The sequence below is a fragment of the Desulfovibrio mangrovi genome (assembly GCF_026230175.1).
Taxonomy (GTDB): Bacteria; Desulfobacterota; Desulfovibrionia; order Desulfovibrionales; family Desulfovibrionaceae; genus Halodesulfovibrio; species Halodesulfovibrio mangrovi.
Window position 1 is genome coordinate 1,493,109 of record NZ_CP104208.1, and the last position, 115,343, is coordinate 1,608,451.

Sequence of the window (115,343 nt, forward strand, 5' to 3'; positions counted from 1 at the left end):
GGTATTCGATAAAGGCATGATGACCTATCAGCACGACTACGGGAAATCCTACACCATTCCCATCTACTGCTGGTACGTTGAAGGCGGCGACAAGAAGATTCTTGTGGATACGGGCGAAATGCAGCCCATCAAGTCCGAGGATCGTGAAAAGGCCATTGGCGGCCCCATCTACACCTTTGAAGAAGGTCTCGCCAAATACGGCCTCACGCCGGACGACATAGACATTATCATCCACACGCACCTGCACAACGACCACTGCGAAAACGACTACAAGTGCGCAAATGCCGAAATCTACGTGCACGAACGCGAGCTTGAACGCATCCACGATCCGCATCCGCTGGACTTCCGCTATCTTGAAGACTACATCGAAGACGTGGAGGAAAACGGCCAGATCCGGGCAATCACGGAAAGCGAAAAGGAAATCGTGTCCGGCATCCGTGTCATTCACACCCCGGCACACACCGAGGGCGGCCTGAGTGTGCTTATCGATACCGCAGAGGGCACCGTTGCCATCACCGGCTTCTGCGTCATCGACGAAAACCTCAATCCCCCTGCAGAAATACGCGCCAAGGAGATGGAAGTCATTCCCCCCGGCACCTGTATCAACCCCGTGGAGAGCTACGAAATCATGCTCAAGGTGAAATCCCTGGCTTCCACGGTCATCGCATTGCATGAGCCGCGCTACGCGAGCATAGAAACCATAGGCTAACAGGATTCCTGATGAGCAACACCATTCTCGATGTCACCTACGAAGGCGGCATGAAGGTCGCCGCAACCATCCGCAACTTCACCGTACACACGGACCAGAAGGAAAAGCAGGGAGGAGAAGATAGCGCCCCCACTCCCTTTGAACTCTTCTTTGCCGCCCTCGCCACCTGTGCGGGGGTGTATGCCAAGCGTTTCTGCGACAAGAAAAACATCTCCGTGGACGGCATAGCCATCTCCATGGAATGCGAATTCGATCCTGATCCGAAGAAGTACCGGGCCCAGAAGATCACCACCTCCATCACCGTGCCCGCCGACTTCCCCGAGAACTTTGAAACAGCGCTCATCCGCACCGTGGAAGGTTGCGCCGTTAAAAAACAGATTCTGGAACCGCCGGTATTCGAAGTGCGGATTCAGCGCTAAGCCGTAAGGCAGCATCAAAGACAAAGCCCGCCGCAAGGACGGGCTTTTTTATTTTCTCATCATTACAGCACGATAGACAATAATAATTTCCACCACCGAGCACTCGCAAAGACGCCCCCGGTGGCGGGAGCGCCTTACCCAAAAGCTGCTTTCTGCTCCGAAGCCAACTCCGGCAAACCGCAGCATGCTCCCTGTAGAAGCCAGCTAACGCAACCGCTACCTGCCCGCGAAATAATCAGACCTCACCGCATTGCCCAGCCTGCAGCCCACTTTGAGCATTTCACGTATTCACACCCGCTGTAGATTGTGGCATGCTTTCGCCGTATTACCTATAACCCGATCAAATGCAGCGCGTCCCTGCGGGACGCTTCAGGAGTTTTCCATATGCCCACTTCCACCCAACTTTCTCTGCACGTGGCCGAGAATCCGGAAACCCTTGCACGCCTTGCAGCCAAACTGGTCATCGAACGCTGCCAAAAGGCCATTGCCGAACGGGGAACCTTCACAATCGCCCTCTCCGGCGGCAAAACCCCCACCCTGCTGTTCCAACTGCTTGCAACCCCCGAGTTCCAGAAAAGTCTGCCGTGGGAAAAAGTGCTCTTCTATTGGGTGGATGAACGCTGCGTAGACCCCGACCACTCCGACAGCAACTACCGCGTTGCCCGCGACGAGCTGCTGCAAAAAGTGGAAGCCACCAAGTTTTACCGCATGCGAGGCGAACTGGACCCCGAAGAGGCCGCCCAAGCCTACGAACGTCTGCTCCGCCAGCATTTCGAACTTGGAGCTGGCGAACTGCCCCGTTTCGACTGCATCCTCCTCGGCATGGGGGCTGATGGCCATGTGGCCTCCCTCTTCCCCGAAGAAGAAGGGATCAACATCAAGGACCGCCTCGTCATTGACCAGCGAATCAGCAAACTCAAGAGCGACAGGCTCACCCTGACCCTGCCCGTATTGAATAACGCCCGTTGCTGCATATTCATGGTGCAGGGCAAGGAGAAGCATGAAGTACTGGCAAAGGCCCTGAATATTCTCGGCTCTCCCGACCTGCCTGCCCAAAAGGTGAAACCCGTAAACGGCGAACTGATCTGGGTTGTGGATGAGGATGCACGTCAGGGCTAACGGCACCCAAAAAACAACGCACATTGCCGAAAATGCAATGGCAGTCCAACAAAACAAGAAAGGCCGACACGCAAGTGTCGGCCTTTCAGACTAATGGCGAGTTTTTTTTACATATTTCTTTTTCATAAACCGTCAGACGAAGTTGCACGACTGGCAGTAAAAACAAGCAACAATCTGTTTGTAATCCTTACAATTATATTACAGAAGAATGCCCCACCACAAACTCTTATCATCCCTGGCTCTTGCAGGCCCGACTACCGGTAGAAAAATCGCCCCCTACGCAAGATGCAATCCTTTTCCGACCGCTGTCACGGCATGACGGAGTCTCATTTTTCTGGACTTCGTTGGCCGCCGACTGACAGAAAAACCGACACCCGCGTTTCGGCTGTCTTGTTTTTGCAGACTAGGAATGATTCCCGCACGTAACAGCTAGTCCCCCCCTTCATTCAACAACTCCACAAGTACGGTACCGTTGGTCATCTCCTCAAGAGCACGCTGCAATCCCTCAGCTCTCTCTTCCGGCATTTCCAGCAGATAGCGAACATCCACCGTGAACGATTCCTCCAGCACCACAGCCTCATAGTCAGGCAGCAGGCGCTTGAACAGGGTAACGGCGCTGTAGTCCAGCACTACCTCCATCCGTACGGGCACAATACGCTCCCGTACCGGCAGGGTATCCAGCCCCGCCTTCACCATTCCTGCATACGCCCGTACCAGTCCGCCGGTCCCCAGTTTGATCCCGCCAAAATACCGCGTCACTACGCAGGCAACCTCACCCACAGACGCATGCAGCAACACGTTCAGCATAGGCCTGCCTGCCGTTCCGTGCGGCTCGCCGTCATCGCTCATGCCCACCTGAGCCGTGCTCCCGGGAGGACCGGCCTGAAACGCCCAGCAGTTATGGGTCGCATCCGGGTGCTCTACCCTGATGCGCTCAATGAACTCCCGTGCCGCCTCGGTGGATGAGGCATGGGCCATTGTGGTGATAAACCGGCTTTTCTTGATCATCTCCTCCACCCTGTGGAACGAGGAGTCCGGTATGAAGTAACGTGCGGTCATGCTGGCTGGATAGCGGCAGGCAGGCGCAAGGTCAACACACTGTTGAGAAAAGCCATGCCGGAGCCAGCAATGCCATAAGCGCAATGCCGCACGAAACACACCTCACCCGGCGCCGGATCAGGAAGCCCGACACAAGGCCGAGTTGACCAAATCCCGCATTCGGCCTACATCCTCGGCAACATGTCCAAAACGCTCATCATCGCAGAAAAACCGTCAGTCGCGCGGGAAATAGCCCCCCTCGTCAACGCCACCGGCCGCAGGGACGGCTATATTGAAGGCCCCACACATCTGGTCAGCTGGGCAGTCGGCCACCTTGTGGGCATTGCCGAACCTGAAGACCAGCATGAGGTATGGAAAGGCAAGTGGACGCTGGATCAGTTGCCCATCATACCGCCCAAGTTCAAGCTTGCCGTCCTCGCTGAAGGCCGCAAGCAGTTTGCCGTGCTGAACAGACTGCTGAATCTGGACGACGTGGACACCGTCATCAACGCGACGGACGCCGGTCGCGAAGGGGAACTCATCTTCCGCCGCATCTATCTGATGGCGGAATGCTCCAAGCCCGTAAAACGCTTCTGGGCCAGTGACATGACCGAAGAAGGGCTGAAAAAAAGCCTGAACAAGTTGCTGCCGGACAGCAACAAACGCAACCTCGGCCTTGCATCCTTTGCCCGCGCCGAAGCCGACTGGCTCATCGGTATGAACTTCTCCCGGATTTTCACCATCAAGGCCAACAGCCTTGTCTCCGTTGGTCGAGTACAGACGCCGGTGCTCAAACTGCTGGCAGACAGACGCCGCGACGTTGAGCACTTCGTCCCCCAGAACTACTGGACGGTAGAAGGATCTTTCGGCAAGCCCAACGCCCCGGCAGACGAGCAGGAACCGCCCTTTGCCGCCACGTGGCACCGGCCGCCCGATCTGGATGAAACACGCATCAGCAAGGAAGAGCAGGCCAACCGAATTGCCAGCGAGTGCGAAGGCAAAGACGGCGTTGTGGAGAGCACCACAAGCCGCAAGGGTACCACAAAACCGCCCCTGCCCTTTGACCTGACCACCCTGCAACGCGAGGCCAACACCCGCTTCGGCTATTCGGCCAAGGATACTCTGACCATCGCGCAAGCTCTTTACGAACAGAAAAAGCTGCTCACCTACCCCAGAACCGATTCACGGCACCTGACCAAAGAGCTCTTTGCCGAGATTCTGAACTACTTCAGGGCCATCTATCATCTTTATCCGGATGAGACCGTACCTGCCGTTGAACGCGTACGTGAAGGCAAAAAATTTCCCTGCGTGGACGACAAGAAAGTCACGGACCACCACGCCATCATTCCCACGGCAAACAAGGCGGACCTTGACCGGTTGTCCGGCGAGGAACGCAACATTTACGACATGGTCTGCCGTCGCTTCATTGCCGCATTCAGCATGGAAGCCACATTTTCCGCATCCACGGTGCACATCGTGGTGGAAGACCACACCTTCATTGCCAAGGGAAAGGTCTTCAAGGACCGAGGATGGTTACAAGTGGAACCGTGGCGCGCAGCCGAAGACAACCCCCTGCCCGCCCTGCGCAAGGGCAGCAAAGTCAGCACTGAGGCCGTTAATGCCGTTCGCCGCCAGACAAAGGCTCCCGCGCATTTCACAGACGCGTCCCTGCTTGCCGCCATGGAAACTGCGGGCAAGTTCGTGGAAGATGATGAACTGCGTAACGCCATGAAGGAACGGGGACTCGGTACGCCTGCCACCCGCGCACAAATCATTGAAACACTGCTGTCGCGCGGCTACGTAAACAAAGATGGTAAGAAGCTGATCTGCAGCGACAGAGGGCTTGAAGTCGCGGACATCGTCTCCGCACTGCTTCCCGAAGTCTCTTCGCCGGAAATGACAGGCCAGTGGGAAAAGAAGCTCAAAGACATTGAGGCCGCACAATACACCTACCCCGACTTCATGCGCGAGATACGCACCATGGTCAGCCGTGGTGTGGGCCACATCAAGGGACGCAATGTCACATCCCTGATCGTGGCAACCAAGGCCCGTTCCCTGCCGGTACGTGAACCTGACGGCAACTGCCCCCTGTGCGGCGGCGAGATCATGGAACGCGAAAAAGGCTACAGCTGTTCCCGCTGGAAACGCGAAGACGGTGGCTGCCTCTTTGTCATCTGGAAAAGCATGTTCGGACGTGAGCTGCCGGAAGAGATTGTCCGTGAGCTGCTTGCCACAGGACGCACGGCGCAACCTCTGGACTTTGTTTCCAAAGCCGGAAAGCCTTACTCCGCCCGCCTTGTTCTGGAGGAAGGACAGGTGAAACCGGAGTTTGTCAACGACCGGCCTTATGGACAACAAACAGCGAACTACCGCGAGGAGTCTGATGCAGCTCCGTTACAGAATCCTGAACAGGCATTAGACGGAGAAGGAGCAGAGACCGGTAGGCAGGCAGACGATCCGCTACCCCAGCCGGAAGCCCCGACAGTAACCCCGGAAGATGGCTTGCCCGAGGAAGATACCGCCCCCTCGCAGGACAAAGAAATGTGAGTTTACGAAGAATTATTAGATTTTTCATTTTTTGCTTTACATCGAAACCAGTTTTCTCTAAATAATAATTATTCCTATTAAGGAGAGGCCGCACGGCCAACTCATATACTTTGAACAGACAATTTTATTTAAGGAGAAAAAATCGATGAGTAAGACTCTTGCCAATCTGATGGAAGCTTTTGCAGGTGAATCCCAGGCCAACCGCAAGTACCTCGCATACGCAAAGCAGGCTGAAAAGGAAGGATTCCCCCAGGTCGCAAAGCTGTTCCGTGCTGCTGCAGACGCAGAAACCATCCACGCCCACGGCCATCTGCGTAACGCTGGCAAGATTGGCGACACGATTTCCAACCTCAAGGACGCCATTGCGGGTGAAACCCATGAATTCAAGAACATGTACCCCCAGATGATCGCTGAAGCTGAAGCCGAAGGCGAAAAGGTGGCAGCCCGTTATTTCGGCTTTGCCAACAAGGCTGAGCAGGTTCATGCGGAACTGTACAGCAAGATGCTTGAATCTCTGGATAACCCCAAGGACGTAGATTACTACAACTGCTCCGTATGCGGTTACACCAATGAGGGCGAATTCACCGAAGGCAAGTGCCCCATCTGCGGTGCTGCAGCCAAGGCCTTCTACAAGGTCGACTAGTCCCTCCTCCCGGCCAGTCGATACAGACGGTAGCCTGACAGGTACAAACAAGCCCCCGCTCTTTCGGAACGGGGGCTTTTGCTTGCATAAAAAAAGCCCGCCTTACGGCGGGCTTTCTGTCAACTGGACGTCCTAGTAACGGGGACGACGCTCACGGGGCTGAGCTTCGTTCACACGAAGATCGCGGCCCTGGAAGTTCTGGCCGTTCAGAGCTTCAATAGCCTGAAGGGCGTCTGCATTTTCCATCTCAACAAAACCGAAACCGCGGGAACGGCCGGTTTCACGGTCTTCAATAACCTTGGCGGACAGAACGCTGCCGTAGTCGGAGAACAGGGAACGGAGGTCGTCGTCGGTTGCGGACCAGGACAGGTTGCCAACATAGATGTTCTTGGACATAGCCTAAAAACTCCAGATAAAATAATAAATTGTACAAAGTGTACCGCAGCCTGTCCGAACCCTGTAGATCTCTGAAAGGAAGCCCAAGTGTCTTCAAGGATGCCGTAACACGAACGGTAGCGCCGCTCTCCCCACACACGGAGAAGGGGAATCCGCTCTTCCAAACATTTCCCCACTAGCTGAGTTTTCCAAAAAGTGTCAATACGTTTATCCTATCTTTATGATTATTTTTTCTAACAATTCCGCTCGTAAATAAAATAAGGCTTAACCGATCATCAAAAAGAAACCCCGCCGGAGCGGGGTTTCATACTTTTTATAAAAGCTTGGCTTATGCAAGCCAGTCGGTCAGTTCGGCCAGCTGGGCCTTCACGGAGTCAGGCCCTGTACCGCCCTGTGTCTTGCGGCGCGCCACGGCAGCCTCATAGGCCAGCACTGTGTACACGTCTTCGGTGATAAGCTCTGAAACAGTCTGGAATTCCTCAACGGTCAGGTCTTCCAGCGCCTTGTTTCTGTCTTCTGCCAAGGCAACCGCCGCACCGGTAATGTGGTGCGCCTCACGGAAGGGAACACCCTTGCCCACCAGATAGTCTGCAAGCTCTGTGGCATTCAGGAAGCCGGAACGCATCACATTGGCCATGCGCTGCGTGTTGAAGCGCAATTCAGAAAGCATGCCCGCCATGAGTGCAAGGGAGTTGGAAACGGTCTTATCCGCATCCATGAAGGGTTCCTTGTCTTCCTGCAGGTCACGGTTGTAGGTCATGGGCAGCCCCTTCACCGTGGTGAGCAGAGTTGTCAGAGCGCCGTACACGCGGCCGACCTTGCCACGCATGATTTCCGCCACATCGGGATTCTTCTTCTGCGGCATGATGCTGGAGCCGGTTGCGTAGGCATCCGGCAGATAAATATAACCGAAGTTGGGGTTGGCCCAGATGATGAGCTCTTCGCAGAAACGGGACAGGTGCGCCATGATGAGCGAACCGCAGAACATGGCTTCAAGCGCGAAGTCGCGATCGGAAACAGCGTCCATGGAGTTACGGAACGTGCCGAACATGCCCAGCTCCTCCGCCACGGATGCCGGATCAAGCGGATAGGTGGTACCTGCGAGCGCGGCAGCGCCAAGCGGACAAACGCGCGTACGCTTGTCGCAATCGGCAATGCGGTCATAATCCCGGCGCAGCATCCATGCATAGGCCAGCAGATGATGGCCCAGCGACACGGGCTGTGCGGGCTGCATGTGAGTGCATCCGGGCAGCAGCGTGTCCACATGCTGCTCTGCCTGCCTGACCAGCTCGGCGATCACGGAACGCACCAGTTCCTGCCACTCACGGATGGCATCGGACACGTACAGACGAAAATCCAGCGCCACCTGATCGTTACGGGAACGACCGGTGTGCAGGCGCTTGCCCGCATCGCCCACCAGTTCGGAAAGGCGGCTTTCGATGTTCATGTGCACGTCTTCCATCTCTCTGCGCCAGACGAACGCGCCGGATTCAATCTCTTCCTGAATCTGCGTGAGACCGGAAACGATCTTGTCCGCATCGTCCTGCGAGATGACGCCCTGACGTGCCAGCATGCGGGCATGAGCCTTGGAGCCTGCGATATCCTGACGGTACATCAGTCTGTCGTAAGAGACGGACTGGGTGTACTCTTCCACAAGGGCCGCTGTCTTCTGGCGGAAGCGTCCGCCCCACATCTTCTTTTCTGCCATGTCTGTTCCGTATTGTGCTGCAGTATGGAAACCGTGCCATTGGCGGCCAGAGGACCAGCCGCTCCTTTGGAAACTCCCGCAGGTGCAAACGCCGCATCCGCGAAAAGCCCGAAAGGTTCCCGATACAATTCTTCCTTCAATGCCAACAGTGGGGTAACGCGGCACATATGCCACGCTACCCCACCTGTATAACCTATTCTTCAGACGCTGGTAAGCCGTAACCGGCTCCCGACGGCAACACCGCCGGAATCTGAAACTACTTCTTGTAGCCGAGCAGGCGCAGGCCCTGCAGACGGATGAAGCCTGCGGCGTCTGCCTGGTTGTACACCTCGTCCTCTTCAAAGGTAGCGAGGTCTGCACGGTACAGGGAGAAGGGAGACTTGCGACCCACGGGGACCACATTGCCCTTGTAGAGCTTCAGACGCACGGTCCCGGTAACGTTCTTCTGGGTCTCGTCAATGAGCTTCTGCAGGGCTTCACGCTCGGGAGCGAACCAGAATCCGTTGTACACGCACTCGGAGTAACGGGTAATCAGGGAATCGCGAAGATGCATGGATTCGCGGTCAAGGCAGATGCCTTCGAGATCGCGATGGGCAATATGCATGATGGTGCCGCCGGGGGTTTCATACACGCCACGGGACTTGATGCCCACGAAACGGTTTTCCACCATGTCCAGACGGCCGATGCCGTGCTTGCCGCCCAGCGTGTTCAGCGCCTTCATCATCTCGGCGGGGCTGAGCTTTTCTCCATTCAGGGCAACCGGATCGCCCTGCAGGTATTCAAGCTCGATGTATTCGGGCGCATCAGGAGCCTGCTCGATCGGAACAGACATGATGTAAGAGCCTTCCAGCGGTTCACTCCACGGATCTTCCAGTTCGCCTCCCTCAAAGGAGCAGTGCAGCATGTTGCGGTCCATGCTGTAGAGCTTGCGGGAAGCGGCAACGGGCAGCGGAATGCCATGCTGCTGGGCGAAGTTGGTCAGGTCGGTACGGGAACGGAAATTCCATTCACGCCACGGAGCAATCATCTTCAGCTTGGGATCAAGAGCCATGGAGGCCAGCTCGAAACGCACCTGATCGTTCCCCTTGCCGGTGGCGCCATGGGCAATGGCCTGTGCACCTTCGGCATGGGCAATCTCAACAAGGCGCTTTGCAATGAGCGGACGGGCAATGGAGGTACCCAGCAGATAACGGCCTTCGTACACGACGTTGGCGCGCATCATGGGGAAGATGAAATCGCGGGCGAACTCTTCACGCAGGTCTTCCACGTAGGCGCGGGAAGCCCCGGTGGCAAGAGCCTTTTCATCCACACCGTCAAGATCCTCTTCCTGACCGAGGTCGGCGGTAAGGGTAACCACTTCGCAGTTATAGGTAAGGGCGATCCACTTGAGGATCACAGACGTATCAAGCCCGCCGGAATAGGCGAGCACGACCTTTTTGATATCCTTGCTCATCGTTGTTCCTTGTATGCACTCAATCTATGCGGGCATGAATCCCGCGTACGAACCGGATCGCGTTGCGAACGCTATGAGAAAATCCATTCGAGAATGGCTTTCTGCATGTGCAGACGGTTTTCCGCCTGATCGAAAACTATGGATGCTTCGCTCTCAAAGACTTCCTCGCTCACTTCCTCGCCGCGGTGTGCGGGCAGGCAGTGCATGAACTTGGCGCCCTTGGCAGCGTACTTCATCATATTGCTGTCTATCATGTAGCCGGCAAAAGCCTTTTCACGACGGGCCTGTTCAGCTTCCTGTCCCATGGATGCCCACACATCGGTATTCACGAAGTGAGCACCTTCAATGGCCTCTTTGGGATCATGGGTGCAGTAAATCTTGGCACCGGCCTGCAGGGCAAATCCGAGCATGTTCCTGTCAGGCTCGTATCCGGCAGGGAAGGCCATGAACAACTCGAAGGGGAAATACATGGCGGCTTCAATCCAGGAATTTGCCATATTGTTGCCGTCGCCTATCCACGCCACACGAATATTGCTGAAATCAGGGTTCTGCTCGTAGATGGTGAGCAGGTCGCTCATCACCTGACAGGGATGCCCCTGATCGGTCAGGGCGTTGATAACCGGAATGCTGCCGTAGCGGACGAGTTCTTCGATCTTCTCCTGCCCGAAGGTGCGCACGATCATGCAGTCATTGTAGCGGGAAAGCACGCGTGCGGTATCCTTGAGCGGCTCGCTGCGGCCAAGCTGGCTCTCGGCAGGGGTCATGAAAATGGTCTTGGCGCCAAGGTGATGCAGCGCCGTCTCAAAAGACACCCTGGTTCGGGTTGAGGCTTTCTCGAACAACAGGATGGCGGATTTACCTGCCATCAAGTCGCTGCGATGGTCCGTATCCTTCATTTCCTTGGCGCGGGCAATCAGCCTGTGCGCGTTTTCACAGCCCAGATCTCTGATTCTCGTGAAATGCTTTGTCATTCGGGAAAACCTCTCAGTATGTCGTACATCGCGTACGCTTCATGAAAAGTGTGTTCATAGGCCCAAATGTCCATATTTGTAAACCCGCCGCAAGGGTTTGAAAGGGCTTTTTTTTCCATCAGATGTTTCGCGTTTGCATACCTTCGCACATTCCTGATACAGAAAATGCAATACTACCGACGGATAAGCGCCTCGCCGTTGACTGAGACGGCCCTGTGCACGTAAGGCATGGGCGGCTCGATCCGATAAGCAGAACAGGAAACGTGCAACACTTCATACCGGCGGAGCCGTCCCCCCTCACCGGCATGACCGTTCCTTCAGGTTTCCTTATTCTTTAAAAACACACCAGAAACACGGGGACAGATGGCAGCCATGCAACAAACGACGCGCCCGCCTGTGGCGCTGTTCATAAAAACCTTCTCCCGCTACGGCGGGGTGGAGCAATTCTGCTACCGCTTCAACGAATTCCTCATCAGCAGGGGCTATCCTGTCACGGTCTTCTGCGGTGAAGACAAAACCGATGAAGCCGCGGCGGGCAAACCACGCACCGAGGTCGTGGAAGTGGGCATGTGGCGCCCCGGACGTTTTCTCAAGCACTTCAGCCTGTTTCACAAAATGAAATCGCGCCTTGCCCAATTGCCAAAGGGAACGGTCTCCTTCTGCTTCGGCAATTTTGCGGGCTGCACCATATACCGTTCCGGCGGGCCGCACCTTGATTTTCTGGCCCGCAGCATGCGCGCCCAGCGCAACCCGCTACGCAAGCTTTCCAAGCTCATCGTACGTTTTTTCTCACCCATCAACTGGCTCATGCCCATGCTGGATCTTTCCGTGTATCCGCATCCGGACACGCGCTGCATTCTCGCCATTTCCAACAAGGTACGGCAGGCCGTGGAAACCCATTTTCCCGGTACCCACGGGAAGATTGCCGTCATTCCCAACGGAGTGAACACGGCGCGCTTCAACCCGGACAAGTTCAATGAGCTGCGCCATGACGCCCGCATATGGTACTCCCTGCACGAAGGACAGAAAGCCATAGGCTTCTGCTCAACCAACTTCGAACTGAAGGGACTGGACCGGCTCATCAAGGCGCTCACCCTGCTGCCCCCGGAATACATGCTTATTGCCGCAGGCGGGCGCAATCACACCAAGTACATCGAATACGCCCGTTCCCTCGACGTACACGAACGCATCATATTCCCCGGCAAGGTGGACGACATGCCCCAATTCTATGCGGCACTGGATGTCTTCTGCCACCCCTCGTTCTACGACACCTTCGGTAGCGTGGTAGCGGAAGCTCTTGCCATGGGCGTGCCCACGGTAACCACGGAAGACGTCGGCGCCTGCGACCTCATCAAAAACGGCGAGAACGGCATTGTGGTCAACGACCCCACGCCGGAGGAATTAAGTCAGGCCATTCTGAACCTACAGCAGGTTCCGGCTGGCCAGCCGTTCAACTGCGTGCAGGATGATGCGGAAGTGTTTGAACGCTATCTGGCCCTGATAGAACGGGCAGCCCACAATAGGAAAACGGCAAGCGCGGAACAGCAGGGCTGAGCCCCACGGGACCAGCATGACATGTTGACGCATAGCTGCAAGTATGTTGAAACCCCGCTACAATACTGTAGCCATCCCCTGTCATTGCATTCGCGACAGGGAGCCAAAAAATCCACAAGCCCCTTTTACCGGACTCAACGCTCAGCCTTGAAGAACGCATGACGCAGACTGAATATGATGTTTCCATTCTGATTCCGAGCTACAAGCCGGACTGGTTCGCCCAATGTCTGGATAGCTGTTTGGCGCAATCCGTATCAGTCCGTGAAATAATCGTCTCCGACGACTGCCCAACGGACGAAATCAAACGCATTACAGACTCCCGTCTGAGCGATCCCCGCGTGCGATATATCAGAAACTCGCCATCACTGGGGCTTGCCGCAAACTACCTGCAGTTGGCGCGGGAAGCCAAGGGACGCTGGCTCAAGTTCTTTGATGACGATGACATCATGCATCCCGACTGCATTGCCCGCCTGATGCACCATGCCGATGATTCTGTCAGCCTTGTCATAGGCGGCTGCCGCATGATCAAGGAAGATGGTCGAATTGAAGAAAAAAGGGAGCCACTGCACCCGGCTACAAATGGGCTGGATTACTTTTTGAAGACATACCCGCGTGTGCCCATCACGTTGTTCTCCCGCATGCTCGTTCGAAACGATGTCATGCAGGAGCTGCTGGCAGACAATATTCCGCCACGCATGATCAGCCTTGACGAACTTGTGGGACTACGCGCATGTCTTGTCGGTGATGTTGCATGGGAACCGGACATGGTCTGTGACCATCGGGATTTTTCCGGCGGCTATTCCCGCAACGTCGAACCGGACGTATTGATCGACGACCTTGCCTATGTGACCAATCCTTATGAAAGTGCGGTCCGCAAACAGCTCGCCGCTCCGAGAGCCCTGCGAGGCTGGCGAACCGTCATGGTGCGCAAATACGCCCGCGGTGTGATCACCAAATTTATCTGGCAGAAAGATCATTCAGGATTGTTCACCTTTCTCACAAAACTTCGCGAACGTTTCGGAATGGTGCTGGCCACACGGTGCGCAGCCTCCCCCCGCCTTATCATCAAATTCATCAAGAGCTGCTTCAAATAGGATCCCGCATGCGTAAGCCTGTCCTTTTCCGAGTGACAAACAACCTGAACATTGGCGGTGTGCAACGCCGCATGCGTTCAGTTCTGCCGCTTCTGACCCAGGATTTCGACGTGCATGTGGTTACCTACAAGGACAAAGGCGTATTCTGGGAAGAACTGCCGGAACTTGGGGTAAAGACACATTTCGTAAAGCTCAAGGGCAAGTGGGATATTGGCGGCATACGCCGCATGAGCACGCTGTTCAGAGAGCATAATGCGGATATTGTGCATACCCATTCGCTGGGCGGCAACATTTCCGGCATTCTCGCGGCCGCCATGGCCGGAGTTCCCGTCCGTATTGGCCAGGTGCACAGCCGTGGCCTGCACTGGTATGCCAAAAGGCCGCTCCACCGCTGGAAGCAAAAGGTGGAAGAAAGCATCATCCACCGCCTCTTCACGGACAAGGTTGTGCACGTTTCACAGGAGTCGCTGGATTTTTACGCAGAACAGACAGGACTGCCTCTGGACAAACTGGCTGTGCTGCACAACGGCGTGGACTTCAACGCCATGCTGCCCGACACCGACCCGCGTGCCCTCAAGCAATCCCTGGGAATTGCGCCGGATAAAATCTGCATAGGTTTCCTCGGCAGACTGGAAAGAGGCAAGGGCGTGGAATTCTGTATGCAGTTCGCACGCACCCTTCTTTCGCAATCCGACCGTTTTGCCTTTGTTATCGTCGGCGGAGCCCCCAAAGACAAACTGGATGCCCTGCGGCAGGAAGCAGCAGGCTACGGAGACGGCAAAAGCGTCTGCTTCACCGGAGAGCGCAAGGACGTAGCGAACTTTTACAACATGTTCGACCTGTTCATCTTCCTTTCGCAAGCCCAATGGGAAGGTATGCCCGGCGTGGTGCTGGAAGCCTGCTCCTTCGGCCTGCCGGTGCTTGCGCGGGAGACCAGACCCGTTCGTGAAATTTCCGGCTACTATCCCCGTATTACCTTCATGCAAGACGATGCCGACCCGCTTACTGTGACGGAACAGGCATTGCGGATGCCCCCTGTCGATCAGCAGGCCTTCCGCAACCGGTTCAGTGTTGAGGCCATGGCCCAACGCACCAAGGAACTGTATCTCTCACTGCTGAAGCAATAATCCCATCCAGAGACCAGATTCCGGCAAAGGGCAGCCTGACGGCGGCCTATCCCCTGCCGACACCGCACGAACAAGACGCTTCGCCTCCGCTCGCTTGTTATGGACCTCGTAACAAGCTATAGTGATCATTCCATCATGCCGATACGATGGACATGACATAGCAACCGGAGGCACCATGCATCTGATACGGACCTTCCGCGCCGACCTTGTCCTGCTTGCTTTCCTCTCGGCCTTGCTGCTCGGCGGCTGTGCGGTGGGAGGAAGACGGAGCAGCGCTCTGGTCATGACCTCCGATGCGTTCAACATGTTCAACGGGGAATACGAAGTGCTCCCCGCCATGAAAAGCCATACCCCCCGTTCGGTCGCCGTGCTGCCCTTCACCGGCAATGCCACGCAGTGGAAATCCGTCCCTGAAGACTACTCCCCCACCGATCTTGTCCGGCGTGGCATGTACAACCATGTCGCCTCGTTGCCCTTCAGCGATCAGGAGATGCATGAGACGGACCGCCTGCTTGCCAATGCCGGCCTGAACGCGGAAAGCGCGTACAGCCTGCTGGCAAGCGACTCCAAAAAGCTTCGTTCCGTACTGGGAGTGGATGCCGTGCTCACCGGACAGGTGACCGCATTTGACCGTTTTTTCATGGGTATCGTCTCGCAGGTTGCTGTAGGCTGCGAAGTTCAGCTTACGGACCTTGCATCCGGCAAGCTCCTGTGGCGGGCCAAACATATCTCCCGGGAGATTGGCGGCGGCGTTGCCATAAGCCCCGTAGGTCTCGCAATCAGCACCATTGCCTCGGCGTGGAACATCCGTGATGAGCAATACGACCGCAAGACAGACGATCTGTTCCGTGAAATCGTTCAATCGCTGGAAATAAGCCTGCCGGAATCCCTGCAGCGCCGAATTCCACCGTCGCCCCGTCTGGATTTCTTCACAGTCGCCACGCAAGGGGACTACTTCCGCACTGGCAACGAGATACGTTTCCGCCTTGCCGGTGACCCGGACTGCGAAGCCTATGTGGACCTGCCCGGATACAAGACGGGAATCGCATTGCTACCCCTGCCTGACGAACTCAAGTCCAGCGGCTTCAAACCCGCCCTTGAGTCCATAAAGACACGCATGAGCGCTGCGGGCAACCCGCTTACCCCGGAACAGGAACAGGAAATCCTCAGGACGCTGCAAAGCCGTGCCGTATACGAGGGAACCATCACCGTGGCTCCGGATGATCTGGCACTGAACATTCTTCCCCGCGGATACATCATCACCCCCGCAGGCGGCATTGCCAGTGCCTTTGCAGGCACCCGCCTGATCAGCATCGACGCAAAGCCCCCCATGGCTCCGCTCGGCCTGCGCGCAACCCCGCTCAACGGGGCTGCGGAACTTGGCTGGAAAGCAAGCCCTACACCGGACGTTCGACAGTATGACGTCTACATGGCAGCAGGCGACACTGTGGAGTATTCCCGCATCCACACTTCGGGCGACCTGTCCATGACTGTCAGCGGGCTTGCCAACTTCACTCCCGTGCGGTTCTACGTTGTGGCCGTTGATGCGGCAGGCAACGCAAGCGTCCCCACCCAGACACAGCGCGTCGTCCCCGTACCGGACAAGGCTCTCGCCAAGGCTCGTCTTGCCGACCAGCAACTGGGGGGCATCATCAAGGAACCCGTCCGCCTCACAGCAGACCGATCCCCGTATACCGTACAGCGCCCCATTACCGTTGTTGACGGCGGCCTGCTGTTCATGGAACCGGGGGTCACTCTCCGGTTCTCCCCCGCCACGGGGATAGCGTTTGAGGGCGGCGCGTTGCGAGCCCATGGCAGTAAAACCCACCCGGTTCGCTTTATTCCGGCATCCGATACAGCCGCCTCAGGGAGTTGGTCCGGCCTCACCATCAGGAACAACGCCACAATCCATCTGCAATATGTCGAAATCGACCTCCCCATGACAGGCCTGACAATATCTGACTCAACAGCGGAGCTACGCTACACAAGCATTCGGAATGCCGCACAGGCTGGGATATACGTCAGGGAGAATGCACGGGTCACAGTTTCCTGCAGCCATATTGCCGACTGCAAAGGCATGGGTGGCATCGTTACGGAAGGCAAGGGAGCTGCCCTGTCGATCCACGGCTCGATCATCGAAAAAAACAGTCCGTTCAACATGCAGAACTTTTCCCCGCTTACGCCGGACGCTTCCGGCAATTATTGGCCCACCGGCATCAACGTGCTCGGAGACATCCTCACTGAGCCGCCGCTGTCCGAAACGCCTCAATCCGAAGCTCCGCAATCCGAAGCTCCGCAATGCGAGTAGATTCCGCTATGCCTTCAACAGCTATGACATCCGTCTACCGGAGGTAGCACGATGCGATACCTGACTCCCATCATTAGCTTGTTATGCACGCTTTGCCTGTTCTCGCCTGCGCTGGGCAACCCCATGCAGGAAGCCATGGGCTCTTCCGGTTACATAGACTGGCAGAATATGCGCGCCATAGGCTCAGGCATGGGTGTTGTTCCCGCCAATGCAAGTCAGGCCCAGGCCCGTTTTCTGGGCACGCGGGCAGCTGCGGTGGACGCCCGCCGCAACCTGCTGGAAGTGGTGAAGGGAGTGCGCATCGACTCCACCACGGTGGTGAACAACTACCTTGTGCAGAACGATGTCATCGCCTCGCAGGTACAAGGGTTCGTACAGGGCGCGCAGGTAGAGAACACGTGGATCACCAATGACGGCATATACCACGCCACCGTCTCCCTCCCGCTGACCGGCGCCTTTGGCAAGATGCTCATGGTAACGCTGGGCACACCTCCCCCCAGAGACGGCATGGGAGAACAAGACCTTCCCCCGGCCACACGCCAACGCATAGGCGAACTGGAACGCCGGATTGATATTCTCATGTCACAGATGGAGGCTCTTCGTGCGGCACTGGATAAACAGGAAACGCGCATCTCCGGCGTGGAGTCCGCAATCAGCGGACAGGGCACCACGCTCTCCGAGATGAGGAAACAACTGGATTCACCGGCACGCCCCCAACAATCCCCCCCCCTTCCCTCCTACTCCGGACTGGTGGTGGATGCCAGAGGCTCCGGCTTCACCCCCTGCCTGCGCCCTGAACTGCACGGTCCGGACGGCCTCATCTTTCCTTCCCAGACCCTCAACAGACAAGTCGCAGCGGCTGAAGGATTTGTCCGCTACATGGACAGCATCCCCGCAGCCCAACGACTGCAACGGGTGGGCAATCTGCCGCTCACCATCAAGGCTACAGGCACCGTTTCCGGCACCCCTTCGGCGCTCACCGTATCTGAAAACGATGCCGCCACGCTCCACAGCTTGCTTACCGGAGAGAACAACATGCTGGATACCTGCCGCATCGTGATTGTTTTCTGAGTGCGCCCCGGGAATGTGCCTGCAGAAAGCCGTTCCACAAGCAAAGAATCTGCGCTGAAAAGGATGCATGCCTGTCCATATAGCGCTATCCCGCTATCCGTCTGGCAGACATGCAACGCAGCATTTTGCCCGGTTCGCCATTTTGCCACCCGAGAGTGATTGCTAACCTGTTGCAACGGGGGTATAGCTCCCGCCATGAAAGAAACCGTCTATCTCAGTCCACTACGCCACTATCGCCAGCAGTACACCAGACATGATGGTGAACAGGCGTTTCAAGTCGTTGTGGAAGAGACAGACCTGCATGTAACCGCCTGCTCAGATCTTTCTGCCGAAATAAGCTCCTATGTCGCCTCATTGCGCGGCCAGCTCAAATCCTACATTATGCTGCACCCTGAATTCCGCGACAGCTATTCTCCGGTATACGTGCCTGATTCTGCGGCCGAAGTTCTCAAACGCATGGCGAATGCAGCCGCCATCGCCGGCGTTGGCCCCATGGCGGCTGTTGCGGGAACCATCTCCCAGATGGTGTGTGAAAACTTTGCCTCAGCAAGTCCGGAACTCATTGTCGAAAACGGCGGAGACGTTTACATGCTCTCCACACGCGACCGTATCGCCGGCCTGCTGCCCGACCCGCATAGCGATGCCACCGTAGGCATTGTCATACACGGCAATGAATTCCCTGTGAGCATCTGTGCCTCATCCGCCACCATCGGCCATTCTCTCAGTCTGGGAAAAGGTGAACTCGTCGCGGTTCGCTCCCGTGACGGCAGCCTTGCCGACGCATGCGCAACAGCCTTCTGCAATCTTTTGAAGTCACCCGATGCCATAGAGCGGGTCACTGAAAACGCCGCCGCCCTCGAAGCACAGGGCATCGAGGGCGTGTTTGCACAATGCGGCGGGCGCATCGCCATTTGGGGTAAGATGGAACTGGCAGTGGTGTAGACCGGGCCACGCCAATTCCGAAAATATCGTAATCCGTCCCGCATCACACGGAACAGCGCTGTCACCTATCGCTCAAGACCGTCTTTCACGGTTTTGAAGAGCATCAAAATAAATTTGTCCGGCACGGCTTCGCCGTCCACAGTCATTTCCCTGAGCTCGGTAACGGCATTTTTGCTGGGCGTTACGGTTGCCGCCACATTCATATGATACTCGTGCCCCTTGCCGGACTCATCCTCGGTCTCAATACGCAACCGCCAGACATCGTCCTCCTGCTCCCAATCCATGCGCTGAACCTTCTGTGACCCGGCATTACGCTTGAGCAAGGCAATGAGATCCCGCAGGGAGAAGGGCTTGCCCTTACCTGCCACTCCAAGGAATTCCCCCCCGGACTTCACCACAAGCGGACGGGAGATGACGGAAGCATCCGGCATATCGGCACGCACGCCATCGGTACAGCAATCGTTTATAAGGCGCCCCATGAGGTCTGCCCGCTCTTTACGGAAGCGGGCTATCTCTTCATCCATCTCAGCGATTTTCGACTCATAGGAACTGATCAGAGCCACCTTCTCCTGCCGGAGCTGAGCCACTTCATCCCGGAGCAGATCAATCTCCGCGCGAAAGTGCGCCTGCGCTTCCAGAACGGAAGACATCTTGTCCAACACGCCGGCAAGATCGTGCACAAATTCCTTGGTCTTCAGAGAATCGTCGCCCCTGAAAGACAAAGCTTCCACGGTTACTCCAGTCGCCACATGCTGCATGGCTGCCAACTGCTCTTCAACCTGCTCTGCGGACCAATTTCTGGTGAACATCTCTCTGATCTCCCTAAAAAGAATTACAGCCTCGGCCGGATACTTCACGCGTCTCCCCTGCCCACCGGCCACGGGGATGTATCGCGCGAACCTGTCCTTGTAATACGAGATGGTTGACGGGGGGATATCCAACCGCCGACCTATTTCCCGAAGACTGTATGCTTCTCTTACCATTGTTGTATAGCTGCTCTCTAGTTGTTTAATTGAATACTTTCTAGCAAAGTTATCACTATATGTAAACATGATATATCAATTTTTAAAAAATAAATACAACTATTCAACAACTGTTCGATGTGTCAGACGCAAAACATCCCCGCCACCGACGAGCAACGGGGATGCAAATTCAATATATTCAGTATGTTTTACAAAACTCCAAGCAACCTCACTTGAGCACCCTGTCCAAAACACGCATCAACTCCTGCATTTCAACAGGCTTGCTGACATACTCATCCATACCAGCCTCCAGAAAGCGTTCCCTGTCTCCGGACAAGGCATAGGCCGTCAACGCCACAATGGGAACCCCGGCGAGGCCTCGTGAAGTGCGAATACGTTTGGCAACTTCAACACCATTCATATCAGGCATTTCTATATCCATGAGTATGCAGTCGAAGGCTTGCTCCGAAAGGATATCAAGCGCCTCCCGACCACCCGCAGCCGTCGTCACCGAACAACCATGGGCCTCCAGTAGCCTTTGCATTGCCATGCGGCTCACACGCTCATCTTCCACTAACAGCAGATTATGCCCGCCATTCTTTGCCTTGGGTTTTGCATCACCAGGCCACACTTCGCTACCCACATCATCCGGGATAAATACGCCCTCACGCACAGGCAATTGCAAACTCATGACCGTGCCCGCCCCCAAGCTGCTTCTCACAGAGATGGAACCGGACATCAGGTCGACAATACGCTTCACGATGGACAACCCCAACCCCACCCCCTGCTGCAAACGCCCGCCAGAATCATCCGCCTGCGTAAACCGGTCAAACATGACCCGTTGCAGGTCAGGAGACATACCACAACCACTATCCTCCACCTGCAGATGCAACATCAATCCCCCGGGCTCGACACCATTGCCACCCTCTTTAGTCGCCCATGCCCGCACCTTCACGCCACCGGACTCGGTGAACTTGATAGAGTTGCCCATCAGGTTAAAGAGAACCTGCCGAACCCGCGCCTCATCTCCCACGAGCCATGGAGGCACGGACGAATCCACGTCCACAACTACATCCAGGCCCTTCTTCCGCGCTGCAAGATCAAGCACCCGCTTAACCACTTCAAGAGCATCCGTCAGACTGAACCGCTCTTCCTTCAGCACCATCATTCCCGCCTCAATCCGTGAAAAATCGAGAATATCACTCAGCAAGGCCAAAAGTCGTCTTCCTGCCTCCAGAGCAAAGTGCACATGCTCGCTTTCCGTTTCCGGGAGTCGGGCATATTCCAGCAATTGCAGCATCCCCATGATACCATTCAGGGGCGTCCGTATCTCATGGCTCATATTGGCCAGAAACTCGCTTTTGGATCTATTGGCAGTTTCCGCCTGCTCTCTGGCTCTTTGAATCTCCTCTTCCGCCTTGAGTCGCTCCATTTCTCCGGCAGCCCGCATACCGACCAACTTCAGCACGGATTCCGCCAGAGACGAGTTTACCAGCGGCCTGCGACTGATAACCGCAATAAGGCCAACAGGTTTATGTCCGGCACCCCAGAGAGTCACGCCAACATAACTCTCGGCACACATCTCCTGCAGCACCTCATCTTTCGGGAACAAAGCTCGAACGGAATGAGGATAGCAGCACACATCTTCTCCAACCACTTCGCCGCACGGGGTATCTTTCAGTGCATAGCGAATGTTGTCCTGAAATGCTCCATCATAGTACACGGCGACCGTCTCGGCCATAAGCCCGTCGCCTTCAAGCAGATCGATGCACACAAAATCCATCTCAAGCCGTTCTGCCAGAAACTTCGACAGCGCCTCAAAAAAGACATTGCCTCCCTCAGACCAGCCATAGTTCAACAAGAAATGCTGGGTAGCCTCCAACCCCTTTCGTTCTGTCACATCATCCACAACCCAGACAAAACAATATGGCGCACCTTCTCTGGTGCGCAGCAACGAAGCAACCATATTTACCCAGATGGTCTCACCACTGCGCTTTATCAAACGCTTTTCAACCTGATGGGAGGACACCCTGCCCGCCAGCAGAGCATCATATTCAGCGGCATCGATCTGCATGTCATCAGGATGGGTCAAATCCTCCAGACGAAGCCTGCTCAATGCCATGTTGTCATATCCACAAATATCAAGAAACCGGCTGTTTGCCTTGAGAAAGTCACCGTTCAAAGCACAGTGTATGATACCCACGGCGGCATTCTCAAAAATGGCCCGATACTCCTGAGCCGCAAGCGACATGATGCTGCGGGATTCCGGCACATCAACCAGCCGAAATTCCACTTCGCGCTCAACATCGTCATGCACAACGGCATTTCGAAGAGTATAGGCATAGGATCTGGCATTTTGTTGAAGCAGCTCAAGCAGATCTGCATCTGCCACCGGCTCCGGCAAGGAGAGCACCACCGCCCCGATACGACTGCCAGCACAATCGAGAGGAATAAACAGTATCGCCCGGCTACCGGAACACACCCCTCCCTCGACCTGCAGATCTGCGATTTCAGCTTCACCCAGACAAAGAACGGCATCCTGTTCACGTAACGCATGCGCCACCCGGACAGCACGCTCAGTGCACCGCATGTCGGGACACAAAGCGCCATACGCCCCAATCTGGACACATCTACCCTTCTCGACACTGCGGCTGCACAAAAACACTACCCCATAGTCAGCCTTGAAGTATTCGCCAAGAATACGAGCCAAATACGTCCCGCACTGCTCTGTCGCCTTAGGCAACGACAACAGGCTGACAAGGTTTTCCGCCAACCCCGTCAACCTGCCATGCCAATCTGAATAGCTGATTCCTACCATGCCCGTCTCCCGCCTCCCCCGGATGCATAGTTTTCCTGCTAAAGAACATATCTCCCATCTCTCAATGTAGCGACAGGACAAAGGCAAGGGCATGATAAAAAGCAACAGGACTGTACCACCAAAAACAGACTGCTGAAGACAATCAAGAAAGACTTGACGCTCATGGGCCATAGCGATATAAGGCCCTTCTCAATTTGCCAGTATAGCTCAGTCGGCAGAGCAACTGATTCGTAATCAGTAGGTCGTCAGTTCGATTCTGACTACTGGCTCCAGAGAAATTAAGGCCTGACAAGGATTTACACCTAGTCAGGCCTTTTCTTGTACTGTTCAATACTAGTCAGAATCGGGCATTTTTTTACGCACAATGCGTAAAATTTGCGTAAAGTTTGCGTAAAGTTTTTTGCGCCAAATTTTGCCATTTTCCGGCCCTCTGCCGCCGCCCATCCCCCCCTTGCGCAATGCGGCCTTTACGCAATTCCTGCTCCCCCTCCTGCCCCTCATAGCTTTACGCATATTGCGTGAAGCGGGGACGGAAAAAACATATCCGTTCCGCTATCCATCAGGGCTCCGGCCCCACGACTCCATCTTACCCACTCCCGAGATTTGGCACTTTTTTGCAATCTCTTGCACAGTGTGCAAAAGGCCATCCTCCTGTTCAGCCCGCACCGCGCCTGCTTTAAGCCCCTGTTGCACGCGCATTTTTGTTGCACAAAATCGCCCCAAAAACTCCGAAGGCGTGGGGCGGAGGAGTTCGATTTTTTCCGGCGGCGGCGTTTTTTCTGGATATGTGGAACCGGGCTTGATAGTAGAAAGCAATCCATACCGGTTTTACTTTTCGCACAGAACTGCAGGGGGTTAGAATGGAAAAATGGTCACGCAGAGAAGTAGAGCTAGCAGCAGAATCCTACTTCTCCATGCTTAAACTTGAACTATCAGGAATTTCCTATAACAAAACCAAATTCAGAAACAAACTATCAGAACTTCTACCAAATAGAAGCGATGGATCTATTGAATGGAAACATCAAAACATCAGCGCTGCTTTGGCAAATAACAATTTCCCGCACATTTTCGGATACAAACCACATTTCAATTACCAAAAGATACTTGACTCTATTATTCCAGACATGGCTTTAAAACGCGACATACCTCAATACCCAATATCTAGCAAAACTTGGGAAATATTATCTACAAGCGAGATATTAAAAACAGTCGACCAATCATGCATAAAGCACAAAATGACCCGCATACCTAAGAATGTTCGATTCTATTTTGGAGCAGATCCAAAAGCAAAAATGCGGGATATTCTTCTTGAATTTTATGGCCAAGAATATCAAGTGACACTTAGAACAGACCCAACAAAGACACGTTCGTCTTTAGTTTGGCGCACCGATCTTTCCAAGATGATCAAGAAACATTGCGCGCTCCTGCCACCAAACACCTCTAAAATGCTCCTGTTTACAAAAACAGAACGCCAAGATTCATACAATCTATCGATTGTTACAGAAAATAACGATGAAAACTTCCACTTACGTGACGAAGAATTCCACCCCAGACCTCGGATGGAAGGAACGCTAACAAATCGTAGCTCCATCGTGCGCAAGCGCAGTCAGGCCAACAGGCTGGCGGCCATCAAGCATCACGGACTAAATTGTGTGGTTTGCGGGTTTAACTTTGAGAAGTTCTATGGCCCGCTGGGACAAGGATTCATTGAGATTCATCATGTGAATCCGTTGCACGAAGAGGATGGGGAGAGGGAAGTGGATCCAGTGCAGGATTTAGTGCCGGTCTGTTCGAACTGCCATCGGATGTTGCACAAGTCATCTAAAAGCATACACACCATTCAAACTCTAATAGAAGCAGCAAACGACTATGCTTAACACAATATTTACACTGCTATCAATAATAGTTTCCATCATAATTATAGATATATATGCATCAAAAAAAGATCCTAAATACACCAATATAAAAGAAATGTTATATGCAGCTTTCCTTTTAGTGATATCAACAACTAGATTATCGTACTATTTCCAAAAAAAAATTCTTAAAAATCATCCTCTAAAACTAAAATCTCACATATTATCAAGAAATAATATTGATGTACTATTTTCAGTAACGTTGTTTATATCATATATTATATACAAAAAGGAACACAACATAATTGCATCGTCAGCAATACTATATATTTGTACATTAATATATATATTATTATTCAACAAGTCAAACAAAGCACTATCTCCAGCAATATATCTTCCGATAGCTCACACAGCAGTATACATAAGCACAATTTTTACGAATACACACATACTATTAATAATATACCTCATACACAGATTTAATGAAATAGTAATCGCATTTACGGATGATATAAACGATAAACTTTGCAGCAAGACATCATCATCTCAAATAACTGCACATGAGAGAATAACACTTGCAGCAAAATCATATATTGAAATGATATTTATATTCTCTATACTATACTCATCAATGGAAGGCGATATTACTATAAGCTACATAAAACCAATCATGACAAGCCTTGACAACCAATTAACATTCTCAATCGACACCCTACAACCAATTAAAGAAGAATACGGAACAATAAATATATTAAAATCAAAACTAAATTGCATTCCAGACATTTACCAAGACATCACAACACTTTGCCTAATAATATCGCAAAGAATAATGACACTAACCCTGCTCGTCACCACCTTCACAGTATACAACAACAGAGCTTTTTACGAACTTTCCCAAAAAGCACCCCGAGAAGATTGCAAAAACTGCATGCCTTACAACACCGCCAAGCGGCAATGCGCCCAAAACCCAGACAACATTTGCCCATTCAAATAGCACCACCCAAAAGCCCCGCCATCCGGCGGGGCCTCCTTTTGCACCACTCACACGACCTATTGCACTTCAAGAGTATTACAGCTCTCCATCAGCTCCTCCACGTCATCAGGAAGATCCGGGTAGAAGTTGAAGCCTGTGCGCCGTTCAATCTCATCCACGGTAACCAGGTACTGACTCATAGGATTTGATTCTGTGGCATTCTGCTCAAAGATATACCCTGCAACCCGCATAGGCGGCTGACCAGGCCTAGCGTCCAGATCCTCAACTCCTATGATCTTCCAGTAGCCGGAAGGTATCTGGTGGTCTTTTTTCGCATTCGGCAATTTAGGCATCTCGCGTTCATACAAAGTGCCAGTAATCACATAAACAGGTTCTCGCTCTGCCAGCGATCGCACATCATGTTCAAGCTTGGCCCACGGCCCACGATTCAGCTTCATCCTCTGAGGCGTTATGTTCGAAAGGTAGTTTGTCAGCCACCAATACGGCGTCCCCTTAAATGATGCCAAAGGCGCCTGATGCCCCCGATCCATCTTCAGGGCATTAAACGCCCCATCATAATCACTCGGAGAAAGCGTTTCTTCCTTGGGCAGGTCAGGATCTCGCTTCCAATTTCGATCCCTTTCACTTGCCCCCGTCACACTGTTCACATCCAGCTTGTACCCTACCCAGTCCGCAAACTTGGTATACGGGTTATTGCTCAGAACATAGATAACCCTGCGAACAATCAGATTTTGGGAAGAAGTACCCTCTGGCAACCCGAACTGAACCTGCTCATACGGATCCACCCTATACACCACACCATCTTGCGCATAGGCCGCTGACACAAGCACCGCCAGAGCGCACACAAACGCAACAGTCAACTTACGCATATCGCCTCCCAGTTTGGCGAAAATATGCGTCGCTGCCACATTTATAGACATGATAAATAATATAGAAAGCCCCGCCATTACAGCGGGGCTTCTCCATTCCTACACTACCTACACCATCCCTACACCATCCCTACACCATCCCTCACCCCACCCCTCACTCCCGCACATGCAGGTGCGCATCATCAAGGCGTGCGGCGCAGTCTTCTATGCGTTCGCCAACCAGCCGCAGCAGGCCGAGCAGCTCGCTCGGGCCGTCCTGCAGGGCATCGCAGATAAAGCGCATGCCGCCGGCCAGTTCGTAGAGTTGGAGAACAACATCGGAGTTGTTGTTGAGATTACGGGTCATGATGGGCCTCCGTTTGATTTGAGATTTGAGAGAAAGCCAAAAAAAGAGCGACCAAGTGCTCTCAGGTTCAAACGGAACCCCCGGGCCTCACGGCTACCGGACACTTGGCCGCTATATTTACCACATGATGACGGTCATGCGGCAAAAGCAGTCAAATTGGGATGCACCTATCCCTAGGATACAGGGAAAAGCGCATAAAAAAGCCCCGACTAAAGCGCACGGATGCGCGGGACTCGGGGGAGTCCGTTTGATTTGAGGAGGTCAGGATTACAGAGAGGGGTGGTGGGTGTCAAGAGGTGGCGGAATAAAGCCCACCTAAGGACAGCAAGACCGAGGACTAGTAAAAAACCACCGCTATTGATGTGCACAATCTTTACAAAAACTAATTTTCGATGTCAAAAGGCATCACTCGCACACCAACCGTAGCCATCCGACATAAGGGATATCAGACCATGACCAACGGAGATCTCAAAACAACAACTCTGAATTGGGCTCAACATCCAATTTGGGACACCATATCCTCTGCCACCGAATTACCTGTTTTCAAAAATAAAACAGATTTAGAGAATACAGTAAACGCGCGCATCAAAATAACACTCAAAATACTAGAGTTTATAGCATCAACAACAGAAAAAAATGACAATACACTTATCGCCATAAACAAACTTGAATGTATGATAACGTCAGGCACCATAATCAGGATAATATCCTTAATTAATTCATCTCTTGAATTGAACAAACTCAACTATGACAAGTATGTAACTTCCATTCTTCACAGATGTGCAATTGAGAGCATTACGAGACTCCAATGGATTTTCACCCATACAGATAAAAATAGCTTCGATATATATATTGAAGATGGTCTGAATAATATCGAAAAAAGATTTGAGTACTCAAAAAAAAATTTCTATCCAGACACACAAGAATGCGATGAATACTCAAGAACCATGAACAAGGCCATTGATGTCATATATAATTCTTCAGGAAAAAAAAGAAATCCAGTTATTAAAAATAGAAAAATGCCAAAATACAATAAAATATTAGACGAGATTGGAAATTCAAACTCATACATACTGTATCAGATGTTTCCATCATCATCAATTCATGGATCATACGATGAGTTACTTGTAACTCGATATGATAAAAAAGAATATGAACAACCGTCCAACGATACTTTTACTACCTACAACATACTAATAACCGATGAGGTAATACGACTTATAGAATTATTCATTGAACACATTCTTTCCGACAAGACAGCTCACAAATTGCTTTCTAGCAATCTAGATAAATTCCGCCAAGCATCGCGGGCCCTTATTACCCAACTATCACACTTCCACCACGCACCGCCCCCCTACCCACTAACCCCCTCTAACCTATTCCTATCCGCCCCAACAGCCGCCGCATGCCCATGCACCACGGCGCTTTGATCCGGCTTCGGAACAGCGCCGTTGTTATGGGTGTGGTCCGCCAGCACGTGCAAGACAAAGGGCAAAAGAAAAGCCCCGCCGAAGCGGGGCTGTTACTAGTGAATATAGCTAGGAGGGCACCCATCTAGATATCCATTGAATACAAACTCATTCATACCAGATACATAGTAGGAAAACCGGACATCCTTCAATTCAAATCCCTTCGACAGAAGCAAGGGGGCTAATGAGTCCACCCGTTTTTCAGAAACCGTAATCATGGGTAAAACCCCATTAAAAGATCGCAAACTAGCATCTAACAACTGGCGTCCTATCCCACATTTACGAAAGGATTTAGCCACCAACAAAGTACAAATCTTATTCTCAGTTAAGCTAGATTTTAAAATAGCCAAACCAGCAATCTTCCCTCTATGCTTAGCGAGTAAAATCTCACGCTCCCCCAAAACAAGCCCAAAGCCTACTTTAGTCTGTAGCCAGTTCGTAAAGCCTGGATAATCGGCGTCAAGACCCAGAAGCAGAGGGGCAACAGCTCTGAGATGTCCAGTCACCATAGGCATCGTCAATGCACCATATTGAAAGACTTTCTCAATTTGAACCATTTTCTACGCTCCCCTTTTTGCTGCCACCTAAAGGGCTAACCGGAATTTCACCCGAAGAGTTTTCGGAGCCCCGTTTCTGCTGCAACCATTCGCGACCTGTATCATATATATAATTCGACATGCAACCCAGCGCAACCGTAAAAAAAAGGACTATCACCGCATAACGCAACCAGAGAAGGCAAGTCGTGCGATCATATTTATTTTTGATCAAGACCAAGCAAGACTTCACATCTCCTTTAAATTTCCAATGATATGCCAACACACCATTATGTCTTTTCGAATTCAAATAAGCATGATCAATATACTTCTTCCAGACATCACACTCCAAGTACCTACATACCCCGTACTGTGGTGAGTTAACTAAAATCTCATTGTCAGAACTACATACATAAAAAATATGGACCTTATTAAAAACAAACTCTCCTTTATCTCTTATCTCATCCCTCAATCTCTTACTTATAGTTCTCAATTCATTGATTTGCAAGTCAGTAATTTCTACACGAGACAAAAACCTTTGAAGATAAGAATTAGCAAGCTTCTCTTCTGATATACATCCTAAAAGGGCTTCACCTTTCATTCTTAATCGAAAATAAACTTTTCCATTAATATTATCTGGCACTAAAACGCTAAAAACGACACCTTCTCCTTCAATTATTGACATATCATAATCACTATGTGTCAATTCATTGAGAATACAAAACAATTCGTCATCTTTTGAAACACGATGCTGATAAGCATCGTTAATTACATTAATTCCAAGATCTTCATTAAATACAGAACTCAGGACAGATACATCCTTCATATAGGGAACTAAATCCTGAATACCACCAGAATAATATGTTCCATTATGCTTCGGAATAAAGATATTAAACTTAGAAATCTCCTTTGGATTGTATATCATTATTCCAATATCAAAAAAATGATCATGGATTTTTCCAATCCCTTTACTAGGGAGCCTCCATATATTTATATGCAAGTCTGCCTGCTGACTATTGGGGAAAGAAGATTCCCACATCGATTTTTTTGTAAATTTACTAAATTTTTTATTTGAATTTATTTTTTCATTTATCGTAGGCCAAATAACAATACTACTTCTCCCAGCCATAACTACCTCGAAATATTTATATATGAAAATGATTGAGGAGCTCTCAACCCACACTGAAAATCATCCAGACAGTAGTATTTTGAAAATTTAAAATGTCTACCTATTACAAAAGCATGCCCTATTTCTTTTCCATAAAAATACTTAAAAAACCTATCCTCATCTATGCCAGAACAATCAGCACATTTATTCCACAACATCTCAGGATGCATAGATATACAGCTGTCAGAATAAAAACATCCTGTTATCATTTTAACAGGAGCAGTTTCATATACAACAAAAAGCCTGACTCCATCTCTTGTTTTTTGCTTTCTGAATTCGAATTTTTTTTCAGAATTATAAATCTTTTCTACAAATTCAGGATGGATAGAAATCAAACAGACAACAGACGGTACATCCATCTTCGTAACATCTCTTATCATTTCAACCAGATTCACAGCACGACTCCTGTTCAAAAAAACACACACCCACGAGCAGTTATTTATATATAATTACTCAAAAACACAACTCCTTCAACTACTTCTACCCACTAACCCCCTCTAACCTATCCCTATCCGCTCCCACAGCCCCCGCATGCCCATGCACCACTCCACTCTGGTCTGGCTTGGGTATAGCCCCGCCTTGATGGGTGTGGTCCGCCAGCACGTGCAAGGCATCGCGCACGTGTTCCCACACGTCCAGCATCAGCGGCAGCAGGCTCACTTCTCCGGCACCAAGACGCAGGGTATTGCCGCACTGCAGGTTGATATTGGCAGCGGTAATGGTCTTGTCGCCGCCCACGCTTTCCGTGGCGTTTCCGCCCGTATTCTGAGCGCTGTTACCGGTTACGGTGCAGGCATCATCTGCGCCCACGGTAGTGGTGCGCCCTGCGCCTATGGTCTCGGTTACGGACTTGGCCACCGTCGTTGTCACAGCCCCGCGCACATCGGTGCGCACATTGCGACCTACCACCTGCAGCGCATCCTGCCCCACGGTGCAGGCCATGTCTCTGGACGTAGTCAACGCCAGCGAGTCACCGGCAGACAGCCGCGCAGAACCTGCCGTCAGCAGGCGCAGCGCGCCAAGCGCTTCCACACGCTTTACGCCGTCCACACGTTCGGTGCTGTTCTCGCTCACGCGGCGGATCTCGCGCGCCACGTTCTCCATCTTGCGCACGGCGGTGATGATGCGGTCGCGGCTTGCGTCCGTGATGGCCATGTCCGTTTCGCGCGTCCAGTTACCATCCGCGTCTATCCCTTGGTGCGCGGCCTCGCTCTGCATCCAACGCAGTTCACCGGCCTGCAGCATGGGCAGGGATGTACCCAAGGGATACACCTGACTGATGAGCGGATGGTCCGGCCTGCCATAGGCAAATTCCACCACCACAAGCGCCCCGGTGCGCGGATAGCCGAACAGTCCAGCCTCATGGCCACACCCGACCGGCACAGGCAGCGGCACGGCCTCATAGACTGGGTACGCGGAATCCGGCTCCCCTTCCGGCGTGAGCACCTGAATGTCCACGGCATAACGGGGCCGGTACCGCTCGCAGGTGTCACCGGCTTGTGGCGTTTCCGCCACGGCCAGCACTCGCGCATAACGCGGCAGATGCAGCCCTGCGGCGATCTCCGGAAAGAGCTTGAGCACTATTTTTCTAATTGCTTCGCGCATTTCACCACCATGCTATCCCCGCGCAGCTGCAGCGCGGTCACATATTCCCCGTTCAGCAGCACGCCGGGACGCAATGCCGGAATCACGGGCAGGGTTTTGCCGCCGCCTGCAATGGGATGCGGCAGACCGCGAGATTTCGCACGCCTTCATGATGATTCGCCAGACCACCACGCCCACCGGCGCCATGACCTATGCCGCCAACAGATCAGAGACCACAGGCCATGCGGACGCCGCCTTTGCCATTCTGCATGCGGTTTCGCACGAACCTTTAGCCAGACCCCGCGGCGGCAGTCGCGTGGTTATAGGATAGGAGCACAGCATGACAACCAAATGCACCGCCCGCGCCTTTACCTTCGGCGAGCCGGAACCGGTTCTGGACGGCTACCAGTATGCCGACCATCTGGGCGTGTACCTGCTGGACAACGGCCGCTACTACCAGACGCCCGTGCCCTTTACCGGCCTTGCGCGCCTGCTCTATGCAAACGCCTACCACGGCCCGCTGCTGGAGTTTAAAACGCTCATGGTCATGCGCGGGTTTGTACCTTCCGCCGCCATTTCGCGCCGCAGCATGGAGGCCGCAGCCACGGACTATTCCGTGTTTGCAAACGCCTATCTGCAGCTGCATCGCAACGGCTATGGCGAGGTGGTGCGCGCAACGCACCTGCCCGCCATAAACATGCGCCGCATGAAAGAGCCGGATACCTACGGCCTGCTGCAAGTTGCCGGAGAGCTTACGCCCTTTGCCGCGGGCGAGGTGTTTCACTTCCGCAACTACGATGTAACCCAGAGCATATACGGCAAGCCGCGCTATCTGGGCGCCATTCAGAGCATGCTGCTGAACGAGGACGCCACCCTGTTCCGTCGCCGCTATTACAAGAACGGCGCGCACATGGGCTATGTGTTCTACACCAGCGGGGCCGACCTGGAAGAAGCCGATCAGGACCGCATTCAAAAGGCCATAGAAGGCGCAAAGGGCCTTGGCAACTTTCGCAACATGTATCTGCACATTCCCAACGGCGAGGCCAAAGCCGTGCAGATTCTGCCCGTAGGCGATTTTTCCAGCAAGGACGAGCTGGAAAAGATAAAGAACATCTCCCGTGACGACATAATAGCCGCGCACCGCATTCCGCCCGCCATGGCAAACGTTATTCCCACAAACACCGCAGGGTTCGGCGATATTGAAGCCTATGATCGGGTGTATGAGAAAAACGAGATTGCCCCCGTGCGCCAGATGCTGCTGGACGTGAACGAGGTGCTGCGCCCTGATCTGGCAGTGCGGTGGCAGGTGGCAGCCCCGCTGCCGGAGGATAGTGAAGAGGATGCCGCCGCAGAAAGCATGGCCGGCAAGGGCAAAAGCAAGGGGAAAGATGCAGCGTTTAAAGCGGGATAGCTCCCGTCATCGATTGACAGATACAGACGCGAAGACATACTCATAGCTGAAGAGGAATGTGACAATGAGACCTGTATTAGTTCGATGCAACAGATGCGGGAGCGCTGCCGCCATAGACTCCAGCAAGGAGATTTCTGACGTGGTGAAGCACCTGTATTGCATGTGTAGGAATGTGGAGTGCGGTCACACCTTTGTGGTCAGCATGGAGTTCTCTCACACCCTCTCCCCTTCTGCCCTTGATCTGCCGGAAGACGTTAGAGAACGGCTGAAAGGGTATAGCAGGTCACAACAGCAATTGCTATTTTCATCAATACAATCTTAAAACAACGAGCACACGATGCAAAATATAGACTTTAAAAACTTTATAAGAAACCACAAAATCAAACAAAACAATAATGAATACTACACAATAGAAAGATTTAGAACTGAGAGTAAGCATGCACAAAACAGTGTAAAGCCCAATGAACAACAAGTAGATTACATACTAAAGCTAATTATTTATTCAGCATACATAATACCTCCAACACTATTTGGATTCTTATTATCATCTTTTATCAATAACAATTACTCAAATAGCATAACAATGGATGGAATAGTATCATCTGTTGCAACAATATCAGCAATTTTAGCTGCACTATACTGCGGCAAGACATCAGTAAACCATCAGAAATATGTATATGAAAAAGATCTTTACAATACTAACAAAAAGCAATCCTTATGCTCGATACTAGCCATACAAAAAAATTTCACCTATGCACACATCTACTAGATCAAATATAGCAAAAATTCTCTGTGATATAGACACACACGATCAAAACAATGAAACAATAGAAACAAAAATTGAAGCAATTTTTTTAAATATAAATACAGATTTTAACGAAATAATAAGCATCGAGCAATTAAACACTCTTAACCTAAAATCACAAACTGCAATTATAAATTTTTTAAGCACCATAGAAGAAATAAAACACATACCAACAGAGCTAATATTTGAAAATTACCTTATAGATACACCATATGCTGCAGAAAGAATATACATGCACTACAAACTACGAATATCTTCCATTTTGACAAAACTAGACAATACTGAACGAGAATTAGAAGAATCACTCGATCACTCATATCGCCAAATAAATTCATAACTACAAAACCAATTTATTAAAATACCTATCAATATGCAAAACCCTCTAGCGAAATACACAATAAAGTTTAGCGCAACAGGCCAGCTTTCACATTATCGATACTTATATTCAATGATTTTAACCATACTCATACTGACACTAACACTTAAAACATCAGATTCACAACATATTCCACTAATTTACAACACAACACTGAGTTCATATTTTAACCAATTTCAATATGGCAACGACATAATACTGTCAATAATAAGCAGCATAGTTGCTAGCTTTATATTTTATTACTTCGTAGTCTACAGACCAAAAGTACATAACGCAAACAAACTACTAGCTAGCCTATACGCCGGATCAACTGTAATGCTCCAAGGACTGACAGGACTATCAACAGACCGATTATATATGAACATTTTCTACACCAATCAGGAAATAAAAAATTCACCGACACACCATACATAAATGACAAAGTTGACAAAAAAATTATATCTGCATCTTTTGCAATAATAAATATAGCATCAATATACCTACACAAAGACTTGGACATAAACGACAAAGACGAATTAACCACACATAGAATCCTGTACCTCATGCAATCAATCAAAACACTCATATATTCAGATACTCCAAACCCTGAAGAAATACAGAATGAAACTACTACACTATTCAATAAGTACCTAGATCTATTTAGCGGAAAGCTTACCAAATCCTAACCACTCTCCAAAACAACAAAAGCCCCGCCGAATCCGGCGGGGCTTTTTCATTTCTTCATCTTCTTCTCTTCACTTCCTCAAAAACACCAGACCACCTTACCCATCCCTGGACGTGGCGCGCAGATTCTCGGGCGGCAGATCATCCAGACAGGCGGCGCAGTCTTCCAGCCGCTCATGCATCAGGCGAAGGATGCCCAGCAGGTCGGAAGGACCATCCTGCAGGGCCGTGCAGACAAAACGCAGGCCATAAGAGATTTCATACAACTGCCTAGGTACATCTGGGATATTCGTGCGGGATTTCATGAATCCACCCTCCTTTCAATCGTGTTTGCATTTTGCACTACACGATCAATCAGGTGATCCAGTGCCACACTGTGGGCCGGAAGAGCATCATCGCGCAGCCGGTTCAATGTGCCGGCGATGTCTCGCAGATCTTCTGCGACCGATTGGATAGCGGGCTGGATAACGGGCGGTGGAACAGGCCGGGGAAGGTTAGGGGTAGCGTTCTGTGCCATGGGGCACCTCCTCTTGTGATTTGTTCGGTTGGCCCCTCAGAATAAAAGAGGCCGGGAGCTGAACACCGTCACAAGGCGGCTGGAGGATTTCCCCTTGCGGGTATTGTATAGCCTCCGAACTCCCGGCCAAATATTGGCGCAGATATGGCAAATGCACGTCCCCCATCGAGTACAGGCCAAAGCTTGCACACAGGACGCAAAAAAACCACTACTAACGGGAGCGGAGACCGCTTGTGAAAAGGTGTGTTCAGCACCTAGTTGGAAGTATGTGGGATGATTGGGGTGGGTGTCAAGGGGGTGGGTTACTGAGCAGCCAGATACGCCCGCAGTTCATCTTCACGGGCCTTCATTTCACGATAGGGATCAAGGTCAACTCTAAGAACATACTTGCTATAATCCGATGCAAGGAACCAATCGCCATCGGGAGCCTCCGTAAACTCCACGAATTCAACAGGAATATCCTCCTCCCCTCTCAGCCCTTGAAAACTACCACGATAGTAGACCTTGCAAACATCGCGCACGACAACAGCCCGAAGGATGAAATCGACCACCATTAGATACCTTCCATCATACTCCCGAATAGCCGCAGCAAGAAAAACTCCTTTCGTGTCAGCCACCACCTCTTCAAACAGAACAAAGCCAAGATCATATTCACCATCCCAGAGAACGACCTCCATATCCCCAACAGGAATAGGATGGCGTATTCCGAATAAAATCTGAGGGTCCACCATCTGACCAGGCTTGCTCGGCATTTTCCACTGCACGTACAGCACGACCTTGCGCACTGCCCAATACACAGCCCAAAGAACACCCCCCAAAAGAATTCCAATCGCAAGCCACATTGCCACAACAAGCCTCCTGCATCATATGCAGCGCCCAATACCAGCTTCACTGCAGAGAAGGAAGTGCCTGTGCGTGCTAGATAAACAAAAACCCCGCCGAATTCGGCGGGGCTTCTTCATGTAGTCATCGTCTTCTCTTCACACCCTCAGCGCCACCCTACCCCTTCCTGAGCGGAGACCACTGTGGAGTATAGGCGTTGAGAGCGCCTAGTTGGAAGCATGTGAGGTAATTGGGGGGTGGGGGTCAAGGGGTGGGCTTCTTAGGAAAAGGCTGCCCAAAACTCATAAAGCCACCTTCAGCTGCGGGAAACATAAGAGCATCGTAAGACTGAAGACCTCTCTTGTAGTAATCAAAAAATTCATCAACCTTCCCACACTTCTTAAGAGCGCGACCCAGAAAAAGGGGCAACCTTCCAATACTATCACATGAATTCGCTGCTTTTTCGATTTCGTCATCATCAACATAATGACTATTTGAAATAGTCATCAATAGATTATAATAAAACCCTCTATTGGTCCCCAAAGAACGCAAACCATCTTTATCAACACCAAAACTCTTTGGCCACCTGCTATAACAATCAACATCACCCTCGCGCAGCAAAGACAAAAGTACAAATATAAAATAAAAATTACACAAGACACCACGAAGATATTCATTGACATCACATGGCTTAGTCATACCAGATATATGCAAAAAATGCCCCTCACCAGCCAGCATAAAAAAACCACTATCAGAAATAGAACAACGTTTCGACATCAAAGGAGAAACTTTTATCAAAGCCCTATATATACCCCTTGTTTGAATTTTATAAACGTCTACAATCTCTTTGACAAATTCAACAAATCCATCAACATCTTCTTTGCTTTTTAAACATCCTTTATCAAAGTGCAATATATCGATAGATACAAACCTAATGAATAATTCTATGTCAACATCGGCCATAACGTACTCAACATCAACAAACCGACCAAGATATCCACTCGCATCGTACCCTTTACCATATCGAACCTGAGCCATTGAACCAAGTTTCGCCATGTCCACTGACAAAACAAAAATTATATTCTCAACATCAAAAAAATGCTTCACACTTTCGAGAAGCTTAATCGCATATTCCGGCTCACACCGATCCAACTCATCGATAAAGAAATAGAGAGGCTTTTTCCCGCCATCAGTAACCAGGCTCACAAATTCTCGCAGTCCGTCTTTAAAGACCCTGAGGGACGTCTTCAGATCAGAATGCCCACCCTGCACATAGTTCCGAACCCTCTCGGCCGCCCCCCCTCCTCCATTCAGCGTTGCAGCCAATGGCCCCACCCCCGGAACCGCCCACGAAAGAAACGTCGCCATTCCTGCCGTGGCCTTTAACAAACCCGGCAACTCTTCGACCACCTTTGCAAACGCGTCTAAAGCCCGCCCATACCAGCTACTGGACTCTTTATGACTTTTAATAAATTCACCAATCTCCCCCATACAACCCAACAATGGTTCCTTATTAAAATCACTCTCCCATGCATCAAAAACAATACAACAATGCTCGCCCCCGTCGGGGCTTTCCAAATAAGCTTTCCACATCCTGACAAACGAACTTTTCCCCCCACCCCAAGGAGCGCTCAGCGTCATAACTAACGGAGTATCGGCACCTTCCATCAGACGGGCAAGCCTTATAATCTCTACATCACGGCCAAGCTTATCGCTGCCCCACGGATCTTCTGGAGTAGCTGTAAATTCTGGGGGACGACGGAACATAATCTACCATAACCTCCACTCAACTTATCTCTACCCGACAGAATATATACACTTACCATTCTTAAAAATTGAAATAGGGCCATCCTCAGAAACTTTTGCTGACACTCCATAAACAGAGGCCGCAAGCGCCGCAGTAGATCGTCCTCCGCCTCCAATCTCTCCTTTTGGAGACTTAGAAGTGTTAACTATAACATTAACATCAAGCAACTTTGTAAAACCTTTTTTTATCAACGTCATACCATCAGTCGTAAGAATCCGCATCAACTCTCCAGAATCACAAACATCAATAACTGATTTTTTCTTCATATTTTTCAATATAACATCTAAAACGCCATTACCACCATCTATATGCTTCTTGATGAACCCATCTTTTTTAATTTTCCCTAAATTTCTTGTAACAACAAAAACAGTTCCCCTTCTAATTTTCGACAGCGAATACATCATTTTCCAAGGAGAAAAATCATTAGATACACCAAAACATCCATCTATCACCCTGTTATCAAAAATTCTCCACTTCCCTTTTCTATAAACAAACCTAGATTTATTACTTTTGAATATTTCAACCTCAGAAGAAGAGTTTACGCATATATAAAACAAACAATCCCTAACATTATCCATAACCTCTATAACACTTTGACCAGTAAGTCTATCAAATACGTTTTTCCTATTTGCTACAACATTATAATATCCAACAACATCCAAGTTAGTGTCACAAACAAAAAACGAATCTACCCCATCGACATACCTAAAAAACGAAGTATCTTTTACAACTTTCTCACTTATTCTAATTGTCTTAAGCTTATTTTTTTTATCTTTTAATATAAAAGACACAAACTTCGCATCAAAATCATAATTTTCATAATCGCCCAGAGGGCTATTCCCCCTCCGCACTACTACTCCAGCACGCACAGACTCTCCCTCATAACGCTCATAACTAAGCGTCTTCATACACTGTATCAAACTAAAAATATTTATAAAATTTTGAGATCCAGACAAGAATGTTGCTATCGCGACATCCATTGCATTATTTACCACCAATGAATTAAGATAATCCTTGTCAATTCCAGATGCTTCTTCAGGATTCATCTTTTTATAAACCTCCATCACCCTGAATATCACCCTCTTTTCTAGTTCAGAAAAACCCACAAGCCTTGAAAACTCAACATACCTACCGAACATGGGCAACCAGAACTTTTTAACACCTTCGCTTCCCCCCTCCCTTCTTACAACGCACTTACAACCCAAAGCCACTTCTATATCTTCAAGAAGAGACCTAAACGCTCGAGAATCAACAGACATAAGAACTCCCAACTCAATAAAATTACTCAGCACTCTTCCCCACTACACCTAAACCGCTGCGCATTCACATCACTGCGCTTACCCTTCAAATACCGACCATTGGCTGCGTTCTCTGCTTGGCCGTAGCACAGAACTTTATCGAACGCGCGAACGGCAGCACTCAAACAGCTAAGCGACCTGCGCCACCATCTCGCTTCCAAAATCTGCATATCCTTCATCAACCATTTCGCAGGTCACACACTGCCTACCCTGCAACACTGAGCAGACTGCCGTATTCACAAGGTCACGGGCAAAATCCCGAGATTCTCCACATTGATACATATCTTGCAGAACCTTGTGCAGCTTTGCATGGGCAATGGTAGCAGAGGTAACGCTATCAAACTCTTCTTGCGACAACCCACTTTGCATTACAACATCCAAATACTCTTCTTTCAGCACCTGGAACATCTGCACGGCATCATCTTCTACAAACGCATCAAGCGTCTTCTTTGCAATAACCCCACTCACAAAGGCACCAGTCATAGCCCCGAGAACGGGGATCGGAATCAATGCCTGGCCAATAGCAGTCCCCACCAACGACGTGGCGCCAACCGCTGAATTCTTCATAAGCTGCTTTTTAGAAATCTTTCCGCGAAGAGCACGAACAATGTCCGGCCCAAAAACAATCACCCCAACTACACCACCGGCAATAACAGCCCTTCCGGTCACAGCGCGAAGACCAAAAAACTCACCTACGGAAGTCTTCGCAAGACTAGACTCACTAATCGACCGGGCCATTCCATCACTCAATTTTGCAATCGGATTATTAATACCTTTGAAACCAGCGCGAATACCATCTTTGGTGAAATTTTTGACAAACACGTTCGCAAACTGCTTACGGGAAAGCTGCATTGTCAGAGTGTAAACCAACACCCCCTTACCCATAGTGCTCAGCGTAACCCCAATACTTGTCTTGGCCGCCTCCTTAACATCCTTGCCCTGCCAAACACACGTAGCAAAAACAATCGCGCCGGATATTCCCCCCGCCATGGAAGACGAAACAACCCCCGTTGCCATATCAACCGCAAGGCTCTCCAACGTACCAGCCTTGCCGATGTTACAAGCCTGATTATACGTAAACCAACCTTTCTTCACATACTTAGCCGCAGGTGTGCCAGCCGGAGCATTCGGCACCTGCCCGCTATCAATTCGCTTCTGCATGCAGGCAAGTGCCTGTTGATACTGATCTCGCGCAACCTCAATTGGCATCATCGTACCGTCAGGATTCAAGTACACGGCCTGCTTATGAACAAAAGCAGCGCCTATGCTTTCATTTGCAGTCTTGTAGTATTTTGCCTGCGTAGCCACCCCATCAACAATGCGGTCAGCGCCTCCCTTAACTTGCCTACCGGTACTGTCGAGTTGCTGTCCGGCATTAACAACCTGCCTGCCGACAAGCCTATCCATTGCAGTGTTCCCATACTCAGCCGAATACCCATGCCCCCTAGAACCATCCATGTGCCCCTTAATTTCAGCATAATTATCCTGAAACTTCACAGCAGCACCGAGCACCCCAGAAATCTCTGAAGCTGTCTTCACACTCGCAACAACCTGCTCACTCTGAAATTGTTCATCAATTTCATCACAGTTATCGTCTTCATAAACAACATTGCCATCATACAAAACCTTGGGAACCGAGCTATCTTTCACACACGCAATGATTTTGCCAACAGACTCCAAAGAAAGAGTCGTCATACCATTTTTAAGCTCAACAACCTTTTTCTCATCAGAATCATGAGCTATGAAATTAACTTTTATCTTCGATTTATCTAAAGAATAATCAACTACGCCAGCAAACGGAACGTGCACATCATACGAGTTCCAACCCCCATCACTTTTTTTGCTTCCTTGAACACTCACATACAATCCATCTCTTGTTATCACCGTTCCATACTCTCTAACCTCATTAAAGTCAGAACTTGGAATTGCAGAAAAATAATAAACTTCTATTTCATTAGCAGACTTGTTAAAGAAATTGAGAAATGCATTCAATCTGCCATATGGCAAGTTGCCTTCTTCACCCTTAAAAATATATCCATTCCTATTATTCGCATCAACAATTCCAGAATCTTCTACAAATCGGCTGACAATTCTATCTATTTCATAAGTAGAAAGAGGATCTGAAGCTTTCTTTTTCCATTTCTTTATTTTGCTCTTTTCATGAAGATGAGCCCAAATACACAAGACAAAGAACGCCCCCAACACAGGAAGAGCTATTTTCCAATACAAATATGTAACCCAAATAGTTACGCCGATTATCGCAGCACCAAGTGCATATCTCCAGAGGTAAGCAGCAAGAGCAAGCCCAATTACGATCAAGAGAATGTTCATAGCATCACCGCACAGTTAGTATGAAAAACGCACTCACAAAAAATGAAGCCACACCCCAACCCACCGCACTCACTAGGACTTTTACACCTACCAATGCATTCACACCTACGCCATAGAGCATTCACTTGCAATTAGGTATTCGATATTTGAGATGGAAAGATTGCGTAGACAGAGCCGAAGCAACCAGAGGGCAAAAAAAAGGCCCCCGCCACATTCCGTGACGGGGGCTTTTCATTTCCCTTTCACTGCCTCCCCACCCTAAACCTTCCCTCCCGCACCTCCACATAGCCATGGGCAACAAGCCATGCCACGCTTCGGTATGGCAAAAGGCCGCCGCCAAGCTGCAGCTGCAGGCGGATCAGGCGGGAGTATCGGGTCAGCACCATCTGCACCCACCGCTGATGGGCCAGCTCCTCACGTGTTTCGCGGTAGCGCTTTTCATGCTGCACCACCACATCCGGCCCAGCGGATGCCTCCGCAAGCTGCACGCGCACGCCACGGCACGCCAGCTCATACACGGGGTCAAAGAATCTGCATACGCGGTTATCCATTCCGCCAGCATCGCACAGGCCAGAGAATCAGGGAACATAACGCAGAGTGAGTTGCGCATGAAAAAAGCCCCAGCTTAGGCGGGGGCTTTTTATGCATCATCTACTGCTGCTCATAGCGAATCTTAAATGCTCCCAAAGAGAACACCTTTTCAACACTCGCAGCAGCCAACGATCCAGCACACTTCACTTCCCCTAAGCAGCGCCTGGAGGCATCGGCTACCAGCTTTAAACGAGCAACTCTATGTTCATCAAACAGAGAGCTGTCACTGCGATATAAGTCTCGCAGCAATCGCAGCATGGACTCAAGGCGGTTCCTCTTCTTGCGCGCATCCAGCTTGTCAGATGCCATTATCCCCTCAAGACGCACAATGGACATATCCAGAACCTGCTGCTTTTCTAACGCCCCCATCACGGCAGAGGAAGCCGCAACACCTTCACCTATTGCATTTACCAGCATTATGGACTGATGAATCTCAAGCGGAAGCGAAATGGGCAAGTCGGTGTAGGCCTTACCACTATCCAGGGCAGAATCGATGAGAAAATGAAATGCCAGACCGGCAGAAATGGAAACCGAGGCCAATGACAAGGCCGCATCAGCCTTAATGACAGACTTATCCCAGAAGGAATGATGATCTTCAGGAAGATAAAAATATACAATATCAATCAAATCCAAAAAGGAAAGCGTTGCGCATTCTACCAACACTCCGGCGAACATAGAATGGGTCAGAATTGAACGATGCGCTCCCAATCCGGCTAAAGCCAAATCAAGGTCGGGAATCCCCCCATCTCCATCAAGCCCACCTGAACCAGCATAAAAACCAAGCACCGCAACAGCAACGTGAACAGCCCCTTGCTTAGGATCGCTCGCCACAATCTGGCGCAGGGCATTCGCCCCCTTTGCAACCTCGCCAGCTTTATCCCCCACTGTCAGTGCAGACTGCTTCACATATCTCAAAAACTCTTTGTTGTATGCGCTTTGAGCCGCCTCCAAGGCCACTCCGTATACCCCAGAAACAATCTTGGCCGGCAATACAGCCAAGCCAAACAACCGCCGCGTTGCAGCAAGCCGTAAAGCCTCAGCGGTACGCACCGCCCAGGGGCCCAGTTCTTTTGCAGGAAGGCTCCCCAAGCCAACACGCAACTCTTCAATAATCTGCTTTCTGTCATCAGGTGTCATCAAACATACTCCCTGCAAAAACGGCATCAATGAATAGCTATCTACCCATATCCCATTGCGAAATATGGGGCAATTAGAAGCCCCCGAAACCGTTATGGTCTCGGGGGCTTCTAATTTTGTTACTCCAAAACTTACCGAGTCAACTTCTCAACCCTTTCCAAATACTCTTCCAGCGCGTCCAAACGGCTTGTCATGCCACTCACATTCCGCTTCACACACAAAGAAAGCGCTTTGTCATACAACTCCTCAAAGGCTCGCGCCTTCTTGGCCATAGCACGCACCTTTGCCCCGGCAATGAGCCAGTCTTCTCTCAATTCTTCATCCGAAAAATGAATTGCCGGATGCTGCGCATTCACATCCCTTGCCACCTCAGACACCTTGCCTACGGATACAGCAGGCACTTTTTTGCTCGCCTCGCGCACCTGCACACCATCCACAAACACCAGCATGGCAAGCATAGGCCGCACATGCTCCGGCAGAACGGGGTGATCCAGATACCCCGTCCACATATCGGCTAGCTCCTTAATCGTCTTGTCCGTCGCCCCGACACTAACAGCTACATCCAACCGGCTCATACAGTCTCCTTCTTCACTCAGGGGGTACCCCCCCCTTGCATATATGGTTACATTTCAATTTTTAGCCATTTTTTGCGCAATAACACGCTATAATAAATAACTATTTTATGTGGCAGAAAAAAGGTCACATTTTGGGCACAAAAAGTTACACATCTATAATTTCAGCAGGTTACAAAACCACATTTTTGCCACAAATTTTTGCCACATGTGACCTTTTGTACCCCAAAAAAGGTCACACTTTTTATCGATAAATTTCAAGTGATTAAGTATCATTTTTAGGGTGTGTAACTTTTGTAACCATGTATGCAAGGGGGGTCTCTTAGAGAATCGGCCATTTTTTTACGCGCGCACATACACACGCGTATAGCGTGTTAAATCAATACATTAAACCTCAAACCACCAATATTTGGCACTTTCCCCTGTCCAACGGCTTCTATAGCTCTTGTTCTTATCCACAAAAGCATGCCTGCGGGATGTGACCAGATGCCGTTTCAGGAGAGGGATGTCAGGAACAGACAGACCGCCATCCTTGCATGCGGCTGCGAATTCCTTGAGGTGAAGGATGATCTTGGTTTCATCCTTGGAGTGGTTCAGCCAGCCATGCTTGCGGGTACGGCTGTCGCTGTTCAGGTAATGGAAGCTTTCCCAGAAATCCTCCACAAGGGGATGATCTCCGGCAAGCAGGGCCTCGCGCTGGCTTGCCCGTTCCAGCAGGTAATCCCCCAGCCTGTCTATCCGCTCCCTGGTCATTTGCGGAAACAGAATGTAAAGAGCTTCTCCGGCTGCAGCAACCTGCGCGTGGTTCTTGATGACGCGCTCACTTTTCAAATGCGGGGTGAACCGCGCCTCAAACTTGTCAAACGCAGCAAAATACGTCTCAAGTATCTGCCTCTCTGCCTTCAGGGCCTTTCGCAGCATCCCGCCTACCTCTTCTGCGGTCTGCCGCTCAAACCAGCGCGCCAGCTCTCTTGTTCCGGCTCCGTGATGCTGCTTGTCGGCATGGCAATGCACAATGCGCTCAAGCAAGGCATCGGACGCCTCAACTCCGCGTTCTGCGCAATAACCACAGAGCCCTGAAACAGGCTTTCCTCAATCTCGTTACCGCGGGTAGGCACCCCCACCGTGCCTGTGGCGCGTCCATTGTAATAAGGCTTGAACTCATCAAAGTTGAACTGGCGCACCCGCCCGTCCCTGCTGCCGGAATCGCGGTCAGACTCAATGATGACAAGGGGAAGATTGGAGAGCTGGCTCAGCGCACGGCGGCGGCCTGCAGGACTGGATTTGAGCAGGTCAAAGCCCTCATACCCGTCACGGCCAAAGCACTTCCAGAGGAATTCAAGCACAGTGGACTTGCCCGCCCCGGGCTCGCCGGTCAGTTCAAAGAACGGATATGACTTCTGGGCTTCGCGTATCTGCTGCGCAAACAGCGACCCAAGCCAGAAGCTCAGCAGGGCAAGCCCCTGCCAGTGGAACACGCGCACATAGTTATCCAGCCAGTCCGGAGAGAACCTGCCGTCTGTCTGAATATGCATGCTTTGCAAATGCGGCCGCACCCCGTGCTTGCCGATACGAAAAAAGCCTTCGTCGTTCAGCGGAATCTCTTTGCCCTTGTAGTATGCAGACTTGTCGAACACATACGCATCCAGCGACTTCACATAGCCCAGATACTGCGTGCGCCGTATGCTCTTCTGCTGGGCGATATCCAGCCAGCGCTTGCGCAGGTACAGAAAATCGCCGTTCGTGCCGGAAAAGTCTGAGCCTGCCGTCTTGTTGATGAGAGCGGATGAGAACGTAAGCCCCGAGAGCAGGCAGGAACCTTCCATCGGCACAATCTGCGATGCACCGCTTGGAAAGGTAATACGGAACACATAAAACTGGCTGGTTTCAACAAGGTCATCCGCCTCATGGTAGAGGCATTCGGGATAGACGTTGGCAATCTGGTCCAGATCCGCATGCTGCAGGAACATATCCCAGCCGCGCGGTGATTCCAGAATGGCGCGGCGCAGGGCTGCTATGCTTTCCTTTTCCGCGCCGTCCGCATCGCCGCCCTCTTCTTCCGCCTTGTTCCGGCGGGTAATGGCGGCCGTTTCCAAGGCTTCGGAAAGCTTCTGGCCAGCCTCCACGCGGTAGAGGTGGTTCTCAAAGTCTATGATGAAATACTTGGATTCGTGCCGCACGTAATAGTGATAGGCCTTTTCGTTGGCAGACTCCGCCATGAACAGGCGGCCGTAGTACATGCAGTCGCTGATGAACTTGTCCGTTATCCTGCCGGCGCGGTACAGGTCGTCCCAGTCCTGCTTCCCGGGCAGGCGGCAGACCTCGCAGCGCTCTTGCAGCACCTGCAGCTTTGCGGCGTGGCGTTTGGTGTAATCGGCTCCGGCCTTGTCACCGTCCAGCGCCAGCACCCAGCGCACCTTCTTGTCCTTGTGCGCCTCTATGAACGCATCGGGAAAGTTCGAGCTGGAAAGCGCGGCCACGGCCTTGATGCCAGCGTGATACAGCGCAATGGCGTGAAAGATGCCTTCCACAATGAACACGCGGTCGCCCTTTTCTATGGTCAGCGTGGGCGGGGCCCAGACCATGCCCTTGTAGTCGCCGTTAAAACGCGCCTTGCCTTTGTTCTGGGCATCGGCAAGGGGCTTGATAAGCCGCTGCCAGTAGACATTCTTCTCCTTGTCCAGAAAGAAGCGCACCGTGGGCGTGAAGTAGCTGGAATGCGGGTACTGATACGTGCCCTGGTCATACCATCCGCGGATCCTGGAAAGGTCGAAGCCGCGGTTCATGCCCAGATACACGTTGGCCGTGCGGTCCGGCTCCTCGTCGGTGGGCGGATAGCGGTCTACGAAATTCTCGAAAAGCTCCGGCAGCAGATCGCGCACCGGCTCTTCCCACGCGCACTTGTTCAGCCGGCTGCACTTGAGCACCCACGGCTTTTCCACACTGACAAACAGCTCCCTGCTTCCGCACCCGGGGCAGGGGCCACCGCGAAGGTAAGCCCCTTTCTCCTGCAACTGAAAACGCGCGTCTGCCTTAAGCGCCTGCACAATGTCGCGTGCGGGAATTTCGTATCCGCTCATTACTGCACCGTCCCCATATTGTCGCCGCAGTTGTCGCCGCTGACGATTATCTCTGCTGCAAAGCGCACCGTGGCCTGCTCATCACGTGTTGGCGCGCCGCCCGATTCCAGTATTGAATGCAGGTAGCCTATGGCCCTATCCTGCCTGCCGGAATGCTCTTCCAGCGCGCGGATGTATTCCACTATCTGCTGCATATAGGGCGTGGCCGCATCAATCTTGGCCACAACCGCCATCTCCAGAAGCTGCACTGCCTGCGGTCGTTCCGGCTTAGCCATGACTGCCTCCCTGTTCTTTCATGGATCGCTCCAGCACGCGCAGGTCGCCGATAAGGGCCACGCTGCGGTCCACCACGTCGTTCAGCTCGCGGATGATGCGGCGCAGCTCCTTGGGTTCCAGCTTGCCGTCCTGAATGGCGGCAGAAGCCTCCTGCCCCACGTCGCTCATCTCGCCGAAGAGTTCGCCCATGCGCTTCACCAGCTCGGCGCAGTCCACGTCCACATGCTTGGGCGCAATGCCGTAGTACATGGCCTGCACCTGCAGCCATTGGATGATGATGGTGTTGCCCACCACGCTGCAAAAGCGCGGCAGGTCTTCAAAGGTGGGAAAGTAGCGTTCCGGACTGAACACGCGGCGGGCGTGCGATTCCGTCCAGCCCATCTCGCTCATCACGGTCGGCATGGGCTTGTTGCCTATCTCCCATGCGAGCTTGAAGGCATCCACGGCATCAAGGCCCACAAGGGACTGCCGCACGTTTTCCTGATTCGAACAAGGGGTTGCCATTGTGATTATCCTCCTGAAAAAACATGGTTATTGAACGCAGAACACCCGCAGGACATGAGAAGGGTCTGCCCCTCCTAGTCCCTGCGGGTGTCTGTTCCGATTGCCGGATGCTCCAAAGCGCTGTTCACCTGCCGCATCAGCATTCGGGCATCCTGATCGGATACGTTGCAGTGCGTGCGCAGCAGGCGGATGAATGCACGGAGGCGTATAAGGTTTGCTTCACACGCTATGCGGGCGCGCAACTTGCCGCTGGGTGAAGTCTTTGCCCGCCGTATATGGCGGGGAGCCATGTCTACTGCGCGAGCCACACCGGAAAAGCTGCCGTGTGCGGCAAGCAGAATCCGAAGATTCACTTGAAAAGCGGTATTGGTTGTTTTCATGCGTCCAAAGTTAGGACATTTTAACACCTAGTGTCAAAGGTAATTTTAGCACTATTAAGAACGACATTACGTCCCTATTATTGATACATGAAAAAACACCTCGACATACAAACTCTCAACGAAGGATTCGAGATCGCTTTTATTGAAGCGATCTGCGACCGACTTGAGAAACTCAAGATCTCAAACCGCCAGTTTGGCATTGCAATCTTTGGAGAGGACTCCGGCCCCCGCATATGGCTAAGAACCAGAGCGCCAAACCCAGGAGAAAAGCGACGAAACCTGACACTTGAAGAGGCCGGACGAATAGCAACCTACTTTGAAACCGAACTGCCAGACCTAATCCTCCGAATATACAAAGAAAGACAGCTCACACTAGAAGACAAAATTTAAAAAAGGCTCAGATCACAAGATCTGAGCCTTTTTATTACATCCTGCCACCAAATTATCTGTCAAAAAATCCTCACCAAGATATTGATTATCGAGTTAAAATGTCCTATCAAGGATTCACTTGGTTGAAACATTTTATCACCCCCATCCCTTGGCCCGTGGCGGCCCGCCCCAATCGCCACGGGCCTCTTCTTTTTCGAGGTGAGCACATGTCATATTCGCGCCAACTCAAAATGAAGCAGGCAATGGAACTGCTGAACGTATCCCGCAACACCATGCGCAAGTACTGCGAAGAAGGCATTGTAGATGCCACGCAGATTCCTGCCGGAAAGCGGATGGACTGGCGCATAAGCGAAGACAGCTGCCTCGCCCTGCTTAGCGGAAGCATGCAAAAAATCACATTGCTTGAGCAGCTCAAATCCCTGCGCTAACCATGCGCCATGAGCCTACGACCACCGTTCCAGATTCCCGGTTCACCCAACTGGTACTACGAGATCAACCGTAAGCGACGCTCGCTGAAAACCGCCCACAAGGCGGCAGCGCTGCGCCTTTTCAACGAGATCAAGCGTCAGTACCTTGCGGGCAAACTGCTTGTGCTCTCCGGAGAGTGCCCTGTCACGCTGGGCGATTTCTGGGATGAATACGAGGAATGGGCGTCTGTAAACCGCCCGCGGCATACCTACAACGCAGACATGCTTGCCCTGAAGCAGCTGTTAGACATCTGCGGCAAGACAATCCGGCTGGACCGGCTGGGAAAGAAGGATGCCGACAAGATCATTACGGCCTGCCGCAAGCGCGGACTCAAGCCGAACTCCATCAACAACTACATCCGGCACCTGCGCAGCGTGTTCAACAAAAGCGTGGAGTGGAACTACCTGAAGGAGAATCCCTTCCAGGGCGTGAAGGAATTGCGCACAGAGAAGAAGCCCCCGTCATTTCTGAGCAGAGCCGACATCTCACGCGTGTTTCTGGCAGTGAAGGATGAAGACCTGCGCCGCCTCATCATGGCCTACCTTGCAACCGGCCGGCGGCGGGTTGAACTGCTGAGCCTGATCTGGGAAGACATAGACTGGCAGGGCAACCGGTACTTCATCCGCAAAAGCAAATCACATCTCTGCAAGTGGTATCCCATGGCGCCCGCATTCAAGACCATTCTGCAAAGCATGCCACGCGGCAATGGCAAGATCTTCTCACGCTGGCAGCATCCGGACACCATCACCCACAACGTGAAAAAGGCACTGGTGCAGGCAGGCTTTTCTTCCATGCGCCTGCATGACCTGCGGCACTCCTTCGCCTGCCTGTTCATCTAGGGCGGCGGAGAGCTGCGCACCCTGCAGGAACTGCTTGGCCACTCCCGCTACCAGACCACAGAAATCTACGCCCACGTCTCCGACAACCACCTGCAGGAAGAGATCCGGCGAGTGAACCTGCCCCCCGTTCAACTCAAGTGATGCGTAAAGTTTGCGTAAAGTGAGCCCACGAACCAAGCAATACCGCCACTTCCCAACTGATTCGTAATCAGCAGGTCGTCAGTTCGATTCTGACTACTGGCTCCAGAGAAAAGAAAAGCGCTCAGGACATTGTCCTGAGCGCTTTTTCGTGGTCTGAAGTACGGATTGGTCTACAGGGATGCTTCCCGGTGCAAAGCCCTTTCCCCTACCCTGCACAGGCCATGCGCCCCAAACCACAGGGCAGGGAGGGCATGAACTTGGTGGTGAAAAACACATAACGATCCCTGTCCAGCTGCAGAGGGTCTTCCTTGGGGGTAAAGTGGATATCAAGGGTATGGTCACTGAAGGTCAACTGCATGGGCACCACTTCACGTTCAGAATCGCCGCACAGGCTTTCGCGGTAGCTGGGAACATGGCTGGCACGGGAACCGTCCGGACATACGACCGTGATACGCGACGAGACCGTGGTCGCAGCGACAACGCTGCCATCCCGCGAGAAGGTCAGAGAATTGGTATCGCCATTTATGCCCACGGCATCGGAATCATAGGCAATCACCTCACCAATATCCGTCATGACAGCTGTTGGTTGTGCCGGTTCCAGCGAACGAATTGAACCATCCGGATAAAAACTCACACCGATACGGGCACGAATCACACCCACGGGAGTCTGTACGGATACAACCTCGTCAGGCCACAGGGTGATGCTGCGTAGAGCCTGCGACTCATAAAAACAAATGCTGATGACACGTGCCGTCATGGTACCCGCAGGCGTCCGAAGCGCGACAGGCTTTGCCAGCCCCGCTTCATCGGCTTCCGTCCAGTAGCCGGACAGCTTCCCGTTAAGCGGAAAAACACGCTTGATCGTACCGTTAGGATGAAAGGACACGCATTCCGCCGGAACAGGGCCTGCCGGAGTTTTTATGACGGTTTGGCTCTCCAGAGGCAGCAAGCGCGGGTTACCGTCTGCGTAAAGCTGCACCGGCTGCAGTTCCTTTCTGCGAAGATCATCCGTGCTGTACTGAGGAACCAGCTCGCCGTAAGGGGTGGTGAAGACCTGCATGGGGAACCTCCTTTGTACAAGAATGATTCTGAATCGCGCCCTCATGAGCGGTTACTGCCGTGCAAACAGGAACATGGCGGCGGCGGGAAACAACCGGTCCCGATAATCCCTGCCTGCCGATGATGAGCAACGCAACGTAGCTGACAAGCATGAGCACCAGCGACAGCAGGGCCGCTGCGCCGTAATCCAGTGTCTCCGTATGTTCAAAGATGGCAATGGACGCCACGCGGGTTTCGCCCGGAATGGAACCGCCGATCATGAGCGCCACGCCAAACTCACCCACGGTGTGCGCAAAGATGAGCGCTGCCGAAGCAGTGATGCCACCGATGGAATTGGGCAGAATGACATGAAAAAACGTCTGAGCCTGCGTCATGCCAAGGCTTCTGGACGCTTCGATTATTCCGTGGTCCACTTTCTCAAAGGCCGCCCGCATGGGCAGAACGCCGAATGGCAGGCTGTAAACCAGGGAACCGAGAACGAGACCGGAGAAGGAAAAGGTCAGGGCGGAACCGGTTATCTCCTCCCAAGCCCTGCCCAGAGGCGAAACCGGACTCATGATCATGAGCAACCCGAACCCGAGTACCGTAGGCGGCAGAACCATGGGCAGGTTGCAGGCGGCCTCGATAAAGACCTTGCCCCGCATCCGGCTGGAAGCCAGCCACCACGCAAGTGGCATGCACAGAACAAGCAGCACGGGAGTTACGGCCAAAGCCAGCTTGCCGGTAACCAGTAGCGCTGTGACATCAATACTATTCATAGCCGTACCTGCCGATTACAGCTCTTGCGGAAGGCGTTGCGAACCATGCAAGAAAAGACCTTGCCTCATCCGCATGACCGCTGCTCAGCACACAGGCTCCCTGTCGCACAGGTTCAGCCTCCGGCACGGGCCAGTACACGCCCTCCGCTCCGGAACCTGAAAGTGCCTGCGAGAGTGCCCCGAACGACACGTCCGTTCCCTGCGAATAGGCATACTGAAAGGCTGCACTCACGTTCTTGCCGAAGACCAGTTTCTCCGCCACCCGCTCAAGCAAACCCTGGCGACGCAACGCCTCTTCAGCCAGTCGCCCGTATGGAGCAGCCTTGGGGTTCGCCAAACCGATCTTGCGCACGTTTTCAGAGAGCACCACATCCCGCCAGTCGGAAAGCGAGGCCAGTTCGGCACGGGCCGACCAGAGAATCACCCTGCCCTTTGCGTAAAGCTCACAGGGCTGAGCAATGCCTGTTTCATGCAGCAACTCCGGGGTTGCCTCATCCGCTGCGAAGAAGAGGTCATATGGAGCTCCGTTGGTGATCTGACCATACAGCATGCTGGTGCTGCCGAACGTACACAGAACACGCGTACCCGTTTCCTTTTCGTACATGGCGGCAAGCTCTTTCATGGGAGCCGTGAAGTTGGCGGCGCAGGCCACGGATAACTCCGCCGCCGCGCTCGCGCTGCACAATACGAAACTCATCAGAATTGCAAGGAAACAACTTTTAGCAAAATACATGACGGCCTCCTAATGCTTGTGAATGGAGTCGGCCAGATCAGTAAACTCATTGGGAGTAAGCGGCCTGCCAAGCTCCCACGACATTCGTCGGACTGAAGCCACCAGATTGTCAAGCTGTTCTGCAGGATACGCGGTTTTCCCCTTGCCCAACGCCGAGGATACAGCCGCCCTGCCGCTCTTGCCGCCAACGGCCGTCTTGCGGTCCGCACCGATGAGCGCGGGGTCGTAGGGCTCGAAAAGCTCGGGAGACTTACTCAGAGCATGTGCATGCAGACCGGATTCGCAGGCGAAAATATCCGCTCCGGCCACAGCCTTGTTCCGCGGGATATCCACACCGGCCGCACCGGCCACCAGTGCGCAAAGATCACGCAGGTACTCAACACGGTATTTCACATCGCCGCCACGCACGGCCATGTAAGCGGCCAGCTCTTCCGTGGCAGCAATGCCGGAACGCTCTCCGATGCCGAGAACACTGACATCCGCAAAGGTCGCACCGCTCTGCAACGCGCTTACGGCGTTGGCCGTGGCCATACCAAAATCATTATGGCAATGCACGGCCACAGGAATATCCAGATGCATGCGAAAAGCCGCCACGAGCTCGCACATATCGCGGGGCGAGAGAACGCCGAGCGAATCCGCCAGCCGTATGCGGGAAGCTCCCATGGTCTGGGCAAGCAGGGCTGCATCCAGCGCAAAACTGCGATCAGCCCGCGAAACATCTTCAAGCCCTACTGAAACATAATTGATTCCCGCCAACCCGGCGGAAAGCACCATGCGCCCCAGCTTTTCCAGAAGTCCTTTGCGGTTCAGTCCCAACCGCTTGCCCATATGGGCGTCAGAGACAGGAATGCCGATGTTGACCCGGTCCACCCCAAGCGTTGCGGCTGTGCGAATATCCGCGGAACGGCAAGGACTCCACACGCTCAGTTTCGTCTCCCCGGCTCCATGGCGGATGCGTCGAACCAGCTCTTCCAATCCTTCCTGCCCGACCCAGCCGACTTCGACCTCATCCACGCCAAGACGCAGCAGTCCTGAAAGAATGTCTTCCCGTGTCTCCATTCTGAAATAGGCACCGAACAACTGTGCCCCTTCCCTGAGTGTCGTATCGATCAGCATGGTCATGCTCCTTGGTAGACGTCACATGAAAGTCCCTTGTGGACATTTTATAGAGAGCACGAACGATGCCAAGAACATCCCTGCCTGTATCCTCATGTAATGTAATGAGAATACACACAGGGCTCCCAAAAGGTAGAAAGCTGCACTTTTGTAGCTTCCTACAATTACGGTTGGTGGCTGTGTAGCTTCCTACACTGCCCTCCCACAGTTCACCCCACCCGCAAATGATAATTTATCATTACAAATCAGCCAACTACGCATTCGAATGATATTTGGCACGACGCTTGCCCTAGAGATGCCAGCAATACCAACACCTCCAGGAGGAAATCATGAGAAAGGTAGCCATTTACGGAAAAGGCGGCATCGGCAAGTCCACCACCACACAGAATACTGTAGCCGGTCTGGCCATGATGGGCCGCAAGGTCATGGTTGTAGGCTGTGACCCCAAGGCAGACTCCACCCGTCTGCTGCTCGGCGGCCTCGCCCAGAAGTCCGTGCTCGATACTCTGCGTGAAGAAGGGGAAGACGTGGAACTGGAAGATATCCGCAAGCCCGGTTTCGGCGACACGTGGTGCGTGGAATCCGGTGGCCCTGAGCCGGGCGTAGGCTGTGCAGGCCGCGGCATCATCACCTCCATCAACATGCTGGAAAACCTTGGCGCGTATGAAGAATCCGAAGGATTGGACTACGCCTTCTATGACGTTCTCGGCGACGTTGTGTGCGGTGGTTTCGCCATGCCCATCCGCGACGGCAAGGCAGAAGAAATCTACATCGTCTGCTCCGGCGAAATGATGGCCATGTATGCAGCCAACAACATCTGCAAGGGCATCATGAAGTATGCGCAGTCAGGCAACGTGCGCCTCGGCGGCCTGATCTGCAACTCCCGTAACGTGGATAACGAGAAGGAAATGATCGCAGAGCTGGCCCGCAGGCTCGGCACCCAGATGATCTACTTCGTCCCCCGCGACAACGATGTGCAGCGCGCGGAAATCAACCGCAAGACCGTCATCGAGTGGAACCCCGAAGCCCCTCAGGCCGACGTGTACCGCAACCTCGCCAAGGCCATTGACGAAAACGAGATGTTCGTCATCCCCACCCCGCTGGAAATCGACGAGCTTGAAGCGCTTCTGCTCGAATACGGCCTTCTGGAAGCCGCGTAACAGCCGGACAACAACTCAGCCACAGCACAGGAGAACAGACAATGATGATCATGGTGAGAGCAATCGTACGACCCGAAAAAGCTGATGATGTTCTGGCAGCCCTCATGGACAACGGCTTCCCCGCCGTCACCAAGTACTCCGTCGCAGGCCGCGGCAAGCAGCGCGGCATCAAGATCGGCGAAGTGACCTATGACGAGATTCCCAAGACCATGCTCATGTGCGTCATCAAGGCCGAAGACAAGGACTTTGTCATCAAGACCATTATGGAAGCCGCCCGATCCGGCTCCAAGGGTGCCTTCGGCGATGGCAAGATCTTCGTGAATGAGGTGAGCGATGTGTACACCATCAGCTCCGGCGTGTGCGACACGGCCAAGGAGGAGGCTGCATAATGAAGGAAGTTATCGCAGTCGTTCGCATGAACATGATGAACCGTACCAAGGCTGCCCTCAATGAAGCAGGCATAGATGCCTTCTTCGCTCACGAGGCACAGGGCCGCGGCAAGGGGTTTGTCAGCGCGAACGTTCTTGAAGGTGCGGAGAGCGGCTATGAGGAAGCCGCCGCCGTGCTCGGTGAAAAGGGCAAGCTTTATCCCAAGCGCATGCTGACCATCGTGGTTCCCGACGAACAGGTGGACGAAGTGGTGGAAGTGATCACCACGGCCAACAAGACCGGCAAGCCCGGCGACGGCAAGATCTTCGTTCTGCCCCTTGGCGATGCGGTTCGCGTCCGAACCGGGGAAAAGGGCAAGAAATCCATATCCTAACGACCGAGAAAGAGCACTGACGGCTGCATCGGACACACGGGCTCATGCGGATGCCTGATGACCGAGGGACTATGGGGCCTCTGAAGCCTCTGGGGCCTGTAGCTGCATGACGCCACACCGCACTGAGTGAGCGGTCTACGCAAGGAGAATAGAGATGGCAAAGACGAAGAAGCTGGTGCAGCTGGACCCCGCAGACATCAAGGAAGAGCTTCTGAAGAAGTATCCTCCCAAGGTGGCCCGCAAGCGCGCCAAGCAGATAATGATCAATGAAGCCCTTGGGAATGAAACGCCGCCGGAAATCGTGGCCAACGTACGCACCATACCCGGCATCATTACCATGCGCGGTTGTACCTACGCAGGCTGCAAAGGCGTTATTCTGGGCCCCACCCGTGACATCGTGAACATTACCCACGGCCCCATCGGCTGCGGCTTCTATTCCTGGCTTACCCGCCGCAACCAGACCGATGCCGGTTCTGACGGCGAAAACTACATGCCCTACTGCTTCTCCACCGACATGCAGGATCAGGACATCATCTTCGGTGGTGAAAAGAAGCTGGAAGCAGCCATTCAGGAGGCATACGACCTTTTTCATCCCAAGGGCATCGCGGTGTTCGCCACCTGTCCCGTGGGCCTCATCGGCGATGACATTCACGCCGTGGCCCGCAAGATGAAGGCCAAGTTCGGCGACTGCAACGTCTTCGCTTTCTCCTGTGAAGGCTACAAGGGCGTTTCCCAGTCCGCCGGTCACCACATCGCCAACAACCAGGTGTTCACCCACCTTGTGGGCGAGAATGAAACGCCCAAGGAAGGCAAGTACAAAATCAACCTGCTGGGTGAATACAACATCGGCGGCGACGGATTCGAAATCGACCGACTGCTGAACCTGTGCGGCATCACGAACATTGCCACCTTCTCCGGCAACTCCACCTACGACCAGTTCGCCTCGGCCCAGCATGCCGACCTGAACACGGTCATGTGTCACCGGTCCATCAACTACGTGGCAGACATGCTGGAGGCCAAGTACGGCATCCCGTGGATCAAGGTGAACTTCATCGGTACGGAAGCCACGGCAAAGTCCCTGCGCAAGATCGCCCAGTACTTCGGCGACAAGGCGCTTATTGACCGCGTGGAAGAAGTGATCGCTGAGGAAATGCCCAAGGTGAAAGCGGTTGCCGCAGATGTACGCACCCGTACCACAGGCAAAACGGCCATGCTCTTCGTGGGCGGCTCCCGTGCGCACCACTACAACGAGCTGTTCATGGAAATGGGCATGAAAACCATTTCCGCAGGCTACGAGTTCGGTCACCGCGACGACTACGAAGGCCGTCAGGTCATTCCGGACATCAAGGTGGATGCCGACTCCCGTAACATCGAGGAGCTGGAAGTAACGCCGGATGAACATCTCTACCGCCCGCGCAAGAGCTCCGATGAACTCGCCGCGCTGGAAGCGGCAGGATACAAATTCAAGCATTACGACGGCATGAATGCCGACATGGACAAGGGCACCATCGTCATCGACGACCTCAACCAGTACGAAGCCGAAAAGCTGGTGGAAATCATGAAGCCGGATCTCTTCTGCGCCGGCATCAAGGAGAAATTCTCCATCCAGAAACTCGGCATCCCCATGAAGCAGCTGCACAGCTACGATTCCGGCGGCCCCTATGCAGGGTTCAAGGGTGCGATCAACTTCTACAAGGAAATTGACCGCCTCGTGAACAGCAAGGTGTGGGGCTACATGAAGGCCCCGTGGCAGACGAATCCGGAACTCGCAGCGACCTTCGTCTGGGAATAAAGGAGCGCGGGAAAAGCCCGGCACCTGCCCCGCTCCCCCGACCGGCTTCAACTGATTGCAAGCGATAAGGAAGAGAACATGCTACTCAGACATACCCCCAAAGACGTCGTTAAACGCAGCGCCCTGACGATCAACCCGGCCAAGACCTGCCAGCCCATCGGCGCGATGTACGCCGCGCTCGGCGTACACGGATGCCTCCCGCACAGCCACGGCTCGCAGGGGTGCTGCTCATACCACCGTTCCACTCTGACCAGGCACTACAAGGAACCCGTTCCCGCCGCCACCAGCTCCTTTACCGAAGGTGCCTCCGTTTTCGGCGGGCAGGCCAACCTGCTGCAGGCCATAGACAACATCTTCACGGTGTATGAGCCGGACGTGATTGCCGTGCACACCACCTGCCTTTCCGAGACCATCGGCGACGACCTGAAGCAGATCGCCGACAAGGCCATGAAGGAAGGCAAGATCCCCGAAGGCAAGACCGTCATCGGGGCCCCCACGCCGAGCTACGTGGGCTCCCACGTCACCGGTTTCTCCAACATGGTCAAGGCCATGGCGGAGCTGGCAGTGCCCTCCGGCAAGAAGAACGGCAAGGTCAACATCATTCCCGGCTGGGTGGAACCCGCCGACATGGTGGAAATCAAGCGCCTCGCAGCCATGATCGGCGTGGACATCACCATGTTCCCCGACACTTCCGGCATTCTGGATGCGCCCCTCACCGGTGAATACACCATGTTCCCCGAAGGCGGCGTGACCATTCCCGAACTCAAGGCTGCAGGCGATGCCGCGGGCACCCTGGCTCTTGGTGAATGGTGTTCCGCAGATGCTGCCCGCTGGCTGGACGCTAAGTGCAAGGTACCCTGCACGGTGCTTGACATGCCCTTCGGCCTTGCCTCCACCGACCGCTTCATCAACGTGCTGCGCACGGTGGGTGGCACCACCGTACCGGAATCCATCATGCACGAACGCGGCCAGCTCGTGGACATGATTTCCGACATGCACCAGTACTTCTACGGCAAACGCGTAGCCATCTGGGGTGATCCGGACCAGCTCATTTCCATGTGCGAGTTCCTCGTCTCCCTCGACATGCAGCCCGCATACGTGGTGACCGGCACCCCCGGTTCCCGTTTCGAGACCCGCATCAAGGAAATCTGCGCCGGCCAGCCGTATGAAGTGAAAGTGAAGGCCCGCGGCGACATGTTCGAGATGCACCAGTGGATCAAGAACGAACCCGTGGATCTGCTCATCGGCAACACTTACGGCAAGTACATTGCCCGTGACGAAGACATTCCGTTCATGCGCTGGGGTTTCCCCATTCTTGACCGTCAGGGCCACCAGTACTTCCCGACAGTCGGTTACAAGGGCGGACTCAGGCTTCTGGAGAAGATGCTCAACCTCATTCTGGACCGCAAGGACCGCGATTCTCCCGAACAGAGCTTCGAGCTCGTCCTGTAGCACTCTATACCCTGCGGCGGAGGCTTCCCCCTCCGCCGCAGAATGAGTCACCAGGCGCGGAGGCTTCCCCCTCCGCCGCAGCAAGAATCACCGGATGCGGAGGCTTCTCCCTCCGCAGCAGCAATAATTACCGGACTCGGAGCTCCGCTCCGCCAGACCACATTCCCGGGCAAGGGCAGCCGCGCCACAGCATACCGGCTCAAGAGGATACAGACATGACCGCATGCGCCGACTCCGCAAATACCACATCTCGCATAGCCCTGCTGCCCGTCTCGCCACGCGCCAACACCTGCATCCGTTTCGCAGGCCCCACCCGCAAGGAAACGGCCATTGCCCCTGAACAGGCCGTAGAAGCCCTTGGCCGGATGCTCGCAGAAGGCGCACCGCTATCCGGCGTCGAAATCACCGGCCCCGGAGACCCGCTCGCCACTCCCGAGATCACCCTGCACGCACTGGGTCTGATCCGTAGCGCCTTCCCCGACACCCCTCTCTCACTGACGACCAACGGCATGGGCGCAGCCGCACTGGCAGGCCCCCTGTCCGAAGCCGGACTGAAGCAGGCCTGCCTGCTCGTGAACGCGGTTGATCCCGAAATCGCGGAGCACATCTACGCATGGATCCGCCCGGGAACCAGAACCCTGCCCCTGCCTGAAGCCGCACGCATGCTGGTGAAAGAACAGGCTGCCGCCGTTACCGCCCTCACCGCCGCAGGCATCAGGGTCAGCATCCGTACCACCATTTTTCCGGAAACCAACGACAGCCACGTGAACGGCATCGCCGCCACCATGGCAGCTCTTGGTGCCGAAGATATGCTGCTCATTCCCTACACTCACGACGAAACGGACAGTCCGGCCATGTCGTCACCCACAAATGAGCTCATGGATATCATCCGTTCGAACGCGTCGCGCCACCTCCCGGTTCTTCTCGGCACCGAGGATGGCACGAACAACGGCAGCGCCGTTTCCGCTCCGGCTGCAGGATTTGTTGCCCCGACCCTGCCGAAACCCGTTGCCGGAAAACCCAATGTGGCGTTGGTCAGCTCCAATGGCATGGACGTGGACATGCACCTCGGACAGGCAACAAACATCATGATCTATGGCCCGCGGGAAGACGGCCTGCCTTGCCTGCTCTGCGTCCGCAAAGCTCCTGCAACAGGAGGCGGCGATACCCGCTGGATACAGCTGGCGGAGCTGCTGGAAGACTGCTTTGTACTGCTCGCGGCAAGCGCAGGAGAGAAACCCAAGGATATTTTACGCCGCCACAATCTTCCCGTCCTGCTCACGGAAGGCGAGATCGGAGGAACCGTGAACGTGCTCTACGGCGGCGGCAAAAAGGGTAAGAAAGCGCAAGCAATGCCGGTAAGGCGGCCCTGAAACAACACAGAAAACAAGCAACACAAGGAGAGAGACAATGGCAACTCCCGAAAGAATGATCATCTGCTGTCAGAGTTTCCGTGCCGCCGGAGACCCCAAGGGCATCTGCCACAAGCAGACGGAAGGGTTCCTGCAATACATTGAGGAAGAGGTTCTGGATCGCGGGCTGGACGCACTCGTGGTGGCCACCACCTGCCTGAAGCAGTGTGAATCCGGCCCGATCATGGTGATTCAGCCCGACAACTGGTGGTTCAAAGGAGTGGATTCCGAGGCCGCCATCGATGCCATTCTGGATGCTTTGGAAGAGGGTGAACCCTGCGCTGAGTATCTGGCCGCCTGATACGCAGTTGCAGAAAAGGCAATGCGCAAAGCCGGAACAGGGGCGCGGGGGAAACGCACCCCATAAGTCACCTCATGCAATGATACGAACCTGCGCCCCGCTTCCGAACAAGGCTCACAGGAGACAACCATGGCAGACACCATAACCATCCGCACCGCATGCAGTGAAGATCTGCACGCCCTTGCATCCCTGCTGGAGGAGCTCTTCTACATCGAGGAAGACTTCAACATAGACAGGGAGAGACAGCTAACAGGGCTGAACCTGATGCTGCACAACACGCAAGGGCGCGTTCTGGTGGCCGTAGCCGACGGGACTGTCGTCGGCATGTGCACAGGCCAGTTGCTGATCTCCACGGCAGAAGGCGGACCTGCGGTGATGGTGGAAGATGTGGTTGTCCGGCGCGGTTGGCGCAACAAGGGGCTCGGTTCCCGGCTCATGGCGGCCATCGCCGCATGGGCACAGGAACACGGCGCAACACGCCTGCAGTTGCTCGCCGACCGCAACAACACTCCAGCCTTTGCATTCTACGCAAGGCTGGGCTGGAAGCAGACAAGACTCGTCTGCATGAGATCCATGCTGGAACAGTAACGATACCATGGGGGAAGACATGAGTACTGCCATTCTGGACGAAAGAAAAAGCCAGATACACAGAATCGGCGAAGGCGAAATAGACATCGCCTGCAACCGCGAATCACTTGCCGGCGCTGTCAGCCAGCGGGCCTGTGTATTCTGTGGCTCCCGCGTGGTGCTCTACCCCATAGCGGATGCACTGCACCTTGTGCACGGCCCGATCGGATGCGCCGTGTACACGTGGGATATCAGGGGCGCGCTGAGCAGCGGCCCCGAGTTGCACAGGCTGTCCTTCTCCACCGACCTGCAGGAGATGGACGTGATCTTCGGCGGCGAGCGCAAGCTCGAAGCCGCGCTGGATGAACTGATCGACCGCCACAAGCCCAAGGCCGCGTTTGTCTATTCGACCTGCATTGTAGGGCTCATCGGTGATGACATTGAAGCCGTGTGCCGCAAGATGACCGCATTCAAAGGCATCCCCGTACTACCGGTCATGTCCGAAGGCTTCAAGGGCAACAAGCGGGAAGGCTACCTTGCCGCCTGCAATGCCATGTTCAAGCTCATCGGCACGGGCGACACAAGCGACATCGGCCCTGTTTCGATCAACATTCTGGGCGACTTCAACCTCGCCGGGGAAATCTGGATCATCCGCGAATATTTTGAACGCATGGGCGTGGAAGTGGTGGCCAACATCACTGGGGACGGTCGGGTTGACGACATCCGCCGCTGCCATGGCGCCTCCCTCAACCTCGTGCAATGCTCCGGAGCGACTCTGGCGCTCGCCAAGATGATGCAGGAGAAATACGGCACTCCCTTCCTGCGGGTTTCCTACCTCGGCATCGAGGACATGGCGGACTCGCTGTATCAGGTGGCCGACTTCTTCCAGGACAAGTCTCCCGGCATCATGGAGCGCACACAGGACCTCGTGCGTAGCGAGCTGGAAAGCCTCATGCCCGAACTTGCCCGCTACCGCAAAGATCTGGAAGACAAGCGCGTCGCCATGTACGTGGGCGGCTCCTTCAAGGCATTTTCCCTGCTCAAGGCCTTCCGGCACCTCGGCATGAAGGTGGTGATGGTCGGTTCGCAAACCGGCACCAAGGAAGACTATGCGGAATTGGCCCAGATTGCCGACCCCGGAACCATCATCGTGGACGACGCAACCCCGCTGGAGCTTTCGCAGTTCATCAAGGAAAAGGACGTGGACCTGTTTGTGGGCGGTGTAAAGGAACGCCCCATTGCCTACAAGCTGGGAGTGGGATTCTGCGACCATAACCACGAACGCAAGGAGGCGCTTGAAGGCTTTGTGGGCATGCTCAACTTTGCCCGCGAGGTGCATTCCTCCGTCATGAGTCCCGTCTGGAAATTCGTTCCACGTCGTGCCCACCATGCATCCGCCGTAACGGACGCCCCCAAGGGAGACCACCATGACTAAGCCCAACTACATTTCCACCACCAATGCCTGCAAACTCTGCACACCGCTTGGAGCCGCCATGGCCTTTCGCGGAGTGGAAGGCGCAATCCCCTTCCTGCACGGTTCGCAGGGCTGCGCAACATACATGCGCCGCTATGTCATAAGCCACTTCCGAGAACCTGTGGATATCGCCTCATCCTCGCTTGGCGAGAAGCAGGCCGTCTACGGCGGCGGCCCCAACCTGAAGAAGGGCATGCTCAACGTCATGAAGAAGTATGAGCCAAAGCTCATAGGCGTGGCCACCACCTGCCTTACGGAAACCATAGGCGATGACGTACCCAGAATTATCAAGGAATTCCATGACGAGTTCGGCGATCTGCCGTTGCCGGAAATCGTGGAGGTTTCCACCCCCAGCTACAATGGAACCCATACAGACGGCTGGCACGGGGCCGTGCGCTCTCTGGTCGGGCAGCTCTGCACGCAGGAGAGGCCGAAAAATGACAGCATCAACATCCTGCCGAATATGGTCTCCTGCGAAGATATACGGCACCTGAAAGACATCTGCGAAGACTTCGGGGTGGCCGCCACCATCCTGCCGGACATCTCTGAAACGCTGGATGCGCCCACGCTTGAAGACTATGTGCGCATTCCTACCGGCGGCACCACCCTCTCGGCCATTCGCAGCATGTCCGGGGCCAGCGCGACCATCGAGTTCGGTCGCTGCCTGCCGCAGGAAACCGGAGCCACCGTGCTGGAAAAACAGTTCGGCGTACCTGCCAAACGCATAGGCCTGCCCATAGGACTGCGCGAATCCGACCGGTTCTTCGGCATGCTTGAAGAAATCTCAGGAAAGACCATGCCCCTGCGCTACGGGCTGGAACGCGGACGCCTTGTGGACGCCTATGTGGACGGCCACAAATACGTGTTCGGCAAACGGGCCATCGTCTATGGCGAAGAAGATCTGGTCGCGGGCATCTGCGCGTTTCTGGCTGAGATAGGCGTCAATGTCGTGCTGGCTGGCACCGGCTCCCGGAACAAGGGGCTGGCAAAGGCCATCAGCGAAGTATCGTCCGGACTGACCAAGGAAATGCCCATTGTCCGTGAAGCCGTGGACTTTCACGACATCGCGGAAGAAGGCGCCACCCTCAACCCCGACCTGCTCATCGGTCATTCCAAGGGCTACCAGTATGCCAACGCGTGGAAGATTCCGCTGATTCGCGTGGGCTTCCCCATCCATGACCGCTTCGGTGGCCAACGGATGCTGCATCTGGGTTACAAGGGCGCCCTGAATCTTTTTGATGGCATTGTTAACGCCATGATCGCGAAAAAACAGTCCGATAGCCAGATCGGTTACGGTTACCTGTAATACGGGAGCAACACCATGACTACCAAGGATACCAGCAAACACCCCTGCTTCAACAAGGAAACGGCCGGAAGCTGCGGCCGCGTGCATCTGCCCGTAGCTCCCAAGTGCAACATCCAGTGCAACTACTGCAACCGCAAGTACGACTGTGTGAACGAGTCCCGCCCCGGCGTGACCAGTGGCGTGCTGCAGCCGTATCAGGCTGCGGAATACATGGACAAGGTGCTGGAAAAGGAACCGCGCATCACTGTGGCAGGCATTGCCGGTCCCGGCGACCCCTTTGCCAATCCTGCCGAGGTGCTGGAGACCATGCGGCTCATCAACAAAAAGCACCCTCACCTGCTCTTCTGCCTTTCCAGCAACGGCATGGGAATCCTGCCGTATCTGGATGATATCGCCGAACTGGGCGTATCGCACGTGACCATCACCATGTCTGCGGTTGATCCGGCCATTGGCGCCAAGATCTACTCATGGGTCAAGGACGGCAATGTGGTCTATCGTGGCGAAAAGGGCGCAGCCATACTGCTCGACCGTCAGCTCGCCGCCATCAAGGGACTCAAGGACCGTGGCATCATCGTCAAGGTGAACTCCATTGTCATCCCCGGCGTCAATGATGACCACATCGTGGAAGTCGCCAAGGTTGCGGCTTCGTGGGGTGCGGACATACAGAACATCATTCCACTGAAACCCACTGCGGACACGCCCTTTGCGGAAATTGCAGAACCCACCGGCGAACTCATTGTTCCGCTACGCAAGGAAGCAAAGTGTTTCATAGACCAGATGACTCACTGCAAGCGTTGCCGAGCCGATGCTGTCGGCCTTCTGGGTGACGACCAGTCCATCGCCCTGTGCGGAACGCTGCAGGCATGCTCCAAGCTCAAGCCCCTTGAGGCTTTAAACGCCCGCCCGTACGTAGCCATCGCCACCCGTGAAGGGATGCTCATCAACCAGCACCTTGGAGAAGCCCGCAGCTTCCAGATATGGGGTCCGCGCGACAGCGGCGGCTATCGTCTTGTGGACACCCGCACCGCTCCGGCTGCAGGTTGCGGTCCCCAGCGCTGGACACAACTTGCCGCATTGTTCAAGGACTGCCGTGCGGTGCTGGCCGCCGCCATGGGCGAAACACCCCGTATGCTGCTGGAAGAACACGAGATCAAATGCCATGTGGTCAGCGGCTTCATTGAAGATGCCCTGAAGGCCGTGTACGAGTCCGGCGACATGCGCCAACTTGGCGGACGCCGCGGCGGCATTGCAGGAGCCTGCTGCACCGGCACGGGTTCCAAGTGCGGCTAGCCAGAGGTTTACTGCTGCGAATAGTAATAAAGGGGCAACGCAGTGCGTTGCCCCTTTATCGTTAAAGAAATTCTCATCATTTTGTTGCCCCCAACGGGCAGGGACTAAACGGTTGTTGCCGCTGCCCCCGCAACAGCGAGAGTTCTCTATTGTTTCTGGTTCGCGGCCTAGTGCGAGGGCTTAGCATCATAAAAATAAGGGCAACGCATTGCATTGCCCTTACATAGTATCAATACACACACCTAGCGGGCTTCCTCACCAAATGAAGTCCCCCTATTTCTCTCCCCGGTGCTCTGCGCTCACATCAAGACCGCTGTCTGCGCAGTTGTGCACGCCCTTCGGCGATCAGGCTTTCCAGACCATACTTACGCACACGATAGCCCATCTGCCTTTCAGACAAACCAAGGCTCTCCGCAGCACGATACTGCAGCCAATCGTTGCGTTCAAGCGCACCAATGAGTTCCTTGCGCTCCACATCCTTCAACGTGGCACACGGCTTCTGACTTTCTGCGAAAGAGACAACCGCTTCCGGCACCCTTTCCGTTTTCTGTAACGCCATATGCGACATGAGAAAGTCGAACCCGATGCGTTCCGAATCGGCCATGATCACCACGCGCTCAATAAGGTTCTGCATCTCCCGCACGTTTCCCGGCCAGTCGTACTGAATCAGAGCGTCCAGCGCAGTGGGGGTAAAGTGCATCTTGCGCCCGTAGTCCCGCTCCATCTTTTGCAGGAAATGATTCAGCAGACCGGGGATGTCTTCACGACGCTCCCGGAGTGCAGGCACACGAATGGGAAACACATTCAGCCTGTAGTAGAGGTCGAGCCTGAACTGCCCCAGCTCCACAAGGCTTGCCAGATTCCTGTTGGTGGCGGTCAGAACGCGCACGTTGATGGTACGGGTACGGTTGCTGCCGATGCGCTCCAGTTCCTTGTCCTGCAGCACCCTCAACAGCTTGGCCTGCAACCCTATCGGCAACTCACCAATCTCGTCCAGAAAGATGGTGCCGCTGTCCGCTTCTTCGAACCTCCCAAGGCGGGTATTGTTCGCCCCCGTAAAGGCTCCTTTTTCATGCCCGAACAATTCGGATTCCAGCAGATTTTCGGGAATCGACGCACAGTTGACCTTGATGAAAGGATGTCCCTTGCGCTCGGAAAGTTCATGGATAATCTGCGCAATGAGCGTTTTGCCCACACCGGATTCGCCAAGCAACAGCACCGTGGCGGGTGTGGGCGAAACCTTTTCCATCTGCCGCTGCACTTCCAGCATGGCAGAGCTTTGCCCGATGATGTATGGCCCCTTGTTCTTCTTGGCGATCTGATACTTAAGCGAAGTATTCTCCCGCTTAAGCACAGCCTCGCGCTCCATGACCTTCTTGTTCAGGCTGATAAACTGGCCGATAAGCGTGGCTACTACTTTGAGAAAATCAACATCTTCCTCAAAACCGATGTCGTCTTCAAAAAGCCTGTCCACGTTCAGCACGCCGATAGGCTCTCCGTGCAGAATGATGGGCACGCCGATGAAGGATATCATGCCGCGCTGAATGCTGCGTGAACCCGTCTTGTTCAGAAACAGGGGTTCCTTGTTGATATCCGGCACGTAATAGGCTTCACCGGTTCTGAAGATACGCCCGGTGACGCCCTCGTCCAGACGATAGACCCCCCGCTGCTTTTCTTCCGTAGTCAGGCCATAGGAGGCGTTGATAGACAACTGTCCGGTTCCGGGGTCGTAGAGGGTGACCGTCGCGCGCTGCATGCTCAGCTGGTCGGACATGATGCGTAGAACACCGTCCAACGCAGACTCAAGATCCAACGCGATATCGATGGTCTGACAGATGGCAAGTAATGCCGAGAGTTTGAGTCCGTGTACTGAGGTGTGCATAGGCACTTACTGCAAGGGAGGTGCCACAGCTCAGACACAAAATTATTCAATAATTTTAGCATGATAAAACATCAATAACAGTGCCAGTTTTTACAATTATGTCACTTAATAATGGCAAAGTATGTAATTTTAAGGAATTGCATGAGTTATGAGAAAATATAAATTTTACATATTTGTAAAGGACATCTCCAAGCCAGAACGATCAGGCCATGAGCTGTACTCCCCATCCCCTCTCGGTATGTCGTCTGTTCGACTCTGCCTACTGGGTCCAGAGAAATGAAAAGCGCTCAGGACATTGTCCTGAGCGCTTTTTTGTGGAGCGGTATATGGGGAGGGGGATCTGGAAATGTGAGACGCGCGATACCTACCAGATATCCACCGCAAAAAACCGAATCATCAACAATCACTGACATTCAGTGACATTCAGTGAACAGTTGCAACCCGGTCGGACTCATCTCGTCCTCTCTCCCCAAAAGAGCGCAATAACGCCAGAGCTCACCGGACGGCCGACAAAGGAACCAGCCACAAAAGCAGCCAAAGCAGCCAGCGTGGTGGGCACGATAGCATGAACGCCCCCCATGTCGGGTTTTACGATGGTAAGGCCGACAAACACCACCACACCTGTCACGATGGATGCCACGGCACCGCTGGCGTTGGCTTTACGCCAGTACAGCCCCAAGACTATGGGCCACAGGAAAACGGCCTCCAGCCCACCGAAGGCAAATAGATTGATCCAGACCAACAGGTCCGGCGGCTCCAGAGCGGCGACAAAGACAACCGTGCCGATAACCGCCGTACAGGCAAGGCTCATCCTCTTCACCGTTACAGGCTGCAGTTGCGAAGCATCGCCCCGCAGCCTGTAGTGGACGTAGAGATCCTTGACGATGGCGGCGGAGGCCAGCAACAGCATGGAGTCCACTGTGGACATGATGGCGGCGAGCGGACCGGCGATGAACACTCCCGCCCAGAAAGGTGAGAGCAGCTCCACAATCAGGGAAGGCATGGCGAGGTCACCTGCGGCGAGATTGGGCAGCACAGCCCGCCCCAACGCACCGGCAAGATGGGCGCACAGGATCATAAACCCAATGAGAAGCGTACCGATGACCATGGCGTCGTGCATGGCGCGGGAATCCTTGTAGGCCATGCACCGCTGCGTGGTTTGGGGAAGTCCCAGCACGCCAAGACCTACCAGTATCCAAAAGGACAGGATAAAGGGTTGGGGTACCGCATCATTCGGCCCCGTAGGCGTGATCAGGCCGGGGTCAATCGCTTTCAGCGAGGCGACGCACTGCTCCATGCCGCCGCCCGCGTTGATGACGGCCAGCAGCACCACGACCACCGCCACCACCATGACGATCCCTTGAAAGGCGTCGGTAACCACGACGGCGCGGAACCCGCCCACAGCCGTGTAGAGCACCACGGTGATGCCGAACAGAACTAGCCCGACGATGTAAGGGTAACCGGTGACCGCCTGAAACAACCGCGCGCCGCCAATGAACTGGGCAAGCATGGCTGCCATGAAGAAGACAAGCAGCGCAGCGGAGCAAAGGAGGACCACGGCGTCGCTCCTGTAACGGGCGCGCAGGTAGTCCGTCAGGGTCACCGCCCCCGTTTTGCGAGCTACGATGGCAAAACGCTTGCCCAACACGCCCAAGGTCAGAAAGGTGGTTGGCACCTGAATCATGGCCAGAAGAACCCAGCTCAACCCCAGACGGTAGGCAATGCCGGGGCCGCCCACAAAACTGCCTGCGCTTGTGTAGCTGGCGATGATGGTCATGGCGAGCACAAAGCCCCCCATGGAGCGACCGCCTATGTAATAGTCCTCAAGCACCCCCTTCGAGGTGGCCCGGGAAGCCGTCCTGTTCCGCGCCCACAGTGCCACGGCGAAGGAAAACGCCAGATACAGCACCACGGGAATAATCGTCATGAGGGAGGTATTCATTCGCGCCCCTCCCGAGATTCACCCCCCGCATGGGGTTCGCGGTCGGGAGCCCCCTCGGGTTCGAGCGTAGACTCAATCGGGTCGTCATCCAGCGGCATATCCTTGAACAGGAAGCGCACCATGACCCAGAGCATCACCGTAACGAGCGGATACCCCACGATACAGCTGTAGAAAAACCACTCCGGCAGCCCCCATACGTACGAGTAGTTTTCGGGAGAGCCGTCGCCCATGCCGTAGGCACAGGCATACCACCAGAGAAAATACAGGGCATACGCCCCCAGCGCGAACGCGGCCTCTTTGTCGGCCCGTACAAATCGCCAATCCTGATTCTTATTCATGCCGTAACCTTGTGCGGTTGATAGTATCCGGTTTTCATCGGCAGGCTTCCTATGACGTTTTAGCACGAAGAGCCACTTAAAAAAATGCCGGCAACGATGAAGTCGTTGCCGGCATCAGTCAACAAGGGCGCATGGTGAACATGAAATCGTCGCGCAACTGCCTGTGATTGCATTGATGCGCTCATATGGACCTCGCTCCATTCCAAGGCCAGTGATATACCTGTCGGTGCAGCGCTATTCCCTCATGCGGAATATCTTCGCCGGGATTTACGCGAAAATCTCATGCTTAAGAAGCTTCAGTAGGTCGTCAGTTCGATTCTGCCTACTGGCTCCATTGAAATAAAGCGCTCAGGACAATGTCCTGAGCGCTTTTTCGTTCCTGATATACACTCTGGAATACAGAGGACTCAGCCCCTACCTGCCTTCCCATCTAGGTCTCGTGGAACAGCCCTGGCGCAAGACACCTGAGCCAATTCGCCCCAAATCATTTCCACATCGAGTGACACTAACTTGGGGAAATCTACAACGATTACTCAAGCTGTATGGGGTTAAGCAATAAAAGAGATGTGTTAAACAACTCCATATAAATACCAAAAAATCAACCAATCCCCCCAGTACAGTTACTACCGCTTGAGCAGACTTATGCTCTTCATACGCGTAAGAGTTTCCTGCAAAACAGCTTCATTGGTAGGCCAGAACTCGGACGCAGCCTCCTCTTGGGTCCCGCGCCAAACTAATTGCACCTTGACCATGGTATGATTCACCTTCCCTACATACAAAAAATTGCTCTCCACGTTTCTTCCATTCCGCACCATCGCATCCGAAAGCTGGGAGCACTGCGCACTTATCAATCGCGTATTCTCCGTTTCGTCATAAGGAACAATCTTCCAAGGCTCCTTACAGGCCTTCTGCATATTGCCAAGCGTCTCGTCCATAAATCTGGCAACGGTCCAGTCTTCAGAGAAATTCATCCCAAACACGCCATAAAACCTCGTCCAACTATCCAACTCCTCCCCTTTCGGAGTAAACAAAAGCCCATAAAAGCCATCCTTCTTCTTCTCCATTACCTGTAGGTCTTTCATAGACTGATTCGCTTTCATCCACGCCGGGAGAGGAAATTTGAGCACCCCCTCGTACAACGGCACGGTCATAACAAACTTCGCAGGCGCTTCGTCCGCGCACCTCCCTGAGGGAGCGACCAGAAGTAAACACAAAACCACCATAAACATAACAACGCTCATTTCTTTCTTTATTTGCATGCTTTCTCCTGAAGCCACACCTGTGCGGCATTCTTTGTTTTTCATCAGTTCCCCTCCCCCAAAGGGACTGATATAGGCCTTACCCCCCAGCCAAATCAGCCCCCAATTACTCGCCATTCTATTCCATGTAAAGCCACACAGCATTTGCCACCCTACGTAAACTCCCCCTAACGGCACACAGACAAACAAAAAGTATCAATATTTACAACATATTAAGAAAGATGATTTTTCGTAATAAGCAGGTCGTCATTTCGATTCTAACTACTGGCTCCATAGAAATTAAGCGCTCAGAACTAAGTCCTGAGCGCTTTCGTTGGCTGATATACGGGTTGATATACGGTAAGTCGTCATGCCTTGATGGGTAGGCGGAAAATGAAGGTTGTTCCCTCTCCAACCTTGGACTCGACGGAAAAAGCACCACCATGGTTCTGAGTGATGATGAAGTATGAAACAGACAAACCCAACCCGGTTCCGATCCCTTTCGGCTTGGTGGTGAAGAACGGTTCAAATACCCTCTTACGAACGTCCTCAGGCATGCCCGGCCCATTGTCTGCGACTTCCGTGACCACAAATCCGCCCTCCTGCCTGAGCCTGATCGTGATGCGCGAAGGCTCTTCCCTTTCTCCCATGGCACTCATGGCTTGCGCGGCATTGCCGAAAAGGTTGAGCAGTACCTGCTCAATTTCGGTCGGTGCACAAACGACATAGGGAAGATTGTCTTCATAATCCCTGACGAGTTCAATCTGACGAAAATCGTATTTCTTCTTCAGATCATAGTCCTGCGAGGCCAGATCGACCGCCTTGTCGACAAGCTCGTTCAACAGGGACGAGGTTTGGTGAGCTTCGCTCTTGCGGCTGAAGTCAAGCATATTGGCGATGATTTGGGCGGCACGCTCCGCTGATTCCCGAATGCCGCTCACCATCTTGAGTATCTTGCGGTCTTCCATGTAGCGGCGCATGGCGTCGAAGGGCAGGCCGCATTCTTCAGCGGCTGTGATGTTGCCCGGCAAATCTGGCGAAAGCCGGCGCTCAATGTTCTGTGCCCCCTGCAGGATACCGCCGAGAGGATTGTTGATTTCGTGCGCCATGCCAGCAGCCAGTCCGCCTACTGACATCATTTTTTCAGTCTGGATCATCATTTCTTCGATGCGCACCCGCGTCGTCACATCGTCCAAACGGATGACCGCCCCTTCCAGTCCGTTTTCCATAAGCGGATAAACCGTGATGTTCTCGTAGCGTGTTTCGCCCTCTACAACACGGGGAACGCGGGCCCGTTCGTCGGTTTGTCCGTTTTGTATGACAGTACGAGCGCGATCCATTTCACGTGCCAGTACAGGAAAAACATCGGCTAGAGGGCGCCCCTGAACCTCTTCAAAGGTAAATCCGATGGCGTGTTGGGCTCCCGCATTCCACTGCGTTACCAAGCCTTCCTTGTCGACCCCGACGAGAATTGAGGGCATGGAGTCGATAATGTTTTTGAGATGATTGCGCAGCCTAGTGAGTTCTTCCTTGGCCAGCCTGTGCTCCGCGATTTCCGTCTCAAGTCGTTCGTTTGAGGCAACCAACTCCCTGTTACCTTCTGCCAGTTCGCTGACGAGTTGCTCCTTCTCCTTCATGCTCCGGGTGATGGATTCCAGCATTTGATTGATGACTATGCCTAGTTCCCTTGTTTCAGAAGGACCGCTTACGGGAATGTCTACGGCATAGACCCCGCGCTCCCGAATGGCTTTCGCGGCAGCGGTAAGCCGTAGCAGGGGAGACACTATCCGACCGGAACATGCGGCTGCAGTCAAAAGAGCGAATACGAGAATAGTGCCGGAAAGCAATATAATCTTGTTACGCAACTCCAGTCCCGGCTTTTCCAATTCATCTGTATACACAGCCGCGCATATGTACCAATCCAGCGGCGTGAAGTACTTTACATACCCGCGTTTCCGAAATCGAAATTCACCCACATGATCTGGGGGTTTATCCCAAAGATATTCATATGTTCCGTCGCCTTGACTGGCCTCAACCAGTTCCTCCAGCAACGGACGACCTGTAAGATGGTTTAAGAGCTGTCTTCCTTCGACGTTCGTATAGAGCGGATGGATGATAAAATTCCGTTCGCCTGTGAAAATATACATATACCCGCTTTCTGCAATTGTGATCTTTGAGAATGTGTCTTGAAGTTCTTGCAGAATGGCATTGCGCCGTTTCGTTACATCTGTCTCGATGTCATCGATATATACACCTGTTCCGATGATCCATTCCCACTCTTTGAATATTCTGACGTATGAAAGTTTGGGTTGATCAGATGAAAGGCCTCCAGGAGTCGGTTTAGGCCACAAATAATTTACGTAACCGCTTCCGCCATTTTCCACGGTTTTACGAAAAGCAACAAACAGATTTTTATCCGGCCCCATGGCAACGTTGAATTTTGGATCATCATTTGGTTTGCCCACAAGTTCAGGGAGCGTTGGGTGCATAATAAGTTTTGGGATTGGGCTTTCAGTATTGTTAAGCCATATATATCCAACCCCTTCGTCATATCGAAATGAACGTAACGCCTCCCTTGCTTCTTCTTTTGCTGCACTTTCAGATACAATTCCGGATTTGTATTTAGCATAGCATCTCTGGACAACTGCATATGCAATGTCCATCACGGCCCTTAACTCCTGCTTTCTACGTTCAAGAGCTGTCTGTTCATAGAATATAAGACTTTGATATTCATTCACCACATTCAGATAGACTGCCTCGACAAGACCTTGGGCATGCTTGAACTCGGTTTGCGAAGCACTACGGGTGATTTCTCTTTGGGCAAAGAAAGTAACCCCGGTAGCCGTCGTCACAACCAGAACGGCAACAAAGAGAAGTATGATCACTTTCATGGAGTTGAACATGTCGGCACTCTCCATCAAACTTGTCCGCGCAGAATGGTCGAACCGCAATCAATTCATGGCTATTGTGACAAAGGACTCCTTTCAATCATACCCTGCAAGGCACAGATGGGTAAAGGCGCTTGGTAAATTAATAACGTAAGCGCAAAGGAATTACCCTACTCCAGTTGGAATACCTGTACGCCAAATAGCTTTCGATCACTGCATGGCTTGGGGATCCATCCCGGTTGTTACTGGAACCATACCTGCACAAGACATCCCATTTGCCAGGCTTACCACCTCGAAATTGAGAATATCCGATACCGAACTCCCCCCGGAAAGTTGCTCCGGGACACCTCATTCGAGAGCAACGCTCTCAAGATCACCATTTTTTCCGCTCACGAATATTTTGAATATCCGCAGGTTATCTTTTCAAACGCACAGCGCCTTGTGAAATAACGTACAATTCTGTTGACACGGAGTTTTATCGCGGATAGGAGGGAATCACAATGTCCAAATGTCGACATTTGGACATTCAACATTTGGACATTGTGACAAAACACACCAACTGGAGAAAACGCAAGATGACCAAGCAAATCATCGACACTCCCGGCGCTCCGGCAGCCATCGGCCCTTACTCGCAGGCCGTTGTTGCCGGCGACTTTCTGTTCACTTCCGGGGCGCTGCCCATTGATCCTGCCACCGGCAAGATGGTGGAGGGCAGCATCGAAGATCGCGCGCATCAGGTCTTCAAGAACCTGAGCGCCATTGCCAAAGAAGCGGGCACTTCGCTCGACAATGCCGTCAAGACGACTGTTTACCTTGCCAACATTGCCGACTTTCAGGCCGTAAACGGCGTTTACGCACAATATTTCAACAAGCCCTTCCCTGCCCGCAGCGCTTTTCAGGTGGCAGCCCTGCCTCTGGGTGCGGACGTTGAAGTGGAATGCATCATCAACCTTAAGTAATCGAGATTAAGGAACTTCCTATGAACCTCGCAAAGTTTCCCCGCCGCGGCTATGTGAAGACCCCCACCCCCATCGAGGCTGTTCCGGCTTTCTCCAAGGCCCTGGGCGGCAAGGTGAACCTGTTCATCAAGCGCGACGATCTGCTGCCCGGTTGTGCCGGCGGTAACAAGACCCGCAAGCTCGACTTCTGCATTGCCGACGCACTGGAAAAAGGCGCCGACACCATCATCACCTGCGGTGCCGTGCAGTCCAACCACTGCCGCCTGACCCTTTCCTGGGCCGTCAAGGAAGGCATGGACTGCCATCTGGTTCTGGAAGAGCGCGTGAAGGGCAGCTACAAGCCCGAAGCATCCGGCAACAACTTCCTGTTTCAGCTCATGGGCGTGAAGTCCGTCACCGTGGTTCCCGGCGGTTCCAACATGATGGGCGAAATGGAAAAGCTGGCCGCAACGCTGGCAGCTGAAGGCAAGAAGCCCTACATCATCCCCGGCGGCGCTTCCAACACCATCGGCGCCACCGGTTACGTTTCCTGTGCTGAAGAAGTGCTGCAGCAGCTCTTCGAGATGGGCCTGAAGATCGACCACATGGTTGTTCCCAGCGGTTCCGCCGGCACCCACGCCGGTATCGTGGTCGGCATGGTTGGCTGCAATGCCAACATTCCGGTCAGCGGCGTCAACGTCAGCCGCCCCAAGGACGTTCAGGAAGGCATCGTCCACAAGCTGGCTCAGAAAACCGCAGAACTCGTAGGCGTCAAGGGCAGCATCCCCGCTGAAGCTGTGGAATGCTTTGATTCCTACGTCGGCCCCGGCTACTCCCTGCCCACCGAAGGTATGGTTGAAGCCGTCAAGCTGCTGGCCTCCACCGAAGGCATCCTGCTCGACCCTGTGTACTCCGGAAAAGCCATGGCAGGGCTGATCGATCTGGTACGCAAGGGCCACTTCCCCGAAGGCTCCAATGTGCTCTTCCTGCACACCGGCGGCTCTCCGGCCCTGTACGCATATCTGGATACCTTCCGCGACTAATTGTAGAATGGGCCTGTGTTTATTGCGAACGCAGGCCTATTAATAATGGGTTAAGGCACCAAGGTATTGTTTTGTAATGTGAAGCAGCGATTCAGGAAGACTGCTTCGGAAAAGGAGAAAGAAGATGTCTCGCATTTACACCCTGCTGATCGCATTTGTGGCCGTCATAGTCATGACCACCGCCGCAGTCGCCGGTACCACCGTCATCAAGCTGGCCCACCCTAACGTTCCCCAGCACCCCATGGGGCAGGCTTTTGAAAAATTCAAGGAACTGGTTGAAACCCGTACCAACGGCAAGTTCCGCGTTGATATTTACGACAGCTCCAAGTTCGGTAACTTCGACGCCGTTGTGCAGGGCCTGCAGTACAACATGCTGCAGATGGGCTCCGCCTCCACCCCCAACCTGGCCCCCTTCTCTGATGACTTCCTGCTCTTCGATCTGCCCTTCCTCTTCCCCGACTACGAGTCCACCGACAAGATCACCGACGGCCCCATCGGCATGAACGCCGCCAAGGCTCTGGAAAAGACCGGCATCATCGGCCTTGGCTACATTGAAATCGGCTTCCGCAACCTGTGGAACAACCAGCGCACCGTAAAGACGCTGGAAGATGCCAAGGGCCTCAAGATCCGCTCCACTCCTTCCAAGGCACACATCGCCACCCTGAAGGCTCTGGGCATGAACTCCACCCCCATTTCCTGGGGTGAAGTTTACACCGCTCTGCAGCAGAAGACCGTAGACGGCATCGACATTGACCTGAACCTCGCATGGTACAACAACTTCCCTGAAGTAAACAACAACCTGACCATGGTGAACAGCCTTTACAGCCCCCACCTGGTCATGATTTCCAAGCGCTTCCTCGACTCCCTGTCTGCTGAAGACAAGAAGATCATCCTCGACTCCTTCGAAGAGAGCAAACTCTACGAGCGCAAGCTTATCCGCGAAGGTGAAAAGGAAATCATGGCCAAGCTCGCGGACAAGGGCGTCACCGTTTACACCCTCACCCCCGAAGAGCGTGCCCGCTGGGCTGAAGCAACTGCTGGTGTCTACCAGGAGTTCGAACAGCGCATCGGCAAAGATCTGATTGAACGCGCCAAGGCGACTATCGCCGGCGAATAGCAAGCCTGCTTTGGCCGCCGGGCATCCTCTCAATCCCGGCGGCCAATATCAAAGAAGCAACTACGAGAGTGCCATGAGTAAAAACTTGTTAGATAAAGTCGAAGGGATTGTCTCCTCTGCCTGTCTGGGCGGAATGGCGTTGATTATCGCTGTTCAGGTTTTTCAGCGATATGTTCTGCAAAGCTCGCTGGACTGGTCCGAAGAGTTGGCCCGTTATCTCTTCATATGGTCGGTCTATGTGGGCTGCAGCTACGCCACGCAGAAGGACAGACATCTTGAAGTGACCATCCTCCGCACTCTGTTTGGTCCGACATTCGCCAAGTACGTAACCTTGGCCGCTTATGTCTGCACCATCGGATTCTGCGTCTGTACAGCCGTGTGGGGCTTTCAGATGGTCGACTTCCTCGCTGGTACCGGGCAGAAAACCCCTGCCCTTGAAGTTCAAATGTACTGGGTATTCCTCAGTGTTCCTGTCGGCATGGGCCTCATGGCTCTCAGAACCGCACAGCGTGTTCTTTCCATCCTCCGGGGCGAAATCACCTTTGATTCCCCGTCCGGCAATTAAAAGGTCTTAACATATGGATACTGCTATCCTCCTTACATTTCTGGCACTCGCCGCGTTTCTGTTCCTGAGCGTGCCCATCGGCGTTGCCATCGGTTTGAGCGTTATCGTAGGCGTCTGGGCCGGCGATATGCTCCCCTTTGAGTTCCTGATTCAGAAAATGGTCAACTCTCTGGACGTTTTCCCGCTCATGGCCGTCCCGTTCTTCATCATGGCGGGCGAGATCATGCAGAAGGGAAGTATGGCCCAGCGCCTGCTGACCGTTTCCAAGGGCCTTGTGGGCCACATCACCGGCGGCATGGCTCATATCTCGGTCCTGACCAGCATGTTCTACGGCGCCCTGTCCGGCTCTGCTCCGGCTACGGTTGCCGCAGTGGGCGGCATCATGATCCCGTCCATGAAGAAGGAAGGCTACAGCACCTCCTTCTCCACCGCTGTCAACACTGCTGCGGGCTGTCTGGGCGTTATGATTCCGCCCAGCGTTCCGCTGATCATCTACGGCACCACCGCAGGTGTTTCCGTGGGTGACCTGTTCATTGCGGGCGTTGTTCCCGGCATCTTCGTCGGTCTCTGCCTCATGGCATGCAGCTATGTTCTGTCCAAGAAGTACGGTTACAGAGGCACCGGAGACCGCGCGTCCTTCAAGGAGATCATGATCGCCTTCAAGGATTCCATTGTCGCCCTCATGGTTCCGCTCATCGTTCTCGGCGGCATCTATGGCGGCCTGACCACCCCCACGGAAGCAGGCGTTATCGCTGTTCTGTACGCCTTTGTGGCCGAAGGGCTGATTCTGCGTACGCTGAGCTGGAACAAGGTCACCGAGATATTCAAGGGCACCGCCCTGACCACGGCCTCCATCTTCCTCGTGGTTGCCACGGCTACCGCACTCGGCCAGATTCTGCTCTTCTACAACGTGCCGGACATGCTGGTGAACTTCCTCGTAAGCATCTCCGACAACAAGTATATCCTGATCCCGATTATTCTGGCCTTCCTGCTGATCATGGGTACCTTCATGGACGCACTGGCCAACATTCTGATCCTGACCCCTCTCCTGCTGCCTGTAGTCAAGGTGCTGGGTATGGACCCGATTCACTTCGGCATCGTCATGATCGTCTGTGCTTCCATGGGCTTCTTGACACCGCCCGTAGGGGTGAACCTCTTCGTGGGGTGCAGCATAGGTAACATCAGCATCGAAAAGCTGAGCGTGGCCGTGCTTCCCTTCCTGTTCACCATGATTCTGGCGTTGCTTGTCATCGTCTTCTTCCCGCCTCTGACACTTTGGTTGCCGGGCCTCTAACCGGTAAAGGGTCCGTCCGCCGGCACCTCCAGCGGCGGACGGACCCGGAGATTTTTCATGCAGATATACCCCAATCCCAACGGAAACAGCATAATCGGCATCTCCGGCCATGCCGGAGTTGGCCATATTCATAGCCACAACGGATTTGTGCAGGATGATTCCGCCGGATTCGCCGTGGCCATCGGGATTATCAGGCAGGCATACCCTGCCGACACCACCATTACTGCCGCCTCTGTAGATGCGCGCACCGGCACGGTAACCGTTACCACCAGAGACGGTGGCACGGGATGCGCAACAGCCCGACGGGGATTCACCCCGCACGAGGCGGCCCGCATGCTCTCGGCCATCGGCCTTGATGCCGCCTACAGCCAGTCCACCGCCTTCCGCGTGTTCGGACGCATCTACGGTCAGGGCGTGCTTGAAGCACCCGTTGCCCTGCAAGCTGCATGCTGTCTGGCCGTCATGAACACCTTCGCCGTCAAGTATCCTGATGCCGTCGTTCAAGGCCACGAAGACATGCCTGGTAAAATCGGTGGCTGCATCGGCGCACGGGTACTCATGAACGACACCCCTGTCTCAGTTTTGGCCATGACCAATGCCAACGAAGGCGGACTCGGTCCGGATGAAGATCTGGAAGGCAACATCGCCCTTGGCGACAAGGGGCGCGTCATGCGCGAACTCGGACTGGACCGCCTGCCGACCGTCATTCTGGAGAGCAAGGCCTTCGTTCCTTCCCTGTGTCAGGGAGTGGACCATAGCCGCATGTGGGTCCGCATGAATGCCGAGGCGGACAACCGCTACGTATACGAAGCCCTGCTTGCCGGAGTGAAGACGGCAGACCTGCCTTTTCTCTGCTCGGACTCGGCCTATCCTCGCCACAAGGGAGAACTCAGAGTTGCTGAACTGGAGCTCGGCAGACGCATTGTCGAGATAGGCACGGCGTTTTCAAGCGCGAAGACATCCGCAGAGAAAGTACAGCTCATGGGTGAACTGGCGATTATCGTCAGTCAGGATGCAGGCGGTGTAACCTTCATGAGTGCCCATATGCACGATCAGGTGGGGGGAGGCGGCATCATGCCCGGCACCAGCGCGGTGCTGTCCATGCTTGTTGCCGAAGACTACATCCGTGAATGGATCATTCCGGCCTTCACTGCGGACGACGCTTCCAGATACATGGCTGTTCTCGGCCATGCCATCCCCTTGCTCGCGGCGGATGCCGCCAAGGCAAAAGCCCAGCTGGAAGAACGCTTCGCCTTTGATGAAGCCGAACACGCATTCCTCTATTAACCAGCCCCATGATGCTTGACGGTTCCATTACCCCGCAGGTTTCCCCGCAGGGAATTCTCTGTGAAATGCTGCCGGTGCAGCAAGTACGGCTCCCCCGCATCGGCCTGTTCGATTCCGGCGTGGGCGGTCTTTCTGTGCTGAGCCGCCTGCAGGCGGCCATGCCCTGGCTCGACTATATTTACTGCGGGGATACAGCCCGCCTGCCCTATGGGAAGCGGAGTCCGGCAACCATCATCGAGTACTCGTTGCAGGCCTCCAGATTCCTGGTCCAATCCGGTGCGGACTGCATAGTCATCGCCTGCAACACGGCTTCCTCCGTGGCCCTGGGGGCCGTTCAGCAGGCCTTTCCCGACATTGTGGTGCGCGGCGTGGTGGACGCCGGAGCACGGGCTGCCGCCCAAGCATCCCGCTCCGGCAGAGTTGGTCTGATAGGCACGGAATGCACGGTGGCATCGCGCGCCTATGAAAAGGCCATAGCACAGATACTGCCCGCTGCCGAGGTCCGCTCCCGTGCATGCCCTTTTCTGGTTTCGCTGGCCGAAGAGGGGTGGACTCAGGATCACATCGCCGCTATGGCAGTTCGCAAGTATATTGAGCCACTTCTGGCCGATTTTGCACCGTACAATCCGGACTGCATCATCTGCGGGTGTACACATTTTTCCCGTTTCAGCACGGTAATACGCGACATCGTCAGTCCGGATGTGGTTCTTGTGGACCCCGCCGACAGTCTCGCCGAAGAACTGGCTGCCAATTTCTCATTGCAATTCGGCGAAGAGGAGCACAATAACGGCTCCACAACATTTTACGTTACGGATGCCCTGCAGCGATTTGCCCGTGTAGGTGAGCAATTTCTGGGCGCAAGCATTCCCTTCAACTCGGTTCAGCAGATCGAACTCGACAACCAGTAACTTAACAGTATATATGGCACTATTAACCGGCACAATCCTCGCACACATAGAAGGTCCGTTCAGCACGGGAGATTCCATGAGTGGCATCAAGAAGCTCACTTATAGCGAACAAGTCGCTGAATACGTCAAGCAGTCCATTCTGAAGGGAGAGCTCTCTCCCGGCGATCAGATCAAGGAAGTACTGCTTACGGAACAGCTCGGCATCAGCCGTGCGCCCATCCGGGAAGCCCTGCAGCTTCTGATGCGGGAAGGACTCATTCAGTCTGAGCCGCAAAAGGCCAAGTATGTGACGGCGCTGACGGCAAAACAGATCGAGGACAGCTACTTCACCGGTGGCGTGCTTGAAGCGGCAGCGGTAACGCAGGCACTGCCGCTCTATACGGAAGAAGACATCACCCATCTGGAACAGGTTGTTGAGGGCATGCGCAAGGTCGCCGAATCCGGAGAAAGCCCGGACTCCCTGACCCAGCTTGACAACACCTTTCACAACATTCTGTTTTCCCGCGTAGACAACGAACTGCTCATTGATCTGTGCCGCCGCTCCTGTCAGGGGATCTCCAAATTCCTGCTCTACAAGTACTGGATAACCCTGTACACGCCGCAGCAGGTATACGAGCGCCATCTCGAAATCCTGGAAGCGCTGAAGTCCGGCAAGCCTGCCACTCTGGAAAAAACCATCCGCAAGCACTATACGGATTCCGGCAAACGCATGTCCCAATACGGCGTTGATGTGTACAAGAAAGAATAGGCGAAACCAGCTGGCGTAGCCTCTCTTTCCGTAACGAGCACATCACACAAAAAAACGACTGTTGCCATCATGACAGCAACAGTCGCCCTTCATCTGTTCCCTCCGGCCTACGAACCAGACCAATGACCACACGCATAGCAATTAATGGATTTGGAAGAATCGGTCGCTATCTTACCCGACTTCTCGCTCAAACCCCCTCCCTTGAGCTAGTGACCGTCAACGATATCATGCCCCTCGGCGAAGCCGTTCATCTTCTGCAATACGACTCTGTCCACGGCCGTTTTCCGGATGTTGAACAGCAAGGGGATGAGCGTTTTCTCGTAAACGGCTCACCCGTCCGCTACTCGCAGCTATCCCCCGACAACTGGAATTGGGGAGAGCTTGGCGTTGATATCGTGGTCGAAGCAACCGGCGTCTTCACGGATAGGCGCCATGCCGAGCGCCATCTACTGTGCGGTGCCAAACGCGTTGTTATTGCAGCCCCTGCCGACGACGCAGATATTACCGTGGTCATGGGGGTCAATGACGGCAACCTCACGAAAGACCATACCATCATATCCAACGCCTCCTGCACCACCAACTGCCTCGCCCTGCCCATCCAGCATATCGAAAAGCGGTTCGGCATTGTGCACGGCAACATGACTACGGTGCATCCCTACACCATGCGCCAGCGCATTCTCGACGGCAGCCACCCTGATCAGCGCCGAGCCCGCGCGTGTGCGATCAACATTGTTCCCACGCCTGTCAGAACACACAAAACCGTGGAAAAAGTCATACCGGAACTACAGGGCAAACTTTCCGGATCGGCCCTCCGCGTTCCTGTGGCAAACGTGGCACTTATCGATCTCGTATGCGAGTTGGCAACACCGACAACCACAAATGAAGTCCGCACGGTTCTACGCGATGCCGCAGACGACCACATGGCCTACAGCACGGCACCTCTCGTCTCATCAGACTTTACCGGGAGCACCTACGGCTCGGTTGTTGACGAAGAAATGACCTATGTAACCGACGGCACAATGGTCCGCCTGCTGGCGTGGTACGACAATGAGGCAGGTTTTACCAACCAACTGCTCCGCCTGTTGCTCAAGCTGCACAACGAGTTCTAAGCCATCCATGTCCTCTGTCGGCCGCGCACATGAGGGCAGAACGCATCAGGACAGGCCAAGGCTAACCGACGAATTATGGCAGACAGCCGGATGTCGCCATTTCGATTCCGACTGCTGCTTTGCAAGAAAACAAGGCCTTACGGGTAACTCCGTAAGGCCTTTTCTGTTTTGACACACTTCCAGAGCACACTCACCCCCCCCTTTCTCTCCCCCTCCTCCCCATACGCCATCCCCGGCCTGAACAATTCACCTCCCTCAGCCCCCCAGCCTTAACACTCCCAAAGATTACATAACGATGCAAAACAATCCATTGCATCAATTTGCAATACATAATGCTTTCTTAATGGATGAAACCACATCCCGCATTCGTATCTATTACAAAGCGAACCAAAACAAACAGGAACGCCTTCATGAAGAATAGAAATTCTCTTTGTGATTCAGGAATTGAAATGTGGGGTGGCTCAATGGACGAGGGATTATCAAGAACCTCCACATTCTGCCCCGGATACAATGAAACAGCAGGATACATTGACAAGATGCTCCCTGCAAAACTCAGAAAAAGTTTTGAAAGCCACATGGCCTCATGCAGAGACTGCAGAACAGACATACTCGAACTGCGCATCTGCATACGTGAAACATTATAAATCAAACCTTGTAATAGACGAGGTGTGCCATGTCATACATTGACGCAGTCTCATACAACAACGCAGCTTACGTTGCCTCCACGGACAGTGCATCATCAGATCTGGGAAGAGACGATTTCCTCACCCTGCTCGTGACTCAGCTGGAGAATCAGGACCCCCTGAACCCGGTGGAAGATGCCGAAATGATCGCGGAACTCGCTCAGTTCTCCAGTTTGGAAGAACTGGAATCGCTGAACGAGAGCATGGAAGGCATTACCAGCACCCTGAACGTCATGACGGTGAACAGTGCGGTTTCCTATCTCGGTCAGGACGTGGTGGCCGCCGGCTACTCCATCAGCAAGAGCGATGACGGCTGTACGGATGTCTACTTCACCCCCGCTGAAGACTGCGAGTCCGTCACGGCCCACATCTACAACGAAGACGGCGACATTGTGGCCAGCGTGGACCTCGGCTCCATTACGGAGGGAGAACACACCTTCACGTGGGACGGCATCAAGACCAACGGCAGCGAAGCCGGAGACGGCACCTACTACGTCGGGTTTGAAGCCTACGATGCAGACGGCAACGACGTTTCCGTTTCTTCCGAGGTCTCCGGAACGGTCACCGGCATATCCAGTTCCAACGGTTCCACCGTGCTTGAACTGAGCGACGGCCGGACTGTGGAACTGCTCTACGTCAGCAAGATCATCAGCAACACGTCCGGCAGCACGTCCGACACCACCACCCAGTAACCCGTCATCCTCCGGGAGGCATTATCATGAGTATCAGCGGTTCCATGTATGCGGGCATTTCCGGCCTGACGGTACACAGCCAGGCCATGTCGGTCATCGGCAACAACCTCGCAAACTCAAGCACCATCGGCTACAAGTCCGCGACCACACAATTCGAAGACGTGTTCTATTCCACGGTTTCCACGGCGAACGGCCTGAATCAGGTTGGTCACGGCGCAACCGTAGCCACCATCTATCAGGATTTCTCGCAGGGTTCATACGAAGCATCCACCAGCGACACAGCCGTAGCCATCGGCGGCAACGGCTTCTTCATGGTGAACAATCCCACCACCGGCGACCGTTACTACACCCGTGCGGGCAACTTCGAGTTCGACCAGTACGGCTATCTGGTGGATGCACACGGCTATCAGGTGCAGGGATGGAAGGCGGCGTCCACCACCTCGTCCAACGGCGTAGTGCAGACACAGGGCGCACTCACCTCGCTGCAGCTCACCTCGTACCAGTCACCGCCCTCCGCGACCTCGTCGGTCTATCTTTCCGTGAACCTCGACAAGTCTGATGACGATAACAACAATGATGCCGCAGACCCGTTCTTCTCCGTCTTCAATGATTGGAACGGACTGGACGAAACGCCCATAGGCGATACGCAGTATGCCTACCAGACCACCATGACCGTCTATGACGAAGCAGGCTCCGCGCACGAACTGACCGTCTATTTCGACAAGGTGGAAGACGATGCCGTGACCAGTCAGGCGGGCGGCTATCAGGTATGGGAGTACGTGGTTACCTGCGATCCTTCCGACGACGGACGCATCATTGACGGCCAGAACCTGAACACCACATCCGCCGCGGGTCTGCTCATGACAGGCACGCTCACCTTCAACTCCTCCGGCATCCTGCAGGGCATGACGGCCTTCACGCTGGCCTCCACGGCAACGGGCGACCTGCACGACCTGACCAACTGGACGCCCTCGGAATTCTCGGAAGATGGCTACCCCGTCTTCACGGCCAATTTCTCAGGCTCGCCAAACGCCAGCACCACCAGTGCGGCCAGTGCCCTGAACATTGAGCTCAATCTGGGCATCAAGAACGAGGGAACCGGCTGGGCAACAGGTGTGGCCTCCAATGCCGCCGCCATCGGCAACACCTTCTCCTCGCTAACCACCTTTGATCAGGTAGACCTGCAGGCAGGCGCAAGCACGGCCTACGATTCCGCCTCCTCCACCTATGACCAGAGTCAGGACGGCTACGCCACCGGCTATCTGCAAAGCATTGAAGTTGACCGCGACGGCGTGGTGAGCGGCCAGTATTCCAACGGCCAGATCCTGGACCTGTTCGTGCTGGCGCTTGCGGACTTCAACAACCCGCAGGGACTGATTCTGGAAGGCGGCAATCTCTACTCGGAAGGAACGGAGTCCGGGTCGGCCCGCGTGGGCAGAGCCAACACATCCAGCTTCGGATCCATTGCGGCAAACACTCTGGAGCAATCCAACGTGGACATGTCCACAGAGATGGTGCGCCTCATCACCACGCAGCGCGGGTATTCAGCCAACGCCAAGGTCATTACCACCGCCGACGCCATGCTGCAGGAAGCCATCAACCTCAAACGGTAAACGCCGGGCGGAAATAAAGGCCGCGCACCATAACGCCACATGCCGCGTGCATGGCGCGGCTCTCCCCTTCGTTATCCATAACGTCCCCTGAAGCGTGCCGCCCGGTTTCCCCCGTGCCGGACTCTCCCGGAGAGTCCAAGGGCGGCGCGCTTATCACAGCTTCGCCCGCGCAGCCGCGCAAGAACGAGGTGCTTTCATGACCATCAATGGAATCTACAGCTTAGCCACGCAGGCCCTGATGAATGCACAGGTGGGCATAAGCGTAACCGGCGACAACATAGCCAACGCGGACGTGCAGGGCTACAGCCGCAAGACGGTCACCTATGAGACGGCAGACAGCATCCGCTATCGCTCTCTCTACCTTGGCACCGGCGCGGACGTGCAGGAAATCGCAAGACACTACAACTACTATGTGGAAAAGCAGTATCTCGCCTCCAACAGTGAAACCAGCTACTGGGGCCAGCAGGCGGAGTCGCTCTCCAGCGTGGAAGAGCTGTTCAACGAAAGCGACGACTACGGCATTTCCACCGCACTGGACCAATTTTTCACCAGCCTGAGCGCACTTGCGCAGGACGCCTCCAGCGACGCCTACCGTACTGAGCTGACGGAATACGCCACAACGCTTGCCGACCAGCTGCGTTCATTGAACTCCTCTCTGGATGCGGCCCGCGAGGCTGCCGACGCAGAGATTGCCGATCAGGTGGATGAAGCCAACGACCTTCTCTCGGCCATTGCAGCTTACAACGCCACCATCGTAGGCAACCGCAACGACGCAACACTACAGGACGCCATGGATGTGGCGGTACGCGAGCTCTCCAGCCTGCTGGACGTCAACGTCATCTATCAGGAGAACGGCCAGTACACAGTGCTCACGGCGGAAGGCCAGACGCTGGTGGATGGCTCCCACGCATACACGCTGGCCTACGAAGGCCCGCAATCCACCAAGGAACTGACTTCCGGCTCGACCTACGACGGAGAGGTCTACTTTGACGGTACCGGAGCCAACGAACTGACCATAGACTTTGTCACCTCCGGCCCCACAGACGGGTCTGCCGGTGCGGCCACCTTCAGAGTATCCGTGGACGGCGGCAGGACGTGGCTCACCGACGACAACGGCAACGAACTCACCTACACCGCAGGCGACTACGACAATCGCGTCACAATTGAAGGCGTCTCCGTATGGTTCGGCACGGCGGGTGACGCCAACGCCACGGCCACCACCAACGTTTCCGCAGGCGACGAGTTCACCATCGTGCCCAAGTCCGGCGTGTACTGGTACAAGACCACCTCCGACAAGGTGAACATCACTCCCTATGCAGACTCGTCCTCCGACAGCGGCAACAGACTCAGCGGCGGCAGCATTGCAGGGCTGTTGCAGGTTCGCGACCAGTCCATCACCGCCTACATGGAAGAGATGGACGCCTTTGCCAGCGAGCTGATCTGGCAGATGAACTACCAGCACAGTCAGGGCGCGGGAACGGAGCACTATACCAACGTGCAGTCCGTAAATGCCGTGAACGATGCTTCCATCCCGCTTGCAAACACCCAGCTCGCCTATGCGGACAAGCTCACAACAGGCGGCCTTTCCATAGCCCTGTACGATGAAGACACAGGCAACACGCTCGGCGTAACAGCACTTGATTTCAGCTCCATCGTTCCGCCCGGGCTGGACAGCTTTGACCCCACCCAGCATTCGCTGAACGACGTGGCAGCGGCCATCAACGCCACCTTCTCCGGCCAGCTCACCGCCTCCGTCACGGACGGCCGCATGTCCATTCAGGCCGCGGACGGTGTGGAGTTCGAGTTTGCCGGCGACACCACGGGCATTCTAGCCGCAACGGGCATAAACACCTTTTTCTCCGGTGACGGCATTACCGACATTCAGGTGGACTCCCGACTCCTTGCCGACTCGGGCCGCATCAATGCCAGCGTCGTGGACGGCACAGGACTGGTTGCCTCCGGCGACAACACCAATGCGCTGGCCATGGCCGGTCTGGCCGAGGCGGATGTGGAGCTGGATACCATCCATTCCTCCTCATCCCAGACACTCAGCGAACACCTGCACTCCCTCGTCTCCAAGGTGGGCACGGATATGGACACAGCCTCGCGCAGCTACACCTATTCCAGCGCCGTGGCCACCCAGCTGGACACCCTACAGCAGGAAGTCTCCGGCGTGAACCTTGACGAAGAATACGCCAACCTCACCCGCTATCAACAGTCCTATCAGGCTGCAGCCCAGCTCATTCAGACGGCGAACGAGATGTTCGATGTCATTCTTTCGCTGAAGTCATAGAGGAGAACACCCTATGCGCATCGCCAGAAGCATGTTGTTCGATTCCTCGGTACGGTACATGAACAACTCTCTTTCAGAGATCATCCGCCTGAACGAGCAGAACGCTTCGCAGAAGACCATAAACCGTCCCTCAGACGATCCCGGCGGCATGTCGCGTTCGCTAGACCTGAAAACATACCTGACGCGCCTAGATCAGTACGACGAGAACATGAATACCGCTCTGGGCTGGCTGCAACTGGCAGATGATGAACTCAATCAGGCCAGCGATGTGCTGACCAGACTGGAAGAACTGGCGGAACAGGCCGCCACGGGTACACTTACGGACAGCCAGCGCAGCATGATCGCGGAAGAAGCCCGCGAACTCATGGGGCAGATGCTGGCCATTGCCAACACCGAATACGCGGGGGATTCCATCTTCGCCGGCTCCATGACGGACACCAATGCCTATGAAATAGGACTCGGCGCGACAGTGCGCGACGAGACACTGTCGGACGCCTCGTTCGTGGCCTTTTCCGGCTCTACCTCTTCAACCATCTATGTGGAATTTGCGGAGTCCGGCACGGTGGGCGTGGATGAGATCGATTACCGCTACACCACGGACGGAGGCAGCACATGGCAGACGGCCACCCTCGCAGCGGGCGACACCGAACTTGATTTTGGCACCGCCAAGGCAGAAATGCTGTCCGGCTCCGTGGTCACCGCCACGGAGACACCCGGAGAGGGCGACGGCACTGCCGTGTGGATACGGCCCGCAGCCTATTACACCGGCGACACGGAAGGGGATGAAACGGTCTACCACTACGGCAGCTCAACCGTCACCGCCACGGCAGACGGCGTGTTCGACTCCTCCGTCGCCATCCGCATCGCCTCAAACGCCAGTCTTCCCGGCCCGATAAGCTACTCCTACAGTCTGGATCGCGGGGCCACGTGGGTGGACGGCAACGTCACCTCCAACGCCACCTTCGCCGTACCGGGGGGATTTCTGGAGCTGGCGTCCAATGGAGGGTCAGCGGTAGTGGCGGGAGACCAGTTCATCGTGGAACCCCACTCCGCAGCGCTCTATCTGGATATCGGCAATTCCAGCAGCGTGCAGATAAACAGCATAGGGGCGGACATCTTCGGCGGGCGCGTGGACGACAACGACACCAGCACCATTCTGGACACACCGGCAAATCTCTTCGAATCCATCGGAAAATTCATAGGTTTTCTGGAAACGAACGATCAGGAAGGCATAGCGGACATGATCGACGCCCTGAGTGCCGCGCACGAAACCCTTTCCACTGCGCAGGGCACCATAGGCGGCAGAGAGGTCCGCGTGGAGTTCGCACAGGAAGCCGTGGCCATGAGCAAGGAATCCACCAACGCCAATATCTCCTCCATTGAGGATGCAGATCTGACGCAGCTCACCACAGACCTCGCACGGGCGCAGTATATTTACGAATCCGTGCTGTCCACATCATCCAAGCTCATGCAGATGAGCCTGATGGACTATCTCTAGCGTTACGGAGGATACGGCCATGACGGAATACTGGTCCGGTTCCATAACCTTCACGGGGCTCGGCAGCGGCACTGACTTCGACTCCATTATCGAGGCCACCGTGAACCTTGAAAGCCACCGCCTCAACCGGATGGAGGCGTGGGTTGAGCAATGGACTGAAAAACAGGCTCTGGTGCAGGACATCAACACCAAGCTGCTGGAATATCAGACCGCGCTGGAAGACCTGGATTCCATGGGCAAGTTTCTCACCAAATCCGCCACCAGCACGGATTCATCCGTCCTCGGCGTAACTGCGGACGCGGACGCCATTGAGGGAACGCATTCCGTGGTCGTAAATCAGCTTGCCCAGAACGACATCTGGTCAGGCTCCTACGGTTGGTCCTCCTCTTCTGATGTCATAACCACAACAGACTCCACGTTCAGCCTGACTTACGCAGGCACGAGCTATTCCATTGATGTGCCTGCAGGCACCACCCTGCAAACCTTCGTCAACCTCATCAACGCGGACGAAGGCCTCAACGACGGCGTTCGGGCCAGCCTCGTCAACGACGGGAGCGAATACCACCTGCAACTCAGGGGCATGGATCTCGGCGCGGACAACACCATCAACGTCACCGGTTCCACCATGACGGGCCTTACCTCATCCGACTTCGTGCAGACGCAGACCGCGCAGAACGCCCAACTGAAGGTGGACGGCTATCCCCCTGATGCTTCCGCATGGATCGAACGGGAAACCAACGTCATCGATGACGTGGTGGACGGGCTTACCCTCACGCTCTACGACGTCACGGACAGCGAGGGCGAAAAGATAAGCGTGGTGACGGACACGGAAGCCATCATAGGAAACATCGAACAATTCATATCGCTGACCAACGAGATCCGCTCCGCCATCGCCGCGCTGGATGAAACCAGCGAAGACGAAGAATACGACGACGAAAAAACCAGTTTCTACGCAGTGCGCGGCAACTACGGCATGGATATAGTGGAGCAGAACCTGCAGGACATTCTCGCCAGCGTCGGCCTGGGGTTCAAGCGCTACGACTCCACCAGCAACGAAGGCGATCTGTTCAGCAGCCTGTCACAGGTCGGTATATCCACGGAGACGGACCAGAACTCCACCGACTTCGGCCTGCTGGTTCTGGACTACGACGAACTGGAAGCCGCGCTGGATAAAGACCCGGACGCCGTAGCCCGCCTCTTCTCCGCAGAGTCCGACGGCGTAAGCTATTCCGGCAATCTGACCTATGAGTCATCCATTACGGACCTGACGGCCCCCGGCATGTACGATGTGCAGTATGAAATCTCCGGCGGCGTTCTGACCAGTGCCACCATCAACGGCAACGCCGCCAAGGTTGATCCCGACACGTGGACCATTACCGGTCTTTCCGGCAATGCCGAGCAAGGTCTCATTCTTGGCGTTGCCAACCGCACGGATGGCACGCATCAGGGCGATGTGGCCATCCGGCAGGGCAAGATCAATGAAACATTGGAGGAACTGGATCGCCTTACAGACATCGAATCCGGCACACTCACCATCATTGATAACAACTACCAGACCATCATCGATAACACCGAAGACGATATCGGCGATGAAGAGGACAGAATCGAACGGTTGCAGCAGCGCCTCATTGAGCAGTATGCCCGCCTGGAAGCCTCGCTGGGCAATTACGAGAACATCAACTCCTCGCTGTCATCGCTGCTCGGGCAGCTTGAGTAGGAAGCACCCCGTACTCCCTGTCATCTCCTCACCAGCCCTCTGCAATCAAAAGGCCCGACACCTTCCGGTGTCGGGCCTTGCCGTCCGGGTATCAATCCCATCCGGCGCTCCCACGTTCCCCATCACCGGCTGTTAGCCGATAAGCTGCAAAGCCATTTGCGGCAGGGAGTTGGCCTGCGAGAGCATGGCCACGGCGGACTGGGTAAGAATCTGCTGGCGGGTGAATTCCGTCATTTCAGTAGAAACATCCACGTCAGAAATGCGGGATTCCGCGGCCTGCAGGTTTTCGGCCTGAATCTGCAGGTTGGAGATGGTGTTCTCCAGACGGTTCTGCATGGCACCGAGGTTGGCTCTGATCTTGTCCTTGGAAATGATGGCCTGATCAATGGCGTCCAGCGCATCCTGCGCGGCCTGCTGGGTGGAAATGGTGTAGCCCGCGGAGCCTGCCACGGCCTGATTTCCCAAACCCAAAGCGGATGCAGTGCTGGTGCCCACCTGAATGTAGTAATAATCCTCGGCCGAGTCGTTGGAGGTACCAAAGTGCACCTTCAGCATGCCCGTAGCGTTCAGGCTGCTACCATCGTGAGTGGAACTGGAAAGGTTGCCGTTAAGCAGGTGAATGCCGTTGAAGTCGGTAGAATTGGCGATTCGGGTTATTTCCGAAGCCATGGCCTGATATTCGGAATCGATGATCAGACGCTGGTCCGAAGTATAGGTACCCGTGGCAGCCTGTTCCGCCAGTTCCTTCATACGGATAAGCTTTTCGTCGATAACGGAAAGCGCCCCGTCCGCAGTCTGGATAAGGGAAATGGCGTCGTTGGCGTTTCGTACCCCCTGATTCAATGCGGAAACATCGGAACGCATGAGCTCGCGAATGGCAAGGCCCGCCGCATCGTCCGCCGCACTGTTGATCCGGAGACCGGAAGAAAGACGCTGCGTGGACGTTTCAAGCTTGCCGTACGAAGTGCTCAAGTTGCGAGCAACATTTGCCGCCATCATGTTATGATTGATTACCAATGACATATTACTTCCTCCATGAAGATGTTGTCATGTTCCGAGCATCATTCCATTGATGCTCTGCCGAAGATGTTTTCTACTTTCTCTTCGTCTCTTCATGGAAAATGTATTAAGTTTTGCACCTCCAAATAACTCCAACAAACACTATGATTTTATTGAATATTTGAATTCTTAATATTGCCTTTTCATTTCTTTGCATATCAGCACATAGAAACTGACTCTGACTCACATTCTTCATAATAGTGTCGCAATTTTTGCAAGGCACTATGTCGAATGCTACGAACCGTTTGTGGATGAATATCGAGAAATGCGGCAATTTCTTCCGCAGTCATTTCCTTTTCGAATATGAGATGCAGAATTGATTGCTGACGAGGTGAGAGAACACCTTTAGGAAGATGTAATTCTCCTGAGGGAAGAACGCTGTCCTGAATATCTTCAGGACATTCATCGAGCGGCACCTGCAAAGCCCGCTGCGTAGCGCCGCTACGCTTGTCGCGCAGGTAGTCAAGCGTGGCGCTGCGTGCCACAACCGTGAGCCATGTAGGGAACGTGCCCCGATCCGGGTTCCACGTCTCCAGCAGACGGTAGTTGCCACGCACAAGGCGCACAAACACTTCCTGCACAACGTCTTCCGTGTCCGCAGCCAGCGAGTCACGCATGCCGCTGCGAGAAAGAGTCCATGCCACGGTTCTGGTTATGCGCGGCTTATAGATACCCACGAACTCCTGCCACGCGCGGGCATCGCCCAACAGGCAGGACGACACCAGCGATTTGCAGGTGTCGTATATATACGGAACATGCTGCTCAACATCATGCCCTGAAAGGGAATACGAGTGCATTTCAGCCTCCAATACTGACGATTTTCGTGAGCGATTAGGGAAAATGCGCCACTATTGGAGTTTTCTGTAAGGACATGGTGCCATTGGTGTAACCACGCCCGTTTGTTTCCCGTATTGAATGTATAAGCACATTTGACTGCACGGTCTCTTAAGCAACGCATAAGAATGCGTTCAGCAATGCAAAATACTGCTTAAGAATTCTTGATATTGAAGACGGGAAGGCTGGTGCCGATTTTGCACGCCTTTTTATCGAGCGGTCATAGGGAAAAATGTGCCACACTACAGGGGAACGGCATGCACTCTATTCTTGTTATTGATGATGATCCGGAACTGGCAGCCATGCTTGGCGACTACCTTACTCCGGAGGGTTTTTCATTACGTATTACGGGATCGGGACTGGAAGGACTTTCCATGCTCGGCTCCGGCTCTTTTGCCCTTGTCCTGCTGGACGTGGGACTACCGGACACCAACGGATTTGACGTACTGGCGGAAATCCGTTCCCGCTCCCAGATGCCTGTCATCATGCTGACCGGAAGAGCGGAAGACGTTGACCGCATTGTCGGGCTTGAAATGGGGGCGGACGATTACCTTCCCAAACCCTTTGTACCGAGGGAACTCCTCGCAAGAATCCGCTCAGTACTGCGCCGGAGCAGACTGACCAAAACAGCCGCAGCCCCCCATTCGGGCAGACAGATCACAATTGACGACCTGCTCATGGACAGAAGCGCACGGTCCGTTCACTGCAACGGAGAGCCGGTTGTGCTCACCTTTGCGGAATACACCATTCTCGAGATGCTGCTCGATGCAGGCGGCAGCACGGTCTCGCGTGAAGACATCTCCCTCCGGGCACTGGGCCGCGAGCTGGCCCCTTATGACCGGAGCATAGATGTGCACATGAGCAACATCCGGCGCAAACTCGGCCCGACTTCCGGCGGTGGCGAGCGTATAATCACCGTACGCGGGGCTGGCTACTTTTATCACTTCACAGACTCCCCCGCCCCTGAGGCCACAGGAGCAGGCGCGTTTATCCGGTTGCCGGGAGGACTGCAATGAGAGGTTGGCTGATCAAGGTGGTGGCGGGACTACTCATTGCCATCGGCATTGTCAGCCTCGCCATGTTCTTCTGCACACGCGTCCTGGAGCGAGGCCCGATGGCACAGCGCATACGAGGCGTGGTCGTGCGGGAACTTTCCCTTGCCGGCGAGCTGCTCCTGAAGCACGTCAATCTCCCGCAGGAAGGGCGCCCGCCTCTGCCCGCTCATGTGGCAGAGGGAGCGGTCTACATGCTTTTTGACCACCAGATGCACCTGCTCATCGCAACAGGCAATGCACCCAAACTCCCGCTTCTGGCGAAAGAAGCCCGCCGCACAGGGGAGCTTGTGGGCGGCACCCCCATGCTCTTCAAAAACATCGGTGACAAAGAACTCCGCACCGCCAGAGCCATGCCCTTCGTCGCCCAGAACGGCGAAACCTATTACATCGCAGAACGCCTGACACAAACCGGCGACATGAATGAGGAGCAGGCGGCATGGACAGGCCTGCGCCTTGCAGCCATTGTGCTGGCCATAGGCGTACTCTACCTGCTGCTAAGGCTTCCGGCGCATCCTGCACGGGAAATGCGCAAGGCGCTGCGCCGCCTTGCCCGAGGAGAGTATGACGCAAGGGTGCCAATGGACATAAGCTTCAAAGGAGATGAACTGGCTAAACTGGCCTGCGAGTTCAACGCCATGGCCGAACATATGGGCAGGCTGCATGCGGAACAACAGCGCCTGTTCGGGGAAATATCCCACGAAATGCGCTCCCCCCTGTCGCGTATGTCACTCGCAGTGGAACTGGCAGGACGCTCCGTTCCGCCGGAAACCGCAAGGCTCATCAACCGCATCCGGCGTGATGCCGACAGGCTGGGCACCCTCTCCAACGAAATGCTGGAACTGGCAAAATGCCAACGCCCCGTGAATCCAGAAGAAACCGTCAACCTTACCGCCTTGATCAGACAGGTGGTTGACGACTCCCGTTTCGAAGCCGAGGCTGGATGTAAAAGAGTTGCCTGCGGCATTCTGCCGGAAGGGCTTGAACTCTCCGGCAACCGCGAGACACTGTACCGCATGCTTGAGAATGTCGTCCGAAACGGCCTCCGGCACACCCCGCAGGGCACAGCGGTTTCCGTCACCCTTTCCGTTTCCGAGCACGCAGCACGCAACGAAGCCGTCATACGCATTGCAGATCAGGGAACCGGCGTTGCCCCAGAAGAGTTGCAGAACATTTTCAAGCCATTTGTTCGCGGCTCATCGTCTCATGGATTGGAAGGAAAAGGCCTTGGCCTTGCGATAACCCGCCATGTGGCCATGCGGCATGGTGGCTCCGTTTTCGGCGAAAACAGTCCGGATGGCGGCTTTCTCGTCACCATCAGACTGCCTGTCACCGTTAACTCGCCCCCCAAAACAGCCATACGCCGCCTTGCCATTCAGTTCTCGTAATGGACGGACACCATACAGATTCGGGCCGCATTGCAGACATGTACTCTTTGCGGCCTTTGTCTTTTTACAGCTCCCCCCTGCCCAAAGCAAACCTCAGATACACATAATTACGCGCGCCACAACCTCTCCTGCCGTGCTGATCTGAGATGATACGAACGTTGCTTTCGTTCGCAGCAACCATGCCCGCTCCATGCCCCCCCTTCTGCGTTCCCCCCTCTACCGCACAGACCGATCCGCTTCGGATCCAGAAGACGAAAGAACAACACCTGACACTGTCCCCTAACCCGACAAACCGCCCTTGATCGCCCCGCATTCCTCCTTCCCGGCAACAGCCCCCGCCATTCATCCGTCATTCATGAGTTTTTTTTCAATTGTACGCATTATAAAACCCAGCGACCTTTCGATGTTATAATTGATCTAACCAACAACAATGCTCATCGTACATACAAGGGGAAAATTCTTTTTTCCTGTCACAACAATACAGAACCAAACAAACCAAATTCAACAGCAACCAGCTAAAATCTAATGACAAACAAACCACACAACAAACACAAACACTATAACCATGCAAAATATTAAGAACTTATCAACAAGACAACATTCAAACATTACATAATTTGTGCAGCACAACCACATCAAAACAATACACTGATCGCTTGCAACACAAACACATACAACAAAAACAAACAATAATAACAGAATATTAAAACCCAAAAAGCAAAACTAGCGACATAAACATGAACATTGCCACAAACAAACTGAAGCGCAAGCACAGTATTGTTTTCAAGATACAAATATGAGGATGCAAGAGACCTATTGCATCTTATTCCACTAACGGGACGAATTCTTGGGAGTTGAGTATGAACAAGACCTTCAAGACGTTTCTCACTAGCGAAACAGGGGCATCCGCTGTTGAGTATGGCCTTCTCGTAGCCTTGATTGCAGCGGTTATCGTCGGCACCGTCAAGATCCTGGGCGGCAAGGTCAACACTGGATTCAACACAGTGAACAGCAACCTGCCGTAAACATCTACAGTTGATGCAGGCGGCCCCTGGCCGCCTGCAACGCTTTACAGCAATGGAATACATTCTCATCAGTTGCCTGCTGCTCAGTTCTGCATTCGACATACGCAAGCAGAAAATTCCGAATGCGATAACCTTTCCTTCAATCATCGCATTCATCTTGATTCATGGATATTACGACGGATTCTCAGGAATCTTGTTTTCAATATCAGGCATGGCAATCGCATTCGGCACAATGTTTATCCCATATGCAATAGGGGTAATGGGAGCCGGAGATGTAAAACTGATGATGTCTGTGGGCGCCTGCCTGGGGCCAAACGGCGCTTTGGCTGCCTTTCTGTTCACCAGCATAGCAGGCGGAATATATGCGCTCATTGTCATGATGCTTCACAAGAATGCCCTGAGATCATTTTTTAAACGATTCATCGCATGGTACGCGGTGGCCTTGGGAAGCAGACGATTGGAAACATTTCCTGAGAACAACAAAGCGGACATGCCCATGCTTTGCTACGGGCTCGCAATAACGGCAGGCACCCTGACAACCATGGCACTGTATCAATATCACCCAGACTTGTTGATACTCAACCTCTTGGGGAGAATGTCATGAATATCAAAAGAATCCTTCTGCAACTCGGCATTGCAGCACTGCTTGCGGTGATCACGGGATACGTGACCCTAGATTGGCTACAGTCGCGTCCACGGGAAGTGATAACCGAAATTTCCGAATCGCAGACGGTCCCCGTGGTGGTGGCTTCAGTAGACATTGCGCCGGGAACCAGAATCGACAAGCAGATGCTAAATACGGTCAGATACCTTGCCTCCTCACGTCCCAAGACGACGTATTCCGAACTGAAAGAGGTGGAAGGGCGAGTCGCCGTGCAACCCATAGGAGCAAGCGAGCCGATCTCTTCCCTGCGCCTCGCCTCAGATGATGTGAAGCAAAGCGGCGTCGGCGCGCTTATCACCCCCGGCAAGCGAGCTGTTGCCGTAAAGGGCAACAAGGTGCTCGGCCTTTCAGGTTTCATCCGCCCTGGTGATATCGTGGATGTGCTGGCAACCATGCACGTCAATGACAAGCTGATAACAAAGGTTGTTCTGCAAAACCTGAAGGTACTTGCAACCGGTGAAGAGTTGTCCGCCAACCGTGACGGGCAGAAGCCCTTCTCCGTTGACGTGTATACGCTCGAGGTAACGCCTGAAGAAAGCGAAACCCTGGCACTGGCGGCCAGCAGCGGCTCCCTGCATTTTGCGCTTCGCCACAACGCAGACGCGACCACTGTTCTGACGGAGGGTGCGGATCAGGCAAAGGCCCTCTCCGCCTACAGAGGGAAGGAGCCAAGCACGGTAAAGGCTATCCCGCGCAAGGAGCGCGAAGGCTACCGCGTCGAGGTCCTCAAGGGAAACGAAAAACAGACCGTTCATCTGAAGTAGGCGCAGGCCAAAGGAGTCTCCCGTGAGAAGGTATCCAATACTTCGAAAGATCGTTGTTCTGGTGTCGCTGTGCTGTCTGGCAGCCATGGTACCCGTTTGCGTCCATGCTCAATCCGACAAACTGCTTTCCCTTGAGAATATCAAGCAGATAGAAGTTCAGACCGGTAAATCCCTCGTGCTTGAAAGCAAAAGGAACATCTACCGCATAAGCGTGGCAAACCCGGAAATCGCCGACGTCACCCTGCTGAGCAGGAAACAGGTATACCTGAACGGCAAAGCCATGGGATCAACCACGCTCTCGCTATGGGGCGCAAACGACAACCTGCTCCATGTTTTTGACGTGCTTGTCACCCGCGACGTGACCCGGCTGAAGGAAATGATGCGCAAACTGCTTCCGGAAGAAACCGACATCCGTATCGATTCGGCCAACGAGTCCGTGACGCTTTCCGGTATCGTGAACAATCCCATGAGCGTTTCCATAGCGGTTTCCCTCGCCGAGGCCTTTGCTCCGCAAAAGGTCATCAACCTGCTCTCCGTGGGAGGAGTACAGCAGGTAATGCTTGAAGTCCGCGTGGCGGAAGTATCCAAAAACGTCCTCAAGCGTCTGGGCTTCAACTTTGCGTACCTCAATGCCGGGCAGTTGCTGAACGGGGAAGTCTTCTATTCGTTCCTCAACTCCCTCACAGGCTTTGACGATGAGGGCTACTTCCGACTGTCCAACAAGGTGGGCTCGGCCTTCACCTTCAGAAATTCCGGAGCCAGCTGGAGCGTATTCATTGACGCGCTGAAGCAGAACGGCCTCATCAAGGTACTGGCTGAACCCAACGTGGTATGCCAGAGCGGTCAGAGCGGCAGCTTCCTCGCTGGCGGCGAAATCCCCATCCCCATCCCTCAGGGCTTGGGAACGGTTGCCATAGAATATCGCCCCTTCGGCGTGGGCTTGGAATTCAAGCCCACCGTGCTCGGGAATGGCCGTATCAACATCTCCGTTCGCCCTGAAGTTTCCGAACTGGACGCCACCAACGCCATAACCCTTAACGGCGCGACCATTCCGGCCATCACCACCCGCAGGGTGGAAACCAACGTGGAACTGGGTGCCGGACAAAGCTTCGCCATAGCAGGGCTCATCAAGGACTCTCTGCGGGAAAGCATAGCCAAGTTCCCCGGGCTCGGCGACGTTCCCGTTTTGGGCGCGTTGTTCAGCAGTTCCGAATTCCAGAAGAACCTCTCCGAACTCGTCGTAATCGTAACGCCTCATCTGGTTGAACCCGTGGACGGCAACAAACTCTCACTGCCCACGGAGAAGGTGATCGAACCCAACGACATAGAGTTCTATCTCTTCGGGCAAATGCAGGGAGACCCTGCTCCCCCCGCCTCTAACGGTACGAGTAACTCGAATGCACAGGCGGATACCCAGATTTCCGGCATCACCAGCCTCAAAGGATTTGATGGCGAAGTCGGGCACACCATGTCTGCAGAGTAGAAAGAGGAGATTATCATGAAAATTACAACCATTACACTCTGCATCGTTTCGTGTGCAGTGCTCCTGCTTGGCGGATGCAGACAGACTGAAATGCGCGACCGGCATGTGATGGACCCCATGGGGGACTCCGTAAGGAATGCCGCTCAATTGCAGCGAGAGGCAGCTCCCCCGGTAACGGTGGGCCCGCCCTTGATGGACGGCCAGAAACAGGAGGAGATCATCAAGAATTACCGGAAGGACAATGCTGAAACCCTGCCCGGACCACAAGGCAATGCAGGAATCCTGAGCCTTACACCCTCCTCACAGTAACCAGGGAGGCCCTATGAGAATCCGTTCGCTATTCAGAGGGCAGCATGGGGCCACCGCAGTGGAAACGGCCCTTATGCTTCCCCTGATGGTGCTCCTGCTGTTCGGCATCATTGACATTGGGCGCTTCTACTGGGCCGAGCATGCAGTAACGCATGCGGCCAACGAAGCCGCCCGATTGGCCGTGCTGGAAGGAGTAACCACGCAGGAGGTGAACGATGTCATCAACTTCCATCTGCACAACTGGCCTTTGGCCGGAGAACCGCAGATTGTAGAGAACACCGCCACCATTCCTGCGACCACAACGGTTTCTGTCACGATTACGTTCAACTTCCTGTTTCTTCCGAACTTTATAGCAGATGCATTCAACATGGAGTCCATCAGCTATTCCGTAACAATGCGTTCTGAACGATGACGGGGACACCCGCGAACGGAAGGAGGGGAAATACACATGCGAATGGTTTCAGACAGCAAAGGCAGCGTCTCAGTGGAATTCGCTCTGGTGCTGGCGTTCATTCTCATTCCCCTGCTTGCGGGACTGGTGGATGTGGGCAGGCTTGTGCATACACATGTAGTGCTTGAAAGAGCCGCCCGTGAGGGGGCCGTAAGCATCATGCGCGGCGAAGCCTACACCCCCCCTGTGGCCCGCGTGCTGCAGGATGCCGGACTCGACACCAACGCACTGACGGTTTCGATATCTACAACCTCAGACGAAGCCGGCGAAACAAAGACGTTGCAGCTTACGTATGTAATTCCGAACTTCCCGATATTCAAACTACCCGGCCTGCCCCTTTCAGACCACGTGACGGCAAGGGCCGTATATTCACAACCATGAGGCTCGTCATGAAACAACGCATGAGAGACTTTATCCATCAGGAACGCGGAGCCATTGGCGCCATCATGGCTATCACGCTGGTTGTGGTCATAGGCTTCGTGGCATTGGGCATTGATGTCGGTTACCGGCATGTCAAGAAAGGGGCCCTGCAAAAAGCGGCAGACATCGCCGCGCTTGTTGGCGGAAAAGGCCTCATAGAATACGGCTCGGATCTGGAGCAGATACAGACCGAAGTACTTGCCTACGGCCACAACAATCTGGTGGCGGATGATGCCCCGAACACGGCGCTGCAGCCCTCCGACGTCACGTTCTACCTTGACGGCACTCCCAATACGGACACCCCAAATCAGGTGGATGTGAACATAAGCAGAATAGACGCCCGGAACAACGCCCTTCCCACCGTATTCGGACGCGTGCTGAACGTGGACACCCTCAACGTAACCGCCTCCTCCCGGGTTGAGGTCGCGCCGGTGTGCTCCACAAAATGCATCAAGCCGTTCACGGTTCCAGACAAATTCACCTTCACGGACCATGACGGTGACGGGGAGTTAACCCCGAGCAACCCGCTGGAGATGGCCTCCGTTGTAGTGGATGGCTATTCCGACTCCGATTTCGGCACGCAGATCACATTAAAAATCGGGAACCCCGGTTCGAACATAGTCCCCGGGCAATTCAACGCCATTGACCTGCCGCCGCTCAACAAGGCGACCCCCGTTCCGGGGGCAGCATCCTACAGGGAGAACATCGCAAGCTGTACCGGCAGCAATGCCGCGGTTGCAGTAGGCATAGGCGACGAAATGCAACTAGAACCCGGCAACATGACCGGCCCCACAGCCCAAGGGATTCGGGATCTTATCGCACTTGATCCGGGAGCATACTGGGATAGCGCCAACAACAATGTCAGCGGCAGCGACTATGGCAGCGCCCTGGCCAGCCCGAGAGTGGCCCTCATCGCGTTCTACGATCCAGCCAATCCTCCGCAATCGGGGCGAAACACCGTATTTGTGAACTATATCGGAGCCGTGTTCATAGAGGGAATGTCCGGTAACGACGTGATGGGAAGATTCATCCGCGCTCTGGCGGTTGATCCGGGGTCCGGTGGCGGAGACGACTGTCTTGTATACATCCTGAAGTTCGTTCGAGACTCAAGCAGACTATAGCGAAGGGGGACTCCATGCAAACAAACGACAACAACATCGGCGTATCCATTATCATGCAGGATTTGGAAAAGGCTCAGGAATTGCGCAAGGCCGTAGTGTCCACCCCCGGTTTTCAACTGCTGGAAGATCCGGGAGAAAAGCGGGATTCCGTCGTCCTTGTCGAAGTGAACGGCAGAGCCGAACACATGCTGAAAGAGGCCTTTGAACTCAAACGTAGAGGACTTGTGGGCGGTGTGATAATGACCGCGCGCAACTATCAGCAGGACCTGCTGCTCCGCTGCATTCAGATGGGTGTGGATGAATTTCTTCCTTCGCCACTTTCCCCGGACGACTTCCTTGCTGCACTGCGACGCTATCGTATCAAGCATCTGACGGAACAAGGCGGCGATTCCAACGGCAAGAGTATTGCCGTGCTGGGAGCCCGAAGCGGCGTGGGCACAACAACCATAGCTGTGGGCCTTGCATATTGGTTTCTGGAGCAAAAAAAGAAGGTCGCCATCATTGACCTTGCGCGTCCGCACGGCGACCTGAGCCTGTTCATGGATGTGGAACACGAATACAGCTGGAAGGATGCCTTCGTTAATCTGCGGCGCATGGACGGCACTTTTCTCAAGAGCCTGATGTTCGAACACAAGAAAGATCTGTTTGTCCTGCCCGCTCCCACCTCGTTGCAGGAACGGTCAACCATTAACGCCGACGGAGTACAGGAACTCATATTCGGGACGTTGGAGCAATTTGACATCGTCATCATTGATGCCGGATCCATGTTGGACAATACCACTCTCATGACGTTGGAAAGGGTGGACTTGCCAATAGTGGTTTCGCTGATGAGCCTGCCCATTCTGGCCAGCACCAAGTATACATTAGACCTTTGCCGGCAGATTTCGCCTCCTCTCGGAGAGAGGATGAAGCTTGTCATCAACCGCTTCTCAAGCAAGTCGGTTCTCGAAAAGGAAGAGGTTACCAGCATCACCGGCAAGGAGATCTTTGCTGAAATACAGGAAGATCCCGACAAGGTTCTGGCCGCTATCAACAGGGGCATTCCGCTTTTCGAAGCGTACCCCGGATCGATCGCCACCAAGGGCATTCGCACCCTCGGCGGCAAGTTGATTCAGGGGCCCCGCACCAGCTTGTTCGGAGGGCTATAGACATAGCGTCGCCCCTTTCGTGATTCCCGGACCATCGAACGAACAACGTTTCCCCCAGCAGCAGAAACAGAGAGGGTACTATGGGCATAGGCAACAGGCTCGCAAAGTTCATCGGCAACAAGAATGAAATGACCCCTCAGACAACGGAAGTGCCCACCTATGATTTGGGCCTCTCTGATCAGGACGGCTACCACGCCATAAAACTGCAGCTGCATGACGCCCTGATCGGCGTGTTCGACCTCGACGCGCTTGAAAAGATCCCCAAGGACATGCTGGCTTCCCAGCTTTCCGGACAAATAGAACGGATTCTTGAAACAGACTTTTCCCACGCTCCGCTCAACGCGCTTGAGCGCAAGATGCTTATTAACGAGGTGCAGGACGAAATCCTCGGACTTGGTCCTATTGAACCGTTTCTCAAGGACCCCCAGATCAACGATGTGCTGGTAAACTCCTTCCGGCAGATCTTCGTGGAACGGAACGGACTGCTGGAGCTCACCCCAAGCAGATTCAAGGATGAAGAACACCTGCGCAAGATCATAGACCGCATCGTGGCCCAAGTGGGCCGACGCATTGACGAAGCAACCCCCATGGTCGACGCACGACTTCTGGACGGCAGCCGCGTCAATGCAGTCATCCCCCCACTTGCTATGGACGGCAGCGCGCTCTCCATCCGTAAGTTCTCCGCCGACCCGCTCGAACTGCAGGACCTGATCAAGTTCGGCTCTCTTCCCGATGTCGGCATAAGTGAAATCCTCAAAGGCATCGTCAAAGCCCGCCTCAACGTGCTCATTTCCGGGGGAACAGGCAGCGGCAAAACGACCCTGCTCAACGTGCTGTCGCGCTTCATCCCCGAGCGCGAGCGTATCCTGACCATAGAAGATGCTGCGGAACTGCAGCTGAAGCAGATACATCTGGTACGAATGGAAACCCGCCCCGCCAACATTGAAGGCAAGGGGGCAGTAACGCCCCGGGATCTGGTAAGAAACGCCCTGCGTATGCGTCCGGACCGCATCATAGTCGGCGAAGTACGCGGCGGGGAGGCGCTGGACATGCTGCAAGCCATGAATACAGGCCATGACGGTTCGCTCTCCACCATCCACGCGAACAGCCCCCGCGACGCCCTCATGCGACTTGAAACCATGGTATCCATGTCCGGCGTAAGCATGGACACATTATCCATTCGCCGCTTCATGGGTTCAGCTATCAACGTGGTTCTGCAGACGGCCCGCCTCGCCGACGGCAGCCGCAAGGTGACAAGCTTGCAGGAAGTTACAGGCATGGAAGGAGAAATCGTCACCATGCAGGAAATCTTCCAGTTCAAGCAGGTGGGAGTAGGACAGGACGGCAAGGTGAAGGGGCATTTCAGAATGATGGGAATCCGGCCCAAGTTCATGGAAAAACTGCAGGCACAGGGTGTGGAAATTGATTCCTCATTCTTCTCCGCCTCCAACTCTCTGGGAGGTGAACAATGATCTCGGATTTACCCCCTGTCGTAATCGCGGCCAGCATGACCATGTTCATGTTCTTTCTGGTTCTGGCGACAATCGGCCTTATCAGCCTTGCCCACAGACACTCCACCGGCATCACCGGTCGGGTGAAGCGACTCAAGTCGCAGAACGAATACGGGACCAACGGCCTGCTGAAGCAGGACCGGCTTGCGCCCATTTCATGGGTTGACGCGCTGCTGAAGCAGCTTCCACCCGCCCGTGCCATTCATTTGTTACTGCTGCAGGCGGACTCGCCCATCAGTACCTGGCTATTCCTCTTGCTGAGCACACTGCTGTCGATTGTCGCTTTCGTGCTGGCAGTACTATTCGTCTCAATACCGTTCGCTCCCCTGGCAATCGCCGTGGCGACCGCCATATTCCCATGGCTGCTTGTACGACGTGCGAAGGAAATCCGGATGACCAAGTTCCTTGAGCAGCTCCCCAACGCACTGGATACGCTGGCACGCGCACTGCGGGCCGGCCATGCGCTTCCTTCCGGCCTGACACTGATCGCGGAGGAATATGATGCTCCCCTTGGAGACGAGTTCGAAAAGACCCTGCAGGAAATCAACTTCGGCGTCAGTCTGGAAAAGGCCATGACCAACCTCATGAACAGAGTGGACCTGCCATCCCTGCGCTTCTTCGCGGTTTCCATCATCATTCAGCGGGAAGTCGGCGGCAACCTTGCGGAAATAGTGGATACCATCGCCCACCTGATCCGAGAACACCACAAACTGATGGGGAGAGTGCGTGTTCTCTCCGCAGAGGCGCGCATTTCCGCCATTATTCTCATCCTCATTCCCATTGCCATCGGCGGCATCATACAGATGCTGAACCCTGAGTATCTGAACCTGCTCTTTGAGCATCCGCGCGGGCTGTTCATGTTGAAGGGAGGCATTGCCCTCATGATAGTGGGCGTTCTGACCATACGACAAATGATCAGGATCAAGGTGTAGCCATGAAACCGGAACAATTCCTACCCTATCTTGTCGGCATGACCATCATGGTCGCAGCCCTGTTCATCATGAACCTGTTCACGAACCGAGGGGTAAAAAGCGAGGTTCATGACCGTCTGCAACGTTTCAAGCAACCCGGCACACAAGCCGCAAAGCAGGAAACCGCCCAGAACATCCTGTTGATCAGCGACTACGGTTCCCTGAGCAAGCTGCGGTTGCGCCTGTTCTGGGCCGGTTGGACATCGCCCATCGCCCCGGCAGTATACTGGCTGCTCCGCTTCGCCTTCGCCACGGCCGGAGCGGTTATGTTGTTCTACATAGGCGTGCATAATCAGGATGTCCTGAGCCTGGATGAAATACGGCTCGGGCAAGTGCTGTTCGCGGTAGGCGGCTTCATGCTGCCCTCGTCCCTGCTCAACCTGCGCATTGAAGGCCGTAAAAAGGCCATCCTGTGGGAACTACCGGAAATCCTCGACCTCATGGTCGTCTGCGTTGAGGCCGGTATGGGACTGGAACAGGCCATTTCGCGCGTGACTCAGGAAATATCCACCAGCTGCCCCAACATGTACAAGGAGTTACGTCGGATGTCGCTCGAAATACTGGCCGGCAAGGGACGGGCAGAAGCCTTGCGCAGAATGGCGACACGTGTAGGGGTTGATGAATTGGAAGGGCTGACCAGCCTGATCATTCAGGCCGACACATTCGGAACAAGCATCGCCCAGACCTTGCGCGTCTTTTCAGACACCCTGCGGACAAAGCGCTTCCAGCAGGCGGAGGAACTCGCAGGAAAGCTGCCTGTCAAACTCCTGCTCCCTGTCGTGCTGTTCATTTTCCCCATGCTTCTGGTGATCATCCTCGGACCGGCCTCAATCCGTATTTCGGAAATGTTCTAATTCCAGACATCCAAGGAGAGGTAGCTGTGCGCAATTCCATACTTTGCATCCTGTTGCTGTTAGGCGCAATCGCTTTGCTTGCCGGTTGCAAGTCCCCCAAGGAATCCAGCGCGGACATGGGAGAATGGCTGGCGCAGCACGACAAGGAACAGCCCCTGACATGGGAAGGCTACATGAGCCAGGGGGACGCCAATGTCAGACAGGGAAATCTTGAAGAAGCCTATCTTGACTATAGCAAGGCGCTCAAGCTCCAGCCGGACAATCTGGACCTGCGAATGAAGAGGGGCGATCTGCTCTTCCGTAAACAACTCATGGAAAAAGCGCTCAATGAGTACATGGCAGTACTGGAAAAATCTCCAGACCGCTCTGATGCCCATTTGGGAGTGGGCAAGGTATACTTCGCCGTAGGGAGAAACAAAGAAGCCGCCCAACACCTGCACAAGGCAAAACGCGACAAGTGCGAAACCTGGGAGGCATATGCCCTGCTCGGTATCATGCACGACTGGGAGATGGAAACCAGACAGGGAGAATTGTATCTGCAACGCGCCTACAAGTGCGTCCCCACGAATGGCGACGTGCTCAACAACCAAGGGCTGAACTACATGTTGCAGGGAAAGCTGGACAAGGCCATCCCCAAATTCCTTGCCGCCATCAAGGCCGGAAACACCGAACCCAAGGTCTACAACAACCTCGGCGTGGCACTGGCGAAAAAGGAACAATACGAAGATGCCCTTGAAGCCTTCAAACTGGCAGGCGACGAAGCACGTGCCTTCAACAATATCGGTTACGTGCTGTATCAGAAGGGAGAATACCGAAAGGCCATAACCTGCTTTGAAAAAGCTCTTTCGCTCCATTCCGCCTACTATCAGGAAGCTGGTGAAAACCTGAACCGGGCCAAGGCTGCGCTCTTCACCAAACAAACCGTCAAGGTATCCTCACCTGAATGGGATAATCGCTTCCAGTTTCTGCTGAAAACCATCGACTGACAAATTGTTGGAACGAAGGCCATGCAGGTGGTGACGGTATACCCGTACGGCACTGCCTTAGGTCTCATGGTCTAGCTCCATTCTCATGGCCCGGGAGTATATTTCCCGGGCCTACTGTTGCCCAGCACTCAGAATACGGAGGGGAACAGGCCCCTGATCTTCAGCCGCCGCCATCAGGGACTGGTTTTCACAAGAACACAGCCTGCACAGCCATCCCATCGCCCATGGAACAGATTATAATCACACCTGCCGCCCAAACACGGTATACAACAAGCTGATTAATCACGGAGTGTTCTCATGGATGAATGCAAAGATCCCTTCTCCACCTCATTTGTTCAGGCCGTGTTTGAACGTCTGCCTGTGGGTATCATGGTCATTGATCCCGCCGGGGTCATTATTGCCATCAATCAGGCGCTTTGCTCCATGATCGGGTTGAGCCAGAATCATGCGCGGGGCAAAGTCTGGGTGGACGTATTCGACATCGGCCACAGGAATCTCGCATTTCATCAATTGCTCACAGACGTCATCCATGGCGAATTGCCGTCCCTGAACCGATACGTCTCGTTTGAAAGAGAGGATGGGGCATTCGTCGACCTTGGCATTCTCTCCTCCTTCATCAAGCATAACGACATGATGCTCGGCATAGCCGTTATCATGCAGGATATGACCGCCATCAACAGCAAACATGAGGATGAGCGGGACGCCTTGGAGCGTATCGCATCGATTGTAAACGAACGGGAAGTGGCGCTCCTCAACCTTGCCGAAGCGGTTGCGCATCAGGTTCGCAATCCTGTGACAGTCATCGGGGGGCAGGTGAACCTGCTGATGCGAGAACAAATGACACTGACAAAGCCGGAACGACTGAACGTCATTCGTGAGGAATCGATAAAGCTCGAAGGGATAGTGAAGGAACTTAACGGATTCGTATCCATCCACGCCCGTCAGCCGGATTGGGTTTCCATTCTGGAGGTATTTGCCAGCTGGCTGGATGCCTTTTGCAAAAACAATCCTCAATATGTCTGCACGATCAACGACATGACCTGCGAGCCCCCGGACGCGGATCAAGACAGCGATCTCCTATGGGCCGACCCCTTCCTGCTGCGCCTGATCCTGTCTGAACTCGTGGCAAACACCCTTGATTTTGCCTCCCATAACCTGCATCCGATTGCGACCATCTCCACCCACAAGAACGCCAAGACCCTCAGGGTGACATACGAAGACAACAGCTGCGGCATAGCCGAGCACATTCTCCCCTACATTTTCGACCCGTTCTTCACCACCAAGTCCTCGGGGGTGGGCATGGGGCTTTGCAAGGTTCGGCGTGCCATGATGGTCATGGGGGGCACGGCACGCGTCTGGCCTTCGGTGTGTCCCACCAAGGGCGGAGTATGTGTGCATCTGGATTTCCCTGTATCGCAGCCTCCAAACCCGCGCATGAAGCCGGCATGACAGGCTTATTCCGAAAACGGGAGACCAATGCGACACCCGTGACAGACAAAATCACATGTTCCAATCCGTTACCGGAACCGACTTAGCTTACTCTAACAACGACTATACAAAAGAATCCCTCCATCAAGCGATGGAGGGATTCTTTCTTGCCTGCAGAAAACAGCCTCTGCTTACCGTTTCGGCCAGCCAATTTACACAGTTATGCCTTATGCTCAGATCACATCACCTGCCGCCCAGTTCCGCTTCAACTCCCCATAAGGGCCTCAAACCCTGCGGTGATATCAAGCAATTCACCGGTAATTGCGGACTGGCGGGCATCGCGGAATGCCGCGTGCAATTCGTCCAGCATCTCCATGATGTTCTTTTCGGCCGCCTGCATGGAAGAGAGCCGTGCGGCGTTTTCCGCTGCCAGTGACCGGGCAACGGCTCCGTACAAGGATACGAAAAGATGCTGCTCGAACAGTCCCGCGAACAGCACGGGGGCAGACGCTCCACGTTGCGGCAGGCATCGTCCGGGCCATTTGCGGTCAAGCACACGCTGTCCCCATTCCCTGTCCAGAGGCAGGACGCGTTCATGACACACGGCATATCCCTGCCCGCCTGCAGGGGCATTGAACACCACGTGCAGCCTATGCGCGCTACTCTCGGGCACATGCTCGGCCATATGCTGCACTATGCCCCCGACCACGGCATTCACTCCGGACAAGGTGCCGGGCAGGGGAAATGTCTGAGCGGGGGGAAAACCTGCATCCTCCAGCCCCAACCGGATCCGCTCCCCCACTCCCCACAGGACGACGGAAAGCCCCGAATCACGCAACAGCCTGCCCTCTTCCAATGTCCTTTCCAGCACAACCTCATTGAACTGCCCGCACATGCCCTGATCAGACCCCACGGCCAGCACCACGGCAGTGCCGGACACCGGAAAACGCTGAGAAGCCCCCTGCCCACGCAAAAACACATGCCAGCCCATCTCCACCACCGCAGCGTATTCTTCCAACGATCGCGCAGCCTGCTCGAAATGACGTATATTCACAGCCGCCAGACTCTTCATGGTCTTCACCACTCCGAGCAGTTCCGTCGCCGTATGAATGCGCTTGGAGAGAGCTTGCAATCCCTGCATGGTCACTTCTCCATGGCCGCCAGAGCCGCTGCAAACGCCCCAATTGCCTGTTGCCAGACTGGGTCCTGCTTGCCCTGCGCCCGTGCCAGACGCTCCACATCGCCAAACGTATCCGCTGCGGCCTTGATGACCACGGCCTGCGCATCGCCCATCCTTTCCACAGGCAAGGCGTCGAACAATCCTTCCGCAACGGCCAGTAGCACGGCAACCTGTTCACCCGGCGTCAGCGGCGAGAACCTGTCCTGCTTGAGAATCTCACGCACCCTGCGCCCGTGCTCCAGCTTAGTTCTGGTGTCCTCATCCAGTCGGGTACCGAAACGTGCAAAGGCTTCCAGTTCCTGAAACTGCGAATAGGTAAGACGCAATTCCCCGGCGACCTTGGCATATCCCGGCAATTGCGCCCGTCCGCCCACGCGGGAAACGGACTTGCCCACATCCACGGCCGGAAGAATGGCCTTATGGAACAAATCTGGATTGAGATATATCTGGCCGTCCGTAATGGAAATAAGGTTAGTTGGAATATAGGCCGAGAGGTTCTGAGCCTCAGTCTCGATAATGGGCAGCGCGGTGAGCGTGCCGCCTCCGTGCTCCGCCTTGAGGCGCGTGGAACGTTCAAGCAGCCGCGAATGGATGTAGAAAATATCGCCGGGAAACGCCTCGCGCCCGGGGGGACGGCGCAACAGCAACGACAATTGGCGGTATGCCTGCGCATGACGGGTAAGATCGTCATAGACCACGAGCACATCCCGCCCCTGCCGCATGAAATATTCCCCCATGGCTGTTGCCGAATAAGGGGCTATATACTGCATTCCAGGTGAATCGCCGCCTTCCACCACCACGGCAAACGAATAGGCCATGGCCCCGCGACGCTCCATTTCCGCAAGAGTGCGGGCCACACTGGAACTGCGCTGGCTGATGGCGCAGTAGATGCACACCACGTCTCCCTGTGGCTGATTGCATATCAAATCCAGCGCAATGGCCGTTTTGCCGGTCTGACGGTCGCCCAGGATCAGCTCGCGCTGCCCCCGCCCGATGGGAATGAGCGTATCAAGCACCTTCAAACCGGTCTGCAAAGGGGCATTCACGGGCGCACGATGCAGAATCGGCGGTGCTTCGCGTTCCACGGGCAGGCGCTCGGTGCAGGAAACAGGGCCCCGGCCATCCAGCGGCCTGCCGAGCGGGTCCACCACTCTCCCGATGAGCGCTTCTCCCACCGGAATATCGAGAACGCTCCCCGTACGCTCCACTTCATCACCAGCCATCAGGGTGTCCCCGGTGCCGAGCAACGCGATGCCCACCTTGTCCGGCAGAATATCCAGCACCAGACCGGGAACACCGGAACCGAGCATGAGAAGCTCTTCTGACCGGACGGAACCAAGTCCTTCGGCCTGAACAACGCCCTGAACCACGGAAATGATGCGGCCCACTTCCTGCGGCCCGAGCTCGGGGCTGTAACCGGCAATCCCCTCGGCTACCGCATCAAGCGCCTCGTTGATGGTCTTTTCAAGAAACTCACCGCTCATCACAGAGTCTCCATTCTGGCTACCGCCCAGTGTCCGCGCCACTCAGCACCGACAGTATCTCGTCTTCAACACCTTCAAGATAGGCCTTCAGAGACCATTCCCACTTCCGGTCATGAACCAGCAACGCCAGACCAAAGCCCAATTCCGGTTCGAGACGAATCTCTGGTTCGCCGCAATCGGGAAAACGCCTGACCACGGCATCACAAAGCTCAGCCTGCGCCGAATCGCTCAAGGAAAAGCCGAGGCGTATCACAGGAGAATACACGGCAGCCATGTCCTGCTCCGCGCCATCATCCGAGCCGCTGTCCCCTTCGGGCATGTCCGCTTCCGGCATCCCCACCTCAGCACCTGAAACCGGGGCCTCAATGTATCCGGAGCCTTCCGCACCGGCGGGCGGCTCGTTCAAGAAATCCCCCTCCGGGCTGCCAGAGGATGGCGGAGGACATACATCCCCTTCATAGACCTCCAACCTTCGCACAAAGCTTGCGATCAGCCGTTCCTCCAGCCCTTCGTCCGCAAGATCGCGAAGCACCTTTCCGGAAAGTGAGACAACCTCCTCCGCGATGCCCTGACGCACGCGTCCGGCCATGGTCCGACGCTCACGCTCCACAGCCTGCAGCCATGTCGCGCGCTCCCCCGCTACAGCATTCCGGGCCTCTTCCAACGCGCCCTCCAGCCATGCGTCAGCCTTATCCCGCGCCTCGGCCATAATAGCCTCACCGGCCTGCTCAAGCTCATCCCGTTGCTGACGCATGGCTCCCGCGTGCTCCTGCGCTTCCTGCCGTGCATCATGCGCTTTGCGCACTTCGTCAGCGACCCGCTTCTGCCGCTCGTCCATGGCCTGCATGATCGGGCCATACAGAAAGCGTTTCAGCAGAAAAACGAGGATCAGGAAGTTAACGGCCTGAACCGCCACGGTGAACCAATCCACCAGCATTCGCGTTCCTCCGACCAAGACTTCTTTTGCGTCCGCAACCATTGAGACCGTTGCGACGCGACAGGAAACGTGCAGAGCACACATACGGAACATGACGCTCAACGCAGGTTGCCGACAAGTCCGGAACCAACGGCCCTGTTACGCCGCTTGGCATCATCAAGGGACACATACAGTCAGCAACACGCCAATCAATCAGGCATCAACCAACAGGGCCGACGTTCTTTCCTTCCTAGCCGCCCGCCTTTTCCAGAAAGTATGCCCAAAACGGGTTGGCGAAGAGCAGAATCATGGACAGGACCAAACAATAGATGCCCGTCGATTCCACCATGGCCATGCCCACGAACAAGAACTTGATGATGGTGTTGGTTTCATCCGGCTGCTGAGCGATGGAACTCAACGCCCGCGACAACGCAATGCCCTCGCCGATGGCAGATCCGATGGCGCCCAGCCCCATACAGATGCCCGCTGCGAGAACCGATCCCACAGCAATCCAGCCCATTGTGTCCATGGTCACTCCTTCTGTTTCCGTTTGGCGGTTTCAGTATGCGCCTCCATACCGGAAGCGATGAACACAGCCGCAAGCATTGTAAAAATATAGGCCTGCACCACACCGATAAGCAGCCCTACCAGCTGCATGACAACCGGCACGAACAAGGGCGCGAGCAGCAGGAGAATGGCCCCCATCATGCTGCCGCTCATGATGTTGCCGAAGAGGCGCAGGGCAAGCGCCACAGTGCGGGACAACTCCCCGAAAATATTGAAAGGCAGCAGGAAGGGAGTCGGCTGGAGATACCCCGCCAGATAATTCTTCAGCCCATGTTCCCGAATACCGTAATACGGCACGGCAAAGAATACGCACAACGCAAGGGCCGTGGTGGTGGACAAAGACCCCGTGGGGGGCTTGAATCCCGGCACAAACGTAAGGATGTTGCTTACGAGAATAAAGATGAACAGGGTTCCCAGAAATGGGAGAAAACGTGCGGGGTTCTGCCTTGTAGCATCTTCTATCTGGTTCAGCAGGTTGCCCACCAGCACTTCAAGCAGGTTCTGACAAAAGTCGAAATCCGTCGAACTGGTCAACCGCCTGACCACCGACCATGAGAAAAGCACGATGAGGAGCATCACCCCCCACGTATAAAGAATGGTGGCGTTAAGAACAGCCAAGCCCCATCTGGTGTATTCGATACTGTCAGGGCTGATCTCCATATACTCCCCGCTTCGTCAGGAATTGATGCCGCACAGCCTGGGCAGCATGACCATCCTGATGCCGTAGAAGCCGATACAGGCTGCAGCAATGGCAGGTCCGCTGCCAATAAGCGACGACATGCCGCCAAGCGTCACGAAATACCGCACCAGAAAACACAACCAGAACCACAAACGCGGACGCGAAATGCGCGGCACATACCGCAGCGAAACCCAAAGCGCTCCGAAATGACAAACGGCAAGCGCGCTCCCCACAACAAGCCCCATGAGGAAGGCGCTACTCCAGTGTCCGCCAAGAGCTGCCGCTGTTTCAACCATCGTCGTTCTCCCGTTCCCTGAGAACCTTCTGGCGTTGCTGGTTCAACCAGACTCCTGCCCCGAGGCAGCCCGCCCCCAGACCGAGCACCATGAGCATGAGTGTCCACGAATACGGCCCCGGCCACTTCAGATCGATCCACACTCCTGTGAAGATGCCTATTAACGTGGGCACGACAACGAACCATCCGACAGCCCCGAACATCCCCAACCCGTACCAGGCTCCCAGCGGTTTCGTCCTGCCCGCCTTGAGCTTTCTGCGTTCCCTTGCCGCAACGTGCGAGGGAAAATCCTTTGCCTTGCCGGAATGCCGCTTAAGCTTGGCCGACTTGCCGTTAGTTTCCGGCATGTTCCTGTTCTCGCTCATTTGCCGAACTCCAAAAATCCCCGCACAAAACCGGCCTCCAGACGGGCCATGGCGGCACGGGTGGCACGCTCCCGCTCTCCCGCTGCCTCCTCAATACGCCGCACCTCTTCTTCAAGGGCGCCCAGTTCGCCGGATACGGCACGCTTCACTGTGACAAGCACGCTCTCCCCGCGTTTGACAAGAATGCCCGCATCCACCGCCACAAACAGTTCCTCTTCATCCGGCGTGACGTATGAAAGGAGGCCGGGGATCAGCACGGTAGCCATGTCTATATGGCGAGGCAGAAGGGTGAAGCCTCCTTCCAGACTCTCCCCTTTCACCGCGAGCGCCTCCGTTTCCAAATAAATTCTGGAAGGCAGGAATAGCCGCAACTGCATCATGACGCCTCTCCAATGTCACCGATCATGTAGAGTTTATCTTCGGGCACCCCCTCGAATTCGTCGTTCAGGATGCGTTCGCACCCCTCCACAGTGGCCGCCAAGGGCACCGTGCGCCCTTCCCGCCCCGTGAAATGCCGGGTGGTATGAAACGGCTGCGTCAGAAACCGTTCCAGACGCCGGGCTCTGTGAACCGCCTTGCGGTCATCACGGGAAAGCTCCTCAAGCCCCAGCATAGCGATGATGTCCTTAAGCTCCTCATAGACAGCCAGAGTGCGGCGCACCTCGCGGGCGACAGCATAGTGCCGCTGGCCCACCACGTGTGGCGACAGCATCATGGACGATGATTTGAGAAGATCCACGGCAGGATAAAAACCTTCGCCTGCCCGCTTTCGCGAGAGAACGATCGAAGAGGAAAGGTGGGAAAACGTATGCGTGGCAGAAGGGTCCGTCAGGTCGTCAGCCGGAACATACACGGCCTGAATGGAGGTAATGGCCGCCTTGCTGCTGCTGGCAATGCGCTCTTCAAGCTCGGCAAGCTCCGGTCCCAGCGTGGGCTGGTAGCCCATGCGGGAGGGCAGCCGCCCCAGCAGGCCGGAAAGCTCCATGCCTGCCTGAATGAAGCGGAATATGTTGTCGATGAGCAGCAGCACATCCTGCTCCCGATCATCCCGGAAATATTCCGCCATGGTCAGCGCCACGTTGCCCACGCGGAAACGGGCTCCGGGAGGTTCGTTCATCTGCCCGAACACCATAACCGTGTTCCCCAGCACGCCCGCCTCTCCCATCTCCCGATAGAGTTCCTCGCCCTCGCGGCAGCGTTCGCCGATGCCGCAAAAAATGGATACGCCCTTGTGCCGCCCCACCATGTTGTGGATGAGTTCCGTGATGAGAACGGTCTTGCCGACGCCCGCCCCGCCGAACAGGCCTCCC

At 54.3% G+C, this 115,343-nt stretch carries 109 protein-coding genes and 1 tRNA gene (2 of these 110 cut by a window edge); 63 read left to right on the forward strand and 47 right to left on the reverse strand.

The features are described from left to right. The 3 genes from N1030_RS06960 to pgl form a co-directional block, all read left to right on the forward strand. On the forward strand, positions 1-709 hold the 3' portion of the coding sequence (locus N1030_RS06960) for an N-acyl homoserine lactonase family protein (RefSeq protein ID WP_265828519.1). It extends 38 nt beyond the left edge of the window; 709 of the gene's 747 nt are visible here — the last part of the coding sequence; its start codon lies off the left edge, out of view; the stop codon is at positions 707-709. Positions 710-720: 11 nt separating this feature from the next. Further along, complete coding sequence (locus N1030_RS06965; RefSeq protein WP_265828520.1) at positions 721-1,128, forward strand: OsmC family protein; 408 nt, start codon at positions 721-723, stop codon at positions 1,126-1,128. Between the two features lie 384 nt (positions 1,129-1,512). Then, entirely contained in the window at positions 1,513-2,247 is a 735-nt protein-coding gene (gene pgl / locus N1030_RS06970; RefSeq protein WP_265828521.1) for a 6-phosphogluconolactonase, read from the forward strand. Between the two features lie 429 nt (positions 2,248-2,676). On the opposite strand, the gene N1030_RS06975 is transcribed toward pgl, so the two are convergent. Further along, complete coding sequence (locus N1030_RS06975; RefSeq protein ID WP_265828522.1) at positions 2,677-3,306, reverse strand: YigZ family protein; 630 nt, start codon at positions 3,304-3,306, stop codon at positions 2,677-2,679. A gap of 180 nt (positions 3,307-3,486) precedes the next feature. Between N1030_RS06975 and N1030_RS06980 the strand changes: the two genes are divergently transcribed. Further along, on the forward strand, positions 3,487-5,832 hold the full coding sequence (locus tag N1030_RS06980; RefSeq protein ID WP_265828523.1) for a type IA DNA topoisomerase: 2,346 nt from the start codon (positions 3,487-3,489) through the stop codon (positions 5,830-5,832). Between the two features lie 145 nt (positions 5,833-5,977). Then, positions 5,978-6,475, forward strand: coding sequence for a rubrerythrin family protein (locus N1030_RS06985; RefSeq protein WP_265828525.1), 498 nt, complete (start codon positions 5,978-5,980; stop codon positions 6,473-6,475). Between the two features lie 132 nt (positions 6,476-6,607). Here N1030_RS06985 and N1030_RS06990 read toward each other — a convergent pair whose 3' ends face one another. From N1030_RS06990 to argF, 4 genes are all read right to left on the reverse strand, one after another. Next, positions 6,608-6,871, reverse strand: coding sequence for an RNA recognition motif domain-containing protein (locus tag N1030_RS06990; RefSeq protein ID WP_265828526.1), 264 nt, complete (start codon positions 6,869-6,871; stop codon positions 6,608-6,610). Between the two features lie 328 nt (positions 6,872-7,199). Then, the gene (argH, locus tag N1030_RS06995; protein WP_265828527.1) at positions 7,200-8,579 is read right to left on the reverse strand and encodes an argininosuccinate lyase; all 1,380 of its coding nucleotides are present in this window, start codon (positions 8,577-8,579) and stop codon (positions 7,200-7,202) included. A 256-nt stretch (positions 8,580-8,835) separates the two neighbouring features. After that, positions 8,836-10,032 carry an argininosuccinate synthase gene (locus N1030_RS07000; RefSeq protein WP_265828528.1) on the reverse strand — a complete coding sequence of 399 codons (1,197 nt, stop codon included), beginning with the start codon at positions 10,030-10,032 and terminating at the stop codon, positions 8,836-8,838. A gap of 71 nt (positions 10,033-10,103) precedes the next feature. Beyond that, a complete protein-coding gene (argF, locus tag N1030_RS07005; protein ID WP_265828529.1) occupies positions 10,104-11,003 on the reverse strand; it encodes an ornithine carbamoyltransferase in 900 nt (299 codons plus the stop codon). Between the two features lie 372 nt (positions 11,004-11,375). On the opposite strand from argF, the gene N1030_RS07010 reads away from it, so the two are divergent. The 6 genes from N1030_RS07010 to N1030_RS07035 all read left to right on the forward strand — a co-directional run bounded on the left by N1030_RS07010 (position 11,376) and on the right by N1030_RS07035 (position 19,099). Further along, a complete protein-coding gene (locus tag N1030_RS07010) occupies positions 11,376-12,557 on the forward strand; it encodes a glycosyltransferase family 4 protein (RefSeq protein ID WP_265828530.1) in 1,182 nt (393 codons plus the stop codon). A gap of 158 nt (positions 12,558-12,715) precedes the next feature. Then, the gene (locus tag N1030_RS07015) at positions 12,716-13,651 is read left to right on the forward strand and encodes a glycosyltransferase family 2 protein (RefSeq protein ID WP_265828531.1); all 936 of its coding nucleotides are present in this window, start codon (positions 12,716-12,718) and stop codon (positions 13,649-13,651) included. A gap of 8 nt (positions 13,652-13,659) precedes the next feature. Continuing rightward, the gene (locus tag N1030_RS07020; protein ID WP_265828532.1) at positions 13,660-14,778 is read left to right on the forward strand and encodes a glycosyltransferase family 4 protein; all 1,119 of its coding nucleotides are present in this window, start codon (positions 13,660-13,662) and stop codon (positions 14,776-14,778) included. Positions 14,779-14,953: 175 nt separating this feature from the next. Beyond that, complete coding sequence (locus tag N1030_RS07025; RefSeq protein WP_265828533.1) at positions 14,954-17,086, forward strand: GNA1162 family protein; 2,133 nt, start codon at positions 14,954-14,956, stop codon at positions 17,084-17,086. Positions 17,087-17,137: 51 nt separating this feature from the next. Next, positions 17,138-18,157 (forward strand): LPP20 family lipoprotein, encoded by a 1,020-nt coding sequence (locus N1030_RS07030; RefSeq protein WP_265828534.1) that lies wholly within the window; start codon positions 17,138-17,140, stop codon positions 18,155-18,157. A 195-nt stretch (positions 18,158-18,352) separates the two neighbouring features. Continuing rightward, entirely contained in the window at positions 18,353-19,099 is a 747-nt protein-coding gene (locus N1030_RS07035) for a UPF0280 family protein (protein WP_265828535.1), read from the forward strand. A 65-nt stretch (positions 19,100-19,164) separates the two neighbouring features. On the opposite strand, the gene N1030_RS07040 is transcribed toward N1030_RS07035, so the two are convergent. Continuing rightward, positions 19,165-20,151, reverse strand: coding sequence for a MerR family transcriptional regulator (locus tag N1030_RS07040; protein WP_338033330.1), 987 nt, complete (start codon positions 20,149-20,151; stop codon positions 19,165-19,167). A 139-nt stretch (positions 20,152-20,290) separates the two neighbouring features. Continuing rightward, positions 20,291-22,834: a response regulator gene (locus N1030_RS07045; RefSeq protein ID WP_265828537.1), complete on the reverse strand. Its 2,544-nt coding sequence runs from the start codon at positions 22,832-22,834 to the stop codon at positions 20,291-20,293. Positions 22,835-23,075: 241 nt separating this feature from the next. Here N1030_RS07045 and N1030_RS07050 point away from each other — a divergent pair. From N1030_RS07050 to N1030_RS07060, 3 genes are all read left to right on the forward strand, one after another. Next, positions 23,076-23,151 (forward strand) — tRNA-Thr (locus N1030_RS07050). Between the two features lie 588 nt (positions 23,152-23,739). After that, positions 23,740-24,756: an HNH endonuclease gene (locus tag N1030_RS07055; protein WP_265828538.1), complete on the forward strand. Its 1,017-nt coding sequence runs from the start codon at positions 23,740-23,742 to the stop codon at positions 24,754-24,756. Further along, positions 24,749-25,726 (forward strand): hypothetical protein, encoded by a 978-nt coding sequence (locus N1030_RS07060; RefSeq protein WP_265828539.1) that lies wholly within the window; start codon positions 24,749-24,751, stop codon positions 25,724-25,726. The genes N1030_RS07055 and N1030_RS07060 overlap by 8 nt, the downstream gene beginning before the upstream one ends. Positions 25,727-25,782: 56 nt before the next feature. Here N1030_RS07060 and N1030_RS07065 read toward each other — a convergent pair whose 3' ends face one another. Together N1030_RS07065 and N1030_RS07070 are read right to left on the reverse strand one after the other, a co-directional pair. Then, positions 25,783-26,595, reverse strand: coding sequence for a DNA/RNA non-specific endonuclease (locus tag N1030_RS07065; protein WP_265828540.1), 813 nt, complete (start codon positions 26,593-26,595; stop codon positions 25,783-25,785). A gap of 154 nt (positions 26,596-26,749) precedes the next feature. Continuing rightward, a complete protein-coding gene (locus N1030_RS07070; RefSeq protein WP_265828541.1) occupies positions 26,750-26,941 on the reverse strand; it encodes a hypothetical protein in 192 nt (63 codons plus the stop codon). A 452-nt stretch (positions 26,942-27,393) separates the two neighbouring features. Here N1030_RS07070 and N1030_RS07075 point away from each other — a divergent pair, with 452 nt between their 5' ends. Further along, positions 27,394-28,371, forward strand: a complete 978-nt coding sequence (locus N1030_RS07075; protein ID WP_265828542.1) for a DUF5677 domain-containing protein — start codon at positions 27,394-27,396, stop codon at positions 28,369-28,371. A gap of 95 nt (positions 28,372-28,466) precedes the next feature. Here N1030_RS07075 and N1030_RS07080 read toward each other — a convergent pair whose 3' ends face one another. From N1030_RS07080 to N1030_RS07095, 4 genes are all read right to left on the reverse strand, one after another. Beyond that, positions 28,467-28,967 (reverse strand): GNAT family N-acetyltransferase, encoded by a 501-nt coding sequence (locus N1030_RS07080; RefSeq protein WP_265828543.1) that lies wholly within the window; start codon positions 28,965-28,967, stop codon positions 28,467-28,469. Next, a complete protein-coding gene (locus N1030_RS07085; protein ID WP_265828545.1) occupies positions 28,954-30,072 on the reverse strand; it encodes a hypothetical protein in 1,119 nt (372 codons plus the stop codon). Before N1030_RS07085 ends, N1030_RS07080 begins: the two co-directional genes overlap by 14 nt. Positions 30,073-30,074: 2 nt before the next feature. Continuing rightward, complete coding sequence (locus tag N1030_RS07090; RefSeq protein ID WP_265828546.1) at positions 30,075-30,506, reverse strand: ASCH domain-containing protein; 432 nt, start codon at positions 30,504-30,506, stop codon at positions 30,075-30,077. An 85-nt stretch (positions 30,507-30,591) separates the two neighbouring features. Continuing rightward, positions 30,592-31,716 (reverse strand): bacteriophage T4 gp5 trimerisation domain-containing protein, encoded by a 1,125-nt coding sequence (locus N1030_RS07095; protein ID WP_265828547.1) that lies wholly within the window; start codon positions 31,714-31,716, stop codon positions 30,592-30,594. Between the two features lie 73 nt (positions 31,717-31,789). Here N1030_RS07095 and N1030_RS07100 point away from each other — a divergent pair, with 73 nt between their 5' ends. The 4 genes from N1030_RS07100 to N1030_RS07115 all read left to right on the forward strand — a co-directional run bounded on the left by N1030_RS07100 (position 31,790) and on the right by N1030_RS07115 (position 33,875). After that, positions 31,790-32,026 (forward strand): phage terminase large subunit family protein, encoded by a 237-nt coding sequence (locus tag N1030_RS07100; RefSeq protein WP_265828548.1) that lies wholly within the window; start codon positions 31,790-31,792, stop codon positions 32,024-32,026. 9 nt (positions 32,027-32,035) lie between these two features. After that, the gene (locus N1030_RS07105) at positions 32,036-33,106 is read left to right on the forward strand and encodes a phage portal protein (protein WP_265828549.1); all 1,071 of its coding nucleotides are present in this window, start codon (positions 32,036-32,038) and stop codon (positions 33,104-33,106) included. Between the two features lie 64 nt (positions 33,107-33,170). Further along, positions 33,171-33,428 (forward strand): Ogr/Delta-like zinc finger protein, encoded by a 258-nt coding sequence (locus N1030_RS07110; RefSeq protein WP_265828550.1) that lies wholly within the window; start codon positions 33,171-33,173, stop codon positions 33,426-33,428. 15 nt (positions 33,429-33,443) lie between these two features. Next, positions 33,444-33,875, forward strand: coding sequence for a hypothetical protein (locus tag N1030_RS07115; protein ID WP_265828552.1), 432 nt, complete (start codon positions 33,444-33,446; stop codon positions 33,873-33,875). A gap of 1,173 nt (positions 33,876-35,048) precedes the next feature. Here the strand turns inward: N1030_RS07115 and N1030_RS07120 are convergent. The 14 genes from N1030_RS07120 to N1030_RS07185 all read right to left on the reverse strand — a co-directional run bounded on the left by N1030_RS07120 (position 35,049) and on the right by N1030_RS07185 (position 48,265). Next, the gene (locus N1030_RS07120) at positions 35,049-35,255 is read right to left on the reverse strand and encodes a hypothetical protein (RefSeq protein ID WP_265828553.1); all 207 of its coding nucleotides are present in this window, start codon (positions 35,253-35,255) and stop codon (positions 35,049-35,051) included. Further along, positions 35,252-35,467 carry a hypothetical protein gene (locus N1030_RS07125; RefSeq protein ID WP_265828554.1) on the reverse strand — a complete coding sequence of 72 codons (216 nt, stop codon included), beginning with the start codon at positions 35,465-35,467 and terminating at the stop codon, positions 35,252-35,254. Before N1030_RS07125 ends, N1030_RS07120 begins: the two co-directional genes overlap by 4 nt. 302 nt (positions 35,468-35,769) lie before the next feature. Next, complete coding sequence (locus tag N1030_RS07130) at positions 35,770-36,309, reverse strand: hypothetical protein (protein ID WP_265828555.1); 540 nt, start codon at positions 36,307-36,309, stop codon at positions 35,770-35,772. A gap of 244 nt (positions 36,310-36,553) precedes the next feature. Next, a complete protein-coding gene (locus tag N1030_RS07135; protein WP_265828556.1) occupies positions 36,554-38,056 on the reverse strand; it encodes a KAP family P-loop NTPase fold protein in 1,503 nt (500 codons plus the stop codon). A gap of 30 nt (positions 38,057-38,086) precedes the next feature. Then, entirely contained in the window at positions 38,087-39,355 is a 1,269-nt protein-coding gene (locus N1030_RS07140) for a hypothetical protein (RefSeq protein ID WP_265828557.1), read from the reverse strand. Positions 39,356-39,523: 168 nt separating this feature from the next. Further along, on the reverse strand, positions 39,524-41,725 hold the full coding sequence (locus N1030_RS07145) for a hypothetical protein (RefSeq protein WP_265828558.1): 2,202 nt from the start codon (positions 41,723-41,725) through the stop codon (positions 39,524-39,526). Positions 41,726-41,967: 242 nt separating this feature from the next. Then, entirely contained in the window at positions 41,968-42,276 is a 309-nt protein-coding gene (locus N1030_RS07150; RefSeq protein ID WP_265828559.1) for a hypothetical protein, read from the reverse strand. A gap of 100 nt (positions 42,277-42,376) precedes the next feature. Then, a complete protein-coding gene (locus tag N1030_RS07155) occupies positions 42,377-43,453 on the reverse strand; it encodes a hypothetical protein (RefSeq protein WP_265828560.1) in 1,077 nt (358 codons plus the stop codon). Positions 43,454-43,584: 131 nt separating this feature from the next. Beyond that, complete coding sequence (locus N1030_RS07160) at positions 43,585-44,028, reverse strand: hypothetical protein (RefSeq protein WP_265828561.1); 444 nt, start codon at positions 44,026-44,028, stop codon at positions 43,585-43,587. 384 nt (positions 44,029-44,412) lie between these two features. Then, positions 44,413-45,054, reverse strand: a complete 642-nt coding sequence (locus N1030_RS07165; RefSeq protein WP_265829128.1) for a hypothetical protein — start codon at positions 45,052-45,054, stop codon at positions 44,413-44,415. Then, positions 44,952-47,105, reverse strand: a complete 2,154-nt coding sequence (locus N1030_RS07170) for a toprim domain-containing protein (protein WP_265828562.1) — start codon at positions 47,103-47,105, stop codon at positions 44,952-44,954. Before N1030_RS07170 ends, N1030_RS07165 begins: the two co-directional genes overlap by 103 nt. Further along, positions 47,105-47,380, reverse strand: a complete 276-nt coding sequence (locus N1030_RS07175; RefSeq protein ID WP_265828563.1) for a hypothetical protein — start codon at positions 47,378-47,380, stop codon at positions 47,105-47,107. The genes N1030_RS07170 and N1030_RS07175 overlap by 1 nt, the downstream gene beginning before the upstream one ends. Further along, positions 47,373-47,885, reverse strand: a complete 513-nt coding sequence (locus N1030_RS07180) for a phage regulatory CII family protein (protein WP_265828564.1) — start codon at positions 47,883-47,885, stop codon at positions 47,373-47,375. The genes N1030_RS07175 and N1030_RS07180 overlap by 8 nt, the downstream gene beginning before the upstream one ends. A gap of 74 nt (positions 47,886-47,959) precedes the next feature. Next, positions 47,960-48,265, reverse strand: a complete 306-nt coding sequence (locus N1030_RS07185; RefSeq protein ID WP_265828565.1) for a hypothetical protein — start codon at positions 48,263-48,265, stop codon at positions 47,960-47,962. Positions 48,266-48,861: 596 nt separating this feature from the next. Here N1030_RS07185 and N1030_RS07190 point away from each other — a divergent pair. Both N1030_RS07190 and N1030_RS07195 read left to right on the forward strand, forming a co-directional pair. Then, positions 48,862-49,083, forward strand: coding sequence for a helix-turn-helix domain-containing protein (locus N1030_RS07190; protein WP_265828566.1), 222 nt, complete (start codon positions 48,862-48,864; stop codon positions 49,081-49,083). Between the two features lie 9 nt (positions 49,084-49,092). Next, positions 49,093-49,962, forward strand: coding sequence for a tyrosine-type recombinase/integrase (locus N1030_RS07195; protein ID WP_265828567.1), 870 nt, complete (start codon positions 49,093-49,095; stop codon positions 49,960-49,962). Positions 49,963-50,308: 346 nt separating this feature from the next. Here N1030_RS07195 and N1030_RS07200 read toward each other — a convergent pair whose 3' ends face one another. Genes N1030_RS07200 through N1030_RS07215 form a run of 4 tightly spaced genes read right to left on the reverse strand, consistent with a single transcriptional unit; the run spans position 50,309 to position 53,769 of the window. Continuing rightward, positions 50,309-51,163, reverse strand: coding sequence for a hypothetical protein (locus tag N1030_RS07200; protein ID WP_265828568.1), 855 nt, complete (start codon positions 51,161-51,163; stop codon positions 50,309-50,311). Next, complete coding sequence (gene modB / locus N1030_RS07205) at positions 51,108-51,920, reverse strand: molybdate ABC transporter permease subunit (RefSeq protein WP_265828569.1); 813 nt, start codon at positions 51,918-51,920, stop codon at positions 51,108-51,110. Before modB ends, N1030_RS07200 begins: the two co-directional genes overlap by 56 nt. After that, positions 51,913-52,653: a molybdate ABC transporter substrate-binding protein gene (modA, locus tag N1030_RS07210; protein WP_265828570.1), complete on the reverse strand. Its 741-nt coding sequence runs from the start codon at positions 52,651-52,653 to the stop codon at positions 51,913-51,915. The genes modB and modA overlap by 8 nt, the downstream gene beginning before the upstream one ends. A 9-nt stretch (positions 52,654-52,662) precedes the next feature. Then, on the reverse strand, positions 52,663-53,769 hold the full coding sequence (locus N1030_RS07215; protein WP_265828571.1) for a LeuA family protein: 1,107 nt from the start codon (positions 53,767-53,769) through the stop codon (positions 52,663-52,665). Positions 53,770-54,098: 329 nt separating this feature from the next. Between N1030_RS07215 and nifH the strand changes: the two genes are divergently transcribed. From nifH to N1030_RS07270, 11 genes are all read left to right on the forward strand, one after another. Next, positions 54,099-54,929 carry a nitrogenase iron protein gene (nifH, locus tag N1030_RS07220; protein ID WP_265828572.1) on the forward strand — a complete coding sequence of 277 codons (831 nt, stop codon included), beginning with the start codon at positions 54,099-54,101 and terminating at the stop codon, positions 54,927-54,929. Between the two features lie 41 nt (positions 54,930-54,970). Further along, on the forward strand, positions 54,971-55,318 hold the full coding sequence (locus N1030_RS07225) for a P-II family nitrogen regulator (protein ID WP_265828573.1): 348 nt from the start codon (positions 54,971-54,973) through the stop codon (positions 55,316-55,318). Further along, complete coding sequence (locus N1030_RS07230; RefSeq protein WP_265828574.1) at positions 55,318-55,692, forward strand: P-II family nitrogen regulator; 375 nt, start codon at positions 55,318-55,320, stop codon at positions 55,690-55,692. The genes N1030_RS07225 and N1030_RS07230 overlap by 1 nt, the downstream gene beginning before the upstream one ends. 154 nt (positions 55,693-55,846) lie before the next feature. Continuing rightward, on the forward strand, positions 55,847-57,484 hold the full coding sequence (nifD, locus tag N1030_RS07235) for a nitrogenase molybdenum-iron protein alpha chain (RefSeq protein ID WP_265828575.1): 1,638 nt from the start codon (positions 55,847-55,849) through the stop codon (positions 57,482-57,484). 78 nt (positions 57,485-57,562) lie between these two features. Next, positions 57,563-58,936, forward strand: a complete 1,374-nt coding sequence (gene nifK / locus N1030_RS07240; RefSeq protein WP_265828577.1) for a nitrogenase molybdenum-iron protein subunit beta — start codon at positions 57,563-57,565, stop codon at positions 58,934-58,936. Between the two features lie 215 nt (positions 58,937-59,151). Beyond that, the gene (locus tag N1030_RS07245) at positions 59,152-60,309 is read left to right on the forward strand and encodes a NifB/NifX family molybdenum-iron cluster-binding protein (protein ID WP_265828578.1); all 1,158 of its coding nucleotides are present in this window, start codon (positions 59,152-59,154) and stop codon (positions 60,307-60,309) included. Between the two features lie 37 nt (positions 60,310-60,346). Then, positions 60,347-60,649, forward strand: coding sequence for a (2Fe-2S) ferredoxin domain-containing protein (locus N1030_RS07250; protein ID WP_265828579.1), 303 nt, complete (start codon positions 60,347-60,349; stop codon positions 60,647-60,649). A gap of 129 nt (positions 60,650-60,778) precedes the next feature. Next, positions 60,779-61,237 (forward strand): GNAT family N-acetyltransferase, encoded by a 459-nt coding sequence (locus tag N1030_RS07255; protein WP_265828580.1) that lies wholly within the window; start codon positions 60,779-60,781, stop codon positions 61,235-61,237. Positions 61,238-61,256: 19 nt separating this feature from the next. Continuing rightward, positions 61,257-62,651, forward strand: a complete 1,395-nt coding sequence (gene nifE, locus N1030_RS07260; RefSeq protein ID WP_265828581.1) for a nitrogenase iron-molybdenum cofactor biosynthesis protein NifE — start codon at positions 61,257-61,259, stop codon at positions 62,649-62,651. Beyond that, positions 62,644-63,996 (forward strand): nitrogenase component 1, encoded by a 1,353-nt coding sequence (locus N1030_RS07265; protein ID WP_265828582.1) that lies wholly within the window; start codon positions 62,644-62,646, stop codon positions 63,994-63,996. The genes nifE and N1030_RS07265 overlap by 8 nt, the downstream gene beginning before the upstream one ends. A gap of 15 nt (positions 63,997-64,011) precedes the next feature. Further along, positions 64,012-65,286, forward strand: a complete 1,275-nt coding sequence (locus N1030_RS07270) for a radical SAM protein (RefSeq protein ID WP_265828583.1) — start codon at positions 64,012-64,014, stop codon at positions 65,284-65,286. Between the two features lie 304 nt (positions 65,287-65,590). Here N1030_RS07270 and N1030_RS07275 read toward each other — a convergent pair whose 3' ends face one another. The 5 genes from N1030_RS07275 to N1030_RS07295 all read right to left on the reverse strand — a co-directional run bounded on the left by N1030_RS07275 (position 65,591) and on the right by N1030_RS07295 (position 73,589). After that, positions 65,591-67,168 (reverse strand): sigma 54-interacting transcriptional regulator, encoded by a 1,578-nt coding sequence (locus N1030_RS07275; protein WP_265828584.1) that lies wholly within the window; start codon positions 67,166-67,168, stop codon positions 65,591-65,593. Between the two features lie 451 nt (positions 67,169-67,619). Next, positions 67,620-69,110: a sodium/pantothenate symporter gene (panF, locus tag N1030_RS07280; protein ID WP_265828585.1), complete on the reverse strand. Its 1,491-nt coding sequence runs from the start codon at positions 69,108-69,110 to the stop codon at positions 67,620-67,622. Then, positions 69,107-69,448: a YhdT family protein gene (locus tag N1030_RS07285; RefSeq protein ID WP_265828587.1), complete on the reverse strand. Its 342-nt coding sequence runs from the start codon at positions 69,446-69,448 to the stop codon at positions 69,107-69,109. Before N1030_RS07285 ends, panF begins: the two co-directional genes overlap by 4 nt. 623 nt (positions 69,449-70,071) lie before the next feature. Beyond that, the gene (locus N1030_RS07290) at positions 70,072-70,752 is read right to left on the reverse strand and encodes a hypothetical protein (protein ID WP_265828588.1); all 681 of its coding nucleotides are present in this window, start codon (positions 70,750-70,752) and stop codon (positions 70,072-70,074) included. Between the two features lie 302 nt (positions 70,753-71,054). Further along, positions 71,055-73,589, reverse strand: a complete 2,535-nt coding sequence (locus N1030_RS07295; protein WP_265828589.1) for a cache domain-containing protein — start codon at positions 73,587-73,589, stop codon at positions 71,055-71,057. Positions 73,590-74,149: 560 nt separating this feature from the next. On the opposite strand from N1030_RS07295, the gene N1030_RS07300 reads away from it, so the two are divergent. The 15 genes from N1030_RS07300 (at position 74,150) to fliD (ending at position 91,079) form a co-directional block, all read left to right on the forward strand. After that, positions 74,150-74,533 carry a RidA family protein gene (locus N1030_RS07300; protein ID WP_265828590.1) on the forward strand — a complete coding sequence of 128 codons (384 nt, stop codon included), beginning with the start codon at positions 74,150-74,152 and terminating at the stop codon, positions 74,531-74,533. A 20-nt stretch (positions 74,534-74,553) separates the two neighbouring features. Continuing rightward, on the forward strand, positions 74,554-75,555 hold the full coding sequence (gene cuyA, locus N1030_RS07305) for a D-cysteate sulfo-lyase (RefSeq protein ID WP_265828592.1): 1,002 nt from the start codon (positions 74,554-74,556) through the stop codon (positions 75,553-75,555). A 124-nt stretch (positions 75,556-75,679) separates the two neighbouring features. Further along, the gene (locus tag N1030_RS07310) at positions 75,680-76,672 is read left to right on the forward strand and encodes a TRAP transporter substrate-binding protein (RefSeq protein WP_265828593.1); all 993 of its coding nucleotides are present in this window, start codon (positions 75,680-75,682) and stop codon (positions 76,670-76,672) included. Between the two features lie 73 nt (positions 76,673-76,745). After that, the gene (locus N1030_RS07315) at positions 76,746-77,237 is read left to right on the forward strand and encodes a TRAP transporter small permease (protein ID WP_265828594.1); all 492 of its coding nucleotides are present in this window, start codon (positions 76,746-76,748) and stop codon (positions 77,235-77,237) included. A gap of 13 nt (positions 77,238-77,250) precedes the next feature. After that, on the forward strand, positions 77,251-78,531 hold the full coding sequence (locus N1030_RS07320; protein ID WP_265828595.1) for a TRAP transporter large permease: 1,281 nt from the start codon (positions 77,251-77,253) through the stop codon (positions 78,529-78,531). 57 nt (positions 78,532-78,588) lie between these two features. Beyond that, positions 78,589-79,818, forward strand: a complete 1,230-nt coding sequence (locus N1030_RS07325) for a hypothetical protein (protein ID WP_265828596.1) — start codon at positions 78,589-78,591, stop codon at positions 79,816-79,818. 8 nt (positions 79,819-79,826) lie between these two features. Then, positions 79,827-80,726 carry a glutamate racemase gene (gene murI, locus N1030_RS07330; RefSeq protein ID WP_265828597.1) on the forward strand — a complete coding sequence of 300 codons (900 nt, stop codon included), beginning with the start codon at positions 79,827-79,829 and terminating at the stop codon, positions 80,724-80,726. Positions 80,727-80,802: 76 nt separating this feature from the next. After that, positions 80,803-81,474, forward strand: coding sequence for a GntR family transcriptional regulator (locus N1030_RS07335; protein WP_265828598.1), 672 nt, complete (start codon positions 80,803-80,805; stop codon positions 81,472-81,474). A gap of 122 nt (positions 81,475-81,596) precedes the next feature. Then, positions 81,597-82,583, forward strand: a complete 987-nt coding sequence (locus tag N1030_RS07340; protein ID WP_265828599.1) for a type I glyceraldehyde-3-phosphate dehydrogenase — start codon at positions 81,597-81,599, stop codon at positions 82,581-82,583. A gap of 410 nt (positions 82,584-82,993) precedes the next feature. Then, the gene (locus tag N1030_RS07345; RefSeq protein WP_265828600.1) at positions 82,994-83,227 is read left to right on the forward strand and encodes a zf-HC2 domain-containing protein; all 234 of its coding nucleotides are present in this window, start codon (positions 82,994-82,996) and stop codon (positions 83,225-83,227) included. A 29-nt stretch (positions 83,228-83,256) separates the two neighbouring features. After that, positions 83,257-83,958 carry a flagellar hook assembly protein FlgD gene (locus tag N1030_RS07350; protein ID WP_265828601.1) on the forward strand — a complete coding sequence of 234 codons (702 nt, stop codon included), beginning with the start codon at positions 83,257-83,259 and terminating at the stop codon, positions 83,956-83,958. Between the two features lie 26 nt (positions 83,959-83,984). Continuing rightward, the gene (locus N1030_RS07355) at positions 83,985-85,571 is read left to right on the forward strand and encodes a flagellar hook protein FlgE (protein WP_265828602.1); all 1,587 of its coding nucleotides are present in this window, start codon (positions 83,985-83,987) and stop codon (positions 85,569-85,571) included. 196 nt (positions 85,572-85,767) lie between these two features. Further along, positions 85,768-87,864 carry a flagellar hook-associated protein FlgK gene (gene flgK, locus N1030_RS07360; protein ID WP_265828604.1) on the forward strand — a complete coding sequence of 699 codons (2,097 nt, stop codon included), beginning with the start codon at positions 85,768-85,770 and terminating at the stop codon, positions 87,862-87,864. Between the two features lie 13 nt (positions 87,865-87,877). Next, on the forward strand, positions 87,878-89,362 hold the full coding sequence (gene flgL / locus N1030_RS07365) for a flagellar hook-associated protein FlgL (RefSeq protein ID WP_265828606.1): 1,485 nt from the start codon (positions 87,878-87,880) through the stop codon (positions 89,360-89,362). Positions 89,363-89,381: 19 nt separating this feature from the next. Further along, on the forward strand, positions 89,382-91,079 hold the full coding sequence (gene fliD / locus N1030_RS07370; protein WP_265828607.1) for a flagellar filament capping protein FliD: 1,698 nt from the start codon (positions 89,382-89,384) through the stop codon (positions 91,077-91,079). A 132-nt stretch (positions 91,080-91,211) separates the two neighbouring features. On the opposite strand, the gene N1030_RS07375 is transcribed toward fliD, so the two are convergent. Both N1030_RS07375 and N1030_RS07380 read right to left on the reverse strand, forming a co-directional pair. Further along, a complete protein-coding gene (locus N1030_RS07375) occupies positions 91,212-92,102 on the reverse strand; it encodes a flagellin N-terminal helical domain-containing protein (protein WP_265828608.1) in 891 nt (296 codons plus the stop codon). 194 nt (positions 92,103-92,296) lie between these two features. Further along, on the reverse strand, positions 92,297-92,935 hold the full coding sequence (locus N1030_RS07380) for an RNA polymerase sigma factor (RefSeq protein WP_265828609.1): 639 nt from the start codon (positions 92,933-92,935) through the stop codon (positions 92,297-92,299). Between the two features lie 294 nt (positions 92,936-93,229). Between N1030_RS07380 and N1030_RS07385 the strand changes: the two genes are divergently transcribed. The 16 genes from N1030_RS07385 to N1030_RS07460 all read left to right on the forward strand — a co-directional run bounded on the left by N1030_RS07385 (position 93,230) and on the right by N1030_RS07460 (position 108,568). Then, entirely contained in the window at positions 93,230-93,988 is a 759-nt protein-coding gene (locus N1030_RS07385) for a response regulator transcription factor (protein WP_265828610.1), read from the forward strand. Then, positions 93,985-95,412: a sensor histidine kinase gene (locus N1030_RS07390; protein WP_265828611.1), complete on the forward strand. Its 1,428-nt coding sequence runs from the start codon at positions 93,985-93,987 to the stop codon at positions 95,410-95,412. The genes N1030_RS07385 and N1030_RS07390 overlap by 4 nt, the downstream gene beginning before the upstream one ends. An 860-nt stretch (positions 95,413-96,272) precedes the next feature. Next, entirely contained in the window at positions 96,273-96,437 is a 165-nt protein-coding gene (locus tag N1030_RS07395) for a Flp family type IVb pilin (protein WP_265828612.1), read from the forward strand. 52 nt (positions 96,438-96,489) lie between these two features. Continuing rightward, positions 96,490-97,041: an A24 family peptidase gene (locus N1030_RS07400; RefSeq protein WP_265828613.1), complete on the forward strand. Its 552-nt coding sequence runs from the start codon at positions 96,490-96,492 to the stop codon at positions 97,039-97,041. After that, positions 97,038-97,865, forward strand: coding sequence for a Flp pilus assembly protein CpaB (gene cpaB, locus N1030_RS07405; protein WP_265828614.1), 828 nt, complete (start codon positions 97,038-97,040; stop codon positions 97,863-97,865). Before N1030_RS07400 ends, cpaB begins: the two co-directional genes overlap by 4 nt. 22 nt (positions 97,866-97,887) lie before the next feature. Continuing rightward, complete coding sequence (locus tag N1030_RS07410) at positions 97,888-99,348, forward strand: type II and III secretion system protein family protein (RefSeq protein WP_265828615.1); 1,461 nt, start codon at positions 97,888-97,890, stop codon at positions 99,346-99,348. A 15-nt stretch (positions 99,349-99,363) separates the two neighbouring features. Then, entirely contained in the window at positions 99,364-99,657 is a 294-nt protein-coding gene (locus N1030_RS07415; protein ID WP_265828616.1) for a hypothetical protein, read from the forward strand. A 13-nt stretch (positions 99,658-99,670) separates the two neighbouring features. Next, the gene (locus N1030_RS07420; protein WP_265828617.1) at positions 99,671-100,069 is read left to right on the forward strand and encodes a TadE/TadG family type IV pilus assembly protein; all 399 of its coding nucleotides are present in this window, start codon (positions 99,671-99,673) and stop codon (positions 100,067-100,069) included. A 36-nt stretch (positions 100,070-100,105) separates the two neighbouring features. Continuing rightward, positions 100,106-100,489 (forward strand): TadE/TadG family type IV pilus assembly protein, encoded by a 384-nt coding sequence (locus tag N1030_RS07425; protein WP_265828618.1) that lies wholly within the window; start codon positions 100,106-100,108, stop codon positions 100,487-100,489. 8 nt (positions 100,490-100,497) lie between these two features. Continuing rightward, positions 100,498-101,649 (forward strand): TadE/TadG family type IV pilus assembly protein, encoded by a 1,152-nt coding sequence (locus N1030_RS07430; protein WP_265828620.1) that lies wholly within the window; start codon positions 100,498-100,500, stop codon positions 101,647-101,649. A gap of 14 nt (positions 101,650-101,663) precedes the next feature. Beyond that, positions 101,664-102,797, forward strand: coding sequence for a CpaE/TadZ family protein (locus N1030_RS07435; RefSeq protein WP_265828622.1), 1,134 nt, complete (start codon positions 101,664-101,666; stop codon positions 102,795-102,797). Positions 102,798-102,925: 128 nt separating this feature from the next. Beyond that, positions 102,926-104,269, forward strand: coding sequence for a TadA family conjugal transfer-associated ATPase (locus N1030_RS07440; RefSeq protein WP_265829034.1), 1,344 nt, complete (start codon positions 102,926-102,928; stop codon positions 104,267-104,269). Further along, on the forward strand, positions 104,266-105,240 hold the full coding sequence (locus N1030_RS07445; protein ID WP_265828624.1) for a type II secretion system F family protein: 975 nt from the start codon (positions 104,266-104,268) through the stop codon (positions 105,238-105,240). Before N1030_RS07440 ends, N1030_RS07445 begins: the two co-directional genes overlap by 4 nt. 2 nt (positions 105,241-105,242) lie before the next feature. After that, the gene (locus N1030_RS07450) at positions 105,243-106,133 is read left to right on the forward strand and encodes a type II secretion system F family protein (RefSeq protein ID WP_265828625.1); all 891 of its coding nucleotides are present in this window, start codon (positions 105,243-105,245) and stop codon (positions 106,131-106,133) included. A gap of 26 nt (positions 106,134-106,159) precedes the next feature. Next, the gene (locus tag N1030_RS07455) at positions 106,160-107,119 is read left to right on the forward strand and encodes a tetratricopeptide repeat protein (protein ID WP_265828627.1); all 960 of its coding nucleotides are present in this window, start codon (positions 106,160-106,162) and stop codon (positions 107,117-107,119) included. Positions 107,120-107,416: 297 nt separating this feature from the next. Then, positions 107,417-108,568: an ATP-binding protein gene (locus tag N1030_RS07460; protein ID WP_265828629.1), complete on the forward strand. Its 1,152-nt coding sequence runs from the start codon at positions 107,417-107,419 to the stop codon at positions 108,566-108,568. 244 nt (positions 108,569-108,812) lie between these two features. On the opposite strand, the gene N1030_RS07465 is transcribed toward N1030_RS07460, so the two are convergent. The 9 genes from N1030_RS07465 to atpD form a co-directional block, all read right to left on the reverse strand. Continuing rightward, positions 108,813-109,688: a F0F1 ATP synthase subunit gamma gene (locus N1030_RS07465; RefSeq protein ID WP_265828630.1), complete on the reverse strand. Its 876-nt coding sequence runs from the start codon at positions 109,686-109,688 to the stop codon at positions 108,813-108,815. A gap of 2 nt (positions 109,689-109,690) precedes the next feature. Further along, complete coding sequence (locus N1030_RS07470) at positions 109,691-111,211, reverse strand: F0F1 ATP synthase subunit alpha (RefSeq protein ID WP_265828631.1); 1,521 nt, start codon at positions 111,209-111,211, stop codon at positions 109,691-109,693. 19 nt (positions 111,212-111,230) lie between these two features. Next, positions 111,231-112,148, reverse strand: coding sequence for a F0F1 ATP synthase subunit B (gene atpF / locus N1030_RS07475; RefSeq protein WP_265828632.1), 918 nt, complete (start codon positions 112,146-112,148; stop codon positions 111,231-111,233). A gap of 229 nt (positions 112,149-112,377) precedes the next feature. Further along, positions 112,378-112,656: a F0F1 ATP synthase subunit C gene (locus N1030_RS07480; RefSeq protein WP_265828634.1), complete on the reverse strand. Its 279-nt coding sequence runs from the start codon at positions 112,654-112,656 to the stop codon at positions 112,378-112,380. Positions 112,657-112,658: 2 nt separating this feature from the next. Further along, positions 112,659-113,354: a F0F1 ATP synthase subunit A gene (locus N1030_RS07485; protein WP_265828636.1), complete on the reverse strand. Its 696-nt coding sequence runs from the start codon at positions 113,352-113,354 to the stop codon at positions 112,659-112,661. A 15-nt stretch (positions 113,355-113,369) separates the two neighbouring features. Continuing rightward, the gene (locus N1030_RS07490; RefSeq protein WP_265828637.1) at positions 113,370-113,669 is read right to left on the reverse strand and encodes an ATP synthase subunit I; all 300 of its coding nucleotides are present in this window, start codon (positions 113,667-113,669) and stop codon (positions 113,370-113,372) included. Then, on the reverse strand, positions 113,662-114,033 hold the full coding sequence (locus N1030_RS07495) for an AtpZ/AtpI family protein (protein WP_265828639.1): 372 nt from the start codon (positions 114,031-114,033) through the stop codon (positions 113,662-113,664). Before N1030_RS07495 ends, N1030_RS07490 begins: the two co-directional genes overlap by 8 nt. Next, the gene (locus N1030_RS07500; RefSeq protein WP_265828640.1) at positions 114,030-114,413 is read right to left on the reverse strand and encodes a F0F1 ATP synthase subunit epsilon; all 384 of its coding nucleotides are present in this window, start codon (positions 114,411-114,413) and stop codon (positions 114,030-114,032) included. The genes N1030_RS07495 and N1030_RS07500 overlap by 4 nt, the downstream gene beginning before the upstream one ends. Then, positions 114,410-115,343 carry the 3' portion of a F0F1 ATP synthase subunit beta gene (gene atpD / locus N1030_RS07505; RefSeq protein WP_265828641.1) on the reverse strand. Its footprint extends 437 nt past the window's final position, so only the last 934 of its 1,371 coding nucleotides appear in the window; the start codon falls outside the window, past its right edge — the gene reads right to left on this strand; its stop codon occupies positions 114,410-114,412. The genes N1030_RS07500 and atpD overlap by 4 nt, the downstream gene beginning before the upstream one ends.

Bases quoted from the DNA above. Each gene is read 5' to 3' on its own strand.
- N1030_RS06965 (WP_265828520.1), top strand. From the start codon at position 721: ATGAGCAACACCATTCTCGATGTCACCTACGAAGGCGGCATGAAGGTC.
- pgl (WP_265828521.1), top strand. From the start codon at position 1,513: ATGCCCACTTCCACCCAACTTTCTCTGCACGTGGCCGAGAATCCGGAA.
- N1030_RS06975 (WP_265828522.1), bottom strand. From the start codon at position 3,306: ATGACCGCACGTTACTTCATACCGGACTCCTCGTTCCACAGGGTGGAG.
- N1030_RS06980 (WP_265828523.1), top strand. From the start codon at position 3,487: ATGTCCAAAACGCTCATCATCGCAGAAAAACCGTCAGTCGCGCGGGAA.
- N1030_RS06985 (WP_265828525.1), top strand. From the start codon at position 5,978: ATGAGTAAGACTCTTGCCAATCTGATGGAAGCTTTTGCAGGTGAATCC.
- N1030_RS06990 (WP_265828526.1), bottom strand. From the start codon at position 6,871: ATGTCCAAGAACATCTATGTTGGCAACCTGTCCTGGTCCGCAACCGAC.
- argH (WP_265828527.1), bottom strand. From the start codon at position 8,579: ATGGCAGAAAAGAAGATGTGGGGCGGACGCTTCCGCCAGAAGACAGCG.
- N1030_RS07000 (WP_265828528.1), bottom strand. From the start codon at position 10,032: ATGAGCAAGGATATCAAAAAGGTCGTGCTCGCCTATTCCGGCGGGCTT.
- argF (WP_265828529.1), bottom strand. From the start codon at position 11,003: ATGACAAAGCATTTCACGAGAATCAGAGATCTGGGCTGTGAAAACGCG.
- N1030_RS07010 (WP_265828530.1), top strand. From the start codon at position 11,376: ATGCAACAAACGACGCGCCCGCCTGTGGCGCTGTTCATAAAAACCTTC.
- N1030_RS07015 (WP_265828531.1), top strand. From the start codon at position 12,716: ATGACGCAGACTGAATATGATGTTTCCATTCTGATTCCGAGCTACAAG.
- N1030_RS07020 (WP_265828532.1), top strand. From the start codon at position 13,660: ATGCGTAAGCCTGTCCTTTTCCGAGTGACAAACAACCTGAACATTGGC.
- N1030_RS07025 (WP_265828533.1), top strand. From the start codon at position 14,954: ATGCATCTGATACGGACCTTCCGCGCCGACCTTGTCCTGCTTGCTTTC.
- N1030_RS07030 (WP_265828534.1), top strand. From the start codon at position 17,138: ATGCGATACCTGACTCCCATCATTAGCTTGTTATGCACGCTTTGCCTG.
- N1030_RS07035 (WP_265828535.1), top strand. From the start codon at position 18,353: ATGAAAGAAACCGTCTATCTCAGTCCACTACGCCACTATCGCCAGCAG.
- N1030_RS07040 (WP_338033330.1), bottom strand. From the start codon at position 20,151: ATGTTTACATATAGTGATAACTTTGCTAGAAAGTATTCAATTAAACAA.
- N1030_RS07055 (WP_265828538.1), top strand. From the start codon at position 23,740: ATGGAAAAATGGTCACGCAGAGAAGTAGAGCTAGCAGCAGAATCCTAC.
- N1030_RS07060 (WP_265828539.1), top strand. From the start codon at position 24,749: ATGCTTAACACAATATTTACACTGCTATCAATAATAGTTTCCATCATA.
- N1030_RS07065 (WP_265828540.1), bottom strand. From the start codon at position 26,595: ATGCGTAAGTTGACTGTTGCGTTTGTGTGCGCTCTGGCGGTGCTTGTG.
- N1030_RS07070 (WP_265828541.1), bottom strand. From the start codon at position 26,941: ATGACCCGTAATCTCAACAACAACTCCGATGTTGTTCTCCAACTCTAC.
- N1030_RS07075 (WP_265828542.1), top strand. From the start codon at position 27,394: ATGACCAACGGAGATCTCAAAACAACAACTCTGAATTGGGCTCAACAT.
- N1030_RS07080 (WP_265828543.1), bottom strand. From the start codon at position 28,967: ATGGTTCAAATTGAGAAAGTCTTTCAATATGGTGCATTGACGATGCCT.
- N1030_RS07085 (WP_265828545.1), bottom strand. From the start codon at position 30,072: ATGGCTGGGAGAAGTAGTATTGTTATTTGGCCTACGATAAATGAAAAA.
- N1030_RS07095 (WP_265828547.1), bottom strand. From the start codon at position 31,716: ATGCGCGAAGCAATTAGAAAAATAGTGCTCAAGCTCTTTCCGGAGATC.
- N1030_RS07100 (WP_265828548.1), top strand. From the start codon at position 31,790: ATGCCGGAATCACGGGCAGGGTTTTGCCGCCGCCTGCAATGGGATGCG.
- N1030_RS07105 (WP_265828549.1), top strand. From the start codon at position 32,036: ATGACAACCAAATGCACCGCCCGCGCCTTTACCTTCGGCGAGCCGGAA.
- N1030_RS07110 (WP_265828550.1), top strand. From the start codon at position 33,171: ATGAGACCTGTATTAGTTCGATGCAACAGATGCGGGAGCGCTGCCGCC.
- N1030_RS07115 (WP_265828552.1), top strand. From the start codon at position 33,444: ATGCAAAATATAGACTTTAAAAACTTTATAAGAAACCACAAAATCAAA.
- N1030_RS07120 (WP_265828553.1), bottom strand. From the start codon at position 35,255: ATGAAATCCCGCACGAATATCCCAGATGTACCTAGGCAGTTGTATGAA.
- N1030_RS07125 (WP_265828554.1), bottom strand. From the start codon at position 35,467: ATGGCACAGAACGCTACCCCTAACCTTCCCCGGCCTGTTCCACCGCCC.
- N1030_RS07130 (WP_265828555.1), bottom strand. From the start codon at position 36,309: ATGTGGCTTGCGATTGGAATTCTTTTGGGGGGTGTTCTTTGGGCTGTG.
- N1030_RS07135 (WP_265828556.1), bottom strand. From the start codon at position 38,056: ATGTTCCGTCGTCCCCCAGAATTTACAGCTACTCCAGAAGATCCGTGG.
- N1030_RS07140 (WP_265828557.1), bottom strand. From the start codon at position 39,355: ATGTCTGTTGATTCTCGAGCGTTTAGGTCTCTTCTTGAAGATATAGAA.
- N1030_RS07145 (WP_265828558.1), bottom strand. From the start codon at position 41,725: ATGAACATTCTCTTGATCGTAATTGGGCTTGCTCTTGCTGCTTACCTC.
- N1030_RS07150 (WP_265828559.1), bottom strand. From the start codon at position 42,276: ATGGATAACCGCGTATGCAGATTCTTTGACCCCGTGTATGAGCTGGCG.
- N1030_RS07155 (WP_265828560.1), bottom strand. From the start codon at position 43,453: ATGACACCTGATGACAGAAAGCAGATTATTGAAGAGTTGCGTGTTGGC.
- N1030_RS07160 (WP_265828561.1), bottom strand. From the start codon at position 44,028: ATGAGCCGGTTGGATGTAGCTGTTAGTGTCGGGGCGACGGACAAGACG.
- N1030_RS07170 (WP_265828562.1), bottom strand. From the start codon at position 47,105: ATGAGCGGATACGAAATTCCCGCACGCGACATTGTGCAGGCGCTTAAG.
- N1030_RS07175 (WP_265828563.1), bottom strand. From the start codon at position 47,380: ATGGCTAAGCCGGAACGACCGCAGGCAGTGCAGCTTCTGGAGATGGCG.
- N1030_RS07180 (WP_265828564.1), bottom strand. From the start codon at position 47,885: ATGGCAACCCCTTGTTCGAATCAGGAAAACGTGCGGCAGTCCCTTGTG.
- N1030_RS07185 (WP_265828565.1), bottom strand. From the start codon at position 48,265: ATGAAAACAACCAATACCGCTTTTCAAGTGAATCTTCGGATTCTGCTT.
- N1030_RS07190 (WP_265828566.1), top strand. From the start codon at position 48,862: ATGTCATATTCGCGCCAACTCAAAATGAAGCAGGCAATGGAACTGCTG.
- N1030_RS07195 (WP_265828567.1), top strand. From the start codon at position 49,093: ATGAGCCTACGACCACCGTTCCAGATTCCCGGTTCACCCAACTGGTAC.
- N1030_RS07200 (WP_265828568.1), bottom strand. From the start codon at position 51,163: ATGCAGGTCTTCACCACCCCTTACGGCGAGCTGGTTCCTCAGTACAGC.
- modB (WP_265828569.1), bottom strand. From the start codon at position 51,920: ATGAATAGTATTGATGTCACAGCGCTACTGGTTACCGGCAAGCTGGCT.
- modA (WP_265828570.1), bottom strand. From the start codon at position 52,653: ATGTATTTTGCTAAAAGTTGTTTCCTTGCAATTCTGATGAGTTTCGTA.
- N1030_RS07215 (WP_265828571.1), bottom strand. From the start codon at position 53,769: ATGCTGATCGATACGACACTCAGGGAAGGGGCACAGTTGTTCGGTGCC.
- nifH (WP_265828572.1), top strand. From the start codon at position 54,099: ATGAGAAAGGTAGCCATTTACGGAAAAGGCGGCATCGGCAAGTCCACC.
- N1030_RS07225 (WP_265828573.1), top strand. From the start codon at position 54,971: ATGATGATCATGGTGAGAGCAATCGTACGACCCGAAAAAGCTGATGAT.
- N1030_RS07230 (WP_265828574.1), top strand. From the start codon at position 55,318: ATGAAGGAAGTTATCGCAGTCGTTCGCATGAACATGATGAACCGTACC.
- nifD (WP_265828575.1), top strand. From the start codon at position 55,847: ATGGCAAAGACGAAGAAGCTGGTGCAGCTGGACCCCGCAGACATCAAG.
- nifK (WP_265828577.1), top strand. From the start codon at position 57,563: ATGCTACTCAGACATACCCCCAAAGACGTCGTTAAACGCAGCGCCCTG.
- N1030_RS07245 (WP_265828578.1), top strand. From the start codon at position 59,152: ATGACCGCATGCGCCGACTCCGCAAATACCACATCTCGCATAGCCCTG.
- N1030_RS07250 (WP_265828579.1), top strand. From the start codon at position 60,347: ATGGCAACTCCCGAAAGAATGATCATCTGCTGTCAGAGTTTCCGTGCC.
- N1030_RS07255 (WP_265828580.1), top strand. From the start codon at position 60,779: ATGGCAGACACCATAACCATCCGCACCGCATGCAGTGAAGATCTGCAC.
- nifE (WP_265828581.1), top strand. From the start codon at position 61,257: ATGAGTACTGCCATTCTGGACGAAAGAAAAAGCCAGATACACAGAATC.
- N1030_RS07265 (WP_265828582.1), top strand. From the start codon at position 62,644: ATGACTAAGCCCAACTACATTTCCACCACCAATGCCTGCAAACTCTGC.
- N1030_RS07270 (WP_265828583.1), top strand. From the start codon at position 64,012: ATGACTACCAAGGATACCAGCAAACACCCCTGCTTCAACAAGGAAACG.
- N1030_RS07275 (WP_265828584.1), bottom strand. From the start codon at position 67,168: ATGCACACCTCAGTACACGGACTCAAACTCTCGGCATTACTTGCCATC.
- panF (WP_265828585.1), bottom strand. From the start codon at position 69,110: ATGAATACCTCCCTCATGACGATTATTCCCGTGGTGCTGTATCTGGCG.
- N1030_RS07285 (WP_265828587.1), bottom strand. From the start codon at position 69,448: ATGAATAAGAATCAGGATTGGCGATTTGTACGGGCCGACAAAGAGGCC.
- N1030_RS07290 (WP_265828588.1), bottom strand. From the start codon at position 70,752: ATGAAAAACAAAGAATGCCGCACAGGTGTGGCTTCAGGAGAAAGCATG.
- N1030_RS07295 (WP_265828589.1), bottom strand. From the start codon at position 73,589: ATGTTCAACTCCATGAAAGTGATCATACTTCTCTTTGTTGCCGTTCTG.
- N1030_RS07300 (WP_265828590.1), top strand. From the start codon at position 74,150: ATGACCAAGCAAATCATCGACACTCCCGGCGCTCCGGCAGCCATCGGC.
- cuyA (WP_265828592.1), top strand. From the start codon at position 74,554: ATGAACCTCGCAAAGTTTCCCCGCCGCGGCTATGTGAAGACCCCCACC.
- N1030_RS07310 (WP_265828593.1), top strand. From the start codon at position 75,680: ATGTCTCGCATTTACACCCTGCTGATCGCATTTGTGGCCGTCATAGTC.
- N1030_RS07315 (WP_265828594.1), top strand. From the start codon at position 76,746: ATGAGTAAAAACTTGTTAGATAAAGTCGAAGGGATTGTCTCCTCTGCC.
- N1030_RS07320 (WP_265828595.1), top strand. From the start codon at position 77,251: ATGGATACTGCTATCCTCCTTACATTTCTGGCACTCGCCGCGTTTCTG.
- N1030_RS07325 (WP_265828596.1), top strand. From the start codon at position 78,589: ATGCAGATATACCCCAATCCCAACGGAAACAGCATAATCGGCATCTCC.
- murI (WP_265828597.1), top strand. From the start codon at position 79,827: ATGATGCTTGACGGTTCCATTACCCCGCAGGTTTCCCCGCAGGGAATT.
- N1030_RS07335 (WP_265828598.1), top strand. From the start codon at position 80,803: ATGAGTGGCATCAAGAAGCTCACTTATAGCGAACAAGTCGCTGAATAC.
- N1030_RS07340 (WP_265828599.1), top strand. From the start codon at position 81,597: ATGACCACACGCATAGCAATTAATGGATTTGGAAGAATCGGTCGCTAT.
- N1030_RS07345 (WP_265828600.1), top strand. From the start codon at position 82,994: ATGAAGAATAGAAATTCTCTTTGTGATTCAGGAATTGAAATGTGGGGT.
- N1030_RS07350 (WP_265828601.1), top strand. From the start codon at position 83,257: ATGTCATACATTGACGCAGTCTCATACAACAACGCAGCTTACGTTGCC.
- N1030_RS07355 (WP_265828602.1), top strand. From the start codon at position 83,985: ATGAGTATCAGCGGTTCCATGTATGCGGGCATTTCCGGCCTGACGGTA.
- flgK (WP_265828604.1), top strand. From the start codon at position 85,768: ATGACCATCAATGGAATCTACAGCTTAGCCACGCAGGCCCTGATGAAT.
- flgL (WP_265828606.1), top strand. From the start codon at position 87,878: ATGCGCATCGCCAGAAGCATGTTGTTCGATTCCTCGGTACGGTACATG.
- fliD (WP_265828607.1), top strand. From the start codon at position 89,382: ATGACGGAATACTGGTCCGGTTCCATAACCTTCACGGGGCTCGGCAGC.
- N1030_RS07375 (WP_265828608.1), bottom strand. From the start codon at position 92,102: ATGTCATTGGTAATCAATCATAACATGATGGCGGCAAATGTTGCTCGC.
- N1030_RS07380 (WP_265828609.1), bottom strand. From the start codon at position 92,935: ATGCACTCGTATTCCCTTTCAGGGCATGATGTTGAGCAGCATGTTCCG.
- N1030_RS07385 (WP_265828610.1), top strand. From the start codon at position 93,230: ATGCACTCTATTCTTGTTATTGATGATGATCCGGAACTGGCAGCCATG.
- N1030_RS07390 (WP_265828611.1), top strand. From the start codon at position 93,985: ATGAGAGGTTGGCTGATCAAGGTGGTGGCGGGACTACTCATTGCCATC.
- N1030_RS07395 (WP_265828612.1), top strand. From the start codon at position 96,273: ATGAACAAGACCTTCAAGACGTTTCTCACTAGCGAAACAGGGGCATCC.
- N1030_RS07400 (WP_265828613.1), top strand. From the start codon at position 96,490: ATGGAATACATTCTCATCAGTTGCCTGCTGCTCAGTTCTGCATTCGAC.
- cpaB (WP_265828614.1), top strand. From the start codon at position 97,038: ATGAATATCAAAAGAATCCTTCTGCAACTCGGCATTGCAGCACTGCTT.
- N1030_RS07415 (WP_265828616.1), top strand. From the start codon at position 99,364: ATGAAAATTACAACCATTACACTCTGCATCGTTTCGTGTGCAGTGCTC.
- N1030_RS07420 (WP_265828617.1), top strand. From the start codon at position 99,671: ATGAGAATCCGTTCGCTATTCAGAGGGCAGCATGGGGCCACCGCAGTG.
- N1030_RS07425 (WP_265828618.1), top strand. From the start codon at position 100,106: ATGCGAATGGTTTCAGACAGCAAAGGCAGCGTCTCAGTGGAATTCGCT.
- N1030_RS07430 (WP_265828620.1), top strand. From the start codon at position 100,498: ATGAAACAACGCATGAGAGACTTTATCCATCAGGAACGCGGAGCCATT.
- N1030_RS07435 (WP_265828622.1), top strand. From the start codon at position 101,664: ATGCAAACAAACGACAACAACATCGGCGTATCCATTATCATGCAGGAT.
- N1030_RS07440 (WP_265829034.1), top strand. From the start codon at position 102,926: ATGACCCCTCAGACAACGGAAGTGCCCACCTATGATTTGGGCCTCTCT.
- N1030_RS07445 (WP_265828624.1), top strand. From the start codon at position 104,266: ATGATCTCGGATTTACCCCCTGTCGTAATCGCGGCCAGCATGACCATG.
- N1030_RS07450 (WP_265828625.1), top strand. From the start codon at position 105,243: ATGAAACCGGAACAATTCCTACCCTATCTTGTCGGCATGACCATCATG.
- N1030_RS07460 (WP_265828629.1), top strand. From the start codon at position 107,417: ATGGATGAATGCAAAGATCCCTTCTCCACCTCATTTGTTCAGGCCGTG.
- N1030_RS07465 (WP_265828630.1), bottom strand. From the start codon at position 109,688: ATGCAGGGATTGCAAGCTCTCTCCAAGCGCATTCATACGGCGACGGAA.
- N1030_RS07470 (WP_265828631.1), bottom strand. From the start codon at position 111,211: ATGAGCGGTGAGTTTCTTGAAAAGACCATCAACGAGGCGCTTGATGCG.
- atpF (WP_265828632.1), bottom strand. From the start codon at position 112,148: ATGCTGGTGGATTGGTTCACCGTGGCGGTTCAGGCCGTTAACTTCCTG.
- N1030_RS07480 (WP_265828634.1), bottom strand. From the start codon at position 112,656: ATGGACACAATGGGCTGGATTGCTGTGGGATCGGTTCTCGCAGCGGGC.
- N1030_RS07485 (WP_265828636.1), bottom strand. From the start codon at position 113,354: ATGGAGATCAGCCCTGACAGTATCGAATACACCAGATGGGGCTTGGCT.
- N1030_RS07490 (WP_265828637.1), bottom strand. From the start codon at position 113,669: ATGGTTGAAACAGCGGCAGCTCTTGGCGGACACTGGAGTAGCGCCTTC.
- N1030_RS07495 (WP_265828639.1), bottom strand. From the start codon at position 114,033: ATGAGCGAGAACAGGAACATGCCGGAAACTAACGGCAAGTCGGCCAAG.
- N1030_RS07500 (WP_265828640.1), bottom strand. From the start codon at position 114,413: ATGATGCAGTTGCGGCTATTCCTGCCTTCCAGAATTTATTTGGAAACG.